This is a genomic window from Halostagnicola sp. A-GB9-2, from assembly GCF_030068615.1.
Lineage (GTDB): Archaea > Halobacteriota > Halobacteria > Halobacteriales > Natrialbaceae > Halostagnicola.
On sequence record NZ_JASJOC010000006.1, the window covers coordinates 113905 to 227239 of the forward strand.

115 protein-coding genes, 3 tRNA genes and 1 pseudogene (1 of these 119 cut by a window edge) are annotated in these 113335 nt (G+C 59.9%); 56 read left to right on the top strand and 63 right to left on the bottom strand.

Annotation, left to right across the window (positions count from 1 at the left end; genetic code table 11):
- Positions 1–2497: the 3' portion of a DEAD/DEAH box helicase gene (locus tag QNM96_RS15270; protein ID WP_283837428.1), read on the top strand. 275 nt of this gene lie to the left of the window's left edge; the window shows 2497 of its 2772 coding nt (coding positions 276–2772); the start codon falls outside the window, past its left edge; its stop codon occupies positions 2495–2497.
- Positions 2498–2658: 161 nt separating this feature from the next.
- On the opposite strand, the gene QNM96_RS15275 is transcribed toward QNM96_RS15270, so the two are convergent.
- Positions 2659–3342, bottom strand: coding sequence for a DUF502 domain-containing protein (locus QNM96_RS15275; RefSeq protein WP_283837430.1), 684 nt, complete (start codon positions 3340–3342; stop codon positions 2659–2661).
- Between the two features lie 202 nt (positions 3343–3544).
- Here QNM96_RS15275 and purD point away from each other — a divergent pair, with 202 nt between their 5' ends.
- Positions 3545–4894, top strand: coding sequence for a phosphoribosylamine--glycine ligase (gene purD / locus QNM96_RS15280; RefSeq protein WP_283837431.1), 1350 nt, complete (start codon positions 3545–3547; stop codon positions 4892–4894).
- Positions 4895–5058: 164 nt separating this feature from the next.
- On the opposite strand, the gene QNM96_RS15285 is transcribed toward purD, so the two are convergent.
- A complete protein-coding gene (locus QNM96_RS15285) occupies positions 5059–6528 on the bottom strand; it encodes an aldehyde dehydrogenase family protein (RefSeq protein ID WP_283837432.1) in 1470 nt (489 codons plus the stop codon).
- 215 nt (positions 6529–6743) lie between these two features.
- Here QNM96_RS15285 and dpsA point away from each other — a divergent pair, with 215 nt between their 5' ends.
- On the top strand, positions 6744–7289 hold the full coding sequence (gene dpsA, locus QNM96_RS15290; protein ID WP_283837433.1) for a DNA starvation/stationary phase protection protein DpsA: 546 nt from the start codon (positions 6744–6746) through the stop codon (positions 7287–7289).
- 269 nt (positions 7290–7558) lie between these two features.
- On the opposite strand, the gene QNM96_RS15295 is transcribed toward dpsA, so the two are convergent.
- The 3 genes from QNM96_RS15295 to QNM96_RS15305 all read right to left on the bottom strand — a co-directional run bounded on the left by QNM96_RS15295 (position 7559) and on the right by QNM96_RS15305 (position 9006).
- Positions 7559–7897, bottom strand: coding sequence for a hypothetical protein (locus QNM96_RS15295; RefSeq protein WP_283837434.1), 339 nt, complete (start codon positions 7895–7897; stop codon positions 7559–7561).
- Positions 7898–8197: 300 nt separating this feature from the next.
- Entirely contained in the window at positions 8198–8590 is a 393-nt protein-coding gene (locus QNM96_RS15300; RefSeq protein ID WP_283837435.1) for a hypothetical protein, read from the bottom strand.
- A gap of 248 nt (positions 8591–8838) precedes the next feature.
- Positions 8839–9006 carry a hypothetical protein gene (locus tag QNM96_RS15305; RefSeq protein WP_283837436.1) on the bottom strand — a complete coding sequence of 56 codons (168 nt, stop codon included), beginning with the start codon at positions 9004–9006 and terminating at the stop codon, positions 8839–8841.
- Positions 9007–9126: 120 nt separating this feature from the next.
- On the opposite strand from QNM96_RS15305, the gene QNM96_RS15310 reads away from it, so the two are divergent.
- Positions 9127–9723 carry a macro domain-containing protein gene (locus QNM96_RS15310; protein ID WP_283837437.1) on the top strand — a complete coding sequence of 199 codons (597 nt, stop codon included), beginning with the start codon at positions 9127–9129 and terminating at the stop codon, positions 9721–9723.
- 51 nt (positions 9724–9774) lie between these two features.
- On the opposite strand, the gene purM is transcribed toward QNM96_RS15310, so the two are convergent.
- The 3 genes from purM to QNM96_RS15325 all read right to left on the bottom strand — a co-directional run bounded on the left by purM (position 9775) and on the right by QNM96_RS15325 (position 13333).
- The gene (gene purM, locus QNM96_RS15315; protein ID WP_283837438.1) at positions 9775–10788 is read right to left on the bottom strand and encodes a phosphoribosylformylglycinamidine cyclo-ligase; all 1014 of its coding nucleotides are present in this window, start codon (positions 10786–10788) and stop codon (positions 9775–9777) included.
- Between the two features lie 123 nt (positions 10789–10911).
- Positions 10912–11535 (bottom strand): metalloprotease, encoded by a 624-nt coding sequence (locus QNM96_RS15320; protein ID WP_283837440.1) that lies wholly within the window; start codon positions 11533–11535, stop codon positions 10912–10914.
- Positions 11536–11557: 22 nt separating this feature from the next.
- The gene (locus QNM96_RS15325) at positions 11558–13333 is read right to left on the bottom strand and encodes a TraB/GumN family protein (RefSeq protein WP_283837441.1); all 1776 of its coding nucleotides are present in this window, start codon (positions 13331–13333) and stop codon (positions 11558–11560) included.
- A 109-nt stretch (positions 13334–13442) separates the two neighbouring features.
- Here QNM96_RS15325 and QNM96_RS15330 point away from each other — a divergent pair, with 109 nt between their 5' ends.
- Positions 13443–13886: an acyl-CoA thioesterase gene (locus QNM96_RS15330; protein WP_283837442.1), complete on the top strand. Its 444-nt coding sequence runs from the start codon at positions 13443–13445 to the stop codon at positions 13884–13886.
- 264 nt (positions 13887–14150) lie between these two features.
- On the opposite strand, the gene QNM96_RS15335 is transcribed toward QNM96_RS15330, so the two are convergent.
- Positions 14151–14933, bottom strand: coding sequence for an HAD-IIA family hydrolase (locus QNM96_RS15335; RefSeq protein ID WP_283837443.1), 783 nt, complete (start codon positions 14931–14933; stop codon positions 14151–14153).
- 136 nt (positions 14934–15069) lie between these two features.
- On the opposite strand from QNM96_RS15335, the gene QNM96_RS15340 reads away from it, so the two are divergent.
- Entirely contained in the window at positions 15070–15543 is a 474-nt protein-coding gene (locus tag QNM96_RS15340; RefSeq protein ID WP_283837444.1) for a hypothetical protein, read from the top strand.
- 49 nt (positions 15544–15592) lie between these two features.
- Here the strand turns inward: QNM96_RS15340 and QNM96_RS15345 are convergent, their stop codons facing one another.
- Entirely contained in the window at positions 15593–15742 is a 150-nt protein-coding gene (locus QNM96_RS15345; RefSeq protein WP_283837446.1) for a rubrerythrin-like domain-containing protein, read from the bottom strand.
- Positions 15743–15958: 216 nt separating this feature from the next.
- Here QNM96_RS15345 and QNM96_RS15350 point away from each other — a divergent pair, with 216 nt between their 5' ends.
- Entirely contained in the window at positions 15959–16093 is a 135-nt protein-coding gene (locus QNM96_RS15350) for a rubrerythrin-like domain-containing protein (protein ID WP_283837447.1), read from the top strand.
- Positions 16094–16167: 74 nt separating this feature from the next.
- On the opposite strand, the gene QNM96_RS15355 is transcribed toward QNM96_RS15350, so the two are convergent.
- The gene (locus tag QNM96_RS15355) at positions 16168–16980 is read right to left on the bottom strand and encodes an MOSC N-terminal beta barrel domain-containing protein (protein WP_283837449.1); all 813 of its coding nucleotides are present in this window, start codon (positions 16978–16980) and stop codon (positions 16168–16170) included.
- A 394-nt stretch (positions 16981–17374) separates the two neighbouring features.
- Between QNM96_RS15355 and QNM96_RS15360 the strand changes: the two genes are divergently transcribed.
- The 15 genes and pseudogenes from QNM96_RS15360 to QNM96_RS15430 all read left to right on the top strand — a co-directional run bounded on the left by QNM96_RS15360 (position 17375) and on the right by QNM96_RS15430 (position 29469).
- Complete coding sequence (locus tag QNM96_RS15360) at positions 17375–18886, top strand: phosphoenolpyruvate carboxykinase (ATP) (protein WP_283837451.1); 1512 nt, start codon at positions 17375–17377, stop codon at positions 18884–18886.
- Between the two features lie 113 nt (positions 18887–18999).
- On the top strand, positions 19000–19185 hold the full coding sequence (locus QNM96_RS15365) for an HEWD family protein (protein WP_283837452.1): 186 nt from the start codon (positions 19000–19002) through the stop codon (positions 19183–19185).
- 87 nt (positions 19186–19272) lie between these two features.
- On the top strand, positions 19273–19575 hold the full coding sequence (gene cutA, locus QNM96_RS15370) for a divalent-cation tolerance protein CutA (protein ID WP_283837454.1): 303 nt from the start codon (positions 19273–19275) through the stop codon (positions 19573–19575).
- A gap of 144 nt (positions 19576–19719) precedes the next feature.
- A complete protein-coding gene (locus QNM96_RS15375) occupies positions 19720–20196 on the top strand; it encodes a 50S ribosomal protein L11 (protein ID WP_283837455.1) in 477 nt (158 codons plus the stop codon).
- A gap of 169 nt (positions 20197–20365) precedes the next feature.
- Entirely contained in the window at positions 20366–20686 is a 321-nt protein-coding gene (tnpA, locus tag QNM96_RS15380; protein WP_345782536.1) for an IS200/IS605 family transposase, read from the top strand.
- Positions 20599–21357: pseudogene (locus QNM96_RS15385) on the top strand (transposase); the annotation flags it as partial. The gene tnpA and the pseudogene QNM96_RS15385, both read left to right, overlap by 88 nt.
- A gap of 105 nt (positions 21358–21462) precedes the next feature.
- Positions 21463–21753, top strand: coding sequence for an amphi-Trp domain-containing protein (locus tag QNM96_RS15390; RefSeq protein ID WP_283837456.1), 291 nt, complete (start codon positions 21463–21465; stop codon positions 21751–21753).
- 185 nt (positions 21754–21938) lie between these two features.
- A complete protein-coding gene (locus QNM96_RS15395) occupies positions 21939–22571 on the top strand; it encodes a 50S ribosomal protein L1 (protein WP_283837457.1) in 633 nt (210 codons plus the stop codon).
- A gap of 1 nt (position 22572) precedes the next feature.
- A complete protein-coding gene (locus QNM96_RS15400; protein ID WP_283837459.1) occupies positions 22573–23616 on the top strand; it encodes a 50S ribosomal protein L10 in 1044 nt (347 codons plus the stop codon).
- A gap of 14 nt (positions 23617–23630) precedes the next feature.
- Positions 23631–23984, top strand: coding sequence for a 50S ribosomal protein P1 (gene rpl12p / locus QNM96_RS15405; protein ID WP_283837460.1), 354 nt, complete (start codon positions 23631–23633; stop codon positions 23982–23984).
- Positions 23985–24131: 147 nt separating this feature from the next.
- The gene (locus tag QNM96_RS15410) at positions 24132–25373 is read left to right on the top strand and encodes a tripartite tricarboxylate transporter permease (protein ID WP_283837461.1); all 1242 of its coding nucleotides are present in this window, start codon (positions 24132–24134) and stop codon (positions 25371–25373) included.
- 90 nt (positions 25374–25463) lie between these two features.
- Positions 25464–26270, top strand: coding sequence for an N-acyl homoserine lactonase family protein (locus QNM96_RS15415; protein ID WP_283837462.1), 807 nt, complete (start codon positions 25464–25466; stop codon positions 26268–26270).
- On the top strand, positions 26267–27580 hold the full coding sequence (locus tag QNM96_RS15420; protein ID WP_283837464.1) for a hydroxyacid-oxoacid transhydrogenase: 1314 nt from the start codon (positions 26267–26269) through the stop codon (positions 27578–27580). Before QNM96_RS15415 ends, QNM96_RS15420 begins: the two co-directional genes overlap by 4 nt.
- A gap of 65 nt (positions 27581–27645) precedes the next feature.
- A complete protein-coding gene (locus tag QNM96_RS15425) occupies positions 27646–28656 on the top strand; it encodes a PLP-dependent cysteine synthase family protein (RefSeq protein WP_283837466.1) in 1011 nt (336 codons plus the stop codon).
- Positions 28657–28758: 102 nt separating this feature from the next.
- The gene (locus QNM96_RS15430; protein WP_283837468.1) at positions 28759–29469 is read left to right on the top strand and encodes a hypothetical protein; all 711 of its coding nucleotides are present in this window, start codon (positions 28759–28761) and stop codon (positions 29467–29469) included.
- Positions 29470–29490: 21 nt separating this feature from the next.
- Here the strand turns inward: QNM96_RS15430 and QNM96_RS15435 are convergent, their stop codons facing one another.
- From QNM96_RS15435 to cyaB, 7 genes are all read right to left on the bottom strand, one after another.
- Positions 29491–30381 (bottom strand): alpha/beta fold hydrolase, encoded by an 891-nt coding sequence (locus tag QNM96_RS15435; protein WP_283837470.1) that lies wholly within the window; start codon positions 30379–30381, stop codon positions 29491–29493.
- The gene (locus QNM96_RS15440) at positions 30378–31010 is read right to left on the bottom strand and encodes a DUF5804 family protein (RefSeq protein WP_283837471.1); all 633 of its coding nucleotides are present in this window, start codon (positions 31008–31010) and stop codon (positions 30378–30380) included. Before QNM96_RS15440 ends, QNM96_RS15435 begins: the two co-directional genes overlap by 4 nt.
- Positions 31011–31138: 128 nt before the next feature.
- Positions 31139–32242, bottom strand: coding sequence for a DUF354 domain-containing protein (locus QNM96_RS15445; protein ID WP_283837472.1), 1104 nt, complete (start codon positions 32240–32242; stop codon positions 31139–31141).
- Positions 32243–32530: 288 nt separating this feature from the next.
- Complete coding sequence (locus QNM96_RS15450) at positions 32531–33709, bottom strand: tRNA sulfurtransferase (protein WP_283837473.1); 1179 nt, start codon at positions 33707–33709, stop codon at positions 32531–32533.
- Positions 33710–33772: 63 nt separating this feature from the next.
- Positions 33773–35047, bottom strand: a complete 1275-nt coding sequence (locus QNM96_RS15455; RefSeq protein ID WP_283837474.1) for an MFS transporter — start codon at positions 35045–35047, stop codon at positions 33773–33775.
- 196 nt (positions 35048–35243) lie between these two features.
- Positions 35244–36449 carry a methionine adenosyltransferase gene (locus QNM96_RS15460; RefSeq protein ID WP_283837475.1) on the bottom strand — a complete coding sequence of 402 codons (1206 nt, stop codon included), beginning with the start codon at positions 36447–36449 and terminating at the stop codon, positions 35244–35246.
- A gap of 94 nt (positions 36450–36543) precedes the next feature.
- Positions 36544–37095, bottom strand: coding sequence for a class IV adenylate cyclase (cyaB, locus tag QNM96_RS15465; RefSeq protein ID WP_283837476.1), 552 nt, complete (start codon positions 37093–37095; stop codon positions 36544–36546).
- Positions 37096–37234: 139 nt separating this feature from the next.
- Between cyaB and QNM96_RS15470 the strand changes: the two genes are divergently transcribed.
- A complete protein-coding gene (locus QNM96_RS15470) occupies positions 37235–38206 on the top strand; it encodes a peptidylprolyl isomerase (protein ID WP_283837478.1) in 972 nt (323 codons plus the stop codon).
- A 225-nt stretch (positions 38207–38431) separates the two neighbouring features.
- Here the strand turns inward: QNM96_RS15470 and QNM96_RS15475 are convergent, their stop codons facing one another.
- Complete coding sequence (locus QNM96_RS15475) at positions 38432–39712, bottom strand: P-loop NTPase (protein WP_283837480.1); 1281 nt, start codon at positions 39710–39712, stop codon at positions 38432–38434.
- A 98-nt stretch (positions 39713–39810) separates the two neighbouring features.
- On the opposite strand from QNM96_RS15475, the gene pyrB reads away from it, so the two are divergent.
- The 4 genes from pyrB to QNM96_RS15495 all read left to right on the top strand — a co-directional run bounded on the left by pyrB (position 39811) and on the right by QNM96_RS15495 (position 42442).
- Positions 39811–40728 (top strand): aspartate carbamoyltransferase, encoded by a 918-nt coding sequence (pyrB, locus tag QNM96_RS15480; RefSeq protein WP_283837482.1) that lies wholly within the window; start codon positions 39811–39813, stop codon positions 40726–40728.
- On the top strand, positions 40721–41227 hold the full coding sequence (pyrI, locus tag QNM96_RS15485; protein WP_283837483.1) for an aspartate carbamoyltransferase regulatory subunit: 507 nt from the start codon (positions 40721–40723) through the stop codon (positions 41225–41227). Before pyrB ends, pyrI begins: the two co-directional genes overlap by 8 nt.
- Before the next feature lie 115 nt (positions 41228–41342).
- Positions 41343–41474: a hypothetical protein gene (locus QNM96_RS15490; RefSeq protein WP_283837484.1), complete on the top strand. Its 132-nt coding sequence runs from the start codon at positions 41343–41345 to the stop codon at positions 41472–41474.
- 134 nt (positions 41475–41608) lie between these two features.
- Positions 41609–42442: a hypothetical protein gene (locus tag QNM96_RS15495; RefSeq protein WP_283837485.1), complete on the top strand. Its 834-nt coding sequence runs from the start codon at positions 41609–41611 to the stop codon at positions 42440–42442.
- Positions 42443–42528: 86 nt separating this feature from the next.
- On the opposite strand, the gene QNM96_RS15500 is transcribed toward QNM96_RS15495, so the two are convergent.
- The 3 genes from QNM96_RS15500 to QNM96_RS15510 form a co-directional block, all read right to left on the bottom strand.
- Positions 42529–43086: an NUDIX domain-containing protein gene (locus QNM96_RS15500; protein ID WP_283837486.1), complete on the bottom strand. Its 558-nt coding sequence runs from the start codon at positions 43084–43086 to the stop codon at positions 42529–42531.
- Positions 43087–43651: 565 nt separating this feature from the next.
- Positions 43652–44257 carry a hypothetical protein gene (locus QNM96_RS15505; RefSeq protein ID WP_283837487.1) on the bottom strand — a complete coding sequence of 202 codons (606 nt, stop codon included), beginning with the start codon at positions 44255–44257 and terminating at the stop codon, positions 43652–43654.
- 152 nt (positions 44258–44409) lie between these two features.
- Positions 44410–45078, bottom strand: coding sequence for a helix-turn-helix domain-containing protein (locus QNM96_RS15510; RefSeq protein WP_283837488.1), 669 nt, complete (start codon positions 45076–45078; stop codon positions 44410–44412).
- 285 nt (positions 45079–45363) lie between these two features.
- Here QNM96_RS15510 and QNM96_RS15515 point away from each other — a divergent pair, with 285 nt between their 5' ends.
- From QNM96_RS15515 to QNM96_RS15530, 4 genes are all read left to right on the top strand, one after another.
- Complete coding sequence (locus QNM96_RS15515) at positions 45364–46242, top strand: S49 family peptidase (RefSeq protein ID WP_283837490.1); 879 nt, start codon at positions 45364–45366, stop codon at positions 46240–46242.
- The gene (locus tag QNM96_RS15520) at positions 46239–47285 is read left to right on the top strand and encodes a hypothetical protein (protein ID WP_283837491.1); all 1047 of its coding nucleotides are present in this window, start codon (positions 46239–46241) and stop codon (positions 47283–47285) included. Before QNM96_RS15515 ends, QNM96_RS15520 begins: the two co-directional genes overlap by 4 nt.
- Positions 47286–47472: 187 nt before the next feature.
- The gene (locus QNM96_RS15525; RefSeq protein ID WP_283837493.1) at positions 47473–48150 is read left to right on the top strand and encodes an HAD family hydrolase; all 678 of its coding nucleotides are present in this window, start codon (positions 47473–47475) and stop codon (positions 48148–48150) included.
- A gap of 345 nt (positions 48151–48495) precedes the next feature.
- On the top strand, positions 48496–48708 hold the full coding sequence (locus QNM96_RS15530; protein WP_283837494.1) for a hypothetical protein: 213 nt from the start codon (positions 48496–48498) through the stop codon (positions 48706–48708).
- A 286-nt stretch (positions 48709–48994) separates the two neighbouring features.
- On the opposite strand, the gene QNM96_RS15535 is transcribed toward QNM96_RS15530, so the two are convergent.
- Positions 48995–49068, bottom strand: a tRNA-Lys gene (locus QNM96_RS15535).
- Positions 49069–49227: 159 nt separating this feature from the next.
- Between QNM96_RS15535 and QNM96_RS15540 the strand changes: the two genes are divergently transcribed.
- Complete coding sequence (locus QNM96_RS15540) at positions 49228–50676, top strand: DHH family phosphoesterase (protein ID WP_283837496.1); 1449 nt, start codon at positions 49228–49230, stop codon at positions 50674–50676.
- Here QNM96_RS15540 and QNM96_RS15545 read toward each other — a convergent pair whose 3' ends face one another.
- From QNM96_RS15545 to QNM96_RS15600, 12 genes are all read right to left on the bottom strand, one after another.
- A complete protein-coding gene (locus QNM96_RS15545; RefSeq protein WP_283837497.1) occupies positions 50677–50970 on the bottom strand; it encodes a PRC-barrel domain-containing protein in 294 nt (97 codons plus the stop codon).
- A 335-nt stretch (positions 50971–51305) separates the two neighbouring features.
- Positions 51306–52436, bottom strand: coding sequence for a phosphotransacetylase family protein (locus tag QNM96_RS15550; protein ID WP_283837499.1), 1131 nt, complete (start codon positions 52434–52436; stop codon positions 51306–51308).
- Positions 52433–54529 (bottom strand): acetate--CoA ligase, encoded by a 2097-nt coding sequence (locus QNM96_RS15555; protein WP_283837501.1) that lies wholly within the window; start codon positions 54527–54529, stop codon positions 52433–52435. The genes QNM96_RS15550 and QNM96_RS15555 overlap by 4 nt, the downstream gene beginning before the upstream one ends.
- A gap of 68 nt (positions 54530–54597) precedes the next feature.
- The gene (locus QNM96_RS15560; protein WP_283837502.1) at positions 54598–55611 is read right to left on the bottom strand and encodes a metal ABC transporter permease; all 1014 of its coding nucleotides are present in this window, start codon (positions 55609–55611) and stop codon (positions 54598–54600) included.
- A complete protein-coding gene (locus QNM96_RS15565; protein ID WP_283837503.1) occupies positions 55611–56351 on the bottom strand; it encodes a metal ABC transporter ATP-binding protein in 741 nt (246 codons plus the stop codon). The genes QNM96_RS15560 and QNM96_RS15565 overlap by 1 nt, the downstream gene beginning before the upstream one ends.
- 57 nt (positions 56352–56408) lie before the next feature.
- Positions 56409–57791 (bottom strand): zinc ABC transporter substrate-binding protein, encoded by a 1383-nt coding sequence (locus QNM96_RS15570; protein WP_283837505.1) that lies wholly within the window; start codon positions 57789–57791, stop codon positions 56409–56411.
- Positions 57792–58003: 212 nt separating this feature from the next.
- Complete coding sequence (locus QNM96_RS15575) at positions 58004–58633, bottom strand: hypothetical protein (RefSeq protein WP_283837506.1); 630 nt, start codon at positions 58631–58633, stop codon at positions 58004–58006.
- Positions 58634–58843: 210 nt separating this feature from the next.
- Complete coding sequence (locus tag QNM96_RS15580) at positions 58844–59254, bottom strand: hypothetical protein (protein WP_283837507.1); 411 nt, start codon at positions 59252–59254, stop codon at positions 58844–58846.
- A gap of 89 nt (positions 59255–59343) precedes the next feature.
- Positions 59344–60639, bottom strand: a complete 1296-nt coding sequence (locus QNM96_RS15585) for an MgtC/SapB family protein (RefSeq protein WP_283837508.1) — start codon at positions 60637–60639, stop codon at positions 59344–59346.
- A 204-nt stretch (positions 60640–60843) separates the two neighbouring features.
- On the bottom strand, positions 60844–61119 hold the full coding sequence (locus QNM96_RS15590) for a PadR family transcriptional regulator (protein ID WP_283837509.1): 276 nt from the start codon (positions 61117–61119) through the stop codon (positions 60844–60846).
- A 525-nt stretch (positions 61120–61644) separates the two neighbouring features.
- A complete protein-coding gene (locus QNM96_RS15595; RefSeq protein ID WP_283837510.1) occupies positions 61645–61791 on the bottom strand; it encodes a hypothetical protein in 147 nt (48 codons plus the stop codon).
- A gap of 231 nt (positions 61792–62022) precedes the next feature.
- Positions 62023–62700: a hypothetical protein gene (locus tag QNM96_RS15600; protein ID WP_283837512.1), complete on the bottom strand. Its 678-nt coding sequence runs from the start codon at positions 62698–62700 to the stop codon at positions 62023–62025.
- Between the two features lie 197 nt (positions 62701–62897).
- Between QNM96_RS15600 and QNM96_RS15605 the strand changes: the two genes are divergently transcribed.
- Both QNM96_RS15605 and QNM96_RS15610 read left to right on the top strand, forming a co-directional pair.
- The gene (locus tag QNM96_RS15605) at positions 62898–63908 is read left to right on the top strand and encodes a lysylphosphatidylglycerol synthase transmembrane domain-containing protein (protein WP_283837514.1); all 1011 of its coding nucleotides are present in this window, start codon (positions 62898–62900) and stop codon (positions 63906–63908) included.
- A gap of 43 nt (positions 63909–63951) precedes the next feature.
- Entirely contained in the window at positions 63952–64668 is a 717-nt protein-coding gene (locus tag QNM96_RS15610; protein ID WP_283837516.1) for a TFIIB-type zinc ribbon-containing protein, read from the top strand.
- 159 nt (positions 64669–64827) lie between these two features.
- On the opposite strand, the gene QNM96_RS15615 is transcribed toward QNM96_RS15610, so the two are convergent.
- Positions 64828–65721, bottom strand: a complete 894-nt coding sequence (locus tag QNM96_RS15615; RefSeq protein ID WP_283837517.1) for a bifunctional methylenetetrahydrofolate dehydrogenase/methenyltetrahydrofolate cyclohydrolase — start codon at positions 65719–65721, stop codon at positions 64828–64830.
- Between the two features lie 208 nt (positions 65722–65929).
- Positions 65930–67177 carry a serine hydroxymethyltransferase gene (gene glyA / locus QNM96_RS15620; RefSeq protein WP_283837519.1) on the bottom strand — a complete coding sequence of 416 codons (1248 nt, stop codon included), beginning with the start codon at positions 67175–67177 and terminating at the stop codon, positions 65930–65932.
- A 152-nt stretch (positions 67178–67329) separates the two neighbouring features.
- On the opposite strand from glyA, the gene QNM96_RS15625 reads away from it, so the two are divergent.
- The 7 genes from QNM96_RS15625 (at position 67330) to QNM96_RS15655 (ending at position 74321) form a co-directional block, all read left to right on the top strand.
- Positions 67330–69414: a hypothetical protein gene (locus QNM96_RS15625; RefSeq protein WP_283837521.1), complete on the top strand. Its 2085-nt coding sequence runs from the start codon at positions 67330–67332 to the stop codon at positions 69412–69414.
- Positions 69415–69871: 457 nt separating this feature from the next.
- The gene (locus QNM96_RS15630) at positions 69872–70690 is read left to right on the top strand and encodes a DUF5821 family protein (protein WP_283837522.1); all 819 of its coding nucleotides are present in this window, start codon (positions 69872–69874) and stop codon (positions 70688–70690) included.
- A gap of 111 nt (positions 70691–70801) precedes the next feature.
- On the top strand, positions 70802–71506 hold the full coding sequence (locus QNM96_RS15635) for an RNase P subunit p30 family protein (protein WP_283837523.1): 705 nt from the start codon (positions 70802–70804) through the stop codon (positions 71504–71506).
- Entirely contained in the window at positions 71490–72116 is a 627-nt protein-coding gene (locus tag QNM96_RS15640; RefSeq protein WP_283837524.1) for a class I SAM-dependent methyltransferase, read from the top strand. The genes QNM96_RS15635 and QNM96_RS15640 overlap by 17 nt, the downstream gene beginning before the upstream one ends.
- A gap of 10 nt (positions 72117–72126) precedes the next feature.
- A complete protein-coding gene (locus QNM96_RS15645) occupies positions 72127–72606 on the top strand; it encodes an Rpp14/Pop5 family protein (RefSeq protein ID WP_283837525.1) in 480 nt (159 codons plus the stop codon).
- Between the two features lie 4 nt (positions 72607–72610).
- Positions 72611–73369: an archaeal proteasome endopeptidase complex subunit alpha gene (gene psmA / locus QNM96_RS15650; RefSeq protein WP_283837527.1), complete on the top strand. Its 759-nt coding sequence runs from the start codon at positions 72611–72613 to the stop codon at positions 73367–73369.
- Between the two features lie 226 nt (positions 73370–73595).
- Positions 73596–74321 (top strand): ribosome assembly factor SBDS, encoded by a 726-nt coding sequence (locus QNM96_RS15655; RefSeq protein ID WP_283837528.1) that lies wholly within the window; start codon positions 73596–73598, stop codon positions 74319–74321.
- Between the two features lie 37 nt (positions 74322–74358).
- On the opposite strand, the gene QNM96_RS15660 is transcribed toward QNM96_RS15655, so the two are convergent.
- A complete protein-coding gene (locus QNM96_RS15660) occupies positions 74359–74670 on the bottom strand; it encodes an FUN14 domain-containing protein (RefSeq protein ID WP_283837529.1) in 312 nt (103 codons plus the stop codon).
- A gap of 450 nt (positions 74671–75120) precedes the next feature.
- Between QNM96_RS15660 and hflX the strand changes: the two genes are divergently transcribed.
- The 3 genes from hflX to QNM96_RS15675 all read left to right on the top strand — a co-directional run bounded on the left by hflX (position 75121) and on the right by QNM96_RS15675 (position 78008).
- On the top strand, positions 75121–76413 hold the full coding sequence (gene hflX, locus QNM96_RS15665) for a GTPase HflX (RefSeq protein WP_283837531.1): 1293 nt from the start codon (positions 75121–75123) through the stop codon (positions 76411–76413).
- A gap of 84 nt (positions 76414–76497) precedes the next feature.
- Positions 76498–77652 (top strand): thiolase family protein, encoded by a 1155-nt coding sequence (locus QNM96_RS15670; RefSeq protein ID WP_283837532.1) that lies wholly within the window; start codon positions 76498–76500, stop codon positions 77650–77652.
- Positions 77649–78008 (top strand): nucleic acid-binding protein, encoded by a 360-nt coding sequence (locus tag QNM96_RS15675; protein WP_283837533.1) that lies wholly within the window; start codon positions 77649–77651, stop codon positions 78006–78008. The genes QNM96_RS15670 and QNM96_RS15675 overlap by 4 nt, the downstream gene beginning before the upstream one ends.
- Before the next feature lie 107 nt (positions 78009–78115).
- Here QNM96_RS15675 and QNM96_RS15680 read toward each other — a convergent pair whose 3' ends face one another.
- Entirely contained in the window at positions 78116–78874 is a 759-nt protein-coding gene (locus QNM96_RS15680) for a hypothetical protein (protein WP_283837534.1), read from the bottom strand.
- Positions 78875–79045: 171 nt separating this feature from the next.
- Here QNM96_RS15680 and QNM96_RS15685 point away from each other — a divergent pair, with 171 nt between their 5' ends.
- Positions 79046–79789: a ribonuclease H-like domain-containing protein gene (locus tag QNM96_RS15685; protein WP_283837536.1), complete on the top strand. Its 744-nt coding sequence runs from the start codon at positions 79046–79048 to the stop codon at positions 79787–79789.
- 54 nt (positions 79790–79843) lie between these two features.
- On the top strand, positions 79844–80242 hold the full coding sequence (locus QNM96_RS15690; protein WP_283837537.1) for a thioesterase family protein: 399 nt from the start codon (positions 79844–79846) through the stop codon (positions 80240–80242).
- A 16-nt stretch (positions 80243–80258) separates the two neighbouring features.
- Here the strand turns inward: QNM96_RS15690 and QNM96_RS15695 are convergent, their stop codons facing one another.
- The 8 genes from QNM96_RS15695 to mct form a co-directional block, all read right to left on the bottom strand.
- Positions 80259–80534, bottom strand: a complete 276-nt coding sequence (locus QNM96_RS15695; RefSeq protein ID WP_283837538.1) for a HalOD1 output domain-containing protein — start codon at positions 80532–80534, stop codon at positions 80259–80261.
- Positions 80535–81398: 864 nt separating this feature from the next.
- Positions 81399–81472 (bottom strand) — tRNA-Thr (locus QNM96_RS15700).
- A gap of 12 nt (positions 81473–81484) precedes the next feature.
- Positions 81485–81994: a GNAT family N-acetyltransferase gene (locus tag QNM96_RS15705; protein WP_283837539.1), complete on the bottom strand. Its 510-nt coding sequence runs from the start codon at positions 81992–81994 to the stop codon at positions 81485–81487.
- A complete protein-coding gene (locus QNM96_RS15710; protein ID WP_283837540.1) occupies positions 81969–83186 on the bottom strand; it encodes a phosphoglycerate kinase in 1218 nt (405 codons plus the stop codon). Before QNM96_RS15710 ends, QNM96_RS15705 begins: the two co-directional genes overlap by 26 nt.
- A gap of 114 nt (positions 83187–83300) precedes the next feature.
- Entirely contained in the window at positions 83301–83921 is a 621-nt protein-coding gene (locus tag QNM96_RS15715; RefSeq protein WP_283837541.1) for a CBS domain-containing protein, read from the bottom strand.
- A gap of 147 nt (positions 83922–84068) precedes the next feature.
- A complete protein-coding gene (locus QNM96_RS15720; protein WP_283837542.1) occupies positions 84069–84830 on the bottom strand; it encodes a GTP cyclohydrolase III in 762 nt (253 codons plus the stop codon).
- 75 nt (positions 84831–84905) lie between these two features.
- Positions 84906–85226, bottom strand: coding sequence for a DUF5785 family protein (locus QNM96_RS15725; protein ID WP_283837543.1), 321 nt, complete (start codon positions 85224–85226; stop codon positions 84906–84908).
- Between the two features lie 78 nt (positions 85227–85304).
- Complete coding sequence (gene mct / locus QNM96_RS15730) at positions 85305–86489, bottom strand: succinyl-CoA:mesaconate CoA-transferase (RefSeq protein WP_283837544.1); 1185 nt, start codon at positions 86487–86489, stop codon at positions 85305–85307.
- A gap of 151 nt (positions 86490–86640) precedes the next feature.
- On the opposite strand from mct, the gene glmS reads away from it, so the two are divergent.
- From glmS to citE, 5 genes are all read left to right on the top strand, one after another.
- The gene (gene glmS, locus QNM96_RS15735) at positions 86641–87081 is read left to right on the top strand and encodes a methylaspartate mutase subunit S (RefSeq protein WP_283837546.1); all 441 of its coding nucleotides are present in this window, start codon (positions 86641–86643) and stop codon (positions 87079–87081) included.
- Between the two features lie 15 nt (positions 87082–87096).
- Positions 87097–88530 carry a methylaspartate mutase subunit E gene (locus QNM96_RS15740; protein ID WP_283837547.1) on the top strand — a complete coding sequence of 478 codons (1434 nt, stop codon included), beginning with the start codon at positions 87097–87099 and terminating at the stop codon, positions 88528–88530.
- Between the two features lies 1 nt (position 88531).
- Positions 88532–89839, top strand: coding sequence for a methylaspartate ammonia-lyase (locus QNM96_RS15745; protein ID WP_283837548.1), 1308 nt, complete (start codon positions 88532–88534; stop codon positions 89837–89839).
- Entirely contained in the window at positions 89832–90905 is a 1074-nt protein-coding gene (gene mch / locus QNM96_RS15750; protein ID WP_283837549.1) for a 2-methylfumaryl-CoA hydratase, read from the top strand. Before QNM96_RS15745 ends, mch begins: the two co-directional genes overlap by 8 nt.
- A gap of 76 nt (positions 90906–90981) precedes the next feature.
- Complete coding sequence (gene citE / locus QNM96_RS15755) at positions 90982–92025, top strand: L-malyl-CoA/beta-methylmalyl-CoA lyase (RefSeq protein ID WP_283837550.1); 1044 nt, start codon at positions 90982–90984, stop codon at positions 92023–92025.
- A gap of 56 nt (positions 92026–92081) precedes the next feature.
- Here citE and QNM96_RS15760 read toward each other — a convergent pair whose 3' ends face one another.
- The 4 genes from QNM96_RS15760 to QNM96_RS15775 form a co-directional block, all read right to left on the bottom strand.
- Positions 92082–92507, bottom strand: coding sequence for an MGMT family protein (locus QNM96_RS15760; RefSeq protein ID WP_283837551.1), 426 nt, complete (start codon positions 92505–92507; stop codon positions 92082–92084).
- A gap of 370 nt (positions 92508–92877) precedes the next feature.
- A complete protein-coding gene (locus QNM96_RS15765; RefSeq protein ID WP_283837552.1) occupies positions 92878–93351 on the bottom strand; it encodes a DUF4397 domain-containing protein in 474 nt (157 codons plus the stop codon).
- A 570-nt stretch (positions 93352–93921) separates the two neighbouring features.
- Positions 93922–94003 (bottom strand) — tRNA-Ser (locus QNM96_RS15770).
- Positions 94004–94044: 41 nt separating this feature from the next.
- Positions 94045–94791, bottom strand: coding sequence for a hypothetical protein (locus QNM96_RS15775; RefSeq protein ID WP_283837554.1), 747 nt, complete (start codon positions 94789–94791; stop codon positions 94045–94047).
- A 127-nt stretch (positions 94792–94918) separates the two neighbouring features.
- Here QNM96_RS15775 and QNM96_RS15780 point away from each other — a divergent pair, with 127 nt between their 5' ends.
- A complete protein-coding gene (locus QNM96_RS15780; RefSeq protein WP_283837555.1) occupies positions 94919–95146 on the top strand; it encodes a hypothetical protein in 228 nt (75 codons plus the stop codon).
- A gap of 30 nt (positions 95147–95176) precedes the next feature.
- On the opposite strand, the gene QNM96_RS15785 is transcribed toward QNM96_RS15780, so the two are convergent.
- From QNM96_RS15785 to QNM96_RS15800, 4 genes are all read right to left on the bottom strand, one after another.
- A complete protein-coding gene (locus QNM96_RS15785; protein WP_283837556.1) occupies positions 95177–95833 on the bottom strand; it encodes a uracil-DNA glycosylase in 657 nt (218 codons plus the stop codon).
- Positions 95834–95922: 89 nt separating this feature from the next.
- Complete coding sequence (locus QNM96_RS15790; protein ID WP_283837557.1) at positions 95923–96192, bottom strand: hypothetical protein; 270 nt, start codon at positions 96190–96192, stop codon at positions 95923–95925.
- A complete protein-coding gene (locus tag QNM96_RS15795) occupies positions 96189–97262 on the bottom strand; it encodes an Mrp/NBP35 family ATP-binding protein (protein ID WP_283837558.1) in 1074 nt (357 codons plus the stop codon). The genes QNM96_RS15790 and QNM96_RS15795 overlap by 4 nt, the downstream gene beginning before the upstream one ends.
- Before the next feature lie 58 nt (positions 97263–97320).
- Positions 97321–97644 carry a hypothetical protein gene (locus QNM96_RS15800; RefSeq protein WP_283837559.1) on the bottom strand — a complete coding sequence of 108 codons (324 nt, stop codon included), beginning with the start codon at positions 97642–97644 and terminating at the stop codon, positions 97321–97323.
- Between the two features lie 136 nt (positions 97645–97780).
- Between QNM96_RS15800 and QNM96_RS15805 the strand changes: the two genes are divergently transcribed.
- On the top strand, positions 97781–98632 hold the full coding sequence (locus QNM96_RS15805; protein ID WP_283837560.1) for a translation initiation factor eIF-2B: 852 nt from the start codon (positions 97781–97783) through the stop codon (positions 98630–98632).
- A gap of 113 nt (positions 98633–98745) precedes the next feature.
- Here QNM96_RS15805 and QNM96_RS15810 read toward each other — a convergent pair whose 3' ends face one another.
- On the bottom strand, positions 98746–99417 hold the full coding sequence (locus QNM96_RS15810; RefSeq protein WP_283837561.1) for a hypothetical protein: 672 nt from the start codon (positions 99415–99417) through the stop codon (positions 98746–98748).
- A 398-nt stretch (positions 99418–99815) separates the two neighbouring features.
- Between QNM96_RS15810 and QNM96_RS15815 the strand changes: the two genes are divergently transcribed.
- The 3 genes from QNM96_RS15815 (at position 99816) to QNM96_RS15825 (ending at position 103360) form a co-directional block, all read left to right on the top strand.
- Complete coding sequence (locus QNM96_RS15815) at positions 99816–100331, top strand: hypothetical protein (RefSeq protein WP_283837562.1); 516 nt, start codon at positions 99816–99818, stop codon at positions 100329–100331.
- Positions 100332–100677: 346 nt separating this feature from the next.
- On the top strand, positions 100678–101961 hold the full coding sequence (locus tag QNM96_RS15820; RefSeq protein ID WP_283837563.1) for a TIGR00341 family protein: 1284 nt from the start codon (positions 100678–100680) through the stop codon (positions 101959–101961).
- Between the two features lie 292 nt (positions 101962–102253).
- Positions 102254–103360, top strand: coding sequence for a Gfo/Idh/MocA family oxidoreductase (locus tag QNM96_RS15825; RefSeq protein ID WP_283837564.1), 1107 nt, complete (start codon positions 102254–102256; stop codon positions 103358–103360).
- 107 nt (positions 103361–103467) lie between these two features.
- Here QNM96_RS15825 and QNM96_RS15830 read toward each other — a convergent pair whose 3' ends face one another.
- From QNM96_RS15830 to QNM96_RS15860, 7 genes are all read right to left on the bottom strand, one after another.
- Complete coding sequence (locus tag QNM96_RS15830) at positions 103468–103854, bottom strand: secondary thiamine-phosphate synthase enzyme YjbQ (protein WP_283837565.1); 387 nt, start codon at positions 103852–103854, stop codon at positions 103468–103470.
- 37 nt (positions 103855–103891) lie between these two features.
- Entirely contained in the window at positions 103892–104902 is a 1011-nt protein-coding gene (locus tag QNM96_RS15835) for a HEAT repeat domain-containing protein (RefSeq protein WP_283837566.1), read from the bottom strand.
- A 76-nt stretch (positions 104903–104978) separates the two neighbouring features.
- Positions 104979–107057 carry a SpoVR family protein gene (locus QNM96_RS15840; protein WP_283837567.1) on the bottom strand — a complete coding sequence of 693 codons (2079 nt, stop codon included), beginning with the start codon at positions 107055–107057 and terminating at the stop codon, positions 104979–104981.
- A gap of 24 nt (positions 107058–107081) precedes the next feature.
- Positions 107082–108407 carry a YeaH/YhbH family protein gene (locus QNM96_RS15845; protein WP_283837568.1) on the bottom strand — a complete coding sequence of 442 codons (1326 nt, stop codon included), beginning with the start codon at positions 108405–108407 and terminating at the stop codon, positions 107082–107084.
- Positions 108398–108550 (bottom strand): hypothetical protein, encoded by a 153-nt coding sequence (locus QNM96_RS15850; RefSeq protein ID WP_283837569.1) that lies wholly within the window; start codon positions 108548–108550, stop codon positions 108398–108400. The genes QNM96_RS15845 and QNM96_RS15850 overlap by 10 nt, the downstream gene beginning before the upstream one ends.
- A complete protein-coding gene (locus QNM96_RS15855; protein ID WP_283837570.1) occupies positions 108541–110823 on the bottom strand; it encodes a kinase anchor protein in 2283 nt (760 codons plus the stop codon). The genes QNM96_RS15850 and QNM96_RS15855 overlap by 10 nt, the downstream gene beginning before the upstream one ends.
- 18 nt (positions 110824–110841) lie before the next feature.
- Positions 110842–112914, bottom strand: a complete 2073-nt coding sequence (locus QNM96_RS15860) for a serine protein kinase PrkA (protein WP_283837571.1) — start codon at positions 112912–112914, stop codon at positions 110842–110844.
- Between the last annotated feature and the right edge of the window lie 421 nt (positions 112915–113335).

The following is a 113335-nucleotide window of genomic DNA, read 5'->3' on the forward strand; positions in this document are numbered from 1 at the left end:
CAAAACGCGGATCTACGCCCTCCAGATCGCCCGGAACTACCTCGAGGCCAGACGTCGGTCAGCGGAGAACGAACGCGGCGACTCGACGGCCTACGTTCTGTATCCGACGAAAGCCCTCTCGAGGGACCAGGAGCGCGAACTCAACGACTTTTACGACCGACTGGGACTCGACATCACGGTTCGAGTCTACGACGGAGATACCGAACGCGGAACCGAACGCCGGCAGATCCGCGAGGAGGCGGACGTGATTATCTCGAATTTCGCGGGCGTGAACACGTACCTCCACGACCACGACCGCTGGGCACGCTTTTTCTCCGCTTGCGACCTCGTCGTAATCGACGAGTCCCACACCTACACCGGCGTCCACGGCATGCACGTCGCTTGGATTCTCCGACGGCTCAGACGCGTCCTCGAGTACTACGGATCTGAGCCCCAGTTCGTCATGACGAGCGCGACGATCGGAAACCCCGGGGAGCACTCCGAGGGACTGATAGACGAGCCGGTGACGGTGGTCGACGAGGACGGCTCCCCCAAGGGACCCCGCGATATCGTCCTCTGGAACCCGCCGCCGAGGGCGCGTGAGGACGGGAACGCCGGTTCCGAAGACGGCGGCGAACGCGCGGACGCCGTTCCGGATGAGGGCGAGGCTTCCGATGCCGTCGAAGGGGTCATAGAGCGCGTCCCAGCGACCGTCGAGTCGCCGAAGCTCCTCTCGCACCTCGCGTACCAGAACGCTCAGACGCTTCTGTTTACGCCCTCGAGAAAGCTCGCCGAACTCTCGGTCAAGCGAGCGAGCCAGCACCGACAGGACCGGCGTCGACACTACACGGACCCCGACAGGGGAAGCGCCATCGAACCGTACCACGCGGGTCACTCGAGACAGAAACGCCACGGAACCGAACACCAGCTGAAAAACGGGTTGCTCGACGGCGTTGCGTCGACGAACGCCCTCGAACTCGGGATCAACGTGGGGGAGATGGACGCGACAGTCCAGATGGGGTATCCTGGCCAGCGCCAGTCGTTCTGGCAACAGATCGGCCGTGCCGGCCGCGGGACGGATCGCGCGCTGTCGGTGCTCGTCGCCGAACACCGAACCCTCGATCAGTACGTCGTTTCGAATCCCGAATTCCTGCTCGAATCGGATGTCGAAGATGCCGTCGCGGACGTCGGCAACGACGCGGTCTTCGCCCAGCATTTGCTCTGTGCGGCCGACGAGCTCGCGATAGACGAACGGGACGCGGGTTCGTTCGCCGACCGCGAGCGACTTGAGCGCGCCCTCGAGATGTGGCGACGAGCGGGGAAGCTGACGGGGGTTCTCGAAACGGGCGTCTCCTACCGCGGACCGCCGCGTCCACAGTCGACGATTTCGCTGTACGCGACACGCGGCGAGGAGTACGAGGTTCGACTCGCCGAAGGTGTCGACGAGAAACACGATCCGGAAATGGAGCCCCTCGCCCGCGAACGAGTGTACAGGGATTTCCACGAGGGAGCCGTCAGACTGCACGAAGGCCGGCAGTATGAGGTCTGTGAGGTGGTCCATGACGGTCCCCGCCCGCACGTTACGGTGCGGCCGACAGACGTGGACTACTACACGGTGACCCAGAGCGACGTGACGGTCCTCGATGCGACCTCCGAAGAGAGCCGCGGCATCGGCGACTTTACACTCCACTACGGTCGCGGCCGCGTCCTGGTGTATCACGGCACTTACGACGAAGTCGGGGTCCACGGCGGGAAACGACGAGCGCAGGGTGTGCCGACCGACAACCCGCCGCTGTCGATGGACACCCAACTGTGCTGGCTCGAGGTCCCTCGGGAGGTCGAACGGGAACTCGTCGAGAAGTACCGCAACTTTTCGGTTCCCGATCTCGACTCGGAGCTCGCCGAAACTCCACACCTCGGCTACGCCGCCGGACTCCACGCCGCCGAGCACGCGACGATCGGCGTCGCGCCACTCGAGCTCATGCTCGATAAACGCGATCTGGGCGGGCTGGCGACCCTGACGATCGATTCGCATTTGGATCGCGGAGCTGGAGAGGAGTCGGCGGAGAGCGCCGACGGCACCACCCAGTCAGCGGCGCCGGGCGACAACGAGCCGAAAAACCTCGCCGCCGCCAGGGCGACGGTTCGGGCGACCGCGGCCGAACTCGAGCGGACGCCCTCGAGCGGCTGGTTTATTTACGACGGCATCGAGGGTGGACTGGGTTTCTCGAAGGCAATCTACGAGAACTACGAAACCGTCGCACGGCGCGCACGAGAACACATCGCCGACTGCGAGTGCGGACGAGTCGACGGCTGTCCCGCTTGCGTGATGGACGAACAGTGTGGAAACGACAACCAGCCGCTGCACCGCGGGGCCGCTATCGACGTTCTGGACGCGTTACTCGAAGCCGAAGACAGCGAGGGGCTCGAGGTGTCGGGTTCGGAGGCTACTGCAGAGCCGGACGAGGAGACGAGTGCACAAAGCGAGGGCAGGCGGCCGCCGCTGTTCTACTCGTAGCGCGGTCGGGTGTCGAATTTTGTTCGTTCCCGACGGACGTGGCCGGTCCGGGTACAATGCCGATCATCGAACATATAGAACCGCAAGAGCGAGGTTACAGAGCCGCAAGCGGTTACAGAGTCCAATCGAGTCGAACGCCCGCGTGAACGCGGGAAAGCAAGTCAATCGTCCTTTCGGTCGATCGACATCTCGTCGATAACCGTAATTTCGGTCCCCTTCTCGAGATCCGCCTTGGCTCGATCGGCGTCGCCGAATCCGGCGCTGACGACTCGAGTCAGCGCCTCTTCGACGCTTTCGTCGATCGTCGTGATGCGCTCGGAATCGACCTCGAGAACGAAGCCGGTGGTAATGTTCGGCGAGGTGGGTAAGAAGAGCAGCACTCGATCGTCTTCGGAGATCTGTCCCGTCTTGAACGCGGTCATCCGAAACCCCTTCCAGGTCTCGAGCTTGACCGGCGTCTGTAGCGATTCGTTCTCGCCGATGGTCGTTTCGGTCGCCGTTTTCGAGGCGTTGTAGACCAGTCGGAGTCCGGGAACGCGGTTCGCGCCGTAGTCAATCAGGTCTTCGAACAGCGACCCGAGTTTCGTCCGCAAAAATGGGCCGAAGGCGATCATCAGGGCGGCGAGAAATGTGAGAAACGTGATTACCCGAAGCAATCTGGCGATCTGTGCTCTGGCAGGCTCGCCGATACCGGGCAGAAACGGCTCGAGGAGGTCCGCGTTGATCACCATGCCCGGCGTGAGGTTCGCGATGAACGAATAGAGCAGATAACAGATGAACAACGTCGCGATAATCGGGCCGAGAACGATGAGCCCGCTGGCGAAGTCTCGCTTCCACGTGCTCATGGACTCCAGATCACGGGTGCGTGTACGCAACGATGTTGTTAGTATATTGTGATTGTTGTTTGTAGATTGTGATTGGCACCCGGATTGCGAAGCCGGGTCAAAGGGATACGCCGGATCGTGCTCTCCAAATTATCCACGCACGTGTATATTCTGGGCTCGAGAAAGAGCAACGCTTACAGGTTCGTGCGTCCGGCTATCGAGCATGCGCGAACACGTGCTGTTGATCGGCGGCGGCGGTCGCGAACACGCGATCGCTCGCGAGCTCGCGGGAAGCGACGTGAAACTGTCGGCCTGCGCGGGAAACAAGAACCCGGGTATCGCTCGGCTCGTATCCGAGTTCGAAACGCTCGAGACGACCGATCCCGATACGGTCGCCGACTACGCCGAGGCGGTCGACGCCACCATCGCCGTCGTCGGCCCCGAAGCGCCGCTCGACGCCGGCGTTTCGGACGCGCTCGAGGACGTCGGTGTCTACGCCTTCGGGCCGAAGCAGGCAGACGCAAAAATCGAGACGGACAAAGCCTTCCAGCGCCGGTTTATGGCGGAAAACGACGTTCCCGGCTGTCCCGACTTCGAAACGTTCGACGACATGGACGCCGCGTGCGCGTTCATCGACGAGTACGACGGCGACCTCGCGATCAAACCCGCCGGACTCACCGGTGGAAAGGGTGTGAAAGTCATCGGCGACCAGGTGACTCCCGAGGAGGGCAAGGAGTACATCCAGGAGTCGGAGTACGAACGGATCGTCCTCGAGGAACGGCTCATCGGCGAGGAGTTTACGGTTCAGGCGTTCGTCGCTAACGGCGGCCTCGAGACCGCTCCGGCGGTGCAAGATCACAAACGCGCCTACGAGGGCGACGAGGGGCCGAACACCGGCGGAATGGGATCCTACAGCGACGCCACGGTTGACCTGCCGTTCATGACCGAACAGGACTACGACGACGCCGTCGAGATCATCGAGGCGACGGTCGACGCCCTCGAGGACTACCGCGGCATCCTCTACGGCCAGTTTATGCTGACCGCCGAGGGTCCGAAGGTTATCGAGTTCAACGCCCGCTTCGGCGATCCGGAGGCGATGAACACGCTTCCGGTCCTCGAGACCGACTTCCTCGACGTTCTCGTCGCCGCTCGAGACGGGGAGCAGCCGCCGAACCTCGAGTTCGCCGAGCAGGCGACTGTCTGCAAATACGCGGTTCCCGAGGGCTACCCCACGAACCCGACGGCCGGAGCGAAAGTGCAGGTCGACGAAGAGAGCGTGGCGCGCGCGGTGGGCGCCACGAAGAACTCGAGCGGTGATGAGCCGCGAGAAAGTGCGGGTGACGCACTGCTGTACTACGCGAGTGTTGACGAACGCGAGGACGGCATCTACACGACGACTTCCCGATCGTTTGCGCTTGTGGGCGTCGCGGACTCGATCACCGAAGCGGAGGAAATCGCCGAAGACGCCCTCGCTGTTGCCGGCGAGGAGGGGCTCCACATGCGCCACGATATCGGCAAACCCGAACTCGTCCAACAACGGATCGATCACGTCGAGGAGCTTCGAGGAGAGTAGGAACCGCGAACCAGATGCGTTGAGGGCCGTCACCGTCGTCGTCGCTATCGGTCTCTTCTCAGGAACTCAACGGAGGACCCACGTTGGGTGAATACTGTTCGAATACCCGACACGCATCTCGAGAGTGACAACGACAGCGGAGTCGCCACAACTGATCGGCCGGCTTAGAGGACGATGCTCTTCTTGCGCATCATCTCGTGAATCGAGGCGTCGAGACCTTCGCGCCCGATTCCCGAGTCCTTGTTGCCGCCGAACGGAACGTCTCCAAGGCCGTGGCTCGGAGCACCGTTGATCCGAACCCCGCCGGCGTCGACGCGCTCTGCGACGTCCATCGCGCGGTTGTAGTCGCTCGTGAACACGGCGGCGTCAAGTGCGAGGTCGGAGCCGTTGGCGATCTCGAGCGCCTCTTCACGGTCGTCGAAGGTCGTCACGACGGCGACCGGACCGAACTGCTCTTCCTCGATGAGGCGAGCGTCGTGGGGGACGTTCGCCAGAAGCGTCGGTTTGAAGAACTGGCTGCCGAGTTCGTCCGGGACGCCGTCTGGGGCGTGTCGACTGCCGCCTCGAACGAGGTCCGCACCTTTTTCGACGGCGTCCTCGACGAGCTCTTCGACCCACTCGGCCTGGTCTTCCGAGATGAGCGGACCGAAGGCAGTGTCCTCGTCAAAGAGGTCTCCTGCCTGCCACGTGCTCATATTGTAGTCGATCTGTTCGACTAGCTCGTCGTGGGCGTCTTCCTGGACGAGAATCCGGGAAATCGCCGAACACCGCTGACCGGCGTACTTGAGTGATCCCGACGTGCAGGCACCGGCGACCTCCTCGAGTTCGGCGTCGTCGAAGACGATAGCGGGGGCGTTTCCGCCGAGTTCCATATGGAGGTTGACCATTCCGCTTTCGCCCGCGACGTGTTTGCCGGCTCCCGAGGAACCGGTCATCGCGATCGCGTTGATGCGGTCGTCGCCCGAGAGAACGTCGCCGATGTCGCTGGCTTCGCCGGGGACGAAGTTGAACGCGCCGTCTGGAATTCCGTCGACGTCCGCGATGACGTTCGCGAGGATCGCCGCCGAAATCGGCGTCTTGCTCGCGGGTTTGAGTAGAACGCTGTTTCCTGCCGCGAGCGCCGGGGCGACCTGAAGTGCGGTCGTCGCCAGCGGATAGTTGTAGGGCGTGATACAGAGAACGGAGCCGATCGGCTCGTGTTTGACGATCGCCTGCCAGCCCTCGTGGCCTTCGGTCGATCCTTCGCGGAACTCTCCCTTGCTCACGATATTGCGGGCTTCCTCTGCCGCGCGGTCGAATCGCTCCGCGGCCGAACCGACTTCGCCGCGCGCCGAGGAAATCGGCTTCCCGGCTTCCCGAACGATAATTTCGGCGAGTTCTTCCTCGCGATTGCGAAGCCCTTCGGCGATGGCTTCACACCACTTTGCACGCTCGACGACGGTCGTCTGGCGCATTTCGGGCTTGATCTCGTGTGCCGCTGCCAGTGCGGCACGCGCTTGCGTCGGGCCTGCCGCGGCGACTTTCGCGAACGTTCCGCCGTCTGCGAGGTCGGAGACGGAGAGGGTTTCTCCGGTCTCGAGCCACTCGCCATCGACGTAGATTCGCTCCGTCCGCTGTGCTGTCCTCGTTGCCATAGCGCCTAGTATGGCCTCCACCTTGAAAATATTTACTCAAGGGTGAAAAAACCGTGATCTGTCCGTTACAGTCAGTTCCGACGGGAGCTGTTCCGAACCGAAAGGAGAATTGAACAACTCGTAGTCGGCAATCAATAACATATGTTTCGGGTAACCAAAAAAATATTCTTTCATGGGTAAGCTTTAAGGTGTAGGATCATGTAGTACGAACCGAGATGAGTACCCAAAAGACCGTCCGACAGCAGGCAGATCACGTCGAGGAGAACGAGCTTCGCCTTGACCGTGAAAAGGCCGAACAGGTCGTCGACGCGCTGAACACGGAGCTTGCGAACGCGTACGTCCTGTATCATCAACTCAAGAAACACCACTGGGTCGTCGAGGGTGCGGAGTTCCTCGAGCTTCACGTCTTCCTCGAGGAAGCCTACGAACACGCCGAAGAAGGAGCGGACCTCATCGCAGAGCGCGCCCAGGCTCTCGGCGGCGTTCCGGTATCCGGACCGACGAACCTCGAGCAGCGCGCGACCGTCGAGTTCGAAGGCGAGGACGTCTACGACGTCCGGACGATGTTCCAGAACGACCTCGAGATCTACGGCGATATCATCGAATCGATGCGCGATAGTATCGAACTCGCCGAAAACCTCGGCGATTACGCGTCGGCGGAGATCCTCCGCGAAATCCTCGTCGAGGTCGAGGACGACGCCCACCACTTCGAACACTACCTCGAGGACGACACGCTGGTCCTCGAAGAAGCGACCCACTAAGGGGTCGGGATCGGCTGTATAGACCGACGGTCACATCACAATTTTCGCCAGCGAACTTTTCCGCGTCGGGTTCGCCGCAGGCGAACCACTCGCGCAAAAACTTCGATGAAAAAGGCCGCTCGCTCCCGCTGGTCGCTCGCGGGTGCAAGAGTCGTGTCGCGACCGCAGCGGTAACGCTACCGCCTATTTACAGCTGTTTCTCCTCAGGACTCTCTGAACTGTATTCAGCAATGCCCGTGCATCCACAACAATGGTCCAGACCTCGAGTCCTACTCGAGCAAATCGCCCCGAACCCGACACCCACAGGGGTAGGCGTTGTGGCGATCCGGAACGAGTTGAACGACGGCGGATATCGGGAGTCCACAGTTCGGACACTCGGGACGGGCCGAGAGTCCCTCGTCGGTCGCTCGAACGCCCAGATTTGTCACGATGAGCGATACGCCGCAAACCTCGAGGCGAACTTCGACCGAACGTCCGCCGGAGTCGATCAGTCGGGCGAGCGCCTCGGGGTCAAACTCGCTTGCGAGCTGGTAGGAATCTCGAGGAATCCCCTGTTTTTCGAGGGTTCGGACGATGTCCACGACCAGGTCGTCCGTCGGCGGGTTCATCGCTCAAATTCACCTCCAGGCGCGTGAGCGAGGGCGGCGATTGTTCGACTTCGATTCGTCTGTCGGACGGGATGTTTAAGCCCGCGGAGAAGCAATCCGAACATGGTTGACAAACCCACTCGGGTTTGGAAGCCACGTCTCGGGTGTTGCACCACCCGGGGCATTTCAATACGAACGCCCCCTTGCCGCGGAGTGTGTGGCTTCCATTTGACATCACATCTTGTATTGTCATATAACTACTGTTTTCGGCGAGGAATAATGTCGTCTCGAAGAGGTTGTCTATGTGCGAACTGAACGCAGTCATCCCTCAAACGGCTCTGGGACAAATGAGAGTTCTTCGTCTTCGATGACGACGTAGAGGATTCCAGTTCCTTCCGTGACCTCCCATTTGTAGTTAGCGTCGTGGTCGGCTGTAGTGGCCTCCACGGGATATGTCTCGTTCAGGCTCACTACTCTCGTTTCTCGGGTGTGTGAATTGTCGGATTCCTCGGGAGAGAGTTCGTACTCTTCGGATAGAACGACAGCACTACGTTCATCTGTAATTTCGACTCCAATAACTTGCTTAGTGTTAGTTTGATTTTGTATCCAGAGAGTCCCTTTGTCGGGGGTTTCCGGCAACTGCTGGCCCACACATCCTGAAAGCGAGAAAGCACTCCCCACAATTGCTGATACAAGAAGATGACGACGTTCCATGTTCTTAGTATAAATTACTTGACTAAATACTTCGTGGAAGAGCTACTAATCAGCTTCGTGTGATACCCGCACGGTGTGTATTTGATCTGTGCTTGCCGACCACACCAGACCCTCGAGAATCGAACAGACGCATTCACAGAACGCGGAGGCAAAAGAGACTCGAGACACCCCAAAGGACCTCGAGAAACCATCAAATCATCGCACTCGCTGTTGATGCGACCGGACACACAACGAACGATGTCCGAGACTCAGGGATCGAGATCGACGGCCGCATCGCAGGCAATCCAGCCGTCGGTGTTGTTTCGCTCGGTCACGACCAACTTTCCGGGTCGCGGTTCGTGCGCCGAGATGATCGTCGTCGACTCGTCTCGTGGTTCCTCGAGATCAGTATCCTGTTCCGGGACGGGGGCGTCCATTACGTGGAGTTAGGTGGGCCTAAATCTAAAAAGGTTTTGGTCGGCCTAAGACCAGTTCTCTGAAACGAAGATGGATTCGCGTGGTTCACTTTCAAACGACTGGCTTCCGTTTGCGCACGTATGGAGTACGATATCGTTCAGGGAGACATCGCCACACAGTCCGCGGACGCGCTGGTCAACGCCGCGGGGACGAGCCTCGAGATGGGATCCGGCGTGGCGGGCGCGTTGCGTCAGGCGGGCGGCGAGGGGCTCAACCAGGAAGCGACAGAAAACGGTCCGGTCGATCTCGGCGAAGTCGCCGTGACCGACGCGTACGATCTCGACGCCGACTACGTGATCCACGCGGCCGCGATGCCCCACTACGGCGTTCACGAGACTTCAGCGGAGTCTCGTGAGCCAACCAGAACCTCTGGTTCTGGTGACGACGGACAGGCGACCGAACAGAGCATCGGAGACGCCACGCGAAACGCCCTCGAGACGGCCGACGACCTCGCGTGTCAGTCGCTCGTGATCCCGGCTCTGGGATGTGGCGTCGCGGGATTCGATCTCGAGGACGGCGCGAGGATCATCGCGGAAGAACTGGCCGAGTACGATCCAGAGACCCTCGAGGACGTCCGGTTTGTCGCCTACAGTGACGAGGAGTACGACGCGATTCGGACCGTGGTCGATGACGTTCCGGAGACAGGTTCGCACGCGGAAAGCGAAACAGATCGATAGGCGAGCGACGGACAGATGTGAGAGCGAAACGACAGGAAGGGGCGACGCGACTCAGGAGAGCGACAGCCCGCGAATTTCGACGCTGTCGCCGTCTTCGACGCGTCCGATGATCTGTCCATCGGTCTCCGCAACCAGCGAATCCGCTTGCTCGGACGGGACGGCGACGACGAATCCGGTCCCCATGTTGAACGTCCGGTGCATCTCTTCAGCAGTGACGTTTCCTTCCGCCTGGACGAATTCGAAAATCGGCTGTGCAGGAAGCGGTTCGTCGATGACGTAGCGATTCTCGCCCATTCGGAGCAGGTTGGTCCAGCCCCCGCCCGTTATGTGAGCCGCCGCTCGCACGCCGTTTTCGACCATCGGCTCGAGTAAGTCCGTGTAGATCCGCGTCGGTCGCAGGAGTTCCTCGCCGATGGTGACCTCGGGATCGAGCGGGAACGTGTCGGTGTACTCGTGCTCGCGGGTTACGGCCTCGCGTGCGAGGGTGAGCCCGTTCGAGTGGATCCCGTTCGAGGGAAACCCGACGAGCACGTCGCCGACGGCCGCCTCGCCTTCGAAGATCGCGTCTTTGTCCGCGAGGCCGACGCAGGTGCCCGCTAGATCGAATCCGGAGACGACCTCGGGCATCACGGCGGTTTCGCCACCTAGAAGGGTGAGATCGGCCTGCTCGAGGCCGACCGCGAGTCCCTCGCCGATTTCGTTCGTAATTTCGTCGTCCGGTTCGTCGATCGCGAGGTAGTCGACGAACGCCGTTGGCCCGACGCCCGCCGCGACGAGGTCGTTGACGTTCATCGCGATACAGTCGATTCCGATCGTCGAGAAGTCTTCGATGGCCTCGGCGACGAGCAACTTCGTTCCGACGCCGTCGGTCGCCAGCGCGAGATAGCGATCGCCGATGTCGAGCAACCCGGCGTACTCCGTGGTCAGGTCGCTCCCGAAGGCCTCGAGCAACGCCGCCGTGGCGTCTTCGCTGGCCTCTATATCGACGCCCGTTTCGGCGTAGGTGAGCCCCTCGGATTTCTCGTCCTCCGGGTTGGAGTCGGTTTCGTCCGTCTGGTCGGTCATATCTGAACGACCTCCCGGATTGTCTAAAAGCCCACCGGTCCGCGCTGTCGGAGTCGAGTTGGGCCAAAAAGCTAGCCAGCCAAACCGCGTGAACCCACGGGGGAGTACCCGAAACGGAGTCGCTTACCAAAATCCGAGGCCGAATACCATGATAAAACCGGCCAGCAGGGCCGCGCTCGAGAGGAACACGGCGGCGAAAACGGGCTTGCTCCAGTTCCAGACGGACTTGCCGTCGAGGGGTCCGAACGGGATCATGTTGAACGCGGCCAGAAAGAGGTTAATCAGGACGCCCATGTGACCGACGATGGAGAGTCCCGGGACGAACAACAACGGGAAGAACAGGAGCGCCAGACCGTGGTTGGTCAGCGGTCCGACGACCGCGATCATCGCGTTCTCGCGTTCGGTGATCCGTCCGGCGTGATAGACCGCTCCCGGTGCGGCGAAGAGAAAGCCGATCAGCGCGCTCATGATCGCCAGAAAGAGCATCTGGTAGTCCGCCCGAAACTCGGCGACCTGACCGTACCGAATCGCGACGACCTTGTGTGCGAGTTCGTGACAGATGAACCCGACACCGACGGTTACGAAACTCAACGCGATCATCATGACGAACGTTCCGGTCGTGTCGGTACCCTGAGGAATCGGGCTCAAGATCAGCGCGAATGCGACGCTCAAGACGATCCACGCGATCGCGAGGTCGATCAACTCCTTGTCGCTGAAGCTCAACTCCGGCTTCGTTTGATAGCTCACCGTTCGTTCCCTCCGACGAAGATCATGAGAAGATCCCCCACAGTAGCTCGAGCGTGTTTCGGGCACCGCGGAGCAGTTCGTCGAACAGCGCGTCGACGCCGCCGATTTCGGGGCCAGCTAGCCACGGCAGAACGACCAGCGGGAACAGCAGAGTTGCAATCAGGCTCCCGATATTCGTCAACGCGACGATCATGATGAGCCGGAACAGCGGCACATCGAACATCTCTTCGACGGCTTCGCCGAGCGGCCGCTCCGTGTCGCCGACGATCTCGTTGAGCACCTGGATGTCGCGAACGTTGACCGGTCGGTGTTTGAGTTCGACGTAGCCGGCGAACCAGCCCGGTGCGAGTAGTGGATTGATGCTGGTAAGCCAGGCGACCGAACCGCCGACGCCGGCGCTGGTCCAGCGCGCCCCGGCGAGTCGAGCGAGCGTAAAGGCGAAAATGCCGTTGAAGAGGAACCAGGCGGCAAAGAGCTGGAGCAGGAAGGTATCCTGAACACCGGCCATGATCAACAGGAAGAAAAAGCCGATGAAGACCGTCATTACGAGATAACCAAAGAGCTTGACGACCGAAAACCGGCGTCCGGAATCCGTTCCCGTAATCGACTCGAGGGGCGGCAGTGAGTCCGGGTTCTCGAGGTACTGGTCGATACCCGCTTTGTGTCCTGCACCGACGACGGCGAGGACGTCGTAACCCTGATTCGAGAGCGCGTGGAGATTGTGCGCGATGTAGGCGTCGCGTTCGTCGATCAACGCTTCGGCACCGCCGGGGCTAAAGCGCCGGAACTCTTCCATCATCGCGGCGACGACATCACCGTCGGTCATCTCCTCGATATCTATTTCGTCTACATCTTCGACGTCGGCCGTCAGCATGCCGAGTACGATACCGACGACGCCGCCGATGAGAACACCGATTCCGAGTCCGGCGAGGATACCGATTGTTCCCCGAATGGCGTACGTGCCGACGTTTTCGAACGTAGATGCGGAGATTGGGCCGACGAACGTCTCGGTCGCGACGAGTGCAACGGCGGTGACGAGTCCCAGGCAGATACCGGCGATGACGCGAATCGAGAATCCGTTAATAATCCCGCCCGTATTGGTACCCGCATTATCCAGAGACGGAAGAAAGAGCAGGCCCACTAATCCGCCGACGAGCGTCCCGCCGCCGACGGCACCGACGTATTGTAAGGTCGACTGTTCGGCGACACCGAGCATAAGGAGGTCTCCGAGACCGAACAACGGGGCGATAAACGCCGCGAATATGAATCCGAGGAACGCACCGGCGACGGCACCGAAGGTGAGGCCGAGCGTTCGAGGGTCTGTCACCCCGAGTGCCAGTCCGCCGACCATTTTGAGCTTCTCCGCAAACGAGAGGCGGGCCCAGAACCGCTGGATCGTTATCTGAATGTCTCGGTCAACCAGTGCGACCCCGCTTCCGTTCTCCTCGGCCGCGTCGATCGCGGCGCGCATATCCGCTCCCGGTTCGATATCGAACTGATCACCGAGGCGGGACTGAACATACGAAAGCATCCAGTACGCGAGAAACTGAAAGACGGTATTACCTGAAAGGAGATCCTCTGCCTCGATGTCGTCGGGCGTCCCGCCCTGCATCTGGCGGTAGCGCCCTTCGTCGAGTTCGACGGCGACCATATCGGGAGACTCCTGTTCGATCGTCTCCTCGACCTCGTCGACGCTTGCCTGTGAAACGTGAGCCGTCCCGAGGACCTGGACGGATCCACGCTCACGTCCGGGCGGATCAGAAGGTTCGGGAACGTCGACATCACCTGCATCGCTCATTACCGGACCAACTCGGGCCCGACTTTTACCAGTATCGAAGCGTGTGAATCAGCAACGTCCGTCGTGCCGTGTCGAGAGATTGATTGCAACCCCCGGGAAACACCGACCGATGACTGATCTCCTCGAGACCGTGGTGGAAAACCGCGAGATGGTCCAGCCCCACCACGCGAACATGCTCGACGTCACTCACGGTGGGAACGTGATGAAGTGGATGGACGAGGTTGGGGCAATGGCCGCGATGCGGTTCGCCGGCGAAACCTGCGTGACCGCGCGCGTCGATCGAATGGACTTCGAACGACCGATCCCGGTGGGGGATACGGCGTTTATCACCGCGTACGTCTACGACGTCGGGTCCTCGAGCGTGAAGGTACGGATCGTTACCGAACGCGAGGATCTCCGGACGCACGAACGAGAGAAAACGACCGAATCATACTTTGTGTACGTGGCTATCGACGAAGATGAAGCGCCGACGACCGTCCCCGAACTGACCGTCGACACGACAGAGGGCGAACGCCTCCGGGAGGAGGCGCTCGCGGGCGAAAACGGCAACTAGTCGACTCCGTTACCGGTCTCGACCAGTCGGATCCATCGCTGACTCCAGCTATCCAGTCGGCTACCGGTTTCGATCGCGGCCGCCGGTAAATAGACTCTCGCCGCCGGCGCACCTATTGTCGCCACCAGTACGCCGATAGTCGGCAGTGACACACCGATCGGCAGGCTAGCGACATACCGATCGACAGGTCACCGACACGCGGTCTGGTTGACAGCTGTCCGAGGACCGTTCCGTGTTCGTTTCGGAGAAAAGAGACGAGTTGCGCTACTCCAATAGCTCCCCAACCTCGCCGAGCGACTCGAGAACGTAATCCGGTTCGACCGCTGCGTCCTCGAGGTCACCGCGTTCGGTAACGCCGGTGAGGACGGCGGCTGTCGTCATTCCGGCCCGGTTTCCGAGTTCGATATCGGTGTTGAGCCGGTCGCCGACCACGAGCGTTCGTTCCGGCGGCGTCTCGAGCCGGGAAATTGCGGTCTCGGCCGCCATTTTCGACGGTTTTCCCAAAATCGAATCAGGTTCGCGGCCGGCGACGGCCTCCATCGCGGCGAGAATCGTCCCCGAACCGGGGATTTCCCCCTCATCCGTCGGGATGGTCACGTCAGGATCGGTGCCGTAAAACTGGGTGTCGCCCTCGAGTGCGCGTAACGACTCCCAGATCGTTCCATAGGAGAACTCCCGATCGAACGAGCCGAGGACGACGTCGCTCTCGTCGGGATCGTCGGTTACAGTGAGATCGTGATTCTCGAGAATGGCTCGTAATCGGTCGTCGCCGACCAGGAAGATGGATTCGCCGGCGTGATTCGCCTGCAGATATTCGGCCGAAACGAGTGCGGACGTCAGAACCGATTCCGATGCGATATCGAGCCCGTGTGGCTCGAGTTTCGCTCCGTAGTGGGCCGCTCCTCGGGTCGGATTGTTCGAAAAAAGCAATCTGTCGATCCCCGCGTTTTCGAGGGCGCGGAGGCCGTCGATCGCACCGGGAATCAACTCCTCGCCGCGAACGATCGTTCCGTCGACGTCGAGGATCGCAGCCTCGAAGGCAGTCATTATCCCGGTAAAGGGGCGTCCACCGGTTGAATTTTCGGGTTCCGGTTGCGCGCGTGCCCTTGTCTCGAGCGACCAAGCAGTACTCGGCGGGTTCGAGGTGGGAATTCTTATCCGGAGACGACGCGAAGGATCGGTTATGGGACTTGAGGTCGAGCCGCCGGATCCGCCCGAGTTGTCGTTCGTCGATCCGAACGAGTACGACGACGCGACGATCAGCGGTGGAGATGAGAATACAGATATCGACTACCGTCGCGAGGAACTACAGGGGTTCCTCAAGGAGGGAGCGTGGGAGGAAGCCTTCGACGAGTGGCTCGAAGACACGGATCTCGATGAACGGGAGTTCGGGATCGCTCGTGATCTCGACCTCTTCGTCGAGTTCGATTTCTTCTGGGACGATTTTGCCGATCGAGTCGGCTATCACGCGCCGGGTATCGCCGAGGACTGGCAGGCGCGCGAGTATCACCCCGAGCTCGATTCGTGGGGAACCGTCTCGTCTATCAACGCGGAGCTCACGGAGTTCGGACAGATCGTTTCCGTCTTGCTAAAAGAGGAATACATCGACTGGGAAGCCCAGTACGAACCGCCCGAGGATCTTCCCGATTTCGACTGATCGGTCCTGTTCGCGAGCCCTCGATTCGTGGACGATCGACCGACGGTTCTCACTCTCGAGTGACGCCGATGTTCAACACCGCACCGTGGCACTTCGGACAGAACCCGATCGAAGTCGACGTCGTTTCTCGATGTCCGCAGGCTCGACACTCGTACGTTCGCTTGTTCTCGTTCGGCGTGTACGGATCTGTATAGACCATACTGTACGGGCGAGTAAGTTTACCCAAAAGCGTTGTGTGGGTGTACTTCGGTGGGCGATTGAACAATAACTTCCGATAATATGGCGTAATATAGTGGACGATTGTGCAGTACTTCCATCCGGCCCGCGGTAAGACTGGTTGGAATTCGGATCGATCGCGACTCAAGCAATCCTGTGTGTGAAAAGAGTTAACATGGGTCAATTGTTACAACGACATATGTCCCGGCCCGTCCAACTCGAGTACGAGTGTTTCAGGTGCGGGCGACGAGAGACGGTTGACGACGCACTTCTCAGTGAGTGTCCCCGGTGTGGTGGTGACATGCGGAACGTGGATCGGATCCAAACGTATTGATCGGCGACGAAAAGATGGCTCGAGTATCCCGTCAGCGATGAGACGGTATAACGCCAACGCGTCTCCAACAGCCCTCAAGATGTCGTAGGAGCTGAATCCGGTTTCGGTTCGCCGGCCGTAATCGACTCGCCGGTTACGAGGCGATTCCCCCAGACGGTTTCGGGGACCCGCGTGTTAACCATTAGCCGGAAGTAGTGATCGAACCACGCCGGATTCGCCCACTCCGGAAGCGTCGCTTCGCGCCGTTCGACGAATCGATTCTGAAAGCTGTCCGTTTGCGCTCCCGTATCCGGATCTCGTGTCGGAACGACGCATCGTTGGCACGGGTTGACGCCGTTGATCGTACTCGAGCCGATCTCGAACGGAACGACCGTTCCCGGCTGATCGTAGAGTCGATCCTCCCAGAACGGTTCGACGCCGCTGATCTCGAGGTTCGGCCGGAGCCGCCGACGCATCTCTGTAGTATCGATTCCCTCGAACCACGATGCGACGGCTTCGAGGGTTCCGGTACTGATGACGGTCGGTCCCGATGCGTCGGTATCGTCGGGAAATCCGCCTTCGTCGGCGCGGACGACCTCGACGTCGTAGCCGAAATAACACGTCAGCCACGAGCCGAAATTGTCGCGATCAACCTCGAGGTGAAACGAGAAACTGTCGCCGGTGGCGTGTTCCCAGATCGTGATCGTCTCGCGTTCGAGGTCGTACTCCGCACGTAATCCGTGAATTTGTCGCTCCCGCTTGCCGTTGACGTAGTTCCCGTCCTCGTCGACGATCGCGTAACGGCGGTCCCATTCCAGACCTCCGTGTTCCCGAATCGTTGCCGCTTCTACCGGCGTACAATCCAGTGATTTGACGGGATAGACGAGTATTTGCTCGAGGTGAGCCATTGGCTGTACTAATATGATCCACCCTGAAATCAGTATCTGTAACGATTATTTTATTGCTTCCAACCTCGGTTTGGGTGAGCCGATCAGCAGCCTGGGCTCTTTCGTCTGACCCGTGAGAAAATCGACGGCTCTGACCCTCCTCCGAACGAAGAGTATTCCTCACCGCTTCGGCGTGAACGACTCGATTACGTGTGCTAAAAGATCTTATTTCTGTCTCGAGTAAATACTCATAACTACCAGTACTATGACTATATATTCCCAAAACAGGATTCCACTAGTTGAGCCCCTAAATCGGTAATAACTCCCATATGACAGCTACAATTAGGGTAGGTTGTGACACACTCAATTCAGAAACCTCCGGGTTTATGCATCAGGATGTTGGCTGGTTACGTATATGTCCGAAACCGGGACGGAGTCCCGTCCGCTGGTCAGACAGCTTCCCGATCCATCCACGGCGTCGAACGTCCGATACAACCCGTCACTTGAGGCACTGCGAGAACTCGCGAGCCCCAACGAGACGACGACCGAATACGGGTCGCCGTCGTACGTCAGCGAGTTCCGTTCCCGAAGCTCCGACCGGACGAAAAACGCGATCGATAGCGAGTTTTCAGACGACGATTACGACCTGCTCGCCGACGCCGTCGAAATCGCGGACGAGCGGGACATGCTCTGTATCGACCGCCTCCTCGGTCGTCATCCCGACGCAACGTTTTGTTGTCGACTATTCGTGCCGGTCGAGCACGCTCGAATCGCGCTCGCGTGGGCCAAGCTGTTCGAGCCGGCCGACGGCCGCGATCCCGATTTCTCGACCATTCAGCTTCCCGATTACGACGAGCGGACGATCCGCGTCTTGCCCGACGACGGGTTCACCGCCGTCCTCGGCACCGATTATCTCGGCGAGGCCAAGAAATCGTTCCTCCGACTGTTCATGCGACGGGCCAAAGAGCGCGACGGACTCGGCCTCCACGCCGGGAGCAAGCGCGTCCGCGTTCGCGACGAAGACGACGACCTCCGAATCGTCGGACAGGTCTTCATGGGTCTCTCCGCGACGGGTAAGTCGACCCTAACCTCCCACGGCTGTTGGCTCGAGGATCCCGAGGGGGCGGTGATGCTACAGGATGACGTCTGTGCACTCTTGCCCGACGGGTCCGTCGCCGGAAGCGAAGGCGAAGGACTGTTCATCAAAACGATCGGCCTCGATCCCGACGAACAGCCCGGTCTCTACGAGGCCGCAACCGACGAATCAGCCGTCCTCGAGAACGTCGCCGTCGACGACGACGGAACGGTCGACTTCGACGAACCCCGCTATACGTCCAACTCCCGGGCGGTCGTCCAGCGCGAGGAACTCGAGAGTGCGGACGAGGAAATCGACCTAGATCGGATGGATCAAGTCTTTTTCATCACGCGAAATCCGCTGATGCCGCCGGTTGCGAAACTCGACACCGATCAGGCCGCCGTCGCGTTCATGCTCGGCGAGTCGATCGAAACGAGCGCCGGCGATCCGTCTCGAGCGGGCGAGTCGATCCGCGTCGTCGGAACGAACCCGTTCATCATCGGTCCGGAGGGCGAGGAGGGGAACATCTTTCAGGACCTTATCGAGACGCTCGACGTCGACTGCTACGTGATCAACACGGGCTATCTCGGCAACGAATCGAAGGATATCGGCGTCACCGAGTCCGTGACCGTCCTCACCGAAGTCGCTCGCGGCACAATCGACTGGGCCGACGACGAACGGACGGGACTGACGATTCCCGAATCCGTTCCGGGCCTCGACATCGAGGAGTACTACGTTCCGGATCACGTCGACGAGTACGACGAGGCGCTCTCGAATCTTCGGGCCGACCGTCGTGCGTACCTCGAGGAGTTCGACGAACTTCGCGAGGAAATCGTCGACGCTGTCTACTGACCCGGTTGTCACCTGTTCAAGTCGGTACTGTATTTATCACGATCGTTCGACGATTGAAGCAGTGTTTGCCGAACACAGTCACGATTATATGCGTTGAGTTCTCATAGCCGCTAATGAGCGTCGAACTTCGAACCCCGACCGCCCGCGTCTGCGAGCGGTGTGGTCGCGGCGAACAGTGGGACGAGAACCTCGAGGCCTGGCAACTTGCAACCGAAGACGGCAAAAAACAGATCGGAAATCCTCATTGTCTCCACGAATGGGACATCAACGGTGCGTTCAATCCGTTTGGCGGAAACTGATCCGATTGCCTGGCGTCGACCGGTGACGTAGCCACAGCCGAACTCGAAGCGTGAACACTTTTCTCCGACTCGAGCGTAGTCGGTCCCGTGCCGACAGTCTATCTCACTTCGCCGCCGAAGTCAGCCAAAGCGATTTCGGAAACGTTGCTCGAGGAGCGTCTCGTCGCCTGCGTGAACCAGTTGTCCTCGGAATCGGTCTACCGCTGGGAGGGTGAGGTGCACCGGGACGAAGAGGTGATCTTGCTCGCGAAGACGACCGAGGATGCGTACGACGACCTTCTCGCCCGCGTTCAGGAAATCCATCCCCACGAGGTGCCCTGCATCGAGCGATTCGATGAGGACCACGTTCTCGAATCGTTCGCGACGTGGCGAGCGGAGAACGTCGACTAGCCGCCGACCGGGGCCGCCAGCGCGGAGCGGATCCGTTCCGTTCGATATCTGCCAGTCCGTTCCGTTCGAGCCCTGTCAGACAGTCACAGGATCGGACTACCCGAAAAAGCAACCCTTAAAACTCGAGCGAGGATTGATTGGGGTATGGCTGGAACCATCGAAGTGCTCGTTCCGGGTGGCCAGGCGAACCCTGGCCCACCGCTCGGTCCCGAGCTCGGACCGACGCCCGTCGACGTACAGGCGGTCGTCAACGACATCAACGAACAGACTGAAGCGTTCGACGGCACCGAAGTACCCGTGACCGTCGAGTACGAGGAGGACGGCTCCTACTCGATCGACGTCGGTGTGCCACCGACGGCCGCGCTCGTCAAAGACGAGGCCGGCTTCGAGACCGGAAGCGGCGAACCGCAGGTAGATTTCGTCGCGGATATCTCCGTCGATCAGGTCAAGACGATCGCAGAGCAGAAACATCCGGATCTGCTCGCCTACGATACGAAAAACGCCGCCAAAGAAGTCGTCGGCACCTGCGCCTCGATGGGCGTCACCATCGAAGGCGACGATGCCCGCGAGTTCAAGGCGAAAGTCGACGACGGCGAGTACGACGACGTCCTCGTCGAATAACTCCCGAGCTCGCGACCGAGCTCCGCGGATTTTCGTTGTTTCCGATTCGTTAGCCGTCGGATTGTCGTTTGTCGGGTTCTTCGTCAGTCACTTCCTCGAGGGGATACGTTACGTAAAACAGGCGCAAAGCCTCGCCCTTTAGAGGCATGGCAAGACGCTCTACTGCCACATAGTATTTATCCCGAAATCTCTCAGAGCCGAAGGTTCTGCGGACATCGCGGAGCAAGGCTCCGCTCAGTATCGGGAGCCGCGTCTTACGGGTGCAACGAGAGAACGCCTCAAAACCATCTTCGCGGAGATATGCGACGACAAAGACCTCGAACTCGTCGAGGTTGAAACCATGCCCGACCACGTTCACCTGTTCGTGGGAAGCCCGCCGCGCAACGAACTATCGTTGCTCGTCAACTGGCTGAAAGCTTCCAACCTGTCATCACCCCTGATTTTCGGCAGGGTTCACCACTGGCGGACGAAACCGCCGCTCTGGACGTAGGCGCAAACAACATCGTAGCGTGTTCGGTTTCGACCGGTCAACAGTACCTCTACGAAGGACGCTCCCTCTTTGAGCGGTTCCGCGAAACCACCGAAGAAATCGCCCGCCTACAGTCGAAGTTGCCCGAAGGACGCTACAGTAGCAACCGTCTCCGGCGGCTCTACCGGAAACGGACGCACCGACGCGACCACGCGATAAACGCCGTTGCCCGCGACCTCGTAGAACGGTTGTACGAGGAGGGCGTGGCGACGGTGTATGTGGGCGATTTGACCGGCGTGCTGGAAACGCACTAGTCGGTCAGAGTGAACGCGAAGACGCACAACTTTTGGGCGTTTCGAGCGTCTATTAACCGTTTCGCGTGCGTCTGAGAGGAATACAGCATCTCGCTCGAAGCCCGGGCGGAAGCGTGGACCTCCCAAGAGTGCCCCGACTGTGGGGAGCGAGAGGCGACTGTGCGCTACGAGGATACGTTGACGTGCTCGTGCGGTTTCGAGGGGCACGCGGACCTCACGGCTTCAGAGACGTTCTTAAAACGCGAAGTGAGCGGTGGAGTCGGGCCGATGGCACGGCTTGCACGGTTCAAGTGGGACGACCATTCCTGGTCAGCGTCATCACGCGCTTGTCCCAACGAACAGCGTGCGAACCCGCAAGTCGCCTCCGTGTATCGGTAGCCGAACCCAACGGAGGAATCTCGTCCCTTTAGGGGCGGGAGGATGTCAAAGTTGCTGGCAAATTCAAGGACGGCGATTATTCATCTTCGTTCAGAAAAGGAATCCATGAGCGACGAAGAGGAGATCGAAGTCGAGTACGAAGGGACGCTTTCGCGCGAAGACATCGCAACGCACCTCGAGACGTTCGCAGAGAACCTGCGCGAGTCCGGCGACTTCGATATCGAAATCGGCGACAACACCGTTTCGATCGCCCCGCCCGATTCGCTCGAGTTCGAGGTCGAACTCGAGGACGAACCGGAAGACGGCGGCGTCGAGCGAAGCATCGAATTCGAACTCGAGTGGATGCGAACCGACGAGGAGGATCCGCTCCCCGATTCGAAGGAGTTCGAAGACTAATCTGTAGACCAATCGGAAAGCGTAGTCCCATCCGGTTGCCATGCAGTCCCCTCTCATCTCGTCGTGGTCCCGCGAGAGCGTGGTTCGACGGGTTTAAGTTCGTCATGGGACTTCTCTCAAAGGAGACAGGCTTCGCCTGTTTCACTGACCCGTAGGAGCATCCCTGCGTACTACGGAGGTGAACGATGGCAAACTCGGATATTGAAACAGCAGTCGCTCGAGCGCTCGAGGACTCACCGGATCGGAACTTTACCGAAACGGTCGACCTCGCAGTTAACTTGCGCGACCTAGACCTAGACGAACCGTCGAATCGTGTCGACGAGTCCGTCGTCTTGCCGTCCGGAACCGGCCAAGAAACTCAGATTATCGTCATCGCCGAGGGAGAAACTGCAGTCCGCGCAGAAGAAGTCGCGGACGACGTTCTCTCGGGCGACGACGTGGCCGATCTGGACGACGACGAGGCCAAAGACCTCGCAGACGAGACGGACTTCTTCATCGCCGAAGAGGCGATGATGCAAGATATCGCACGGCACCTCGGGACCATTCTCGGTCCGCGAGGGAAGATGCCGGACCCGCTCTCGCACGACCAGGATGTCGTCGAGACCGTCAACAGACTCAAGAACACGGTTCAAATTCGCTCCCGGGACCGGCGCACGTTCCACACGCGCGTCGGTGCCGAAGATATGGAGGCAGAGGATATCGCCGACAACGTCGACGTTATCCTTCGCCGACTGCACGCCGACCTCGAAAAGGGTCCACAGAACATCGATTCAGTCTTCCTGAAGACGACGATGGGCCCGTCCGTGGAGGTGGCCTGAGATGAGCGCAGAAGCCGAGCGCAAAACTGAGAACCTTCCACAGTGGAAAGAAGAGGAAGTCGCCGAACTCTCGGAGATCATCGAGAACTACGAGAGCGTCGGCGTCGTCGGCATCGCCGGCATTCCAAGCAAACAGCTCCAGGACATGCGCCGCGGTCTCCACGGCACCGCCGTGGTCCGCGTCAGCCGAAACACGCTTCAGACCCACGCACTCGAGAAAGCCGGATTCGACGAACTCGTTCCTCATATTGAGGGACAGGTCGGTCTGGTTGCGACGGATAGCAATCCGTTCGCACTCTACAAGGAACTCGAGGCGTCGAAGACCCCCGCCCCGATCAACGAGGGCGAGGTTGCCCCGAACGACATCGTCATCCCGGAGGGTGACACCGGCGTCGATCCGGGGCCGTTCGTCGGCGAACTGCAGAGCGTGGGTGCCAACGCACGCATCGAGGACGGTTCGATTCAGGTGATGGAGGACTCGACCGTCCTCGAAGCCGGAGAAGAGGTCTCAACTGACCTCTCGAACGTTCTCAACGAACTCGGTATCGAGCCGAAGGAGGTCGGACTCGACCTTCGTTCGGTTGTCGCCGAGGGCGTCCAGTTCGATCCCGAAGATCTCGACATCGACATCGAAGCCTACGAGAGCGACGTGGCCACCGCGGCCGCTCGTGCACGGAACCTCGCGGTCAACGCGACGTTCCCGACCGAGTCGACCGCACCGACGCTCATCGCGAAAGCGACGGGCGAGGCCAAGAGCCTCGGCCTGCAGGCGTCGATCGAATCCCCGGATCTCGCCGACGACCTCGTGAGCAAAGCGGACGCACAGCTTCGTGCGCTCGCCGCCCAGATCGAGGACGAAGAGGCGCTTCCGGAGGAACTCCAGGGTGTCGAGGCACCGGCTGTCACACAGGCAGAGCCCGACGAAGACGAATCGGCTGACGATCAAGACGAGGAGTCCGACGCTGACACCGAAGACGAAGCGGACGACGAAGACGACGATGACGATTCCGGTGGCGGCGAAGGGCTCGGCGAAATGTTCGGTTAATAGAGGTTACAACAATGGAATACGTATACGCTGCACTCATCCTGAACGAAACGGACGAAGAGATCAACGAAGACAACCTGACGGACGTGCTCGACGCAGCCGGCGTCGACGTCGAAGAGTCTCGAGTCAAGGCGCTTGTCGCCGCACTCGAGGACGTCGACATCGACGAGGCCGTCGACGAGGCCGCCGCAGTTCCTGCCGCGGGCGGCGCAGCAGGCGGCGCAGCCGCAGCAGGCGGCGCTGACGACGGCGGAGACGAGGAGGCCGCTGACGAAGGCGGCGACGCCGATGCAGGTGCCGACGATGAGGACGAAGACGACGAGGACGAAGGCGACGGCGGCGAAGGGCTCGGCGAACTCTTCGGATAACTCGTCTCTAAACGATTCAATCCCGTTATTTTCTTTCAACGATAACGCGATAGCTCCGGCTCCGTCTTACGCGATTTTCACTCGTCGGAGACTCGATTCTCACTGGCCGTCCGAGAATTGATAACCGATTCCGCGGCCAGACCGGGTATGGCCGTCTCCGCACTCGAGTTGCTCACGGATCCAGCGCTTTCGGCCCGGTTAGTCGCCTGGGTTCTCGCGGGGGTTGTACTCGGAAGTTGTAGCGGCTTGATTCCGGGATTGCACGCGAACAATTTTGCACTGTTGCTTGCGGGGGTCGCTCCGTCGATTCCAGGGCCGCCGCTTTTCGTCGGCTGTGCAATGCTCGCGGCAGGTGTCGTCCACACGTTCGTCAACGCGGTTCCGGCGATGGCACTCGGGGTGCCCGACGCGGAGATGGCGATCACCGCACTCCCTGCCCATCGAATGGTGATGGATGGCCGGGGTTACGAGGCGATTCGACTCTCCGCGCTTGGGAGTATCCTCGCCGTGATCGCGGCCGTCCCCCTCGCGCTTCCGATCACCTGGGGCGTCACCGCCGCCTATCCGACGATCCGTTCGAATCTTCCGCTCGTGCTGGCGATGGTCGTCGTTGCGCTGGTCGCCTCGGAGTACACGTGGAAACGCCGTTTCGGCGCGATGCTTTCCTTTACACTCGCCGCCGCACTTGGCGGGCTCACGCTCGATCTCGAGCCGGACTCGCCCCTCGAAGCCGGCGGGATGCTCGCGCCGCTGTTCGCGGGGTTGTTCGGCGCACCCGTCCTGATCGACGCGATCCGCGGCGGCGGGGTTCCGTACCAACACGACGAGGAGATTCGACTGTCGCGTCGACTGGTCGGCCTAACGGCGCTCGCGGGCGCGTTCGCTGGAGCCGTCGTCGGCTACATTCCCGGTATCTCCGCGGCCATCGCGGCGGTCGCCGTCCTCGTTCTCGTTCCGGGCGAATCGGGTGACAGGGGGTACATCGTCGCGACGAGCGGCGTCGACACGGCAAACTCGATTTTCGCCCTCTTTGCGCTCGTCGCGATCGGACAACCCCGAACTGGCGTCATGGTCGCCTTCGAAAACGCGAACGCGCCGCTCGAGCTTCCGATCTTACTCTTGAGTATCGTACTCGCCGGCGTCGCCGGATTCCTTCTCGTGATCGTTATCGGAGACTTCTACCTCGAGTTCGTCGGCCGGCTGTCCTACTGGAAGATTTCGACTGCCGTCCTCGGCCTCCTGCTCGTGCTCTCGTATCTCTTCACCGGGTTCGTCGGCGTCGGCGTGTTCGTCGCTGCGGCCGGGATTGGCATGGTTCCGGTACGGCTTCGCACTCGACGGGTGCACCTGATGGGCGTTTTGATCGGGCCGCTGATGATCGGGTTTTGAGGCCATAGTATACCGCCACCTCTTGCAACTGACTTGAACAACACGAACGATTATGTATTATTCCGGTGTAGCGAGTCGAGGTGTCTCATCATGGTTGATGCTACCATCGACGTCCTGTATCGAGGCGCGCTCGAGTGCGATCAAAACTACATGATCGAGGGCCAGACGCTCGGAACGAAAGCCGAGCCGAATCCGGATCTCGACTACGAGGAGATCCCCGTCTGGAACCTCGTCATCGACCACCCCGAAGGGACGATCCTCTGGGATACCGGCTCGCATCACGACGCGCTCGAGGGCCATTGGCCCGAAGAACTCGCACAGGCGTTCTATCCGTACGACGCGGCCGAATACCCGCTTGACGAGGTCCTCGAGGAGAACGGTTACGGACTCGGTGACATCGACTACGTGTTCCAGACCCACCTGCACCTGGACCACGCCGGCGGGTTGGAGTTTTTCGACGGCACCGACGTACCGATCTTCGTCCACGAGCGCGAACTCAAGTTCGCCTACTACAGCGCGAAGACCGACAAGGGAAGCGGCGCGTACATCCTCGAGGATTTCGATCACGACCTCAACTGGCGGATCCTCCACCAGGATCGGGAACGCCACTTCGAGGACGTCGAATTCGTTCGCTTCCCCGGACACACGCCCGGTCTGACCGGGACGATGATCCACCTCGACGACGACGGAACGGTCGTCTTCACGGGCGATCAAGTCTACCAGTCGCCCAATTACGAGGACGAAGAACCCCTTGGTGCGTCGCTCCTCTGGGGCAAAACCGAGTGGTTCGACAGCCTCAGGCGAATCAAATCGTTCGAACGGCGATACGACGCGGAGGTCGTCTACGGTCACGATACCGACCAGTTCGAGGAGATTCAGGACGGGTGGGGCAAATGAGCTACGAGCGGTCGGTTTCTGCTGAAAGTCACGCAATCGAGCCCGAAACCGTCTGGCACCTACAGATGCCCCAGATCCGATTCGGGCGCGACGCGGTCGAGGAACTGGGCTTTCAGCTCCGAGACCTCGGCGTCGAGGAAGAAGCACGCGGGCTGGTCGTTACGGACGAGAATCTCCGCCAGATCGGTCACGTCGGTCGCGTAACGGACCACCTCGAGGACGCCGGCTACGACGCCACCGTCTGGGACGGCGTCGAACGCGAACCCTCGATCGAGGTCGTTGACGACTGCATCTCGTTCGTCCGCGAGAACGAAGGCGGGGACGGCTACGATTTCTACATCGGGTTCGGCGGCGGGAGTTGTATCGACGTCGCCAAAACGACGCGTGCGGTGATCGCCAACGGCGGCGAGGTGCTCGATTACATTGCCGAGCCGACGGGCGATGGCGAGAACCTGACTGAGTCGGGGCCGCCGCTCGTCCTCATGCCGACGACGGCGGGAACCGGTGCCGAAATCTCGCCGGTCGCGATTCTCTCCGTGGAAGAAAAAGACATCAAGGAAGGAATCTCGAGCAACCACATTCGCGCGGACGCGGCCGTACTTGACCCCACGTTCACGACGACGTTGCCGCCGGACACGACGGCGAAAACCGCGATGGACGCGCTCGGTCACGCAATCGAGGGCTATACGACACACCCCTTCGACGGATTGCTCCGCGCCACGGATCCGCAGGAACGACCCGTCTACGCGGGCCGAACGGAGCTCACCGAGATGTTTTCGGAGAAGGCGATCGACCTGCTCTCGAGCAACGTTCGAACCGCCGTCCACAACGGCGACGACATCGAGGCTCGAGCGGGCATGTTGAAGGGTGCGTTGTTCGGCGCAATCGCGGGGCTCACCGCCGGAGCGAGCCTCTGTCACGCGATGGCCTACCCCGTCGGAAACCGATATCACACCTATCACGGCGAAACGATCGCCGTCCTCACGCCGGCTTCGACGCTTGGCTACAACGCCGCCAGCGATCCCGAACGGTTCGCGGAGGTGGGCAGACTATTGGGCGTCGACACGGGCGGGATGGGGGACAGAGAAGCGGCTGATCTCGCTCGAGATGCGTACGTTCGGCTCCAGCAAGACCTCAACGTCATCCCGAGCGGCCTCAACGAACTTGCGGGGATTACGGAGGAAGACGTCGACTGGCTCGCGAGCCAGACCGTCGAGACCCAACAACGACTGCTCCGGTGCAATCCGCGACCGGTGACCGAGGCCGATGCCGAGGCCATCTTCCGGGACGCGCTGTACAACTGGGACTAAAATACACCGGCACGTCCTGCCGAGGTCCAGCACCGGTTTACGTCTCGACTCCATAGGCGATTTTAATGAAGGGGAGCATCCTGGATACCATCGGATCGCCGCTCGTCCAGGTGGACTCGCCGGAGGGTGTGACGATCGCGGCCAAGATCGAATCGTTCAACCCCGGCGGGTCGGCCAAGGATCGACCGGCGCGAGAGATGGTGCGAGCGGCCGAGCGCGAGGGACTGATCGAGCCGGGCGATCGGCTCGTCGAGCCGACCAGCGGCAACACCGGTATCGGGCTCGCCCTCGTCTGTGCCGCTCGAGACTACGATCTCACGATCGTGATGCCGACCTCGAAATCTGAGGAGCGACGGCGAATCATGTCCGCCTACGGAGCTGACCTCGAGTTGGTCGACGGCGAGATGGAGGACGCTCGCGAACGTGCGGACGAACTCGAAGCCGAGGGCGCGATTCAACTCGGTCAGTTCGAGAACCCGGCCAACCCGGAAGCGCACTACCGAACGACGGGTGAGGAAATCGTCGAACAGGTCGGCGAACGCGAAATCGACGCCCTCGTCGCCGGCGTCGGCACCGGCGGAACCCTCTCGGGGATCGGTCGACGACTCCGCGAGGAGTTTCCAGAGATGGACGTTGTCGCCGTCGAACCCGAGCGCAACGCCGTTCTCTCGACGGGCGAATCCGGAAACGACGAGTTCCAGGGAATGGGGCCGGGATTCATCAGCGATAATCTCGACCGGGAACTGATCGATTCGGTAGAAACGGTTCGACTCGAGGACGCAGAAGACGAGTGTCGGCGGCTCGCTCGCGAGGAGGGCATCCTTGTCGGCCAGTCCAGCGGCGCGACGAGTCTGGCCTCTCGACGCGTCGCAGAGCGCATCGCCGAACCCGAACTGAACTGCCCCGAGGTGCCGGATGCGTTCGACGCGGAACCACAGCCGTCGCCGGAAACCCGATCCGACGGTAGTGGAACACTGAGCGGGGCGGGCTCCGGTGAGTTCGACGACTGTCCGCTGGTCGTGACGGTCTTCTGGGACAGCGGCGAACGGTATCTCTCGACCGGGCTGTTCGACTAACTGCCGTCGTGGCGGTGGCACTCGGAATGGGAACCGTTCGATAAAATACCTTTTTCAGCTAGCCTGAGATACATAACCGCGAACAGTGTAGCGTCACCTATCATGTCACGCCCTTCAAGACGTCACGTCATCGCCGGTTCGATTGGATTGGTCGCACTCACCGCAGGCTGTTTGGATAACGGTGGACTGGCCTCTTCACCCGACTCGACGGCAGAGAACGAAATCGGCTCGAACGATGGGGACAACGGCACCGAAGACGACCAAGACGACGATCCGTTCGAGTTCGAACCCGTCGGCTTCCGACACCCCGATCGACCCGAAACCCCCGAGGCAGACCTGCTGAGAACTGAAGCCGACGCCGAGGACTGGGCCGAAGAACGCGGTCTCGAGGCCGACGAGGACGTTTCGGCGTTCATCGCAGAGACGGATTTCGACGGCTCGAGGGTACTTTCGCTCGAGGGAGGCGCGACGGATCTCTGTTACGAAATGGTGCTCGAAACCGTCGAACTCGATGACGAAACGGTGACGATTCGCGGCTACGTCACCGACGAGGAGACGGATGGTGATATGTGCGCCCAACAGATCACTGCCGTCGGCGCGCTCGTCCGAGCGACGGTCGACGACGAACAGCCGTCTTCGTTTTCGGTGACGATCACCGACGCCGACGGGAGAGAGTACGGAACCGGGATTGCCACCGACAGCGCCAGCGATGAGGGATCAGAAACCGGCGATGAAGGGTACTTCGGTTCCGCTACGGGCTCTGATCAAGCGGGCGGAAACACAACCAGCTCCGAACGAGACGACTCGAGTTAACTACCCGGGTAGAAGAAACAATCAGTCATCGGTACCGTTCTCGAGAAATTCTCGCAGAATTTCGTTGAACTCCTCTGGGCGTTCGCGGGGAGCCCAGTGACCACAGTTGTCGACGAGCTCGAGTCTCGAATTCGGAATCAGTTCGTGGGCGCGTTTCGACCACCGAACGGGAAAGAGCGGATCGTCGACGCCGTGGACCAGCAACGTCGGAACCGAAAGTGACTCGAGTTCGTCGGTGAAATCCGTTCGAGCCTCGCCCTCTGCGGTGAGTTCTGCGCGCTGAAAGGCTTCGAAGGCCTCGCCAGCACCCCGTTGGCGCGCTCGAGATCGAAACTCGTCGACGAAGTTGGGGTCGAGATCTGACGGGTTCGCGACGACGTTTCCGAGCGCCAGTCGCGTCGTTTCGCTCGAGACGCTCATCGCCGTCCAGCCGAGCGAGTTCGCGCCGGGAACGTGTGCCGCCCCTTTGAAGAACGAACCGCCGGGGATCCGCCGTCCGAGCCCGTAGCTGTCGACGAGACCCAGTGCGTCGACGTTCTTCGGATGCCGGAGTGCGTAGCCGAGCGCGCCGGCACCGCCCATCGAGATGCCGACGAGGGAGACCGACTCGTCATCGAGGTCGGTTTCGGCGAGAAACCCCCCGAGGACGGAAACGTAGCGGTCGATCGTCTGCTCGCCGATCGGGGTGCTGTCGCCGTATCCCGGCCAGTTAGGGGCGTATACTCGGTAGTCGTCGGCGAGCGCGTCGATCGCGTGTCGCCAGGAGAGCGTCGCGTCGTCGACGCCGCCGCCGTGGAGCAAGACGACCGGATCGCCGCCGGACGTTCCGGCGCGACGGTAGCTCAGCCGAACGTCAGCGTCGCCGGGCTTGCCGATACCGGAAACAGTCGTGACGCCGGTGCCGCCCGTCATCGGGTAAATTCCGATTCGGTGAGTCGAACGACGAGTGTTTCTTCGACATCCCTGAGGTCGTACTCGGGGAGGTCGCCGTCAATTCGGCGAACGTACAGCGGCTCGACCAGTTCCTTCGGCCCGAACGCTGTCGTGACGGTTCGTTCTGTATTCGACCCCTCGGGATCGTCCGCAGAGTCGGCTTCGGGGCCCGTCGGTCGAGTCCGTCTCGATCCACCGTCGGATTCTCCGCCGCCATCCGTCTCCGAATGTGGCGGCGTGTCGGTTCCGTCGCTCTCGTCTTCCCGAGAAGCAGGTGTCTCGAGGCCGTACACCTTGCAGAACTCTCCCGTAGTATCGGGGTCGATATCGCCGTTTCGAAGCTGTTCGGCAAGCTGACGCGACAGCCACTCCTCATCGTCAATGCTCGGCTCCTGAACGAGGCATTCGTCGACGAATCGAGTGAGGTACCACTGCAGATCGTTGAGCAACGAAACCGCGGCTCCGACGCTTACGGTTCGAACCGCAAGTGCGTTCTCGAACGGACGTTCGAGATCGTACGTCGCCAGCGCGTCCCTGGAGGTCTCTCGAGAGAGCAGTTCGTACTGGAGGTTCACACCGTCTTCTCCGATGAGACAGACGCGGGTCACTGTTGGGATGTGTGCGGGACTCGGTAATGTGGGTTTCGCCTCTGGCCCGGTTTTCGATCGGTACTGAAGCCGAAATATCTGTTCCGAACGGTCTCGTCGACGAAGGGCTCCCATCGAAGCGATTTTCCTTACTGGTTTGGGACCTGCGCCGTCTGCGGCCGTTTGGAGCTACTCGAGACGACTCGTTCGACGTTTCCGCGTGCCTCGGCGACGTCGACGATCAGTTCCGTGAGGTTGACGAGACCCCCGACGTAGGCATCACGGCGTTCGCGTCGACGGCTGCGAACGCTCTCGTCTCGAAGGGACTCGAGCGCTCGCGACTTGACGTGCTCGTATCGATCGCAGTCCTCGATCAGTCCCACATCCTCGAGCGCGGCGAATTCTCCGAACTCTCGGTCCTCGGTCCCGCCGTAGCGGATGGCCGGTGTTCCGAGGAGACCCGCTTCGGTGACGATCGTTCCGGTGTCCGCGACGAGGAGATGGGCTTCTCGGATCGCATCGTGGATCAACGCGGGATGGAGATCGTACTCGCGCGCCGGTAACTGTCGGAGGTCCATCGTCCCGGCCTCGTCGGAGACGAAGACAGTCGCCTCTTCAGAGAGCGAGGTGAGAAGGTCCTCGCGTTGTGCCGGCGAAAACCCCGCCGCACCGACGTCGTGGAGTGCATCAAAGGCGTTGAACCGTACGATCGCGTACCGTTCGTCGTCCTCGACACCGAGTCGATCACGGATATCCGGAATCGGTTCGTAGACCGCTGGATGGAGGTACGCACACTCTTTGAACCCGTCGAACGTGTAGTGGTCCGACCCGAGATCTCGCCGCGTGACGTGTGGGGTGATGATCGCGTCGGCGAACGGCTGCGAGACGGTGTGGTTGAAATCACCCGGCTCGTCGTCGAGAAGCAACACCGTGTTCGCCGTCGTAATCGTTCCCGAAAACGCGGCGTAGGGCCCCCGTCCGAATATCACGTCCGGTTGAAACCGTCGCGCTTCGAGCGCGATTTCTGTGAGTTGCCCGCCCAGTTCGCGGGCGAACTCGAGCCGAGAGTATGCTGTTGTTTCGTGGCTACCGTACACTCTGTATGTGATACCAAAAAAATCCAGAAGGTCAGTTGTGCATCCATACTCACGGGCCAGAACGAGGACGTCGTGGCCTCGTTCGGTGAGTCGGGAGATGGCGTTGCTGTACGTGTGGGCGTGTGCCGGCGTATTCGCGAAGATCAGAACCCGCATCGAGACGACCTTGCCACTATCAGCCCTTTGTAATTAGAATGGTACAAATGGCAGTACCAAGTTGTGTCAGATGTACATACAATAGTGAATAGCTATAGGAGGGTAACCGATCCGAAACGGTCGAGTAACTGTATCATATCTATCTATATCCGGCGCTTACGAATTTTCACTCTTCGTCCGGAGACCAACGAACAACCCGCTTCGCGGACGACTACTACAGTATGTCTATCCCAACGTCGAGAACCTCTCTGATAAGTGATGTCTCGGAATTTCAGGACGAGGAGGATATCAAGGTTCGATCAGCTCTGCATCCGTGGCCGCCGTCGTTGCACGTTCGAGTAGGTCGTCCGGTTCGGCCGCCAACAGCGGCTCGAGTTGCGCGTTCGTCTCGGCCCGGTCGGGGGCGACCCGGTTACAACCCGCGTCGATCGTCGAATCGGTGTACGTGCCGATTTCGCGGGCTTTCGCGACGATATCCTGTTTGTCCCAGGTGAGGAGGGGTCGGTGGATCGGCAAATCCGTTACGCGGCTCGTCACACCCAGGTTCTGTGCGGTCTGACTCGATTTCTGCCCGATCGCCTCGCCGGTCACGATACCGCTCGCACCCGTTCGAGTGGCGGTTTCCTCAGCCACTCGATAGAAGAACCGTCGAAGCGAGAGCATTCGCCCCTCCTCCATTCGCTCGACAAGCTTCGAAACGACGTCACCACCGGGAACGCGATAAACGCGCATATCGAAATCCGGCGCGTACCGCGAGAGCGATCGAACGGTTTCCATCGCTCGAGCCTCGTGATCGATCCCGCCATAATCGCCGAGATCGACGTAAATTGGGATGATCGGCGATCCGCGTTTCATGATCTCGTAGGCGGCAACCGGCGAGTCGATTCCGCCGCTGACCAGCGTGACCATCGGTTCCTGCGAGCCGAGCGGGAGACCGCCGGGCCCGGAAACTGAATCGAGGTAGACGAACGCCTCTTCGTCGCGAATCTCGACACCGAACGTGAGATCCGGATCGTCGAGATCGACTTCCGGCTCAAACTCGTCTTCGACCGCCTCCCAGATGACGGTGCCGCCCTCTCGAGCGAGGTCCTCGCTCGTGTATGGAAGCCGTTTGTCCGCCCGTCTGGCGTCGACAGCGAAGGAGCCGCCGTCGTAGTGCTCTCGTGCGGTTTCTTCGAGTACGTCGTAGATTTCGTCCCGCTCGGGTGGAAGGGTAACGGCGGCGCTCGCAGAGACCACTCCGAAGGTCGTCGCCGCGGCCTCGACGGCCTCCGCGGTGTCGGCCTCGTCAGTGGTGATCAGCGGTCGATGCCACCGTCGATCGACCTCACCGGAAACCGACCGGTCCTCGAGTGCGGCCTCGAGATTCTCGACGAGAATCCGGAGCATGTACCGCTTGACCGTCGTGCTTTTAGTGTTTAGGTCCCCGTGGCGAACGAGGACGGTATCAGCGCCCGGCGGGTGCATAGGATTCGATAGACGGCCCTGGCTATAAGGGGGTTACGAGGGGCGGACGACGGAGCGGTCGCGTTAAATGATCGACTCGTCGACCGTCGGGCTGAGACTTCCCGTGTGACTGTAAATTCCTGCAACGAGGATGACAGCCGCACAGAGCGGGATGAAGACGCTAAGCGTGTAAATGAAGCTAAAGCCGACGGCTTCCGCGACCGGTACTGCGATCAGCGGACCGAGCCCGCCACCGACATCGCCGAGGACGTTGTTCGTGGCCATCGCACGCCCCATTCTGTCTTCGGGTGTGAGGTCTGCCAACAGCGCCGTAAGCGGGCCGCCGACGCCGCCCTGTCCGGCACCGATCAGCGCGCAGGCGATGACGACGTACCAGAACGACGGGGAAAGGATCAGGACGACGAACCCGAGGCAGTTCGTAATCAAGAAGAAGACGAGAATGGGAACGCGCGCTCCCACGCTGTCGCTAATCACGCCTCCTGAAATGGTGAACACCGCCCCGGCGAGAACGGAGACCGCCATCAACATGCCGGACGTCCCCTGCTCTTCGTAGTCGATAGTGTAGCCGAGTATATCCACGGACAGGGTTAGCGCCTCGGCGTCGAGGTAGATCACGAGCGTCGAGAACAGGACGCCGATGTACGCGAAGTAGAGCCCAAAGTTGACCAAGCCGACGGTGACCGCCGGCAGGGTCAACTCGACATCCCACGGTTTGACCGAGGTGTTGTGATCCTCGACGTGCGTTTCGGGGACGATAAAGTAGGCGATAACGCTCGCGAGACCCGCGAAGGCGGCTGCGAGGATGAACGCGCTCGCGTTGCTGTATATCTCGCTGACGAGGCCGCCCAGAACCATCCCTGCGGGGAACCCGAACGTAATCCCCGCGCGAACGATCCCCATACTGGTTCCTCGCGAGTCGGCTTCGCTGATATCGGCCGTAATCGTGTACGCTGTCGCGAAGACGAGTGCGCTTCCGACCCCCCACATAACCCGCGAAAGGACGAACCAGAACTCGGGAACGTCAGGGATAAACGCGATGTCCTGGGCGAGAATCGCAACAACGTAGCCGAACGTCGCGACGCCTTCGATCGCCAGGCCCGCGATAAACGGTTTTCGGGTCCCGATACGATCGACGAGAATTCCCGCCGGCGCGTTCGCAAAGAGTCGCGTCCACCGATTAGCCGACAGGATAACACCGACCATCACCGCCGAAATACCGAGCACTTCGCCGAGGTTCGGGAGAATCGGGAAAATAACGCCGCCGCCGAACCCGACAAAGAAGGTGCTCGCGACGACCGCAAAAACGACCGCTCGAGCGTTCGCTTCGGATGTAGACACTACGCTGACACCATGGTGTTTCGATTCGTAATAGTAGTTTGCGAGGGGAGCTAATTATTATTCCGAAGGCCGACGAGACGTTCCAGTACACGTCAGGTCCGACGAAGCCAAAGAGAGACTTCTCTGTTCCCCTATCGAGCGAAAACAGAACTGTTCGGAAACGCTCTCGAACGCGTTCTGAAAGTACCGGTCGAGTCTAGAACGTCGACAGTTCGCCGTCGATGATGCGACGGGTAATCTCGGTGACGTTGCCGAGTCCATCGTCGACGATCGCCTGGATCTCTTCTTCGACATCGGCGAGAACGACGCCGTCTTCGGTGACGACGTGAACGTCTGCGACGTGCGGTTGATCGATCGGTCGGCCGATCTGGCTCAGCAATCGAACGCGAAGGTCCCGAATGCCGTCGACTTCATCGACGACCCGTTCCGCGATGTCGGTCGAGAGCAAGTTGTAGATCTTTCCGATGTGGTTGACCGGGTTCTTTCCGCTGGTCGCTTCCATCGACATCGATCGATTCGGCGAGATGAGGCCGTTCGCTCGGTTGCCACGCCCAACGGATCCATCGTCGCCTTGCTCGGCGGACGTTCCCGTAACGGTCAGATATATCGCGCCCTGGTCGTAATCGTCCGCGGTGTTGACGTATACGTTGACGTCTCGATCGGTGTACTCCGTGGCGATGGTCTCGACGAACTCCCGCACCGATTCGACCGCGTCGATGTACGCGTCCATGTTCGGGAGGTACTCGTCGATCATGGCCGCCGCGACGGTGACGTCGATCTGGTCACCCTCGCGCTTGCCCATGATCTTCACGTCGGGACCGAGATACGGATTCTCTTCGGCGAATTCTCCGTTGAGCCGACTCTCGGCGTTGTAGACGATCTGCTCGGTCTCCGAAAGCGGGGCGTGGCCGACGCCGAAACTTGTGTCGTTCGCCATCGGAACGGTCACTTCGTCTTCTCCGAAGACCTCCTGGAGGTCGCCGCTTCCTTCGCCCAACTTCACGTCGACGACGATATCCTCGCCGTAGGTGAGCTGTGGAATCTCCGCCTCGAGGTACTCCCGCGCCGCTTTGAGCGCGATCGTTTCGGTCGGGATGATCTCTCCCTCGTAGCGTTTAGTCGCTCGTCCGACGATGAGCACATAGATCGGGTCGACGACTTCGCCGCCGCCGAACGCGGGCGCGGCTTCTCCGGCGACGAGTTGCGTTTCGTCCGTGTTGAAGTGCAAGACCTGCCCGACGCGGTCGAGATACTCGCGTGCGAGCGCTCCCGCGACGCTTTCGGCGATACCGTCACAGATCGAATCGGGGTGACCGATCCCCTTTCGCTCGACGATTTCGACTTCCTGATCCTCAACAGCCCGACGCTCGATCGGTTCGACTCTGATGTTCCGCTCGCTCATTGTCTGATCTTGATCGAGCGTGGTTCTATAACTTGCGGAAACAGTTGGCCCCAATAATATGCACAGTGGTAATCTCTCGGGCGATCGAGCCGGGTTACTCCTCGAGGAGCATGCCGAGATAGGAGGTTTGGACGGTTTCGTCCGGATCGAGTCTAAGCTGCTCGAGCACCTCGAACGCGCCCTCGCGTGCCGGTTCGAGGTCGGCGTCGGTAGCAATCGTTTCCACTTCGACGTACTCACCCACGTCGTCGACCGCATCACAGGTGATCGTATACGAGTCGAACGCCTCGAGCTCGAAGCGCTCGCGTTCCTTTCGAACCGTCGCGGCCGGTTCGAATCCAAGGTTCTTCAAGACCGCGTCGAAGGCCTCCCCGTCTTCGAGACCGGTTTCAATTTCCTCGCGCGTCTTCGATTCGTCGTCCACGAGCGGCCCTTTGTACGTGACGTTGGCCTCCGCGTTTTGCTCGTCGATGGATCGTTCCCGTCGAATCCGTAGCGCTTCGTCCGTTTCGGCGAACGACCGATGCGGAGCATCGTAGTAGGTGTCCGTCTGAACGACGGTTCCCAGCTCTGTCGCCCCGAGTTCGATCACCCGATCGCGGACGCGCTCGAGATCGGCAGGGACTTTCACTTCGACCTCGTACATACCCGTTTCCACGCACAGGGAGGGTAAGTATCGGTCGTTTCTACCCGGTTTGTGGAACGGAGCTTTCAGGTTATGCACTCGAACCACGTGCTGGCGCGAAAACGTCGTCCTTAAATGTAGACAGGGGGACGTACAACGTATGACCGAGGATCAAGAGGCCGAGCTCGATGAGCAGGCCGATGACGTCGACGAAGAAACTGAAGAAGAGACCGTCGAGGGGCTCCAGAACGGAGACTTCGTCGAAATCGCCTACACAGCACGCACCGTCGAGGAAGGACAGCTAGTCGACACGACCGACGCTGAGGTTGCCGAGGAAGAGGGTGTCGACGAGGAGGACCGCGAGTTCGAGCCGCGAACGATCGTCCTCGGTGAAGGCCACATTTTCGACGGTGTCGAAGAAGAGATCATTGGCGGGGAAGCCGGTGACGAAGGCACTGTCACGATCTCCGCCGAGGAGGCATTCGGCGAGTACGACCCTGACGACGTCCAGACCGTCAGCGCCGACAAAATCGAGGAGGACGACCGCTATCCCGGCGCACACGTCCACATCGACGGCGAGCACGGCTACATTAGTACCATCATCGGCGGCCGCGCCCGCGTCGACTTCAACCACCCGCTGGCCGGCGAGGATGTCGAGTACGAGTACGAAATCCTCGAGGAGGTCGACGACCGCGAACAGCAGGCTCAGGGCCTCATCGAGATGTACCTCGACCAGAAGCTCGAACTCTGGATCGAGACGGACGAAGTCGAAGAGGAAGTCCCCGTCGAGCCCGACGAGGACGAGGACGACGAAGACCCAGAGCCTGAGTTCGAGACCGAGACGGTCGAGAAGGAAACGCTCTACGTCGAGGCGACGCCACAGCTGACGATGAACCAGCAGTGGATGTTCTCGAAACAGCAGATCGCACAGGACGTCATGAGCAAGATCGGCGTCGACCGCGTCATCGTTCAGGAAACCATCGACGGCATGGGCGGCATGGGCATGCCCGGTATGATGGGCGGTGGCATGGGCGGTATGGGCGGCGGCGACATCGAGGACGCACTCGAGGACGCCGACGTCGATGCGGACGAGATCGTCGACGAACTCGAAGGCGCAGTCGACGAAGAGTAGCTCGCACCGCTCGAGTGTCTTTTGCCGTTTTATTAACTGCTGAGAACACTTTCTTTCGGACGCGATCAGGGACAGGCGTGACCGGAACCTGATGCTCGCCGCCGCGAGAACATCCGCCTTTATCCGTCGAAACCGGGCTGTTCTCATAGGGTCGGTGTACGTCATTTCCGGCCAGTCGCCACCCTGCTCTGGCGACAAACCGGTACACAGGGATAATCGACCCTATCAGGCGATATCCCGACTCGTATCGATCCCGACGCCATCAGTGAACTCGAGTTTGATCGCTTCGGTCGGTTGGCCGCCACACCGCAGTTTCGGTATCGACAGGTGATTCTCGAGTTCGGCCCCGGAGCAGTCGGTTCGGAGATCGAAAACGGCGTCGGCGCAGTGTTCCGTTCGCGTACGATTATCGGGTTCGTTCTGCCCCTTCAGACAGTGTAAGAACGCGAGGCTATTGGTCTCGCACATGTGCTCGTCGAGTCGGTTGAGAAATTCGACGTAGGGGGCGGTCTCGGAGTACTCGAGCAGATCCATCGAATCGATGACGACGTTCGATTCGTCCGGAAACGCTTCGATCAGCTGAGTGACTTCCTCGAGGCTGTCGCCGTCACTGACCGATCGGACGGTCGGTCTGCCGACGTCTGCCCGTGTCGACTCGATCGTCCGCAACACGCCGTCGACAGAGCGCTCCGTCGTCAGAAACAGCGTCCGGCGCGCCGAAGTGAGTTCGTACAACAGTAGCTCGGATTGACTCGCCGCATCGGCTCTGTAGGCGACGACAGAGCCCGTTGGTAACCCGCCGCCGAGCGCTCGATCGAGCGCATCGATGCCGGTCTCGAGTCGCCGATCCGGAGGACTATCGACGGGCATCGTACTGGATAGATATCCCTGCGATGCTAACGCCGAAGCGAGTCCATCGAACGCAGTACACGCTGAAGCCGTCTCGAGTGGCTGTTCGACGTCGGGAATCGTGGCGAGGATTGGGGCATCGATCCGATCGTCATACCGCGTCGGCACCGTGTCACATTTCGTAAGCACCGTTCCGACGACGGTCGCATCGAGACGACGAGCGATATCGATCGTTTTGGCCGCGGCGGTGAGGCTCTCGTCGGTCGTGGTCGTAACGACGACGACTGCATCGGCGACCGAAAGCGGGTCGGCGAGATCCGATCGCGTGCCCGAGGGACAGTCCAGTACGATGTCGGCCGTCTCGGTGCTGAGCGTCCGGAGTTGAGTTTGCATCGCCTCTCCCGCTTTCGGGGCGGGAAGGACGGCTACGCCCGAGTGATCAGGAACCTGTTGTGCGAAATCTGTGGCGGTACCGTCCGCACCGACCCGATCGACGGTCGGCTCGCGATCGACATGAGCGGCAACGTGGAGGTTTGGGAGGTGACGATCGGCATCCACGGCGATGGTCGGGTTTCCGGCACGGCCAATCGCCTGTGCGAGTCCAAGCGCTGTCGTCGTCTTTCCGCAGCCGCCTTTCGCCCCTGCAATTGCGATCATAGCCGGGTTGGTCCCGTTTTCCTACTTGAACTTACGGGGTGAATCGGCGACCGGAGAACGGAGGGATTCAAGGTGAACGCAACTGCGTACACGAACGGATGCGATACGATCACCTCATCACGAGCAAACAACTTTCGCGCGCTGCTATCGAGACCGTCCTCGATCACGCAGCCGAGATCGACGACGATCAGTCGGCCTTCGCCGACAAACACGCGGGTCGGCTTCTCGGCTTGCTCTTTTTCGAACCGAGTACGCGGACGAAGCTGAGCTTCGAGACCGCGATGAAACGTCTCGGCGGGGACGTTATCGACCTCGGTTCGGTCGAATCCTCGAGCGTGACGAAAGGTGAAAGCCTCGCAGATACGATCCGAGTAATCGAGGGGTACGCCGATGCGCTCGTCTTGCGCCACCCAAAACAGGGATCGGCGACGATGGCGAGCGAGTTCGTCGACGTGCCGCTGGTAAACGCCGGCGATGGCGCAGGTCACCATCCGACACAGACGATGCTCGACCTGTACACGATTCGGGAGAACGCGGGGTTGGACGATCTGACGATCGGCATCATGGGCGACCTGAAGTACGGTCGAACGGTTCATTCACTCGCGTACGCGCTCTCGAAGTTCGACGCCCGACAACACTTTATCAGTCCGGACAGTCTCGCGCTCCCACGAGAGGTCGTCTACGACCTCCACCAGGAGGGGGCGTCGATTCGTGAACACGACGGACTCGAGGAGATCCTGCCGTCGCTGGACGTCCTGTACGTGACTCGAATTCAGCGCGAACGCTTCCCGGACGAGGACGAGTATCAGAAGGTCGCGGGCGAGTACCAGATCGGCCCCGACTCGCTGGCGGCTGCGGCCGACGATCTGACCGTCATGCATCCGTTGCCGCGAGTAGACGAGATCGCGCCCGAAATCGATGAGACCGACCACGCGGCGTACTTCGAGCAGGCACACAACGGTGTCCCCGTTCGAATGGCTCTGCTCGATCTACTTCTGGGTGAGACAGATGAGTAACGACAACCACGATGAGGAGGCCGGCCGCAACGAAACCCACGATCACGACCACGAACTCCGAGTCAGCAAGATCCACAACGGAACCGTTATTGATCACGTCCGGAGCGGGCAGGCATTGAACGTCCTTGCAGTCCTGGGTATCGACGGAAGCGAGGGCGAAGAGATTTCGATCGGGATGAACGTTCCCTCCGATCGATTCGCCAGAAAGGATATCATCAAAGTCGAGGATCGCGAACTGAGTCAGGACGAAGTCGACGTCCTCACGCTCATTGCACCGGACGCGACGATCAACATCGTCCGGGAGTACGAAGTCGTCGAGAAATCTCGCGTCGACCGCCCCGACTCGGTCGAGGGCGTTCTCTCATGTTCGAACTCCGGTTGTATCACGACCGGCGACGAGCCGGTTACCTCGAAGTTCGACGTGCTCGACGATGCCGTCCGGTGTTCGTACTGCGAGACGATCTTCCGCGAAAACATCCCGGCGTTGATCGATACCTGAACTTCGCGTTGAGTGATATCGACACTCGAGGGCGACAAAACCGATTCGCTGATCGATCAAAGCCCGTGAACTAACAGAAATCATAAGTACGTTGTGGCCGTAGCTGGTACTGAGTATGTCGCGCACACTCAAAATCCTGGTCGCCCTGTTCGCAATCGCCGTCCTCTGGAAGGTCGTCTCTGGTGGTGGCTCTTCGGAGGTCGAATACGATTTCGAACCGGCTGAGCAGGCCGAGCAGACGGAATAATTTCCTGAAACCAACCGAACGGACCGAACGAACACTGGAACGGGAATCGCTCGAGCCAAAGTTCGCCGGACGATTTCCCAACCAGCAAACGAGAAACCCAAACCGCTTACCCGTGCGGCGTCGTACGAACGACTATGTATGGCGTCGTCACGCGGAACGAAGACGAACTTGAGTGGCCGGAGTTCGACCGCGCCTTCTACGAAGTCAAAGACGTGACCGGTAGGTCTGCAGAACCCGTCCCGAACGCGGTGAATATGGTCTCCTGTTTCGGTGATAATGCGGCTGCCGACGCGGAGCCGTCACTCGTTCCGGTTGATAAGGAGGGCAACGCCGCTACTCGAGACCAACCGTACTTCGATTGGGCCTACATCTGCCCGACCCGAGAGGAGTATCGCGAGGGCCTCTTCGACATCATCGACGACTGCGTCGCGGCTAACGAAGACGTTCGACTCGACGATATCGGTTTTCCGCGGGAAGAGTACTGTCACTGTGATACCTGTCAGGAGGGCTTCGAAGCCAGCGAGTACGACGACTGCCTCGAATGGCGTGCAAGCGTCATCACGGAGTTCGTCGCCGAGGCTGTCGAGCGAATCCCCGGTCGAGTCTATATGACGCTGTATCCGGACCCGTATCCCGGCCACCTCTACGAACGCGCGGGAATCGATCTCGAGGCACTCGAGGCTCACATCGACGAGTTCGTCGTTCCGTTGTACGACATGGCCTACTCGACGACCTATTGGCTCGAGACGATCGCGAAGGGATTCGAGAGCGCGCTCGAGACTCCGTTCAGCATCGAATTGTACGCGATAAACATCGAAATCGACGATCTGATCCACGCCGCGGAGGTTGCAGATGCCTACAGCGAGTCGGTTCTCTTCGGCTACGAGGCGAGCAATGGTCGAGCAACGTTACGACGAATGCAGGCAGATCAGCGGGAGGGAGTGTCACACGGAAACCCGGGTGCCTAACGTACCGTCTCTGCTGTGAGTGAATCGTGACCGATTCGACGGCACGGTCGTTCACTTTCCCGAGTCTCGCCGTTCGTTCTGCCGGTCTACTCGAATCGCTGGGCTCGCCAGGTACGCAACTCCGCTCTATCGCGGGTATCTTCGGGCAACGTGTCGAACCATTTCGCGGCCGAAATCTCGTCGTCAGGATCCGAAATATCCGGTGTGGTGGTCTCCGCACGCGCCGCAAACACCGGTAAAACACCCCACGTTCGGTAGCCGTTCGTCTCGAGTTCGATACGCGTAATCATCGCGAGACCGTCGTAACACGCATCGACGCCCGCTTCTTCCGCCAGTTCCCGACGTGCGGTTTCGAGAAACGATTCGCCGGGATCGATGCCACCACCGGGAAGCACCCAGAGATCGACGGCGTCGTGGCGGACTAACAGTAACTCTCCGGACGGGCGATAGACGATCGTGTGAACGCCGTACGGCGCGCCAGTTTGCCGGATCCGGTCGACGAGCGTGCGGAACCGCTGGCGAGAGACCGATTCAGTTCGCTCTTGCTCGAGAAACGATTCGTACCGTCGCTCGAGTCCAAGGCCCGCCTCTTCGGCACAGCGGGTCGCCTCTTCGGCTCGGAGCGTTAGCTCGTCGACTACCATTGAACTCTCGGTAACCGATCACGGACCGACGAGCCAATACATGTGGAGGGAGTGACCATAGAGAAACATATCCACCCTCGAGGAATAACGCTTCGGTCAGCGAAATTCTCGAACCGGTTCGGTTCCGAACGGTTCGTAGGCCGTTGGTCACAGGACCATTGTCAGCGGATACGAAACCGGTTATACGGTCGTCTACGAACGAAGGGTGGGAGTTCCGTCGTTCACCCGTCCGTGAACCGCCTCGGGGTCAAGTGGTTCGAGACGCCGTCGGCGTCTCGTCATCAAGCGAACGCTTCGCGTTCGCGGACATCGCAAATTCTGGCGGGACGAAGTCCCGCTGACCTCGCGGGATCAGAGATCCCACTTCGCCTCGATTCGCTCAGTCACGGAAATCGAAAATTTCCGTACGACCCCGAGACACTCGGCCTGTTCTCTCTGTAGAACACTCATGATTGCCGAAATTTGTCCATGCGTCCATCACAAAAGCGATAGTTACGAAACGCGATCGCTTCCGGTCTAAAAGCGCCCTCAAGCGTGTTAATAGGTGCTGAAATACCTAGACGGACTATATCGTGTCGTCATCGTCGTCGTCGTCCATGAGTCCGCCATCGTCGTCGTTGTCGTCGTCCATAAGTCCGCCATCGTCGTCGTTGTCGTCGTCCATAAGTCCGCCATCGTCGTCGTTATCGTCCATCAACCCGTCATCGTCATCATCGTCCATGAGTCCGCCATCGTCGTCGCTGTCGTCCATCAGCCCGTCATCATCGGATCCCATCCCGTCATCGTCACCCATCAATCCGTCGTCGTCGTCCATGATGCCGTCATCGTCCTCTCGCATCGACTCGCCACCTACTCCCGTCTCATCGCCAATATCCGACCCCGTCGCGGATCCGGCACCTGCGCCGGCACCCGCACCTGTACCGGTGTCTCCGAGATCACCCTCGAGTCTGATCTCGTCGCCGGAAACGCTGGCGACCGCCGCCTCCTGAAGTGGGAACGTGTCGTCGCCCGTCCCCTGCCAGCCGAGTTTCGCTTTTATCGTGTCCGTAATCCCTGGATCTGGTTTGACGTGTGCGGTACCGTGCTCGATATCTGCAACGATTCCGACCTCGTCACCGTTTTCGTTGACGACGCTCTTTCCGATGTCGTCATCGTTAAATTGTGCACACATTGCATCAAGAACTACCACGAACTGCATTATGTCGGTGCTGCTTGCGAGTGACACCCGTCGGGAGGACGGAGAAGTATACTGATGTTACTGCCACTTGCTATATGTGTTCTTCTCATCCTCTCTGAAACGGGCGAGCCCCCCCCGCGACCAGTTCAGTTTGTCGGAACGGATTTCGATGGCGTCCGACTGTCGGCGTTCTCGAGTTCAGCTGTCACGAGGGCCTGATACGCCCGTCGAAGCCGTTCCGAAAGAGCCTGATGGGAGACGCCCAGTTCGTCGGACAGCTCTTGCATCGATATTTCGCGGGGAATCTCGAAATAGCCGTGATCGATCGCGGCGAGGAGCGTTTCGTACTGCTGGTTTGTCATCCCGTATCGGGAATGCATCTCCGTCGTTGGATCGTACAAGCGAACGATCTCCGGCGTGATATCCACCGAGCGGAACCGATCGTAGAGCGTGCGTAGCGCTTCGCGTTCGACGACCCGCACCCTGAGCTGCCAGGAACCATTCGTCGCCGATGCAGAAAGGACGGTACCGTCTGTCGACTGGACGATTTCGAAAATATCGACGATATCTTGATCGAAGTCGATGTCGAACAACCATCGCCCGTCTCCGCTGCCGACTCGCTGATAGCTTCGGACAGTTGACGCGTCGTCTAGTGCGGATTCGAGCACCGGTAAATCTGTTCCTGAGAGCCACAACGTTCTGTTTCTCGAGGAAATAACTTGTTCCATTTCACAGGAAAGCGTCGGAACTGTGTCCGAGACATCGCCGAGACTGGTTTCGTCGATAGGGAGTTTGATATCTACGATCGAGGTCATGGACTCAGTTACAGGTAGGGAGCAATAACGGCAGTTCCAAACATATTAGCCCTGTTTAGTCTGACAGTCTCGTCTCCCGACCGGGCGCTGTGTTACTCCCGGTCGAATTAGCCATGAAATAACGGGAACGCGGATCCGAGGTCGTTTTTCTCACAGAAGTGGCAGACTCGTTCGCATTTTCTGAGACTGAAACTCCTCTTATCGTGTTATGTATTATATGTGAGAATGTCCGATCACATGACGTTATGGCCATTCAATAGGCTTTCGCGAGGACAGCAAGTTGCGGTGGTAGCGTTGCTTGCAATCGCAGCTGGTGCGCTTGCAGCGCCGCAGGTGTACGCCCTCGGCAGTGGTGGAGACGGGACAGTCAAAGTTGTCGAAATAAACGGCATTATCGACTCGAGCGAATCTCAGGAGTTCGAAGACGAACTTCGAGACGCGCGTCACAACGACTCCGTCGAAGCGGTCGTTCTCGAGATCGACAGTGGCGGCGGCCAACCGGCCTCGAGCGAACGAATGTACACGGCGGTCGAACGAACCGCCGAAGAGATGCCGGTAACGGCGGCGGTTGACTCGGTAGGTGCATCTGGTGCGTACTACGCGATGGCACCCGCCGACGAAATCTACGTTGCGCCATCCTCGTCCGTCGGCAGTGTTGGCGTGACCGGCCCGGCACCGATGCCGACCGGCCCGAGCGAGGGACAGAGTGCGCCAGACAAGGGATCCTCCCATCCGGACGATGATCGAGCTGATACGGAGATGATCAAACAGACGTTCGTCGACAGTGTCATGGAACAACGCGGCGACGAAATCGAACTCGATCGCGAAGAGGTCGCACATGCACGGACCTACTTCGGTGTCGAAGCAGTCGACAACGGGTACGCCGACGAGATAGGTACGCTCGACGATGCAATCCACAGCGCCGCTGAGGCGGCCGGAGTGGACTCCTACGATATCGAGATGAATCGTAGCGATGCCGGTCCCTTCGACGGACTGGTTATCGAAACGACGGACGACGGTGAACCAGTGATACAGGCTACCGGCGAGACGGAGATCAATCCGTATCAACCGCAACTGATTGCTCCGGAGGTCTGGCACGAGCAGGTCGGCGGTGAACCGGCCGATTCAGTAGTTGCCGCCGATCACGGAGGTGAACAGCCATGAGCGCAACTGGCCGGACGCTGATCGCCACATTCGTTCTCGGATTCGTTCTCACCGTCGGGCTCGTGGCCGCAGGCACTCTCGTCGTCGACGATGGAACGCCGGAACCGGCCGAGCTTGAGCAAAGCCACTTCGAACCCGAGCACGCACTGCCCGACGAAACGGCAGACGGCGGCGATATCACGATGGATAGTCAGGAGTCGTCGAATACCATCCTGATCCACACCGGTGGAGCGGCCGCGGGGCAGGTTGCGGTCGATCCGCTGCCGATCGAGGATAGCGGGGAGTCCCCCGAACTCTCGACGGGTACCATGGGCGGTGCCGATCGGGGTGTTACGCCGCTCGTCTCGACGCTCATCGAAAACGGCCACGAAGTTGAGTTCTACGCGGGTGCCATAGAAGACGGACCGCTCGCACAATCGCTCGACGAGGCCGACGCGTTCGTCGCGCCCGGCTCCGTTTCGTTCACCGCACAAGACCGACAGAGCATCGACGCGTTTACTGATGCCGGTGGCCGCTTCGTGATGACCGCCGACCCCGGTAGCTCCGGTAGCGTCGCCGAACTCGGCGGCTCGGACGGACTGTACACGGATGCGGGCTACCTCTACAACATCACGGAGAACGACAACAACTACCTCAGCATCTACGCCGAATCAACCGGTAGTTCGGAACTGACCGACGGCGTGGAGGAGGTTGTTCTCCGAAGCGCCTCCTCGGTAGGTACCACTGACAGTGATGCGGTACTCGAGACCGATGCGACGCTGTCGACTACCCGTGAAGACGGCGAGTACGATGTCGCTGCCGTTGACGGGAACACCGCACTTATCGGGGACTCGAGCTTTCTCGAGCCCGAAAACGCACAGCGTGCGGACAACAACGTCCTCATCGGAAATCTTGCTGACTTCCTCGTGACAGGATCGGCCGGCGACGCCGATCTACCGGGAACCGAACCGCCGGTGGAGCAACCGCCGGCTGACGAACCGTTCGAGGAACCGATAGACGAATCCGAAAACATTCCGGAGATGAACGCCGACGAATCGGAATAGCGAATCGAACGAACACTCGTTTTGACGGGTTTTGATCGGATCACTCGCGCGGGATGCTCGGCCTCGAGTCGACGTTCATGATCGGCACGGGACTCAAGCGAATCCGCGCGGACGACACGCACGAGCCAAGAGATGCGTTAGTTGCAATAACCGAAAAATCCAATTAAGTTCTCGAGAACTGTCAGACATGACGACGTACGATTCGGTCCTCTTCGACAGCGACGGCATCCTCGTCGATCCGCCTGCCAGCGAGACTCAGGCCGACGCGACCCGTGATGCGTTCCGCTCGGTCGGCGCAACCGCTGTCGAACCCCATCACGTCGACGCGATTGTCGAGGGCGTCACGCTCGAGGAACTCCACGAAATCTGTACCACGTACGACCTCGAGCCCGAGCGGTTCTGGAAAGCGCGCGAACGCCTCGACGAGGAATCCCAGTTCGAGAAATTTCGGGACGGGGCTAGGGCCCTATACGACGACGTTTCCGCGATTGCGGCGCTTCCACACACCTGTGGCGTCGTCAGCAACAACCACCATAGCACGATCGAGTACGTCCTGGACGCGTTCGACCTCCACTCGCTGTTCGACACCTACTACGGCCGCGAGAAAACGCTCGAGAGCCTCGAACTGAAAAAGCCGAACACTCACTATCTCGAGAAGGCGCTGGCCGACCTCGAGGCCGATTCGGCGCTCTACGTCGGCGATAGCGAAAGCGACGTGATCGCCGCACACCGGGCCGGGCTGGATTCGGTGTTCGTCCGCCGCGAGCACTGCCGTTCTGTCGATCTCTCGGTGACGCCGACCTACGACGTTTCAGATCTGCTCGAGTTGTCCGAGATCGTAGATAGTTCGGATGAGAGGCCATAGGCAATGTCTGGCGGACGAAAACCGAGAATCACGATTGACGACATTTTCCACCTCTTTGTAGCGGCCGAAGATGGGTGCGATCCCTTTGACGCCCCCGAGATCGCTGAACTATTGAACTGTCACCGTAATACTGCTCGTACCAAACTCGAGGATCTCGCATTGACATCCTACGAGGGGGTTGTCTCAACACGACTATCGAATAAGAGTCAAGAATCTCAATGCATCTGACCCTCCTGCTTGCACGCAGCGTATTGCATTCGATCCAGACGACAGAACGAATCTACGATCATCTTGATGAAATGTGACAAGCAGACATTTTAGGTCATTGACGTGGATATTCCGATTATGAATAATACTGGGTTCAACGTCGGAGTCTGGAGAGTAGCTGGCGTGTTCGCTCTCGTCATCGCCCTGTTCGCCGCCTTCGAAATCGCGGTTGCAGAAGTTAAAACCGGGAATATCAATGCTATTGGTGGGTTTATTGCGGTCTATGTATTCATCGTTATTGTACTCGGACTGACCGGCTGGGTGTGGACGCAATTTGACAGTGGGTACTAGATCTGCCTTCGTTATCGAAACCCCGGAAACTCCCCATTGATTCACACGTATTTTGATTCCGTCCCGCTAACTCGTGTGAAATTGCCCTCGAGTGGCGGATTCGCGGACATACCTCTCCACAATTCCAAATCGCCACGCCGTGTTCGAAATTCTAATCATTACGGGAAGATGCGGACCGGGCGCGATTATGAACTACGCCCAGAAATGCTCGCTCCGCTGCGCCTTTCTGGTCTAGTTCAAATCGCTCTGGCCGCTTTGCTCCTCACGAAAGTGTTCGTCGCAAAAGCGGGCCGGGCGCGATTTGAACACGCGACCGTCTGATTAAGAGTCAGACGCTCTGCCTAACTGAGCTACCGGCCCTGTACCCGAAATTTTCGGATACGCATTCAAATACGTTTCCCTTGGCACCCGTCGTGGGAGGGGTGCGCACACAACAACTACTGCCAATCCCAATCACCGTTCACGGAACGTACCAATCTTCGGGAGCGTTAAGTGCTGTGAGACCTACATCACGTTCATATGAGTATGGGGGTTACGATCTCGTCGATTTCTGACTACGCTATTCTCGGCTGTGGGAGCGTCGGCTACGCCGTCGCGGAGGAACTCGTCGAGCAAGGCAAAGACGTTCTTATCATCGACCGAGACGAAAGCCGGGTCGAATCACTTCGAGATCAGGACCTCGATGCACGAACCGCAGACATTCGCGAACCGGAGGCCGCCGATCTGGTCGCCGAACGCGATGTCGTTTTGATCCTCGCCTCGAACGTCGAGGCGAACAAACGCGCCGTCGAACACATCCGAAATACGGACAGCAATCAGTTCGTCGTCGCCCGCGCGAGCGATCCCGTCTCCGGCGACGAACTTTCCGAACTCGGGGCCGATATCGTCATCAACCCCTCGGCCGTTATCGCAGATTCCGCGCTCCGCGCACTCGAGTCGGGGGAACTCGAGTACAATGCCGGAAAGCTCGCACAGCTCTTAGAGGAGACGACGGAGCGACTGGCGATCGTGACCCAGGAGAGTCCGGATCCGGACTCGATCGCGAGCGCGGCGGCGTTACAGGCGATTGCCACACACCTCGACGTGAAGTCAGATATCGTCTATCTCGGTGATATGGGCCACCAGGAAAACAGGGCCTTCGTGAACTTACTCGGAATCGATCTCGTCCAGTGGGACGAACTCGAGGACCTCTCCGATCACGATACGGTCGCCCTCGTCGATCACTCGACCTCGAGCGAGGTCGATCTCGACGTGGATATCGTTATCGATCACCACGAACCTGAGGCGGAGTACGAACCCGATTTCGTCGACATTCGCCCGAACATGTCCTCGACGTCGACGATCATGACGAAGTACATCCAGGAGTTCGACGTCAATGTCTCCGAAGAAGTCGCGACCGCGCTCCTGTATGGGATTCGAGCTGAAACGCTGGATTTCAAACGCGATACGACCCCTGCAGATCTCACCGCCGCCGCCTACCTCTACCCGTTTGCGGATCACGATACCCTAGAACAGGTCGAATCGCCGTCGATGTCTCCGGAGACGCTCGACGTTCTCGCGGAGGCGATCGCGAACCGGGACGTACAGGGGAGTCATCTCGTCTCCAACGCGGGAATCGTTCGTGATCGCGAAGCGTTGACCCAGGCCGCTAGCCATCTGCTCAATCTCGAGGGCGTGACGACGACCGCGGTCTTTGGTATCGCCGACGAGACTATTTTCCTCTCGGCGCGGTCGAAGGATATCCGAATCAATATCGGAAAGATCCTCGCCGACGCCTACGGCGAAATCGGCGAAACGGCGGGTCACTCCACGCAGGCGAGCGCGGAGATCCCGCTCGGCATCTTTACCGGAATCGAAATCTCGGCGGAGACGAGAGATACGTTCCTTGAACTGACCGAAGAAGCGGTCAAACGGACGTTGTTCGATGCGATGGGCGTCGAAGGTGGAGAAGGATCGAACGGGAGCTAACTAGGCGATTACTTCTTCTTCTTCCTCGTCGGGGTTGCGAACGCGTTCGACGACATCGTTGATGAGGATGACATCCCCAGCGGCGCGGACCCAACGATACGGGACGATAACGCCGCTTGCACCGCGAGCTTCGGCCTCGAATAGCTCCGTGTTGAGGCCCCCGAGCGCGAGCCCGGTAACGGTCTGGCCGTCGACGTTCAGGCGCAGGTCTTCGACTTCGCCGACGAAAACGCCGTTGTTCGAATAGACTTCGCGACCGACGAGGGAGGTAATTTCCTGCTGGGTATCGTCCATAATTCCATTCTTGCATGGCACACTCTTAATTGTTAGTCAGACGCGCGAGCCTCCGACATTATGTCGGATTAAAACCCAATACTGCCGTCATTTCCGAAAAAAATGACGCTGAAAAGTGTATTCTCTCTTGAATGTGGACGCCACTACTTATAAATAACCATAAGATCTAAATAATCGAGATCACCGTGTGGTCGGTAACGCACCAAATGAGCATATGGGTGTGGAACGTGTAGACATAGTTGCCGGGGTGCCTCTGACATTCGGCGACCCGGAACGGGTCGGTTTGCCCGGACCGACCTACCGGTTTTACGAAGACCCAGTGATCGAAACTCGAGTCACTCCTCTGGACGGGTTTCAAGAACGTGTTCGATATCCGCGTACTCGGTGAGTAAAGATTCCATCTCTTCGACGGTCCGTTCGCTTCGCGTTCGTCCACTGCGAACGATGTCCTCGGCGCGTTCGACGGTGGTGAGCGTGTCCGTTTGGACTGCCAGTATCGGAATCCCGCGTTCGGTTGCCTGCCCGATGATGGCTCCCGACGGACGGTGCCCACCGGTAAGGATGAGACAACGAACTCCCGGTGCCTCGAGGGCGGCAGTGTGAATTTCCGACCGATCGCCACCCGTGATGACGGCAGCGTTTTTTGTCCGGCGGAAGTGCCGAAGCGCGCTTTCGGCTCCCATCGCTCCGACGGTAAACCGTTCCACGTACGATTCGGATCCATCCTCCGCGAGCATCGTCGCCCCGAGTGCCTCGGTGAGTTCGTTCACCGTGACACCGGCTAGCGTCTGCTCCCGCGGGAGAATTCCGCGCGTCGAAATACCGTTTCCGTCGAGAAACGGAACGACGTCCGTGTCGAGTTCGTCGTACGCCGCGTCGGAAACGTTGTTAAAGAGGACGCCGTCCAGCCGATCTCCGAACGTCCGAGCCGCCGTGATGACGCGGTCGACATCGCCGGGTGATTCGTAGGACGCGACGAGTAGTACCCGAGCGTCGAGCAACTCGGCGATGTCCGCATCGGTGAGGTCGATGATGCCGCCGATGTCGAGATTGCCGCCGCCTTCGACGAATAGCCGATCGCAGTCCGCCGCGAGCGTTTCGTACGCTTCTAGGACCCGTTCTCGAAGCTCATCGGGATCCTCCCGCCCTCGAATCACTTGCTCGACGAACGTCGGTGAGTAAACGATGGGCTCCATATCGTGGATCTCCGCCTCAAACTCGAGGAGTTCTCGGGCGAGGAACGGGTCTTCGTCGAGCGTCTTCCCGACGTTACTCTCGAGACGGGTCCCTTTCGGTTTCATGTAGCCGACGGCTTCGCCGCCGTCGCTATCGTTGTGAGCGAGTCGGGCGAGCGCCAGCGCAATCGCGGTCTTTCCGGTGCTTGCCTCGAGGGAACTGATGAGGAGCGCCTCCGTCTCGGTCCGGGTATCCGTGTCGCTATCTGGGGTGGTATCTGTGTCTGTCATAGTTTCTCCGTATCGACTGTGAGAACGAGATCGATCGCCTGTACGCCGTCCGGCCCTGCGACGAGCGGGTTGATGTCGAGTTCGAGGATGGCCGGGAAATCGCTCACGAGCTGTGACAACCGCTGGATCGACTCCACGACGGCGTCGATATCCGCCGGTTCGCGCCCCCGTGCACCGGCCAACAGCGGGGCGGCCGTAAGGCCGTCAACCATCTCGCGGGCCTCGCTCTCGCCGATCGGTGCGACCCGTACCGACGTGTCCTCAAGAATCTCCACGAAAATCCCGCCGAGACCGAACAACAACAGTGGGCCGAACTGCGGGTCACGGTTCATGCCGACGATCGTTTCGGTCGACTCGTCTATCTCGAGCATCTCCTGGACTTGAACGCCGAGCACTCTCGCATCCGGCTGGTAATTTCGCGCCCGAGTGACGAGGTCCTCGTATGCGTCGTAGACGTTCTCGTCGGGAACGCCGACCTTCACGCCACCGATGTCCGACTTGTGTGAAATCTCCGGACTCGCGATTTTCATGACGACATCGCCGTCGATCGATTCCGCAACGTCTCGTGCCTTCTTCGGGTCATCGACGACGGAACCTGCTGGCGTCGGAATGCCGTACGCCTCGAGAAGGTCCATCGACTCGATTCCGAGGCGATTCCCGGGACGCGATGTTGTCCGCTCGAGAATCTCCCGCACTCGCTCGCGGTCGACGTCGAAGGTCGTCGGTTCGTCCCTGGACCGGTTCCGAATAGCGCGGTACCGAGCGAGCGCATCGAGCCCGGAAACTGCGCGCGCCGGATCGAAGTAGTTCGGGATTCCGAACTCGCGGAGCACTTCCTCGGCGGCTCGCGCTCGGTCGCCGCCCATCATCGAGGCGACGACGGGCTTTCCGTGTCGCTCCCGCGTCTCGATCACCACCTCCGCGAGCTTGTCGTACGTGAGAACGGCCGTCGGCGCGCTGACGACGACGGCGCTCCCGACGTTCGGATCGGCCAGTGCAGTATCGAGCGCTTGGCCGAACCGTTCGACGTCCGCATCGCCGATGATGTCGATCGGATTGTAGATGTTCGCCTCCTCAGGCATCGACTCGGTGAGTGTCTTGAGCGTCTCGTCTGCAAACGATGCCATCTCGAGGGACGAATCACCGACGGCATCCGTCGTGAGAACGCCGGGGCCGCCGGCGTTCGTGACGACGGCGACGTCACCGGACTCCGGGAGCGGTAACCCGGAAAGCGCACGGGCGTAATCGAACAGTTCCTGCACGGACTCCGCTCGGAGTACACCGGCTTGCTGGAGCCCCGTTTCGTACGCGCGTTCGCTCCCAGCGATCGCACCCGTGTGAGATGAGGCCGCGTGTGCCCCCGCGTCCGTCCGGCCGGATTTGACCAGCACGATTGGCGTCTCGTCGCTCACCGCCCGCGCGGCGCGGACGAACTCCTCGCCCGCGTCGATATCCTCGAGATAGCCGATGATGACGTCCGTGTCGGGGTCGTCTCCCCACTCGCGGACGAAGTCAGTCTCCTCGAGAACGGACTTGTTGCCCAGCGAGACGACGTCTCGGAACCCGATCTTTTGCTCGTTGGCCCAGTCGAGCACCGCGGTGATGAACGCGCCCGACTGGCTCATGAAAGATATCGACCCCTCGCGAGCGTTTTCGGGGCCGAACGTCGCGTTCATTCCGACTGGCGTCGACATGACTCCCAGACTGTTCGGGCCGACGACGTTGAGGTCGTACGTTTCCGCGATTTCTCGGAGTTCGCGTTCGCGTTCGGCCCCTTCAACACCGGTTTCGGAGAAGCCAGCCGTGATGACGACGACGTTTTCGGTTCCCGCCTCGCCGATCTCTCGGAGCGTCTCGAGGACGACCAGCGGCGGAACGATGACGATCGCGAGGTCGACCGCCGGGGCACTCTCGAGGTCGGCGTAACACTCGAGGCCGAGCACGGTATCGCGGTTCGGGTTTACCGGAACGACCTCGCCGGCGAATCCACTCGAAAGGTTCTCGAGGATCGCTCGACCGACCGCGCCTTCGCGATCCGTTGCGCCGACGACGGCGACGGTATCGGGTTCGAACAGCTCGGATAGCCTTCCCATCGGTCGAGGATTTCACGAGCAGCGTGTTAAACGTGTTCGGCGTTCCCAGTCCGAAGGAGGATCTCGAATTAGTGCGTCGACAGCGCCGATATCGACTGGCTCGATCCAAAAATCGCAAAGAGATAGATGATGATCGCGGCGACGACGATCGAGCCGCCCGGGGGAAGTCCCTGATGGATAGCGATACCATAGCCGCCAAGCACCGAGAGTTGTCCGAACAGGATCGAGAGGATAAGCGTCTCCCTGAAGCTGTGAGAAATCTGGGAGGCGGCCGCGACAGGGATGACCAACATCGCGGCGACGAGGATCACGCCGAGAATCTGCATGGCTCCGACGACGACGACGGCGGTCATCACGATCAACAGCGTGTTGTACCAGGTGACGTTGAGCCGCGCAACACGTGCGGCCTGCTCGTCGAAGGTGATAAACAGCAACTGTTTGTACGTCACCGCGACAATGGCGACGACCACGAGACTTAACACCGCCATCAGCTGTGACCCGCCGGTCGTCACGTACGCGGCGCTTCCGAAGAGATACTCTTCGATGTTCACGCCGGAGAGACCACGGCCGTAACTGATGATGAGCGTTCCGACGGCGAAACTCCCCGTCAGCATGATCGCGATGGGAACGTCTCCGTAGGTGTTCGTTCGCTCCGTCAACCACTGAACGCCAAGAGCCCCGAGGACGCCAACCACGAGCGCGGCCGTCAACAGCGAGCCGTCCCAATCAGTCGTCGTGGTGAACAGCAATCCGACGGCGACGCCGGCAAAAGCCGTATGCGCGAGTGTTTCACCGATGAGCGCCATCTCCCGGTGGACTAGATACGTTCCAACCAGCGGTGCGACGATGCCGATCAAGACGGCCGTCGCGACCGATCGCCACATGAACCCGTAGCTGAAGACGTTCGTTCCCAGGTAGACATCCATCCACTGTCCGAAGATGATAAACTGGTCGTAGAGCCCTTCAGCATAGCCGTAGCCGCGAAGCCACTCGAGACCGACAAACGCGATCATGATGACCGCCAACAGGGCGGTCAATCCGATGCCGACGAGTTCGAGCGGGCGTCTTAGAGATCCGTTCATCAGTGGTGGTGGTGGACGACCTGTCCGGATGTTCCGTACGCCTCGGTCAGGGCGTCGCTTTCGACGAACGATTCGGTATCGCCGTGGTGGTACAGTTCCTGATTGATACAGGCAATGTGGTCTGCGCGGTCAGTAACGACGCCGATATCGTGTTCGATCAGTACGACCGTGATTCCCGACTCGTTCAGCGAATCGAGCAGTCGATAGAACTCGTCACGAGATTCGGCGTCGACGCCCACCGTCGGCTCGTCCAACGCGAGCAGGTCCGCTTCGGAGGCGAGCGCTCGAGCGATAAACGCCCGCTGGCGCTGGCCGCCCGAGAGCTGGTTGACTCGCCGGTCGGCGAGTTCCGTTATTCCGACCGTCTCGATAGCATCGTCGACGATTTCGTAATCGAAATCGCTCAACCTCGAGTGGCCCGCGTGCGGAAACCGGCCCATCGTTACGGCTTCGCGGACGGTCACCGGCATCGTTCCGCCGCGGCTGGTCGCTTGCTGGGAAACGTAGCCGATGCGTTCGCCGTGTTCGAACTCCGAAACCGGCTCGCCGAACAGTTTGATGGAACCCTCGTCGGGGGAGTGAAGCCCGAGCATGAGGTGCAAGAGCGTCGTCTTCCCCGACCCGTTCGGGCCGATCAATCCGAGAAAGTCACCCTTCTCGATCGTCAGCGACACGTCTCTGACCGCGACTTTGTCTCCGTACGCGAACGTGACGTTCTCGATAGCAACTGCCGGGTTCACGGTATACTCACTTCCTCCTCGGACGCGAGGCGGCTTATTTCTTCCATTTTCGTCGAATCACTCGGCACCGAGTGCCCGTTTCAACGACGGGATGTTGATCTCTTCCATCTGTTCGACCCACCCGTATCCCGCATCGTCCCACGCTTCGGTGTTCCCCTCGAGTGGCGTCAGGGGTTCGTACTCCGTTGCATCCGTTTCGTCGAGGAGGACCTCGACCATGTCGGGAACGTCTTCGTCGGGATTTTGCGTCTCGAAGGGGTCATAGAGGATCGTCTCGATATCGTGTTTCTCGACGACTTCGATCATCTCGGAGATATCTTCGGTACTCTCGACTTCATCCGGCGAGACGCCGGCCGGCGTGTGGAGTTCGAAATCATACCGGCGCTCGATGTACTGATAGGAATCGTGGCCAGCGAAAACCGCAACGTCACGGTCCGCGTTTTCAGTTAGCTCGTGTAGTTGGTCGTCAATTGCCTCGAGTTTTTCGAGATAGTCCGCTGCGTTTTCCTCGTAAAACTCGGCGTTGTCCGGATCGGCCTCCGCGAGACCTTCTGCGATCGTTTCGACGATGTCCTGGGCGATTACGGGATCGATCCAGACGTGAGGATCCGCGTTCTCGGGAGCGTCGGTCTCCTCGAGTTCCTCCACGACCGAGACGATTGAGGTATCGGCACTCGTTTCCCAGACGACTTCGCTGTCGGCGACGAGTTCGAAGACGATCCGCGTCTGGGACACCTCAGTACCGGAGAGGACGACGTGATCTCCTCGAGATTCGATTTCGAGTGCGTCGCTTTCCTCGTCCACGTAGCTGACTTCGAGCTGAAACTGTTCGTCGGATCCGAGCGGGAGCACGTTCCCGTCTGCGTCTTCGAAGACGCCAGCGACCGCAATTTCGCCGTCGACGGGAACGTCCGGAACGCCGCCGTGCCAGTGGCCGTCGTGCCAGTAGGCGACTTCCGCTCCGGTTCGCTGATCGTAGAGGTCGAACCCGGTAATTTCGATTTGGTCGGGGTCGAAATCGCGGTCCGCCGGCTCGCGGTCGAAGTCGCCGTCGGTGTCCATCTCGAGAAGTTGGTTCTCGAGCCCAGCCATCCCGTCGATCAACGTGACGTGGTCGTAATCGCGTTCGAACTCCGCCGCAAACTCCTGTGCCCACGCGAACTCGTCCGTATCGAGATAGATAAAAACGTTCGAGTCCGCGATGTCTCGCTGCAGATCGCTGGGTGGCTCCCACCCGTGTCCCATCTGACCGGTGTCGATGGCGTTTTCGAACGCTATTTCCTCCCCGGCAATCTGCTCGGCCCAGTCCCAAAGTGGAAAGAACGCAGCGTAGCCGCCTTCGGATCCACCGCTATCGGGCTCGCTAAGACACCCCGCGATCGTGCCGAACGCGACGGCCCCCACCCCTGTTCGGAAGACGGATCGGCGTGTACGGTTCATACGAGTACGTACGAGTGAATGGGTAAAAGAGTTATTATGGGATCGGATATCGTTAATAACTCGTGACACTCGAGAGAGTCGTCTTAGTAATCGTTCCGAACGAAAGCGGTCATCGGCGTGCGAATTCGGTGCATCACAAACGCACTGGCTCTCACGGACGATAGTCGAGAATCGCATTCTGTCGGTGATAGCGTCGAAATCAGAGAATCCGATCAGTGGTCGTCGTCGTGGTCGTCATCGTCGTGGTCGTCATCGTCGTGATCGTGGTCGTCATCGTGGTCGTCATCGTGGTCGTCATCGTCGTGATCGTGGTCGTGGTCGTGGTCGTGGTCGTTGTCGTATTCACCTATGACGACTTCGAGATCAGGCGTTTCGTACACGACGTGGTCGTCGGATCGAATCTGGAAGACGACCGTCGTGAACCCGTCGCCGACGCCGTGGAGGTGGACGTGATCCCCGTGGAAATCCTCGTCCGGATCGCTTTCGACGATTCCCTCCTCAGCGCTGTCTGGCACCTCGACGGCGAGTTCGTACTCGTCACCGAGTTCGATCTCGTCGCCGTCCTCGTCCTCGGCGTGTACGCCGAGGGAGAGATTGTCGTCGTCTGGAACCTCGAGCGGATCGTCGTGCCAGTGTTCGCCGTGGATGTATACGGTTACGGAATCGTCGTCTCGATCGATGACCTCGAATTCTTCGATCTCGAGGTCCTCGGGTTCCTCACCGTTTCCGTTCTCGTCGCCTCCGTCGCCACCGTCGTCATCACCGTTCTCTTCCCCATCGTCGTCCCCGCCGAGACAACCGGCGAGAGCGAGCGTTGTCAGCGAACCCGATGCAGCGAGCACCCGTCGTCGGGACGCCGATCGTGGATTAACAGTCACTATTAGACACCAACACCCTATTGTGGGAAGTTACTAATAAATACACCGGTGTTGTTAATCGATGTGTGTTGATGCCTAGCGCTACGAGTATTCAGAATCCGGAAATCACACCTCGACATCCTCCACGGCATAGGCCGTGATATTGCGTCTGTTCAGCGCACAATCACCTCTTCATCACTCCAACGAAACCGATAGCTGAATACCGTCGAGGCGTTCGTAGACCGGAGTCGCTTTCCGAACGATATCGAATACGTCGAACCGGATGAGCACTCGGCCGGGTTCGATCGTCGCCCGACAGATCGGCCCTCGACTCGTGAGAACGACGTAGGGGGGAGCCGGAACCGGTGTCGACTCGAGGTCGTATCCGGCTGATTCGACGGCGTCGGACAGAACGACCGGGAGCGTTTCGAGGATTCCCGCGGACTCGAGGGCAGATTGCAACGGTTCGATTACGCGTCGGCGCTCGGTCGTCTGGGTACCGTCCCAGGTGTTGGCGACCAGGTCAGCACAGTAGTCGATCCCGTCGATGACCGTTTCGTGATCGCGCTGAATGCAGCGCCGAGTCGCTCGAACCGGATATGACACGCCGTATACTGTGTCGTGGATACCCAAAGCTGTCCCGACTTTGGAGTGACGTTCCGGTCGTGATATCCCAACTCGGAGCAAGCGTACTCCTAAATGACCAGAACAACGGAGGCAAGCGCACCGCCGAGCAGGAGGACGGCGCTGTAGGTTGCGACTTGATTTTTGAACTGCTGGTTCGACGAGGTCGCAGCGAGGAGGGCTTTGACGACGATACTCGAGACCGTTGCGAGCAATATCGCGATCGTCGCTTCCGTCGGACCGAGCTGTCCGCCACGATACAGGACGACGGCCGAGGTCGTCGCACCGGCACTCGAAACGAGTCCACTCGCGACGGCTGTAACGTAGAACCCGAGCGTTCCGAACCACACCTCCGCGAGCGATCCGAACACCAACACAGCGAGAAAGACCGCCCCGAATGCGAGTGCGTTTTTCATCGAAAACGGGCTCTCGAGTTCCATCACAGTCGACTCTCTCCAATTCGCGGTGACACCAGCCACGATGAACGCAACGACGATCACCGCGCCGAGGGGAACGATTGCCTCGTAGAGGATATCGACGCCGCCTCCCACGGTAAACGCGAGCGCGATAGCCAGATTCCGAACGGCCATCGCCGCGTCCGCGAGGATGATCGCCGCTACCGCGTAGGAGGCAGCCTCCGGCCGTTGGCGGACGTGATCGAGCATCGTCCCCACAACCGCGGTCGAGGCCGCCAGTCCGCCGAAAAAGCCCGTGACGGCGATTCCACGGCCGCCGTAACTCGAGACGATGCCGTAGTTGACGATCCCGATCCCCGCCACAGCGACGACCATCAACCAGATCACCTGTGGCTCGACCGGTATATCGGTGGTCCCGAGCTCGAGAACGTATTCGGGAGGTAACAGCGGGTAGATGACGAACGCCAGGATCGCGAACTCGGTCGTCGAGCGCATTTCTTCCCGAGAGAGCCCCCAGGCGAACTCGTGGAGTTCGCGTTTGAGGACGAGCAGTAGTGAGGAGAGTACTGCAACGGTTACGCCCTCGATGATGAATCCGGCCGCGACTAGCGATCCGACCCCGTAGGCGACGAGCATCGAGACGGAGGTCGTCAGCGAAAGACCCGATTCCTCATCGTCGTCTATGAGGCCCCTGACGGCGAGTAAGACTCCTTGAACGATGACCAGCAGTCCACCCAGGACGAGTAACCCTTCTCCAATATCGGTCTCGAGAACGAGAATCGTAAAAACGGCCGCGAGGAGACTTATCAGGGAGAACGTTCTGATTCCGGCCGATCGTTTGGACCATTCTCGCTCGAGGCCGAGAAACAATCCGAGCGCACCAGCCAGCGCGATCCGAACGACCGTCTCGTCGAGCGTCCCCTCGACGACCTGTAACGTGATTCCGTTCATCTCCCAGTGTTATTCGCATACACATATAAACGGACTGCCGAAATACAACTTTTGTATCGGAAGAATTCGGATTCGAGCGGATTCGCTGATCTGTTCTCACGGGAATTCAGTAGGAGCGGAAATTGGAGATGCGAACCACCCCTGGCCAGTTGAGACGACTATCGAGTCGATATGTTTCGAAGAGCGAGGGGGCCGATTTCGTCGTTAGAGCTCGACGTACTGCGCTTCCCACTCGCGACGGGCCTCGAGTTCGCGTTGCCCGCGTCGGGTGAGCGTATAGAAATTGGTCCGCCGGTCCCGTTGCCCCTTCTCTACGAGACCTTTGTCGACGAGCGTGTCCAGATTCGGGTAGAGTCGCCCGTGGTGAATCTCTTTTTCGTAGTACTGTTCGAGTTCCTCCTTGATGGCCAGTCCGTGAGGTTCTTCCTCGCCAGCGATGACATAGAGCAAGTCACGCTGAAATCCTGTCAGGTCGTACATTGGGTAAGTACCGGTTGTACTTACTGTCGGAATTTAATAAATATGTCGGGTTGCTCCGATCAATACGGCCATTTTCCGAATAGCGTACGCACAACGGAGATTCACACCACCTATAGCACTAGTGAGAGATTAGCCACGGATCCACACATAACACGCAGTTCATGTTTAGCTTTCAGATGGTTTTTGAGAGTACAATTATGGGGTATCCGCTCCGCTACCTTCTACAGCGAGGAAACCCCACCAGCGCCCACGCCGGGGAGGATGTCATACAACGTTGTACCACCGTACCCTATCGAGTTGACTCGAGAAGTGCAATGATACCACTATTATAGATTAGCCATCCGTAAACAGGAAAGCAAACCGCGTGGCGGAAAAATGCCACGCGGTTGCTTGCCGCCCTGAATTGGTCCCCGCTGACGCTTCGGCCCTCCAAGCGAAGCGTCAACTGAAGAAATTGGCCCGGAGTACTTAAAGGTATCGACAATGCCTGAAAGGCGGATATATTTGAGACGATTCTATTTTTCGTTAAATGTGTTCTTCCTCGAGGGTCCATCCGAGCGCCCGTTTGTAATACGTGAACATTTTCTCGACGCCATCGTGGTTCATGTCTTCGCTTTCGAGATGTTCTTTGAGGAACTCATACTGCTCTCGGATTTCCTGCTCGTCTCGCATATGAAGGAGTAACCACTCGAGACGCAAAAAGGTCGCCACTGCCCGTTTTCGTGGACGTTCCCGAGACTCGGAACAGACTGTCAGATACCAGTGGCTGCGACAGATACCCGCTTCGTCACAACGCTACCGCTGTCGGATTGCAGTGGCGCGAAAAAATGCACGACCGATTTGGGTATCCGATCGAACGGTGACCAAACGGTGACCGAAGGGGATCTCGATTGATCCTCCCGATCAGGCGTTGTTATCGTTTGATTCGTTATCGTCGCCTTCGTCGTCCATATCGTCGTCATCCGCTCCGTTCATGTCGTCGTCCTCTTCGTCCATACCGTTTCCTTCCTCACCGAGGGTGAGCGTAACTTCTTCGTCGTCGCCGTCGATTTCGACGTCTTCTTCCGCCTCATCCCCTTCGTGCTCGGCGGTAACGGTGTATTCGCCGTCCTCGAGGCCCTCGAATTCCACCTCGCCGTCCTCGTCGGTTTCGTCTTCCATCTCTTCGTCGTCCATCTCATCGTCGTCCTCGTCCGCTGGGTCGTCTTCGTCTTCTTCGTCCTCACCGTTCTCGTCGTCCATCTCTTCGTCGTCCTCCTCGTCTTCGCCGTCCATCTCTTCATCGTCTTCCTCGTCCGCTGGATCGGCTTCGTCACCCTCGTCGACGGTGACGGTCGCTCCTTCCACGGGCTCTTCGTCACCGTCTTCGACGGTTACGGTGAGCGTATACTCGCCGTCTTCGTCGTCATCTGCTGGGTCGTCGTCATCGTCGTCACCGACCGGATCACCGTTGTCGTCTTCGGGGTCGTCCGCGGGATCATCGTTATCCTGATCGTCGTCGGCACAACCGGCTAAAACCAGTGCACTTGCTGAACCAGCGGCAACTACGAACTTCCGTCGATTGAGTCGTGGGCGAGACATACAATCAGATAGTACGTTCCAGACTGTTGGAATGCGGCCTGCAACTGCCGTACGTTGATCACCTAGGGCACTTCCAATAACGAAATCAGACAGTCGGCGTAACTGAGAGGACGGGTGTCGCAACTGATGGAATTGATACGCGGCTCGATCCCGTTGCATTCATAACCTAGTTGTAACTACAATACAATGATCGAGGCGTGAAACGACGGATCGCGCTCGGATTTGGGTTTGCGGCGCTCCTCATGGCCGTTCTCATTACCGCAGTTGGGGGCCAAGACGTATTCGATGAGCTCTCGAGGGCGGATTACTCAGTGTTGGGTCTCGGTGTCTTATCAGGCATTTTCGCGTTGGCCTTTCGTGGATTCGTCTGGAACAGGTTCCTCACGTTGGTCGATAACGGACTGTCTCGAAAACGTATCACTGGCGTCTTTCTCACCGCGATGTTCCTCAAGTACGTGACGCCCTACGGCCAGCTTGCCACCGAGCCATTCGTCGCGTACCTCGTTGTCCAGGAGTCGGAGATGGCGTACGAGGACGGTCTCGCGGGAATCATCTCCGCGGATCTGCTGAACTACCTTCCCTATTACTCGTTCGGGTTTCTGGCCCTCGGAATCGTCGCAACTGGTGATGCGCTCGGTAACGATCTGTTCGCGCAGTTCGTCGCCTTCAGCGCCCTCTTCGTCGCGGTCATCTCGATTATCGCCGTCGGTGCTCGTCGTCCAGATATTGTCTACGGAATCGTCCTCTTTATTACCAGCGTCCTCCGACGCGTTCTCGGAAAACTTACGCCTCGGTTCGACGAACAACTCAGTCGGTCCGCCGTCCGCACCAGACTCGACGGCTTTTACGCGACTATCACGATGATTACGGCGGACAGACGAACGCTCCTCATCACGGCGGTGTACGCACACATCGGGATGATATTCCTGATGCTCCCGGTCTACATCGGTGCAGCCGCGCTCGGTCACCAACTCTCACTGCCGGTCGTTGCCCTCGTTGTCGCCCTCGGAAAGCTCGGTGCCATCGTCCCCGCTCCCGGCGGAACTGGCGGAGTCGAAGCAATGGTAACAGCGAGTCTGACGACGCTGGGGCAACTCGAGCCGGCGGCCGCGCTGACTATCGCGATCATCTACAGAGTCTGTACGTACTGGCTCACGGTCGGTATTGGAGGGATCTCTGCGGCATCCGTCCTGTTTCGAGGGGAGTGATTAGGTCGGTGGGTCTTTTGGGCTCCTCGCCGTACACGCGAGTATGAAAATTCGGGGCGAGCGCGAGTGTACCGAGTGTGGCACCCGATGGTCGTACTACGAGACCGGGAGCGTTAGCTGTCCGAACTGCGGGACGCTCCGAAGCGTCGGTCTCGACGATCGAACCGAACACACGGATATGGAGGTCGCGTTCGATCTGACGCCGGTCCGGAACACTATCGACGACAGCTCGACGGGCGAACTCGCCGATCGAAGTCGCGAGCGCGCCCGCGAATACATTCGTCAACGGGGATTCGTCAACGGCGGCGATCTTCGAGAACTCGACGACACCTATCTCGCCGCGACCGAGTTACTTCACATCGCAGATATCGTTGCGCGCGAACGACGACTCGAGGAGGACGAAGAGCTCTACTTCCTCTCCCTGCTCGAGATCGCAGATCGCGGTCAACGGCCACCGCCGGCCGAGGTTCCCCCGTCGCTCCGCTCGGCTCGCGGGATCGCCGCCGCGAACGCCGTTCGAGAGTACCGCCGCGATATCCGAACCTGGAGCGAGAACGAATCGTTCACGACCGACCAACAAAGCGCGCTCGAGACGCTCGGGGATCACGTCACGCGAATCCGAATGCTCGAGGGCGATATCGAACCGAAAACTGCCGAGACCCTGATCCGGGCGACACGCGAACTCGCGGATGGACTCCGCGGCGACGGGGACGCCCTGGCGAGTGCGACACACAGAATTCGAACGCTCGAGTACGAGTAGATCGGATCACAGAAGGGGTGTCACAAACTGCCGGAAGACCCCATCCGGCTCATAGGGTCGTTCGTAATTCTCTCCCGGCATAGATACTCAGTCATCGGTTTCGCTCGGCGAAACTCGTTCTCCGCTGAGGCTGGCTGAAAATAGGTACGAACGACCCTCTCAGGGAAGGTCGACGTCGATTCCTTGCTGCGTACTCGCCGCGTTGACCGTGTTGTGAAGCAACATCGCTCGAGTCATCGGCCCGACGCCACCGGGAACGGGCGTGATGGCGCTCGCTTTCGATTTCGCGCTCTCGAAGTCGACGTCGCCGACGAGTTCGTACCCCTTCTCGTTGTCCGCGTCGACCCGAGAGATGCCGACGTCGATCACGACCGCTCCGTCGGCGAGCATCGAGGCGTCGACGAGTTCCGTGACGCCGGAGGCGGCGATCACGATGTCGGCACGCCTTGTTTTTGCCTCGAGATCCTCGGTTCGGGAGTGACAGACCGTAACCGTCGCGTTGCCGCCGTCGGCTTTTTGCATAAGCAGGTTCGCCATCGGTTTCCCGACGATGTTCGATCGACCGATGATGGTCACGTCCGCCCCTTCCGTCTCGACGTCGTAGGCCTCGAGCAACTTCTGAATCCCGTGCGGGGTACACGGCTTGAATCGAGGCTGGCCTGCGACGAGCCGGCCGACGTTTTCGGGGTGGAACGCGTCGGCGTCCTTGGCCGGGTCGATTCGTCGAAGCACCTCTCGATAATCGATGTGATCGGGAACCGGTTCCTGGACGATGTATCCGTGAACGGACGAATCGTCGTTGAGATCCTCGATTGCGTCGTACAGCTCGGTTGCCGGGGCGTCCCCGTCGATTTCGACGTGGGTTCCTTCGATCCCGACCTCCTCGCAATCGCGCTGTTTCATGTTGACGTACGTCTGGCTCGCGGGATCGTCGCCCATCAGGACGGTCGCGAGTCCCGGCCGCGTTCCGGCGTCCGCGAGCGTTTCGATCGCGTCGGTCAGTCCATCGCGAATCTCGCTCGCAACGGCGTTTCCGTCGATGATCTCGGTCATCACTCGAGTTGCCGTGAGCGAGCGTAATCAACCCTCGGGTTTGTGCCTATTTTCGGATGACTGGTAGCAGTGATATTCATGTTCTTGCCTACTAGTGCGACCGGTAACCGTAGACTCCCATCACTATCGGCGTTTGTAGAGGCCGGGAAGAATACTCTGTGGCGCGTTGGACCGAGGTGGCCGTCGCGGTTCGATCGACCGAGTTGGGCTATTCGTACAGCGGGTTCGCGTCACAGAGCGCGTCGACTTCCGCTCGAACCTCGCTCTTGACGTCGTCGTCTTCGGGTGCGTCGATGACTCGGGCGATGCAGTCGGCGACCGTTTGCATGTCGCTCTCGTCGAAGCCGCGCGTCGTCAGGGCTGGCGTCCCTGCGCGGATACCGCTCGGGTCGAATGCCGAGCGCGTTTCGCCGGGGACGGTGTTGCCGTTGAGGACGATTCCCGCGTCCTCGAGCGCGTCTTCGGCGTCGCCGCCGGTAGTATCGGGGTGGCTCTCGCGCAGGTCAACGAGCACGAGGTGGTTGTCGGTTCCTTCCGAGACGAGCGAGAAGCCGTGCTCGGAGAGCGCCTCACCCAGCGCTTTGGCGTTGGCGACCGTCTGCTCGGCGTACTCCTCGAACTCCGGCTGGAGCGCTTCCTCGAAGCCGACCGCTTTGCCTGCGATGTTGTGCATGAGCGGGCCGCCCTGTCCGCCGGGGAAGACCGCCGCGTCGATATCGTCCGCGTACCCCTCGCCGGTCATGACGATTCCGCCGCGACCGGAACGGATCGTCTTGTGCGTCGAACCGGTAACGAAATCGGCGATGCCGACGGGAGAGGAGTGAACACCTGCCGCAACGAGGCCGGTGATGTGAGCGATGTCTGCGAGGTGGAGCGCGCCGACGTCATCTGCGGCGTCTTGAATACGTCCCCACTCGATTTCGCGCGGGTACGCGGAGTAGCCAGAGACGATGATGTCCGGTTCGAATTCCGCCGCCTGCTCCGCGAGTCCTTCGTAATCGACGTAGCCCGTTTCGGCGTCGACCTCGTACTGTTCGACCTCGTAGAGCTGGCCGACGAAGTTTGCGGGGTGGCCGTGGCTGAGGTGGCCGCCGTGGGTCAGATCGAGCGAGAGGATCTTATCGCCTGCCTCGAGCATCGCGAAGTAGACGGCCTGATTGGCCTGCGTTCCCGAGTGGGGCTGGACGTTGACGTGTTCGGCACCGAACAGTTCGGTCGCACGGTCGATCGCGAGTTGCTCGACCTCGTCGGCGTACGTACAGCCGCCGTAGTAGCGCTCGCCGGGGTAGCCTTCGGCGTACTTGTTCGTCAGCGCGCTTCCTTGTGCGTCAAGGACCGCCCGGCTGGCGTGGTTTTCGCTCGCGATCATCTGAAGCGTCGATCGCTGCCGATCAACCTCGCTCTCGAGGGCGTCGGCGACGGCGGGATCGACGTCCCGGACGTGGTCGTGTTCCATAATGAATTCCCTTACTGGACGCTCCATAAGTGTACCTTTCCCCGGCAAGTGAGGTCGCTTCTCCCTGTTCCGTACCACGCCACCAATTCACAAATGACGAGAACCTGTTAGCTCGATACAACTAACTTCACCGGGTCGCATTTTCCGAATAGATGTTACGGTGGGATATTACTGGAGGAAACCTCAGGATTACCGACGCAGATAACGCCGAAATCGTCGTCAGGGGATCGAACCTCGAGATTTCCGGTTCAGGTCCGGACATCAAACGACCCGTCGACGAAACGATTGTTGTAACGACCGACGAACTTCGATTTCCACACGCGGTCGTCTACGCGTCTGATATCGGTACCAATCGACAGTACGAACTCGACCCGCGGGGCGAACCCCTATCGCTCCCCCGCGGCGAATACGTCGTCGATATCGACGCGAGAATCAAAACGTACCTGCGCTTTTCCGGCACGGCGACGATTCGCAGAACCGACGATATCGAAACTGTCGTCGTCTCGTTTCCCGAACGGGCGCGCACCGTTCTCGGATTCCGAAGTCGCCACGAAATCCCCACGGACACGATAACGATTCCCGAAACGACCGAGGGACTCGCACGCGCAATAAGCCATCTCCACGCCTCACAAAAGACCGCGAGCCCCGACCGGACGTATCCGTCGCTCAGGGGCCACCCACCTCGTATCGAAACGGGCTCCCGGCTAGAAATTCCGGAAAGCGTTCGCCGGGACGTTACCGAGTCGGGTGTCGAACTCGTGGTCCCGCCGACGTACGAAGCGCTGTATGTCGCCACACCTCTCGCCTACTATCTCCAGGGAAAGGTTACTCTCGACGATCGTGAGACGCCGAGTCTCCACATAGAGAAGCACGAGACGGAGCATTGTCTTCCGTCGATGCCGGCCCTCGAAGACGAAATAGAGCGATTGCTTCGGAAGGTTTTCTTTCTCGATTGTCTCGTCCGAAACGTCGGTCCGTTCGGAACGTCCCTTTCCGAACTGAACCTCCTTGAGGCACTCGAAATCGATAGCGAACGGTTGTACGGTCAGCCGATTCAGGACCGCCTCGAGAGATATCTCGACGTCCCGTACGAAACGGTCGAACACCGGCTCCCCGAGTGGCATCTCTCGACCTACGTCGACCCGACCCCGGCTAACGCCGAGACGCTTCCGTTCTTACTGGATCGAATGAGCCTGATTTCCACTCCGAAGTTCTCCGAACTCGCCGAGCAGGAACTGGTCGAACGGTCGCTCGACGACTTCTATCGAAATCGAGTCGGGGTTGCACGATCCGGAAACGGGCAAATCCCCTCTATCGAGATCATCAAACCGGAACTTCGTACCGGACGCGTCCACGGTTGGATCGCCGACGGCGTTCCGATCGACGTGTTCAAGTCGGTGCCCGAAGCGTACAACAATCGGCTTCGATACCTCGAGCGGCGAAGCGAGTCGTCGTCGATCGTCGTCGTGTTAAACGATCCCGAGATGGCTAGCGAACGCGAGTCGGTCGCAGAAATCTACCGAGAGCGGTCCGAATCTCTCTCGACGGAACTTACCGTCAAAGAGTCGCTTACGACCGCAGCGCTCGCTCGCGTCTTCGAGGACGAACACGATTTCGTTCACTATATCGGTCACTGCGAAACCGACGGACTGTGTTGTCCCGACGGAACCCTCTCGACGAGTAGTCTCGACGAATGTAACACGCAAACGTTTTTTCTCAACGCCTGCGGTTCGTTTTACGAGGGATTGGATCTCGTCGAGAAGGGGAGTGTTGCCGGAGCAGTGACCGTTCAGAAGGTATTGAACGATCACGCCGTCAAAGTCGGCTCGACGTTTGCGAAGTTACTCGTTCACGGGTTTAGCATCGAACGTGCGATGGACCTCGCGCGGAGACGGATCATGATGGGAAAAGACTACGCGGTCGTCGGCGATGGCACGCACTCTCTTTCGCAGGGGGAACAACAGTACCCCACTACCGTGACCGTCGATCCGGTCGATGACGGACAGTACCGTCTCTCGATTGAATGCTATTCGACGCGAGAGAATGGCTCGTATTATTTTCCACACGCCGAAGGCAACGAGCACGCCTATTTGTGCGGTTCGTCCTCGGAACTATTGTTGACCGAGGAGGAACTTCCGTCGTTTCTCGAAGGTGCTAACGCGTCCGTAATATTCGACGGGGACGTATACTGGTCTCAGCAACTGTCCGCGAAAATGGCGGATGGACCGGACGGGTGACTACGGACCGCCGTAAGTGCTTACCCGTTTTGCAGACGCACACCCGAGTCGGATCGTTCGAGAATCTCGGCCGAATCGGGTTCGTATTTCATAACCGACACGCCAAAGGTGCTGATGCATAGCGCCCATACACTTGCGACTGTTGCCTGATTGCATATAGTAATTACCATTACTATCTCCACTCCGCAATCGGTGAGCGAGATTCTCGAGTATGCCGGACGAGCGATTATCTATAGTTTGCAAGGCAGAGTACCCTGGGTCACCCGACCCGGGTACTTTACTATTCAGCAGGTGTAGCGTCTACGGCGAGCGAGAATTATCTCTCATTCAACCAAACTTCGACTACAACGAATTACTAACCGATAAAAATTACCAGTGTTTGGTTGAGAGTGTAACTTATCCTGTGCGAGCGGCCAACAAAATTAAGTATATAGCCATCATTTACTTCGGTACACAGATGGCTTCGAATTTACTCAATCATCAGATTGACGATATCCTCAGAGCGGTTCTAGAGGACGCGAGTGGCGACGTTTATATGGTGAACCCATCTCGGGACGCGATCGAAGAATTCGTCTCGGTCGCGACCGATTTCGACGGCTCGTTGCCGACGGTACAGATGCTCGCCAACGAGCAAACGCTGAAGGACGTTATGGGTGACTTCATCGTCGCTTCGAACGCCGCCGATCTCATCAGCGACGGCGCGCTCGCTCTCCGGACGCTGGGGGAGACACCGGAAAACTCGCTCTGTCTTACCGAGGATCGCGTCATCGCCGTCGTTCACGCGGGAGACCGAGTTGGGGGCCTCGTTACCGACGAAGCCGACTTCGTCAACGACACGTTCGCCGCCTACGAAACCCGATGGGAGAACGCGGAACCGTTCAAACTTCGAACACCACCAATCAGCGACGTTCGAGAGACCCTTTCCGAGGAGATCAGTCCCGAGGCCGAAGCGGACTTCACCGCGATCCTCAACTCCCTCGAGACGGCACGCGGAGACGGGGACGGCCTCGATGAGGTGACCATCTCGCTGGTCGTCGCAGCGAAAAACGAAGCGCTCCTGTACGACATCAGCAAGTGGGGCGAGGATGTCGGCATCGCTTCCAAGGCGACCTTCTCCCGAACCAAGACCAAACTCGAGGATATGGGCCTCATCGATACGGAAAAAGTTCCGATCGACGTTGGTCGCCCGCGACTTCGTCTAAAAATCGGCGACGACCGACTCCGTGAAGCGGACAACGGGCAGATTGCGACCGTTACGCAGTCGATTCTCAACTGATCGCTGTCGGCCTCGATTCGACCCGCTTTGCCTATTGCTCTTTCCGTCGATCCCCATCCGATCAAACCTGAGTACGTAAACCCCAAGTTATCGCCGCGTAGAAACTCCGGTATGTACGAAGGCGTCCACGCCCGACCCGACGGTGAAAGCACCGTCGCTCGACTTGCCAAAACGGCGGCCGAATACGGTTTCGATGGCGTGGTCGTCCGAAATCACGACGACTCGAGAAGCGAGTTCGACGCCGACGAAATCACGGCGGAGTACGGCGTCGACGTCGTCGAGGGGATCGAGGTCCGCGCTGACGCGCCCGAACAGGCGAGCGGATCGGTCGGAAACTATCGATCGTCGACCACGATACTCGCGGTTCACGGCGGAACCAACGCGATGAATCGCTTCGCCGTCGAAAACGAGAAGGTCGACGTTCTCGCTCACCCGATGGCGGGGAGCGGCGATATCAACCACGTCCTGGTCAAAGCCGCCCTCAAGAACGGCGTCCGTCTCGAGTTCAACCTTGGCGACGTGCTTCGAGAGAGCGGCGGCCGTCGTGTCCGAACCATTCAGTCACTCCGAAAACTACGCGAGATTGTCGACTACTACGGCGCACCCTACGTCGTGAGCGCCGACCCCCGGTCGCACCTCGAGTTTCGCGGCCCACGAGAGCTCCGTGCGCTCGGCGACCAACTTGGCATCTCGCCGGAGTGGATCGAAACCGGTCTCGAGGAATGGAAAGAACTCGCCGAGCGCAACCGGGAGATTCAGTCCGATTCGTTCATTGAGCCTGGGGTCAAACGAGGAAGGTATGAAGAAGAGTCTTGAGGAACACGCGGCTCGGTTCGACGAGAAAGCCAGCGAGTACGACGACTCGAAATCCCCCGAGTATCGAGCGTGTGCCGATATAGTTATCGAACACGCCGATCCCGACCCTGACGAAACGGTTCTCGATCTCGCGACCGGGACCGGTGCGATCGCACTCGCGCTCGCGGCCGATGCCGAGCACGTCGTCGGTCGAGATATCAGCCAGGGAATGCTCGAGCAAGCGCGGCGGAAAGCCGACGAACGGGGCCTCGAAAACGTTGCGTTCGACGAGGGATCCTTCCGCGAACCGGAGTACGACGACCCGGTCGATATCGTCACGTCGAACTTCGCGATGCACCACCTCGCGGACGCCGAAAAGCGGGAAGCCATCGAAACGATCGCCGCACTCGAGGCGCAAACGTTCGTTCTCGGCGACGTGATGTTCTTCGACGAACCGGATCCGAGTGAGCCGTTTTACTCGCCCGAAGTCGACGATCCGGCGACCGTCGGCACGCTCGCGGACGCGTTCACCGACGCCGGATTCTCGCTGACGGCGGTCGAACGCGTCCACGATCAGGTTGGCGTGCTCGTCGCTGAACGTTCGACGAGCGAGAAGCCGAAAACCGAATAACGACAGTACGATGAAACACCTTCCGAAGCACCTCCGCCCGAGATGGCGTTACCTCGCGGCGGAACTCGAGTCCTGGCCCGACGCAGCGATCGATCGACGGGCGTTTCAGCGCGAGCTCTGGTACGCGGGCCAGAATTTACTCGGCGATCCGGGGAGCGCAGACGCCGATTTGTCCGTCGTCAGGTTCGACTTCGGGGACGGAACTGGCAAAACGGTCATCAAAGTACGTCACGGAGAAACGGAATCTGCCAGAGCAGCGCTCGCGTGTATCGACCGTATTGATGGGTCTCCCGTCGGTATTCGCGTCGCAGGGATCAGTGGTACGATCCGTGCCGCTGAAGAAAAGTTTTTAGGTAAACGCGGGCAAGTCCCGTCAGAGAGAAACGTCGTGTTTGAGAACGCTGAGCGAGTCGCGGTCGGACGAAACGGATCCGCGGATATCCGACTCGATGACGCGTTCGTCGGCGCGACAGACCTCGATTTAGTGTGATACTATGCAGGGACAAGCCCAACAGCAGGCGTACGACCGAGGCATCACGATCTTCTCGCCCGACGGCCGACTCTACCAGGTCGAGTACGCCCGCGAGGCGGTCAAACGTGGTACGGCGAGTATCGGCATTCGAACGGAAAACGGCGTCGTTCTCGCGGTTGACAAGCGGATCCCGTCCCCGCTCCTCGAGGACTCAAGCGTCGAAAAGATCCACAAGGCGGACGATCACATCGGAATCGCAAGCGCCGGTCACGTTGCCGACGCGCGACAGCTGATCGATTTCGCCCGTCGTCAGGCACAGGTCAATCACCTGCGCTACGGCGAGCCGGTCGGCGTCGAAACGCTGACCAAGAACGTCACCGACCACATCCAGCAGTATACGCAGGTCGGCGGCGCGCGCCCGTTCGGCGTCGCGCTCATCGTCGGCGGTATCGAAAACGGCGAACCACGCCTTTTCGAGACGGACCCATCCGGCACGCCCTACGAGTGGAAGGCACTCGCGGTCGGCGCGGACCGGGGCGAACTCCAGAGCTACTTAGAGGAGAACTACGACGCCGAAGCGGATCTCGACGGCGGCATTTCCTTGGCCCTCGACGCGCTCGCATCGGTCAACGACGGCGGCCTCCTGCCCTCGGAAGTCGGGCTTGCGACCATCGACGCTGAATCCGAGTCCTTCGAGCAGTTCGGTCTCGACCAGATCGAATCGCACCTCGAGGAGAACGACCTCCTCGGCGAGGAAGGCGCGGACGAAGACGACGAGTAACGCGACCCGTTTTTGCGTTTCGCACGTTCCGATTCGAGTCCCACAGCCGTTTGTGCAGTTAGGAGTCCGACGACAGTGTGCGAACGGGTAACGGCCGACGAACCAACGGCGGATCGCCCCGCACACGCATTCGAAGTGACTATCTCCGAAACCACCGGACACGGAGAACCCGAGGGCGTTGGCCGGCGGCAAAAGCTCTTTTACCCGGCCGGGGGTATGCTCCGGTATGATATCACTCGACGAGGCGGTGACGGCGCGACTCGAGTCACACGGGGCGCGATTCGAAGTGTTAGTCGATCCCGACGCGGCACTCGAGATCAAGCGCGGGGAGTTCGACGAGGATCTCGAGGACTACATCGCCGCCGAAGACGTGTTCGAGGACGCCTCGAGTGGCGATCGACCGGCCGAGGATGACCTTGAGAAGGTATTCGATACGACGGATCCACTCGAGATCATTCCCGAAGTCATCAAAGAGGGAGAGATTCAGATCACGGCCGATCAGCGCCGCGAGATGCAAGAGCAAAAACGGAAACAGCTCATCACGACGATCGCGCGCAACGCCATCAATCCGCAGATGGACGACGCACCGCACCCACCGGAGCGGATCGAAAACGCACTCGAGGAGGCTGGGTTTACGGTCGATCCGATGGAGCCGGTGAGCGAACAGGTCGACGACGCGTTAGACGACCTGCGACCAGTGATCCCGATCCGGTTCGAAGAGGTCTCGATCGCGGTCCAGATCCCGCCGGAGCACGCTGGCAGTGCACAGGCGAAGATCCGCCAGTACGGCGACCTCGAGAGCGAAGAGTGGCAGCCGGACGGGTCGTGGATCGGCGTCATCACCTTCCCCGCAGGCCTCCAGAACGACTTCTACGACGTCGTCAACGAGAACACGAGCGGCAAGGCAGAGACGCAGGTCGTCAAGGACAAAGACGATCTCAAAACGAGATAACGGATCCGTTGTTCGACCGAGACCGGTGTCGGGAATCTTACCCGCGATAGTAGCCCAGCAAAAACCCGCTGGTAAACCCGACACCGACCGAGAGCGTCGAGACGACCGAAGTGAGCCAGTGTACTCCCTGATTTGCCTGTTCCTGAGTCTCGAGCAAGCCGGCGCTGAGCCGATCCCAGTCGACGATCACGATGCCGTTCGACTCGAGGTATCGAAAGACGACGAGTTGGACGCCGATAATGACTGCAACGATTTTTGCGACGTTTTTCACCGCAAAGCCGATCAGCCCACCGAGAATTGCACTCGCCGCAAACTCGAATCCCACCGATGTCGGGTCGATTTCCACCATAGCCGACCGAAGGGAACCGGTGACAAAATCAGTTGTGGTACGTGACATTCTCTGTTCAACGAATGCGAGTGCGTTCAGACCATATCTGTCGAGTATTTAGGGTAATCATCAATGAATGGGTCCGTCGGTAGACGACTATTACGAGCAGGAGGGCTTCGAACCGTGAGAGACGTCTGTCGGGACCGAACAGTCGGGGGCCGACAGCGAAGCGGGTAAGCGCCACGGTCTCCACCCAGGTTCGGAAAACGCCACGGGATTCAAGGTGGTCGGACCCCTACGTGAGAGTATGAGTTACACAGCACCAATCGGGGTGACTGCCCGGCATCTCTAGCGTGTCAGAGCACCGGACGGGCGTCGCGATAATCGATCGCCCGCCAAAATCGATGTTTCGGTCGGTAGTACGACGCATCCGTCGATCGACAACTGCTCAGACAATGCACAGCTAATCGTATGAAGGCACTCATCGCAAAACGAATCGACTCCGGAACGCCCGACACAAGCGAGATTCGCGAGCTCGCACGGGCGGCAGGATACGATATCGTCGGCGAGATAACGCAGTCCCGAACGGCCGACGCCGCGTTGCAACTCGGCGAGGGGAAGGCGAACGAACTCGCAGAAAAGGCCGCGATGTCCGAGGCGACGACCGTCATTTTCGATAACCGTCTCGGACCGTATCAGATGTACAACCTCGGGCAGCTCCTTCCCGAGGGGGTCGAGATCATGGACCGGTTCACGCTGATCCTCGAAATCTTTGGCCAGCGAGCCCAGACCCGGAAAGCGCAGCTGCAAGTAGAACTCGCTGAGCTTCGCTACGAACTCCCTCGAGCGGAAGCGAAGACGAGTCTGGCAAAACGGGACGAACACCCCGGTTTCATGGGTCTCGGCGAGTACGACGAAAGCCGAGAACATGATATCAAGTCCCAGATCAGCCGGATCAGGGACGACCTCGAGCAGATCGAGCAGAACGAACAGCACCGTCGCGAGCGCCGTCGCGCTTCCGGCTTCGATCTCGTCGCGCTCGCGGGCTATACGAACGCGGGGAAATCGACGCTTCTCCGCCGTCTCGCCGACGATCTGGACGTCGACGAAAACGAAGAACTTCACCCGGATCTCGATTCGACGGCCGAATCGCAGGATCGGCTCTTTACCACGCTCGGAACGACGACGCGACGGGCCGACATCGAGCCTCGAGACGTGCTCGTGACCGATACGGTCGGTTTCATCAGCGACCTTCCACACTGGCTCGTCGAGTCGTTCAAATCCACACTCGACTCCGTCTACCGCGCGGACCTCGTCTTGCTCGTCGTCGACGTCAGCGAACCGATCGACGAGATTCACGAGAAGCTCGTCACCTGCCACGACACGCTCTATGAACGCAACGAAGCCCCGATCGTTACCGTCCTGAACAAGATCGACGCCGTAAGCGATGAGGAGCTCGAGGAGAAAGCCGCCGCCATCTCAGCGCTGGCTCCGAACCCCGTCACCGTCAGCGCGCGCGAAGGGGCGAACATCGGCGAGTTACTCGATCGGATCGATCAGGAACTCCCGGATTGGGAACAAGAGCGGCTCGTCCTTCCGATGACCGACGACACGATGAGTCTCGTCTCGTGGATCCACGACAACGCCCACGTCGAGGACGTTACCTACGGCGACGAGGACGTCCTCCTCTCGTTCGAAGCGCGTCCTACTGTTATCTCGCAGGCGCGTTCGCGCGCGAGCGACCTCGAGACGGCGTCTGCCTGATCTGACGTTTCGACCGCCGCCGTTTTCTAGAGGCGATCGACTCGGACCCAATCATATAAACCGATATCCCGTGATTGTCAGGGTATGGAACGAGTTGCAATCATCGGATCTTCGATGACCCAGTTCGGCCAGCGGGACGCCTGGATCCGCGAGTTGCTCGCAGAAGCCGGCGGCGAGTGCCTTGAGGATGCGGCCGTCGATCCGACGGACGTCGACCACCTGTACGTCTCGAACATGGCAAGCGGGGAGTTCGAAGGACAGACGGGAGTCGTAAACGCGTTAGCCCACGATCTGGGGGCGATTCCGGCTTACACCGAGCGAGTCGATCAGACGAGTTCGAGCGGCGGTGCCGGCATGTACGCCGCGTGGCGATCGGTCGCAAGCGGCGCGAGCGACATGACGTTGCTCGTCGGCGGCGAGAAGATGACCCACCGAACGACCGCAGAAGCGACGGACGTCATCGCGTCACTGACCCATCCCTGCGAGTACAAACACGGCATCACGCTGCCGTCGTTCGCCGGGCTGACCGCCAGACACTACCTCGAGCGCTTCGATGCGCCGCGAGAGAGTCTCGGCAAAGTGGCGGCCAAGAATCACAAAAACGGCGTCGATAATCCCCACGCGCAGTTCCAAAAGGAAGTCGACCTCGAGACGATCCTCGAGTCGCCCGTCGTCGCCGACCCGCTTCGGCTCTACGACTTCTGTCCGATCACCGACGGCAGCGCGGCGCTCATGTTCTGTCCGGAGTCGGTCGCGGCGGAGTACACCGACGACTACGTTGTGGTGTCGGGAATCGACGGCGCGACGGACACCCACGTCGTGCACGAACGCCCCGATCCGACGATTATGGGCGGCGTCGTCGAGAGCGGCGAGGGTGCCTTCGATATGGCCGGCTACGAGCCCGAGGACATCGACGTTGCTGAGCTCCACGACATGTTTACGATCCTCGAATTCCTCCAGATGGAGGGGCTCGGGTTCGCAGAGCAGGGCGAGGCCTGGAAACTCGTCGAGGAGGGCTATACGGACCGCGACGGCGAGTTGCCGATCAATACCTCCGGCGGGCTGAAGTCGAAGGGACACCCCCTCGGTGCCAGCGGCGTCGCACAGGGCGTCGAAATTTACGAACAACTGCTCGGCGAAGCAGGGCCGCGACAGGTCGAGGCCGACGTCGGCCTCTGCTGTAACGTCGGCGGGTTCGGAAACTGTGTCATCACGACGATTATGGAGGCAGGAGCATGACCATGGAAGCCTATCGCTACGAAGACGGATCGATCAGCTACCCCGGCCACCCGATCGGCCCCGACGGGAGCGAACCGGTCGATACGGTCGATTTGAGCGAGTACACCGCCGAGGTGATTACGTGGACGACGAGTACCGCGACGCCCCCCGGCGTCCGCGAGCCCAACACGCTCGCGATCGTCGAGTTCGATGTCGACGGCGAGCCGGTCCGCGCGATCGGTCAGGCGACGAGCGACGACATCGAAACGGGTGACGAAGTCGAGCCGGTCTACGTTGACGAACTTCGGACACCGGGCAAGGGGATCAGAGAGCCCGACAGTCAGGAGTGGGACGGCTACCGGTTCGAACCGGTTTGAACTGTCGAGCGATTCTCCTCGTCGATAATCGTCCTCAAAATCGTTTTCTGCGCGTCAATCAGCAAAGTCTGCGCGTCAATCAGCAAAATCGATCGCCGTCCGAACCATTAGTCGTCCGCGTCGTCGCCGTCGCCATTGTTGGGCGATTCGTCGCTGTCGTCACTCCCGGGAGGCTGGTCCCCGTCTTCCTCTCCGAGTCCGTCGGACTCGTCAGCGATTCGATCCCCTCGGTGGTCCGTCGACGGGTCGTCATCGTTGAACTGATCTTTGAGCGTCTCGAGTTCGGCGTCGACGTCGACGTTCGAATCGTCGTCGTCGTTCAGGACGGAACCGGTCTCGTTGGGCTCGCTCGAATCCGAGTCGTTCCCGTCGATCTCGATCGGTTGTGCGTCGGTCGAGCCGGTCTCCTCGACGGCGTCACGGAGGCGTCGGTCCACGTCGTCACGGAGTTCTCGAGCTTCACTCAGCAGGTCGGTTACGCGTTCGTCGGCCGGCACCGATCCCTCGGAAACGCCGCGCTGTAGCTCCTCGAGGACAGTATCGAGCTGTGAGACGGTCGTCCTTCGGAGTTTCTTCGCACGTTTTTCGGTCGACTTCGCGGCCGTTTTGGTTCGGTCTCGTGTTTCCTGTTCCGTCTGGACGAGCTTGATACCGCGTTGAAACGCCTCGAGCGCCCGAACGTTAGCCTTCAGCACCGCAAGCGCCGCCGGAATCGCAAACTCGTCTGCGACGCGAAGCATCTCGCCCGGCGTCGGCGGACGAAACGACGGCCGACGACGACGCGGCGCGAGTTCCTCGCGCAGTTCGTCGATCGTTGCGGAGAGTTCGCGGACTGCTTCCGCGAGGTCGTCGTCACGGTCGGTCATACCCCCCAATAGTATCTCCTGGGTGAAAAGAGAGCCGATTGAATCGATCCGAGGACAGGAAAGCGTCGAAGATCGATTTTCACGAAACTGAGACGAGCATGCGACTCACCGCCACGGCCTCGAGAAGCGCCGATCCAAGCGCTTTTGTCCCCGCAAAACACCTCCACAGGTGTGCAAATCGAGAACAGTTTCATTCCGGTCCGGGGGGTCGGCGAGGCGACCGAACGCCGGCTCTGGGCGAACGGCGTGACCCACTGGGACGAGTTCGAGGGTGAGGTCGTCGGAGAGACCATCGCCCGGCGGATCGAGACGTTTATCGACGAAGGCCAGTCCCATCTGTCGAGCGGAGATATGGCGTTTTTCGCCGATGCGTTTCCGGACTCGAGTCACTGGCGGCTGTACGAGAACGTCAAGAGCGAAGCGTGTTTTTTGGACATCGAAACGACGGGGTTGGATTCCGCACGCAACGACGTGACGACCGTCAGCGTCCATCGCGGTGGTGAAACGAAGACGTTCGTAAACGGCGACGACCTCACCGCTTCCCGCTTGCAAGCGGAGTTCGACGACGCGTCGTTGCTCGTCACCTTTAACGGAAAACGATTCGATGTTCCGTTCCTCGAGACGTGTTACGACGTGAACGTCTCGATGCCACACGTCGACCTCATGTACCCGTGTAAGAAAATCGGGCTCGACGGCGGACTCAAGCAAGTCGAGAAGGACCTCGGAATCGACCGGGACAAACCGGACCTCTCCGGGCGGGACGCCGTGCGTCTCTGGCACCAATACGAACGCGGCGACGACGAAGCGCTCGAGACGTTGATCGAGTACAACCGCGACGACACGGCGAATCTCGAGCCGTTAATGGAGACGGTCTCCACGCGGTTACATGAAACTGTTTTCGAAGCCAACTGTTGATATCGGCGACAAATCGGTGGCTATAGCTTGCCGTAGAACGTACAAGTAACTGAAATGAGCGAGTACGCCTACGAAGTGGCTATCGACATCCGTCTTCGAGACGTCGACTTTATGGGCCACGTTAACAATGCTATTTACGCGACGTACCTCGAAGAAGCTCGTGAAGCGTACTTCAGCGATGTCGTCGGCCACTCACTCGTCGACCTAGATACGGTTCTGGCATCGCTCGAGATCGAGTACGAAACGCCGATCGAAGCGGAACAAGATGTGTCGGTCGGACTGGAAGTTACCGGTCTCGGCGATTCGAGTATTCCGATGGTTTATGAGGTCCGGGCCGACGGCGAACGGGCCGCGACGGCTCGATCCGTGCAGGTCTTCGTCGATCGCGAGAGCGGAACGGCCCGGTCGATCCCTCCGAAGTTACGGAATCAGCTCGAGTCTGACGGCCGCTAGGGTGTTTCTGATGGGGTTATTCGCTCACGACAACTTTTCCGTTACTCGTCACGGTAACCTGATATCCACAGTACGCAAACTCGACTCGGCCGTTCGCTCGAGGCGCCCCGTCCTCTCGGGGAGCAAACAGGGCATCCAGCGCTTCTGGATTGAGAACTTCATAAAGCGGCTCGTACTCGGGCGGTTCGATCGCTGTCGTATCGACCCCTTCTTTCTCTGCGATGGCATTGATGACTTCGAAACTAAGCGATTGCTGAGAATTTCCGTCAGACCGGTCCACTGAGAGTAGCATTGAGCGCACACTTAACACGATCAGGTATAAATCCTGTGACCTATATCTGGTTAAATTGCAGAGATATGAACATCAGTGAACAAACTTGTTCAATATGGCCTATTTTGAGGCTATCGTCGAATCTAGGACAGAGATATTCCGTCCCCTTGACTAAAGATTATTTATATCTCTTGGGACGATGCAACCCGGTCCGGAACGATAGAAACTAGCGTATAGGATGCAAGTGCCGATATAATGGATACGACCCGCCTCAAGCCGATTTACCTGTTTGGTATTGTTCTCAACATTGGAGCACTCGTATATGCCCTTTCGACCGACGCATGGTTGTACGCCGGCGCGTTCGTCCTTATATTGGTCTATCTCTCCTTTCGGCTTCGAATGATTGCGGGAAACTAAGGTGAACTTACAGTGATGTCTCCGTCTTCATTGTCGTTTCACCCGAGAAAAATCGTTCACGGCGATCGGAAAGTGGGGAAAGAGTGTAGGGGGAGTAGTGTCGCCTCCAGATTGGGGGAAACCTGGATGGGCAAGTAGTTATTATTGGTAATGCCTATTAACTATTTCCCTATCTTTCACGGACTGAGTTCGGAATGATAGTTGACTCGGTAGTACGGGTCAGGGTAATTTCATGGGTTTCACGGATGCAGATCTGAATTGTCGCCCCAATGAAAGAACAGAGCCGATGGAATAGCACCTGAACGGCATCATCGCTGATATTGTGGGGACGAATCCACGTATCAAATCACTACTGGCTTTGAACCAACGATAGGAAGCCAGAGCAGGGATTTGAACCACGGTCAGAGCAAGCGCTTCCCTGATTCAAATCCTGTTTTGAGTTCTCGCTCGCGAAAGTGCTCGCTCGAAAGCCAGAGCAGGGATTTGAACCCCGGGAGTCTCGATTACAAGTCGAGTGCATGAACCACCCATGCTCCCCTGGCACTATGAATTCGTTATTCCTCCCCCTTTGAGTGTGTATCGTTTTTCGTTCGATCCTCGAGCGAGCGTTCCATCGAGACCCGGAAGGGTTCATAGCCCGCGCGCCGATAGAACCGACGCGCTCGCTCGTTCTCGGCCATCGTCTCGAGAATCAGGTCGTCAGCGCCGCGTTCGACGAGCGCTTCCTCGACTGTTTCGAGCAACGCAGTTCCGATCCCCTGTCCTCGATACGCCGGTCGAACGTACAGGTTGGAGAGAAATCCGCGAGTCGACTCGAGGGCCAGCGAGCCCGCTTCGATCGAAAACGACGCAAACCCCGCAACGGTCCCGTCGACTCGAGCGACGAGGAGTCGGCCATCGAAACTGTGTGCTGCTAACACTTCGTGCATCAGCTCCCGGTTCTGTTCGGCCAGAACGTACGATCCGTACTCCCGCTGATCGTGAGCGAGTCGAACCCAGTGCGTAACGATTGCATCGAGATCGGCGGTCGTCGCGGGCTCAATGACTGGCTGATTCTGTCTCATTCTCGAGTGCTGAGACGGCGGGGAGTGGTTCGGCGGTCAGCATCCGAAGCGCGGCCCCGCCGCCGGTGCTGACGTGTGAGAAGCCTTCGATGCCGAGCGATCGAAGGGCCGAGGCGGTGTCGCCACCGCCGACGATGCTGGTCGGAACGTCGGTCGCCGCCTCGTACAGTCCGCGCGTTCCGGTCTGGAACTGTTCGTCCTCGAACACGCCGGCAGGGCCGTTGAGAATAACGGTTCCCGCATCGTCGAGGAGCCGTTCGTAATAGGCAAGCGTCGAACTTCCGATGTCCTGAGCGGCCTCGTTATCCTGGGGCGGTAAGGCGTTGACCCCCAGTTCGTACCGCTCGCCGTCCCGAGAAATGGCGACGTCACGAGGGAGCGCGATCTGACTGCCGTAGGCGTCGAGGAGGTCCTGTGCGCGATCGATCTCGTCCCAGTAGCCCTGATCGTAGATAAAATCTGAACTCCGATCGCCGAGATCGACGCCGTCGGCGACCAAAAAGACGTTCCCGACGACGCCCGCCGTCAGCACGTGGTCGGCGAGTCCCTTCTCGAGGACGCTCCAGGCGACGTCGATCGAGTCGGAGACCTTCGCCCCGCCGAGCATATAGACCCGTGGTTCGGGCGTTTCCTCGATCGATCCCAGCACGTCGAGTTCGGCTTCCATTACGCGCCCCGCGTAACTCGGGAGGACCGTCGGGAAGCCGATCAGCGACGGTTGTGAGCGATGTGACGCGGCGAATGCATCATTGACGTACGCGTCGAGGACGGACGAGAGCCCCTCGACGAGGTGTGTCTGTGCGGCCTGGCTCGGTTCGAACTCCATGTATTCCTCGCTATAGAACCGCGTGTTCTCGAGGACGACGCATTCTCCGTTCTCGAGGGATTGGACTGTTTCTCGAGCGGCGTCGCTGAACGTCACGTCGGCGTACTCGACCGGTCGACCGAGCAGATCCGAAAGATGTCTTGCGTGTGCTTCGAGGCCGGTAAAATCGTCACTGCCAGGACGACCCTGATGAGCGAGGACCGCGACGCGGCCACCGCCGTCTAAGAGTTCCGAGAGGGTATCGACGTGGGCGCGAAGGCGTGCGTCATCAGCCAGCGATCCGTCGTCCGCGATCGGGCTATTGATGTCGACGCGAACGCCCACGGTCGTCCCTTCGACGTCGAGGTCGTCGAGGGTCTCGATCATTATCGACCCTCCATCGTCTCGCCCGAAAGGTCTTTCTATCGGTCTGATATCTGCGCTACTTGCTGACACGATGTATCTTTAAAATTCGTGATAGGCCGGTACTACCCGGGCTTTTCAGACAGTTCGACAGTCCGCACACACGAGCTGACCGTTAGCATCCCAGAGCGAATCCGCGAGCGAGCCACAGTCTTCACAGACGCCCTGCGTCGAGTACTCGTCGCCGCCGTTCGGGACGATCTCGGGGTCGGCGTTCCCGTCCGTTCGCGAATTCAGGGAATCATTGACGTTGACACCGTTCGAGAGCAAATCTTCGTCTCGCTGTGTCTCTGTTACCGAACGCGCCGCCGTCGCGTGAAACGACCCCGCCGCCGCGATGACGTCCCGTTGCGTGAGAACGCCGACAACGTCCGACCCGTCCGTGACGACGAGGTTTCGGATGTTTTCTCGAGCCATCAGATCGGCCGCATCGGTGAGCGCTCGATCACCGTGGACGGAGATGACGGGTGCGGACATTACGGCACCGATCGTTGTCTCGGCGGCGTCCGCTTCCTCGGCGACGAGCCCGAGGATGTCCCACTCTGTGACGATCCCGACTGGTTCCGATCCCCGGACGACGAGGACGCAGCCGGCGCGTTCCTCGCGCATGAGCCGGACCGCACCGAGAACGGTGTCTGACTCGCTGACGCCGACGTACTCCGTTGTCAGGACGTCCCTGACCGACAGTTCCGGTTCCATGTGTGAACAATACCCACAGACGTTCTAAAAGCTACCCCCGCCAGGTTTAATCCCGGTGCCGTCAAAGGATTCAGGTTGGAACTCGATCGCGGTCATCGTGCTGACGGTCTGTGCCCATCGAGCCGAAGATTCCGTTCCTCGAGTCGCCTACCACTCGAGTTCGACGCGCGTTCCGTCGGCTCGACACGTTTCGAGGGCGTGCTTTGCCGCCATTCCCGCGTTGTGGGCGTCCGCTCCGCGGCCAACGCCGACTTGTAGTTCGACATCGACCGCCTCTGCAACGTGTTCGATCGCCTCGCGATAGTCGGCCTCCTCGAGATTCGGACAGACGACGATGATGTTATCTCCGCCGACGAAAAAGGAGAGACTCTCGTGGGAGTGGCGCATGTGGCGCATGAGCGCCGCATAGCCCTGCTCGATCTCGATGAAGGTATCGTAGGCGTTGAGTTCGTCCGTGTACTCGCCCGTCGCGTCGACGACGTCGAAGTGAGCGATCTGAACGTCGTTCGAGGCACCGTGATCCGCTTCGACGACCCGCCCGTCAAGGATTTCTCGCCGGTGCTTGTCCTGGGCGCTCCCGGCGTCCTGAACGAGTTCCGTCGCGTCCGCCAACGCCTGAACAGGACTCGTTCCGGTTGCCACGCCGAGACTCAGCGTGACGGGATACCGGTTGCCGACCGATTCTTGAAGGACCGCGTGATCCTCGAGGCTGAGCCCGTTGGTCACGGCGATCATGTTGTCAAAGCGGGTGAAGAAGGTGTAGCCGCCGTGGTTGCCGACGAACTGAGAGATATCCGCATACAGCCGCGACTGCATCGTTTGCAGGTCGGCTTCGCGGCGAGGTTCGGGCGTCACCGTCCACGGACCGTAATTGTCGATCTGGATGAGCGTAACCTGCGTGTTAGTCACTGTGTCCGATCTTTCGAACGTGTTCGTATAAGTGATACGTAATCCAGATCCGTGATGCGTTCGGTGATCGACCGATCAAGCCCGCTTCTTCTCGGGGTCAGCCCCCTTCGGGTGGTACTCCCAGAAATTGCCTTCGCGCATCGCGTTACCGACTGCTTTGTGCATATCCACGATGGTCTCGAACGAATCGGCCTCGACGTACTCGAAGATGTCGCTGAGAGCGACGACGCGCTGGTAATTGATTCGGATCGGATCGTCGCCGTACTCCGCGACGAACTCGTCGGCCTCGAGCGGGAAGTCCTCGTCCTCGTCGACTTTTCTGGCGATGATCGCCATGTCGTAGTTTCGCATCCCCTTGCTCCCTTCCTCGCCGTCCGGGTCGTGTGGCCAATCCATACCGTGACGTGTGCGCGGGGGTCGCAAAAACGTTACTTCTTCTCGTGGTCACGGAACGAAACGTACCGACCTCGAGGATTAGTCGTCGTCCGCAGTCGCTTCGGTTTCGCCGCGACGTTGGGCCAAAATTTCGTCGCGGTGTTCGTTCAACAATGGGGCGCGCCCTCGCGGCTCCGGCGGCGTCTCGGTCATCTTGATGGGACTGCCCGCGATTTCGACGTCCTCGTCCGAACCGGGTTGCTCGACGGAGACGATCATGTCGCGGTCGTGGACGTGCGGATCGTCGAAGATGTCGTCGGTGTTCTGGACGGGTGCGACCGGAACCCGCCCCTCGAGCGTCTCACAGACCGATTCCGTTGACAGTTCGCTCGTCCAGGTCGCGATCTCCTCCCGGAGTTGCTCGCGGTTCTCGAGGCGGCTCGCGGGCGTTGGGTATTCCTCTGCGAGGTCTTCCCGATCCATCGCGGCGCAGACTTCCGTCCAGTGGTTCGTGCTGAACGCGGCGATCACCGCGTGCCCGTCAGCCGTTTCGAAGGCGTCGTAGGGAAACAGCGTCGGGTGGGAGTTCCCCTGGCGCGTCGGCGCGGTTCCGGTGTAGGAGTGCTGGTAGATCGCGCGCTCGGTCATGCTGATCATCGAGTCGTACATGCTGGTGTCGACGTACTGACCCTCACCGGTCTGCTCGCGGTGGTTGACCGCCGCGAGGATGCCGATGCAGTTCAGCGTGGCCGTAAAGAGGTCGCCGATTCCGGGCCCGACTTTCGTGGGCGGGGCCTCGGCCTGTCCGGTGATCTCCATGACGCCCCCGAGCGCCTGCGCGATCAAATCGAACGAGGGCTGGCCCTGTCGGTGCGTCTCGCCAGTCCGGGGATCTCCGAACCCGCGGATAGACGAGTAGATGAGGTCCGGATTGTGCTCGGAAAGCGTCTCGTAGCCGAGGTCGTACTTCTCCATCGTCCCCGCGCGGTAGTTCTCGACGACGATATCGGCTTCTTCTACGAGAGAGAGGAAGTCCTCCCGGTCTTCGTCGTCGCCGTAATCTAGTTCGATGCTTCGCTTGCCACGGTTGACGCTCTGAAAGTAGCCGCCGTAGGCTTCCTCCTCCGCGTCCTCGGCGAACGGCGGGTTCGACCGGATCAGGTCGCCGCCCGGGCGTTCTATCTTGACGACGTCGGCTCCCATATCAGCGAGCAACATCGTACAGTACGGGCCTGCGAGGACCTGCGTGAGATCCAACACGCGAAGATTTGACAGCGCTCCCATGAGGCGATGTTTCTGGTACCAATCAAAAAACCTTCGCTATTAATAATGAAGGTGAGATTGTGTCACAAAGGCACGATGAAAGGATGTTTAAAGAATATTATCATGGAAGATCATTAACTTTATACTGCACTGTCCCGAGCGTTCGAGTACGATGTCCCAAACGGTCGTCCTCGGCGTGATTGGCTCCGACGCCCACGTCGTCGGCATTACGATCCTCGAGCAGGCATTCAACGCAGCAGGATTCGATGTCATCAACCTCGGCGTACAGACCTCCCAGGAGGAGTTCGCCGAGGCCGCACTCGAGCACGACGCGGAGGCCGTACTCGTCTCCTCGCTCTACGGTCACGCCGAACAGGACTGCCAGGGCTTTCACGAGACGCTCGAGGCGACTGGCGTCGACGCCACCACCTACATCGGCGGCAACCTCGCCGTCGGGCAGGACGACTTCGAGGAGACGCGAGCGACCTTCGAGGAGCTCGGCTTCGATCGGGTCTTCGACTCCGAAACCGATACTGAGGAGGCGGTCGCCGCCCTGAGGCAGGATCTCCAACTACGGACGCCAGAAACGGAACGACCGACCATCAGTTCCTAAATGATTCATTTCTAAATGATACGAGACGAACGCATACCGTCCGAGGAGCTACAGCGTATCGACGAACAGATCCGATCCAACTGGTCGACGGGAGAGGCCGTCGACTTCGAGGATGCGATCGAGTACCACGAATCCTTGCCCGAGCGCAAGCGGTTCGCAGACGTCCTCGAATCGGCCGACAGCCCACTTCTCCAGCCGCGGGCGGGTGTCCCTCAGCTCGACGATCAGGTCGAACTGCTCGAGTACCTTCACAGCGAGGGGAAAGCGGATCTCCTCCCGACAACCATCGACTCGTACACGCGGGACAACGAGTACGGGAAGGCCCAAGAAGGTCTCGAGAAGGCCAGAGAAACGGGCGAGGACACGCTCAACGGCTTCCCCGCGGTTAACCACGGCGTCGAGGGCTGTCGGGAGCTGATCGACGCGATCGACGCGCCGATCGAGGTCCGACACGGCACGCCCGACGCCCGGCTACTCGCCGCGATCACGTTCGCGGGTGGGTTCCAGAGTTTCGAAGGCGGACCGATCTCCTACAACATCCCCTACACGAAACGCCACGGCCTCGAGGAGACGATCGAAAAGTGGCAGTTCGTCGACCGACTCGCGGGTGCCTACACCGAACGCGGCGTTCGGATCAACCGCGAGCCGTTTGGCCCGTTGACGGGAACCCTCGTTCCGCCCTCGATCGCGATCGCGATCATGCTGGTCGAAGGGAAGCTCGCGGCCACGCAGGGCGTGCGCTCGGTGACTCTCGGCTACGGGCAGGTCGGCAACATCGTCCAGGACGTCGCGGCGCTGAACGCCCTGAAGAAGCTGGGCAACGAGTACCTTCCCGACGAGGTCGTCGTCACCACCGTCTTTCACGAGTGGATGGGCGGGTTCCCGCCGGACGAGGCTCGAGCGAACGGCGTCATCAGCCTCGGCGGGATGACGGCATCGATCGCACAGCCGGACAAGGTTATTACCAAGTCCCCACAGGAGTTCCAGGGAGTCCCGACGAAGGAGGCAAACTCCGCGGGACTTCGCACGACGCGACAGGTCATCGATATGGCTATCGAACAACAGATCGATATCGACGGCATCGAGGAGGAACAGGATCTCATCGAGCGAGAGACGCGGTGTCTGATGGATACCATCTTCGACCACGGCGACGGCGACGTCGTCCAGGGAACAATCAAGGCGTTCGATTCGGGCGCGCTCGACGTGCCCTTCGCACCCAGCGACAGCGCGGCGGGTGCCGTGTTGCCCGCACGAGATGACGACGGCCGCGTGCGAATTTTCGAGTGGGCAGACCTCGAGATGGACGACGACATCAAGGAGATCCACAAGGCTCGGCTCACACAGCGGGCCGACACCGAGGGCCGCGATCAGTCGTTCCGCATGGTCGCCGACGACGTGGACGCGATCAGCGACGGCAAGCTCATCGGTCGGCCCCAGGGGGGTGTCTGAGATGGATATCGAAGCTATCCACGCCACGCCCGGCTACTCCGGGTTCTTTTTCGACGATCAGCAGGCGATCAAAGACGGTGCCGAACACGACGGGTTCACCTACGACGGCGATCCCGTCACCGACGGGTTCGACGAGATTCGACAGGCCGGCGAGTCGATCATCGTCGATCTCGAGCTCGCGGACGGCCTTGAGGTTCGGGGCGACTGTGCGGCGGTGCAGTACTCCGGTGCCGGCGGGCGTGATCCGCTCTTTCAGGCCGACGCGTACGCCGAGGTTATCGAAGGCCCCGTCAATGATATCCTCGAGGGACGGGATGCGAGAGCGTTCCTCGAGAACGCCGAACTGCTCGAGGAACTCGAGATCGGCGGCGACCAGCTACACACGGCGATCCGTTACGGCGTCTCGCAGGCGTTGCTGGCCGCGGCCGCACGGGCCGAAGGGGCTACGCGGGCGTCCACGACGACCCGAACCGACGTGCTGGCCGACGCGCTGGGTACGGAACCCGCAACTGAACCCGTCCCCGTGTTCGGCCAGTCAGGAGACGACCGGTACAACAATACAGAGAAGATGTTCATCAAGGGCGTCCCCGTTCTCCCCCACGCGCTGATAAACAGCGTCGAGAAGATCGGCGAGAACGGCGAAACGCTGTTGGAGTACGTCGAGTGGCTCGTCGAGCGGTCTCAGGAGCTGGGTCCCACGGAGTACGACCCACGTTTCCACATCGACGTCTACGGCATGATCGGCGAGGTCTTCGGCGCGCCCTACGACCGCCCCGAGGTGATCGAGTACTTCGCGGCGCTCGAGGACGCGGCGGACCCCTACCCGATCCAGATCGAGGGACCGATGGACGTCGGCGACCGCACGAGCCAGATCGAGGCCATGGTCGAACTCCGCGACGGACTCCAGGAAGCCGGCGTCGGCGTCGACATCGTCGCCGACGAGTGGTGTAACACGTTCGAGGACGTGCAGGCGTTCGTCGACGCCGGGGCCGCCGATGTCGTCCAGATCAAGACGCCAGATCTTGGCGGGATCCATCGGAGCGGCCAGGCCGTTCGCTACTGTGAGGGAACCGAGACTCGAGCGTACCTCGGCGGGACCTGCAACGAGACGGAAACCTCCGCCCGAGCCTGTGCACACGTTGCGCTCGCGACGAACGCCGCGCAGGTGCTCGCAAAGCCAGGCATGGGCTTCGACGAGGGGTACATGATCGTCGAAAACGAGATGCGACGGACGATCGCTCGACGGGAGCGAGCGGAGAGACGAACGAACTACGAGACGGGCCCAGAGGAGGTGACTGCGAATGACTGACTGGACTGACACCGAGACGTTCACGCGCGCGCTCGAACGCGCCGAGATCAGAGAGAAGGGAAACTGCTTCGAGGACTTCGCGGAGGGCGACCTCATCGAACACTACCCCGGCCTCACGCTGACGAGGTGGGGCAACGAGTCCTGGATGAGCCAGACGCTGAACCACGATCCGGCCTACTGGCGGACCGACGCGGCGGCCGCTCGAGGATTCGACGAGCCGCCGATCCACCCCGACTACCTCACCGCCGCGACGCTCGGGATCACCGTCGAGGACCTGAGCGAGAAGGGCGGGTACTTCCTCGGGCGGACCGACGTCCGGTTCCCGGGGACGCCGGTGTACGCGGGCACCGAACTCCGCGTCGAGAGCGAGGTCGTGAACACGGCCACCTCGAGTTCTCGGCCCCAGTACGGGATCGTCTCCTGGCGAACGCGCGGACTGGACGCCGAGACCGGTAACGTGCTGTGTTCGTACGAGCGGACGAACATGATTCCGCGTCGCCAGTCCGTCGAAACCGACGGCGGGGCGGAGACCGCACCGGAGGACGACGAACGCGAAGACGACAAGGATCTCCCCGCGGAGTTTCTCACCCCGGAGGGCGGCTACTTCGAGGATTTCGTCGCGGCACTCGAGGAGAGCGACGGTCGCGACGCCGCGGTCGCCTATCGCCACGAGCGCGGTCGCACCCAAGACGACGTGACCGTCGCCTCGTTGCCGCTGGCGACGCTCAACACGGCCAAGCAACACCACAACGCGGACGTGATGGGCGACTCGCCCTCGGGTGGCATCGTCACTTACGGCGACGTCACGCGCTCGACCGCGCTCGGCCACGCCCGGTCCGACGAACAAACGTGGCGCGAAGTCGGCTTCGACGACGAGACGTTCCACACGTTCGTCGCCAGCGGCGATACCGTCTACGCGTTCACGCGCGTGCTCGAGGCCACAGAGGACGCGTCGTCCGACGAAGCGGGAATCGTTCGGTTCGAACACATTGCGTTCAATCAGGACGACGAACCCGTCTACTCGGGAATTCGCACCGCAGAGATCGAGAAACGATCGAGCGACTAACGCTCCAGCGACAAGCGATCCAACGACTAACGAAACGCATCGCGTTCAACCACATTTCACAGACACAACCACGACAATGACCGACGATATCCGACTCTGTCGCACGTTCCAGACTGCACCGGCCGCCGTTCCGAAAGACGACTCGGCGAAGTACCTCGTTTCGGCCCTCGAGTCCGAGGGATTCCAGGCACCCGACTGGCTGGTCCCCGACATGGAGGACGGAACCGCCCCGGACATGAAAGCGGAGGGGCTCGAGAACACGATTGAATTGGTGCCCGAGTACGAGTTCCCGGGCGAGATCTGGCCCCGCGTCGAGTGGAGCTACGAGGACGAAGAGTACCGCAAAAAGGGGCGCGAGCAGATCAACCGGCTTGTCGCCGAAATCGGCGACGAAATCAACGGCGTCGTGGTTCCGAAGGTCGGCCGCATAGCGGACGTCCGACGAGCCGCGAAGGTCGTCGCGGAAGCCGAAGCCGAACACGGCTACGCCGACGGCTCGATCGGCCTCTCGATCATCGTCGAGACCGGCCGCGCGCGATCGGATCTGCGCGAAATCTCGAAGTTCGGTGCCGAATCACGGCTCACCGCGCTGGTCTTCGGCCCCGTCGACTACGCGGCCGAGCTCGGCGGCCGCGACCTCGGCGACGGCATGCCCCGCTGGGACGGGCTCCTCGAGGCGCTCTCGAACGAAGCCAGCGCCGGCGACCTGCTCTCGATCGGCGGTCCCTTCGACGACCTGTTCAAAGAGCGTGCAGGCTTGACCTACTACAACGCCGACGAGTATGCGGACCAGGTCGAACACGAAGCCTCGCTCGGCCTCGACGGCTCCTGGTCGCTCTATCCGAAACAGACCATTCAGGCCAACACGGTCCACATGCCGACGCCCGAGGAACTCGAGCGCGACGTGCACAATATCGAGCGGTTCAACGAAGCCAAACGCGAGGGCACCGGCGCGGTCACCATCGACGGCCAGATGGTCGACGAAGCGACGTTCAAGAACTTCCGCAACACCGTCCAGCAGGTGCGCGCGATCGATAGCACCCGGCCCGCCCAGACCGGTGACTACTACGAGGCGGAGCTACTCGAGCGGGCACGCGAACTCGAACTCTCGTATCGGTAGATCGCTATCTCGTGGCGATAGGAATCGGTATTCGCCGCCAACTGTACTGCTATTTTCTACGTGTCCGTTGGTAACCGGGTCTGTACCGTATTCTGCTGAGGAGCCTCGAGCTCGAGCAATCGCCGTTTCGTTTCCACGCCGTCTGCCGCCGAGTAGCCGTTGAGCGAGCCGTCGCTTCCGACGACTCGGTGGCAGGGCACGATCACCGGCACGGGATTCCGTCCGCACGCCTGCCCAACGGCGATAGGACTCGTCTCGAGGTCCACCGCAAGGTCGCCGTACGAGCGCGTTTCGCCGGAGGGTATCTCGCTCATCGCGTCCATCACGTCGCCCAGGAGTCCGTCTGGTGTGGTGATCTCGAGGTCGAACGCCTGTCGGTCGCCGCGTTCGTACTCGCGAACTTGGGTTCGGATTTCGACGGGCGATTCCTCGACGAGCGATTCGTCGATTTCGACTGTGGATTGGAGGATGGAGACGTTCATGGCTGAATACGTTCGCTGTCGATGTGTGGTTCTTGGGTGGGAGACGGATATAGTTCCGCCGGACACTGAGAGTGATCGATTCTCAATTCGCTCGATGAACGGTACATACAGGACGAGCAGTGTGCACCCATCGCGAGCGAACGGAGTAAGCGAGCGGGCTAAGAGGTCCCTCGCTGTCGTCGGGCGATATGTCGCCCGATTGTAAGCCATTCCAAAGGAATCACCCAATCCGAGAGAACGCGCCGCGCTCTTTCGAGGATTTTGCCGAGTGCGGTCACAAAGCGACCGTACGTAGAGCAAAAGGTTGGTTCGTGGAGCGTAAGTTTGGTTCCTGAATGGATGATGATCCACCGTGGGATGTCGAAGCAGTCTATGTGTCTTCGGTGGGCCCTCGATCGACCTCGATCAGAACCTCGAAGGCCCGGTCTTGGAGGTTCTCGGGTGGTTCCAGGAGACCGATGGCGTACGCGGAGTAGATAGTTCCCTGCTCGATGGTCACCTCTTGGTCGAAAACGACCGTCTCTGGATCGCCCGCGGCCGTGATCTCGACGGGATAGGTCCCAGCATCGACTGCGAGGTAACCTGATACTGTCCGGTAGGGAACATCTTCTAACACTGCGTCGCCCGCGAGGTAGACGTCGACGTTCGGCGCGTCCGGCGAGAAATGTGCGACGCGTATCCCCGTCTCGGGAAGACCGGCAGGTTCGTCCGCTGGGTCCTCTTCGTCCTCCGTTTCTCCGAAGCCGTCATTTTGTTCGCCGGCTGCGATGGCGGTTCCCGAGATCGCCGCTAGTCCACTGGCGGCACCGATACCTTTGATAGCCGATCGTCTTGTTGGCGTCATTGCATTAGTTTCCAAGATTTAATCCCCAATATATCCGCAGATTCGTATGGCAGATATGCACGTATTTAGTACATGATCTCGTGAGTTTAGCGGCGTAACAGATTGGGTAACATCTCATTACCTGGAACCGAGGAACGATCCAATAAACCTATTCAGTTAATTCCCACGGGTGACTAACGAGATACCATTTTCCGCCCAGTGATCGTCTGTGGAGAGGAAAAACTGGTACCGAAATAACGACTACGATTGACAAACGTAGGCGATTGAACCGCCTAATGTCCAACCCTCGACCGCAATCATCGCTATCAAATAGCTCGGTTATGATTTTGCTACACCCGCACCGTTTGCGTTTTTGATTTCGCATACCTTTGACGGGTACTCGCGTTCCGTTGGGCAATTTGATACCGCTTCACGATCGGTTCGGTCGTTCGGGACAACTAGCTGATCCAGAGTATCTCGTCGGTCGTATCACTCGCGTCCGGGCTGCGACTTCTCTCATTCAAATCCCAACATGACGATTTCTCACTCGAGGACTCCTCGCTACGCTCGTCGTCTTGTCTCGTGAGAAAACGGTGGGGTTGGGATTTGAACCCAAGAGGCTGACGCCACCTGCTTTCAAGGCAGGCGCAATAGGCCGCTCTGCCACCCCACCTCATCCCTCTTTTCCGCATCCGATTAAAAAGCGTTGTCGGTCTATCGGCGCTCGAGTCGTTCGTCCGCCCCGACCTCGAGTCCAAGTTCGCCCACGACGTCCGCGGTATCGAGCGCATTAACTCTGTTCGCAGCAGTTTGGGCCTCGAGCATCGCGACCGTCGCACAGAGCCCTTGCTCGGTATCGACGGTCGGAAACATCGGCGCGAAGCCGCTCTGGAGCCCGGCGTCGGAGGCTCGAGTCGCGAGCGTCGAAAGTTCCGGAACTGCGTAGGCGTCTTCGAAGTCGATCGATTCCGAGAACGCCGAGAGGTACGTCCGCCCGCTCGAAGAGGGGCCGAGGACGACATCGTGGCGTCGAATCGACATTGCCGCGCCGTCGATTTCGGTTCGCCCGACGAGCGGGACCGTCGGCTCGAGGACGCCGACACTCGCGGTCTCCTCGCGCTCGAGCAGGTGGGTGACCGTGTTACCGACTCGAGCCGACCGCGTGGAGCCGACCTGCCGTTCGAACCGCACGTCGCTCAGCGTCTCCTCTGTGAGCGCGTCCTCGGCAATGGCGCGAACCTCGGCTTCGGGATCGCCGCCGTCGAATCCCGCCGGAAGCGTTTCCTCGTCCCGATAGTTCACGAGCAATTCGCCGCCGCTGGCCGCGATGGCGCGGAGCACGTCCGCGGTCGTCGCTTCGTAGAGCCGTCTCGCCTCCCGTTCCGAGAGGGGCGTTTGTTCGGCGAGCGACGCTAGTACCAGCCCGTCTCGAGGAGGAGCCACCGGAACGACGACGATCATAGTCGCCCGTCGGCTCCGACGAGCCTTGAAGGCAGTGCTTCGAGGGCTCTCGAGATCCCTTGATCAGAACCGATCCGGTAGCCGAACGGTCGGATGAACTATAATCGACGATCCCGTTGCTTGTCATATGAACTATCGGACATCGACCGCGGTACTTGGGATGCTCGTGATCGCGTCGCTCGTCATCGTTGCCGTCGGCAGCTTCGTCGATAGCTTCGCGCTCGAGGCGACCGGAGCGACCGAACATCTGCTCGCCCCGGTACTCGGAACGCTCGCCGTCGCCGCACTCGTCGTTCTCGGGCTCGCGGCACTCGGCTCACGCTCGAGGCGGTGGCTGGCCAATCCATACTGGTAGGACCGAGATTCTCGAAAAACCCCGTTATCGTTAGCGACCCTGCCGCCCCTTTGTCTGTCGATAATCAGTCGCCAACAGTTCGGCGAACGCTTCGACCCACGCCTGGGTCTGCTCGTCAGTTTGTTCGCTCGGGGCGATCATCGGCACGAGTTCGAACCCGCGCCCGCGGATCCGCTCGCCGTGTGACTCCTTGAGGTCGAGTTCTTCGGCGGGCGTGCGCGTGTACTCGGCCGCAATTTCGGCCAGTGCCCGTTTGCCAACCGGGACAATGATCTCGGGGTTGATCATCCGAATTTCGGCCTCGAGGTACGGCTCGCAGTTCGTAATCTCCTGGTCGGCCGGCGGTCGCTCGGGATCCCGACACCGCGTGAGGTTCGTCAAGTAGACGTTGATCAGCGACGGCTCCGATGGCGGGGAGGTTGCGTCACAGAGCCCCAACCGCTCGAGGATTCGTCGGACGCCACCACTCACTGATTCAGTTTCCCCCTTATTAGCTTCGAGACCGACGAACGGCACGCCTGCCTCGTCCGATTCGGCGCTCGGTCGCTCGCCGACGAACAAAAAGTCCGCGCCGACATCGCCGTAGCCGTGGACGACCTGCGTCCGCGTCTCACAGAGTGCCGGACAGTTTTGACACTCCTCGTCCATACCGTAGGGGTTCGCTCGAGACTGTTGGTTCGCGTCCACAGCGTGTGTCTCGCGCCGCGGGGACAAAAGCGCCGCGTCTGTGCTCGATGGGACACTCGGCGTTCCGACCCGGGCCGCGGACCCGAGTGCTATCGGCCGAGTCCGCCGCGTTCGGTGACCTCGAGAATGAACTTCACGTTCCGGACGATCTCCTCGGGACTCGTCTCCTCGTCGGCGTCGTAGAGATCGCTGGTCCGATACAGGATGTTTGCGAGTTGTTTGCTCTCGCTGGTCTCGCCTCGAATTTCGTCGGCGATGGTCCGCAACTGTTCGACTCGTTCGGGATCGGGATCGAACGCGGTCTCCGTATCGAAGTCGTCCGCTCTTCCATCCGAGTCCCCGTCACCGTCGGCCGTCATTCCTCTTCGGGTGGTCGCGTCGCGGCGGAGCCGGTTATCGAGCGCCGGTGGACGATTCCGGTGTTGTTCGAGACGTTCTCAGTGATTTCGCGGAAGGCGTCGCCGGTCTCGTTGTCCTCGTCGAGGACGACCGGCGCGCCCTCGTCCCCGCCTTCGCGGACGGAGGGATCGAGCGGCACCGAACCCAGGAACGGCATGTCGTGGGCCGCCGCGAACTCCGAGCCGCCGTCCGAACCGAAGATGTCGTGTTCGCCGCCACAGTCCGGACACGCGAACGTCGCCATGTTCTCCGCGATGCCGAGGACGACGGTGTCGTGTTTGGCGAACATCTCGAGGCCCTTGCGAGCGTCGTCGAGCGCGACGCCCTGTGGCGTCGTGACGATGACGGCACCAGTTACGGGCATCGTCTGAAGCATCGTCAGCTGAGTGTCACCGGTTCCCGGCGGCAGGTCGATGACGAGGTAGTCGAGGTGGCCCCACTCGACGTCCTCGGTCAGTTGGGTGATGACCTTGTGGACCATTGGGCCGCGCCAGATGACCGGGTCGTCCTCGCCGGTGAGAAATGCCATGCTCATCAGTTTCACGCCGAACTTTTCGGGCGGGACGAGCGTCTCGTCTTCCGTCGCCATCGGCGGCTCGTCGGCGTCGACCATCCGGGGAACGTTCGGCCCGTAGACGTCGGCGTCGAAGAGGCCGACTCGAGCGCCCTGCTGGGAGAGGCCGGCGGCGAGATTGACGGCCATCGTCGACTTCCCGACGCCACCCTTGCCCGAGGCGACGGCGATCACGTTCTTGACGTTCGGGAGCACCTGATCCTCGCTCGCGAGGTCGTCTCGATCCGGAATACTCGCGGAGAGATCGACTTCGAGCCCTTCCTCCTCAAGCACGGACCGAACCGCTCCGGCGAGTTCCGTCTCCGAGGGAGAGTACGGTGCACCGAGAGCGAGATCGATAGTCACCTCGCCGTCGTCGACGGTGAGGTCGTTGATGAGCCCGAGCGAGACGATATCGTCCCCGAGATCGGGATCCTCGACCGATTGTAGGCGATCGCGAACGGCGGCTTCATCCATACCGGTAGTCTGCTCTGCCGTCGAAAAAGCGTTGTGTTACCGGCCGAGGAGAACCGTCTCAGGCATTGAAATCGAATCGTGGGCCGCCGTAGGACGGTGGATCCGGCTCGAGTTCGACGCCTCGTTCGTATCTGACGAAGTTAAGATAAAACGGCCGACCGCAGCCCTCGATGGTGTCTCCTTCGAGATCGGTTACCCGTCCGTCCTCGCCGCAGAGAAAGGCGATTCCGTCGGCGGACTCGAGTTCGTCCTCATCCGATGTGGTGTACTTCCAGCCGGGCCGGGGTTGTTTCGTCACTGACCTGTCGGCCATCTCCGGTCGTCGCTCGACGCTAACGACGGCATCACAGTGCGGACAGGTGTATCGAACAGTGACAGTCATCGAGCAGTCTATGGCTTTGATGAACGTAAGCCTGCGGTTGGTGAGCACATTGGCGAGCGTGCCTAGGTCCGAAGCGACCGCGCCCGTGCATCGAGTTCCCGGAACACCTTTTGCGCTAACGGCTGTGGTCACGGATATGATCGACGAGACGGCCGAGGAAATCAGGGAGATGCAGACGCACAGCTCCTCGGTGGTAGCCGTAAACGCGACGCGCGCGCTCAGAGACCTGCTCGATCGCGAATACGCGACCGTCGAGGAGTATCTGCGCGCCCTCGAACAGAACGGAAAGGTACTCAGACGGGCGAACCCGTCCCACGCGTCGTTGCAAAACGCGATTCGGACGGTGAACCGAGAAGTGACCGACGAGAACCCCGAGACCGTCGACCAAGCGAAGACGGCGACGGAGACGCACATCCAGGCGGTCATCTCTCGAATCGAATCGGCAAAGCGCCGAGCCGCGGAAAACGCCGTCGACGTGCTCCATAACGGAGACACACTGTTGACTCACGATTACTCCTCGACGGTTCTCGAGGCGCTCGAGATGGCCTCGGCCGACGGCAAGCAAATCGATGTATACGTGACGGAGGCCCGCCCGCGATATATCGGCCGAAAGACCGTCAGAAAACTTGCAACGCTCGAGAACGTCGAGCCGACGTTGATCACCGATAGTGCGAACGGCCTCTATCTCGAAGAGTGCGATCGCGTCGTCGTCGGAATGGACTGTATCGTCGACGAAACGCTTTACAACCGAGTCGGGACGTTCCCGATCGCTGCCGCCGCCGACCAGCTTGACGTTCCCGTAACTGTGCTGGGCTCGGCCGCGAAACTCATCACTGACGGGTTCGTTTTCGAAAACGAGTTTCGGTCAGGGAGTGAGGTGTTACTCGAACCCGCGGAGGGCTTTGCCGTCGAAAACCCGGCGTACGATGCGACGCCGGTCTCGCTACTCGAGAGCGTCATCACCGACGACGGTCGAAAGACGTTTTGAATCGGCGAGGCACTTCCTAACGCCGGTAACTTCTCCTTCCGTCGTCCCCGTTTGAAAGGAATCAGTGCGAGTTCCGTGAGGTGGCTAATTGACGATCTTCAGACACAGAGTGATTACCGTTTTTCAGAATCGTCCAGCGCCTGTGAGTTACTGGCGTCGGTCGAGAATTTCGACTCAGACCGACCAGCAGTTGTTGTCCAAAAAACCGTTCCCGTAACAACAAACGCTCCGATTATTGCGATCAGAAACGGTGCAATGTTCGTGGTACTAATTGCAGCATAACCGCCGACAACGGATGCGAAAAGAATATTCACGACGGTAGGGATGAGGAGTAATATCGTATTATGTTGCTCCGCTTGTGTGTCGTTCTTTTCTGATGACTCCGTGATGGATTGTGATCCGCTTCGAATCTCGAGGTACGGCCGAAACAGTTCGAGCTGGTCCGTCGGGCGGATGATTCCGCGGGTTTTGTTATAGTCAATGATGCCCTCTTCGTCGAGCGTTGGAAGATGAGATTGATACAACGGAATGTACACCCGTTGACGCTGGGTCGAATCGAGTTTCGCTACGGTCGTCTCGTGTTCTAACGCAGCAACGTGCTCAGCGACATCACGCATTTTGACGGGGCCGGTGGTGTCTAAGAGATATCTAATCGTCTCTCTCCGGCGGCTAGTCTGAAGAATGTGGAAGACGGTATCGCTCGAGAGCGCGTTCGACTGTTTGGTTTGCAAGTCATCGGATGGGTCGTCCGGAGCGTGGGATGGATCGCCAGTTGTAATTGACATGCCCTCTACGCAATTGAATAAATGGGCTTAATATAGTCTTTTTCCTCTAGTTTTCCGTGAAAACATGCTATTTTAATTTCCAAATAAAGTATGACTGTCGGGTAATATTGAAAAAATAAATATATGATATATTCGATCCTACCGCGATATTCAAGCGAGTAAACCGTTTATGCCATCATATACTGTTGGAGTACTCGAAAGGGGGTTCGCGGTGAGAATATTCTTCCCCACCCCCGCTAACATGTTATTTTGTGCGATCGATTAGGTCGTGACCTATTTAATAACGTATATTTTAGTCCGTTGGCTCGAGAATTATTGCTATTACTGTGCTTTCTCTGCGTAACTTGTTGTACTATTCATAACCATTTCTGTGATAGAATTGCGTGGGTATTACCCAAATGAAACGCCAAGACGACACAACTCGTAATAGCCGTCGTAGTGTTCTCCGAACCGCTGCAGTAATCACCACAGGAGCGGTCGGATTCACGGGAGTAGCGTCTGCAGGCGAACAGAAGGAATCCGACAAGAGAGACGATAGGAAACGCGACGGGAAACAAAAACGAGACCACAAGAGAGACGGGAAAAAACGAGACGATAAGAAAAAAGGCGGGAAGAAACGGGACGGCAAAAAGCACGGTGGCAAAAAACGGGACGGCAAGAAGAAAGGTCGCAAAAAGCACGGTCGGAGGAAGAAAGGCGGGAAGAAACGGGACGGCAAGAAGAAAGGTCGCAAAAAGCACGGTCGGAGGAAGAAAGGCGGGAAGAAACGGGACGGCAAGAAGAAAGGTCGTAAAAAGCACGGTCGGAAGAAACGTGACCGCAATCCCAACAACCAGCATCCCAACCCGGTCAACGACCCCGAGGGATTCGCGGAATCTGTTCGACAGACGGTCATGCAAGACTTCGAACAGTAGTCTCACCCTCATCACCCACAGAGGGTGTCTTCCTCTCGTCGGAACGAATAGCGATCATTTGGCACGCAATTCGGGTCTCCGCAATCCTCGAGTGCAGAGTCGACGACGCCCGGTCGAGTCGCATTGCTCTTTGTTTCGTTTCACTGTGGGAGATACTGTGCGGGGGCGGTCTCGAAGCTTTTCGAGGTCGATTTGACTCAACGACTGTGTTCCCGACCGTGGTTCCTGTCTACCGCCGTTCACCAATAGGTGATGGAACCTCAGCCCTCGAGGCAGAATCACGGTTCAGGTGATAGTCACGTCTGTCGGCACTGACAGTTATCCCGGTATTTCGCATACGTACAGCATGCGTCTCCTGCAAATTTTCGTTCCCCACGGCGATCGAGACCTCGTTATCGAGACGCTCGAGGTGGAGGGGATCGATTACGCGATCACCGAAGAGGTCGGACCGGGCGATTTCGAAGCACTTGTGTCGATACCGATCACGCCAGCAGGAGTTGAACCGATACTCGAGAGGCTACACGAAGCCGGCCTCACAGAGGAGTCCTATTCTGTTGTCGTTGCGGCTGAAACGATTGTTTCTGCGCGGGAAGAAGAGTTGACCGATCAGTTCGGTGGCACGCGAATCTCTCGCGAAGAACTCCGATCGCGAGCGGTGGACCTCGCCCCGGACTCCTCGACGTACTTCGCGTTACTCGTGTTGAGTACGATAATCGCGACTGCAGGACTGTTGCTCGATTCGTCGGCCACCATCATCGGTGCGATGGTCGTCGCACCGCTGATGGGACCGGCGCTCGCCGCCAGCGTCGGGGTTATCGTCGACGACGACGATCTCGCTTCTCGAGGCGTCCGGTTGCAAGTGTTTGGACTCCTCGCGTCGGTTCTGACCGCGGCGATACTGGGCTATCTACTCCGTGGAACGGTTCTGTTGCCCCCTGCGTTCGATATAACGACCGTTCCAGCGGTTAAAGAGCGTATCACGCCGGGCTTTCTCGCCCTTTTTCTCGCACTTGGTTCCGGGGCGGCCGGCGTGATCAGTCTCGCCCGAAACGTCGGCTCGGTGCTCGTCGGCGTGGCAATCGCGGTTGCGCTGATCCCACCCGCGGCCACCGCCGGACTCGGGATCGCCTGGGGACATCCGGAGGTCGTCCTCACCGCGGGAACGTTAGTGCTGATCAACATGTTCTCGATTAACCTGACCGCCTTGTTGCTACTGTGGATCTCGGGATACCGCCCGGACCGTGCCGGAAACATCGAACGGGTCTACGGCCGACTCCGATCGCGTGTCCTGGTCATCCTGCTCGTCATCGCTTTACTTTCGGTCGTTCTCGTCGGGGTCACCTACGGAACTCACCAGACTGCAGCCGTCGAACACGACGTGACCGTCGAACTCGAGGCGATGAGCGAGGATCCCGCTTACGAGACTCTCGAGTTCGAAGAGGTGTCCGTCGAGTACGAACTGTACGACTTCTACACCGGCGAGCGTCCGGCGGTAACCGTTCTCGTTGAGCGGCCGCCCGGAACCGAGGAGTCGCCAGACTTCGCAGAAACTGTCCGAGAACGTCTCGAGACGGCAACCAGCGAGGAACTCGAAGTCGTCGTCGAACTCGTCGACACGCAACGGGCGTAGTCCGATACGGGGGCCTTCCGCTCTCCCGTTCTTTATTGCCGAGAGAGTGGAAATACACTGTTACCCAAAATAGTAATATGGTATTACTCATATCGAGTAGCCAATATGTGGGAAAAACATTAAATATTTACTGAATATCTGGATGGTTGTATAGATTATTAGGACACAATACTTATTTCGTTCGCACGCCCCCTACCTCTATGGACAGTTGGCATCGCATACAAACGACGCCGAAACAACTCGTTAGTATTCGCTCGTCGAGTTGTTCCGGGGAGAAATCGGGGGTTTCTAAATGAGTTCGATCGGCATCGGTATCGTCGGTCTCGGTGGAATGGGCCAATTACACGCACGAAACTTTCTCGACCAGGGTGCAGATATCCGTGCCGGTGCTGATCTGGTCGAAGCAAAGCGGGCTCAATTCGCCGAGGAATTCGACGCGGGCACGTACGAGTCCCACGAGGGACTCATCGAAGACGGTGCGGTCGACGCCGTCATCGTGACAACCCCGAATCGATTCCACGAATCTATCGCCACCGCAGCGCTCGAGGCCGGGCTCGACGTCCTCGTCGAGAAGCCACTTGCCCACACGCTCGAGAGCGCGGAACGAATCGCAGACGTCGAAGCCGAATCCGACGGGATCTGTATGGTCGGTTTTCACAACCGTCACGCGGCTTCGACCGCAATGTTCAACGAATACAACAACCGCGGCCGATTCGGCGACTTGACTCACGTCGAAGCGAACTACGTTCGTCGTCGCGGTGTTCCCGGTCCGGGGTCGTGGTTTACGGATCCGGGCCTCGCGGGCGGCGGGGCGTTGCTCGACATCGGCGTCCACGCCATCGACCTCGCGCTCTACACGCTCGGATTTCCCGAGGTCACCGAAGTGTCCGGCGTGACGAGAACGACGTTCGGCACGCGCGAGGAATACGCTGACCCGGACGGGTTCGGCGACAACTGGGAAAGCTCGGCCGAGCCGTACGAGGTCGACGATTCGGTCAGCGCGTTCATCCGGTGTGGAGACGGAACGACGGTGTCCCTCGAGGCGGCCTGGGCGACGAACCGGGAGCCCTCGACCGACTTCGTCGTGCGCGGAACGGAAGCCGGTGCCTCGTTCGATATCGGCGACAACGATCTCACGATTCTCGAGGCCGGAACGACCGGCTGTGACCACTACGCGGACATCGACCTGACCGGTGATCCGTCGATAACTGGCCATCAGGAACAGGATCGGCGATTCCTCGAGGCCGTCGCGACCGGGATCGAGCCCCAGACGAACACGATCGACGAAGCGTTGACCGTCCAGCGCGTGATCGATGCCATCTACCGCTCGAGCGAGACCGGTCGTTCCCAGCAGATCGCCGAAGCTCCCGAGCCGGAAGTTCAGGCGCAACTCGAGTAATACCAGTTAACTCCACTGAACCGTTCTAACTCGACTCTACCTGTTTTCGAGTGACTCCCTCGCCGTTGTCGATCCGACTTCTCAGCGTCACTGTTCTCGCTTGTCTGTCAGTCGACAGTCGTCACGGTCACCGTTCGCGTTCTCGGGCCGTCGAATTCGGCTAACAACACCGACTGCCACCGACCGGTCGAGAGCGAGCCGCTTTCTATCGGAATCGTCACGGACGGTCCGACGATCGACGCCCTGAGATGAGCATCCGCGTTTCCGTCGAGTTGATCGTGAGCGTGTCCCTCGTCGGGAACGAGGTCCGCGAAAAATGCCTCCAGGTCCCGCCGAAGTCGAGTTTCGTTCTCCTGTAAGAGAACGCCCGCTGTCGTGTGCCGGACGAAAACCGTACACAACCCCTGTTCGACGTCGTCCGGAACCGCATTTGCGACGCGATCTGTCAGATCGACGGTTGTCAATCGCCGATCGGTTTCGAGGGAAAACTGCATACTGGTTCTGTGTGGCCGACGGACAAGAACGAACGGGTCACAGCTGAGCGGACGCCCACGCGGCTCGTTCGCGGACGGCCGCGTTCGGATCTTCGGCCGCGAGTACTTCGAGTGTGTCTCGAGCGTCCTCGACCTCGCCGTAGCCGATCGCCGTGCAGGCGTTCGCGCGAACGTGGGCGTGATCGTCGGAAAGCAACTCGAGTAACCGCTGTTGGGCCTGTCCGGCGTCGTTGGTTTCCGCCGCGACGCGTCCGATCGTCACGGCCGCGTTCGCTCGCGTGTTCGGATCCTCGCTCTCGAGTGCTCCAGCGATCGTCGGACACGATGCTTCGACTGTCGACGGCGATGTTCGTGCGATATCGCCGAGACAGGCGATCGCGTTGTTTCGAAGCGCACGGTCGTCGTGATCAACCAGCGAAACGACATCGTCGACGAACTCGAGTTCGACGGTTGTCTCCGCTCTGACCACCCGTCCGAGCGTCGATAGTGCCGAAACACCGCCTTTTTGGGGCGTTCTCGCCAGCGTCTCCCGTAGTATGGGGATCGCCGGTGTGAGTTCCGTCGGATACTCCCTGGAGAGTTCCGCCAGTATCTCGACCCCCCACCGATCGACAGTCTCTCGACCCTCGAGGACGGCGAGGAGTTCGTCGACGTGATCAATGACGGTGTCCGGCCGTTCCTCTGCGATCGCGTGGAGACTTCGGAAGAGGTCTCGAGCCGCTGATTCGGGTTCGTTTGTGATCAGAAACGAGAGAATTCCAGAGGTGGACGGCGCCACGTCATCGGGGGATTCGTACGCGAGTTCCGCCAGACAGTACGCGATGGCGTCGCTCGATTCGGCTGAGTGCTCCGAGAGGAGTTTCCGAAGTTTCGGAACGGTCGGAAGACACGCTTCGGGGTGCGTATCGACGGCCGATCGAACCGTCTCGAGGGCCTGTTCCCGGCTCGAGGGATCGTCGCTATCGAGCTGTGCGAGGACGGTCGGAAGCTCGAAATCCAGGGCCGAGTCACTATAGCGTTCGACCGACGCTTCCCCATCGCTATCCATGCTACTGTTCCGATACGGGATAAGCGGTAAAAGTCTTCCGATGGTTTTTCCGCTAAGTGTCAGGAGAAAAAGACGGTCACGCGAGCCAATCGTCCGGCTTCGTGTCGTAATCAACGTCCTCGGCGGCGAGGTGTTCGACCTCTTCCCACGGCACGTCTTCAGTCGTGATGGATTCGCCGTCGTAGCGGATGCACTTTCCTCGCTCCTCCGGTTCGGGCTCTCGGTTCCTGCGTTTTGCTACCTCGATATCGTGTTCGTCGACTTCCTTGACTACCGTCAGCAAGTTCACCGGGCGGCCCCACAGTTCGAAGACCCGTTTGAGGGTCTCTTTGGCCTGTTTGAGATCGAGCATGACGCCGTTGTACTGGTGACCCAGCAGTAACTCGTTGGCGTTGTTGTAGTTGCCGTCGTAGACCGCGATCGTCGGTTTTCCGAAGTTGGTGAACTGCAGGAGCAGTTTTTTCTTGACGTCTTCGGCTTCGTCGCTCGAGACGTGGAACTGTCCCGTCGCCTGGGAGTGTTCGTACGTGAAGTAGTCGTTTTCCGTGATGAACTCCTGGGTCAGGAACTGATCGAGGAAGGTCACGTCGTTGTGGCTCTCGCGGATGTCGAACATCCGGTCCCAGCCGGCGGTGAACTCGACGTCGGCGAGCGCCTCCTCGACGCTTTCGTACCGGGCGTCATCGAACAGGTAACGGCCGATCCGTTCGAGGTCGTTCTGGCTGACCCGCGTCAGGAACCCGCGATGCTGGCGCTTGACCAGCGAGTAGTGTCGCCGGGCGAGTCCGTCGTAGGTGAGAACTTTCCACGGATACCGTTCGACATCCACGGGCCGATCGGCCCGTTCTGAACTGGCGGCGTCAGCCGCCCCGTCGATCTCCCCGTCACGAGCGGCTTCGAGCGCGTCGTCGTCGACGTACTCCGGCGGAACGTCCTCGAGGCCCTCGAGCGTCTCGGGTGTGATTCGCGCGAGCGCCTCCGGCGGCTCGAGCGTCTCGAGTACAGCATCGAAGTCCACGACGTCGGTGAGGTTACGCCACGAAACGCCCTCGACTCTGAGCAAGCGCTCGAGTACCTCCCGTCTGTTCGTCTTGTTCTCGATGTACTCCCACAGTTCCATCCCGAGGCTGTAGGGGTTGAGCCCGGGCGAGGCGAGCACTCGTGCCATGTGGTCGGCGTAGTTTACGAACTCGTTGTCGCCGGCGAATCCCTCGTCGCTCATCATTCTGGACTCGTGGTAGGCGGCCCACCCCTCGTTCATCACCTTGGTCATCTTCTGGGCGGCGAAGTAGTACGACTCCGCGCGCATCATGTCGAGGATGTCCCGCTGCCAGGGCTCCATCTCGACGGCTCGGCCCGACTCCTCGTCGAACTGTTTACCGTACTCGCGGACGAACGCGAGTACGTCCTTCTGTGGATGTTCGGGGAACTCGACCGAGACATCCTCGTTTTCGACCGTCTCAAGCCACTCCTCGTCGAACACTTCGCCCTTGACCTCCTCGGAGAGGCCGAGTTCGTCGAGCTTTTCGGCGAGGTCCTCGTCGATTTCGTCGGGCACGTCGCCCTCGATATCGAGCCGACGCGTGAAGATCTGGTGCTGGTCGATGTTGTCCTCTAAGGTGAGACAGTGATCAATCCACTTCTCGACTTCCGCTCGCTCGATGTCCGGATCGGACATGTAGTCGTCGATGGCCTGAGCGTGGCGCTCTAACATGGCCGCGGCGTTGACCGCGCCCTCGTCGGCCTGCCCGCCCGTAAAGAGCCCGAACCACTCGTTGTTCGCGAAGAAATCCGAGTGGGCCTCGACGTGGGTGATAACTGCCTTCTGGTCGGAGATCGTATTCGACTCCTGTAAGAACGCGTGGGCCGGATTGTCGTTGTTGACGATCTCGAAGGCCTTTCCGCCGCCGTACTGGCCTTGCTTTTGCTGTTTGTCGTACTGCATTCCCCACCGCCAGTGAGGGTACCGCGACTGGAACCCGCCGTAGGCGATGAGTTCGTTCATCTCGTCGTAATCGATGATCCAGTACTTGACCGGATACGGCTCGAGGCCGAGTTTTTCGGCCAGGTTTCGAGCCTCCTCGACCGGCTCCACTAATTCCTCGGCAATCGCCTGCTTTCGGAACCTGTCGGCGTTGGAATTTGTTTTACTCATTTGTCTGTGTCTCGCTGTTCGAAATTATTCGTCCGCCTCGCTCTCCGTCGAGAGGATCTCGTAGATCGCGTCGGTCACGTCGTCCTCGCCGTTGACGTACGCCACCGCGACGTCCTCTGCGTCTCGGCCGAAGTGTTTCTCGAGTTCCTCGGCGTGAGTGGCGTTGATCGCGTTGCCGCTCGGTTGCGTTTCGACGTACGCGTGGAGGTTCGCGGGGATTTTCTCCATTTTCGGAATAACCCGTTCGCTCGTGTCGTTCGAGGAGTTCTCGGAGTCACCCGCGGCGAAGACGTACCGGTTCCAGTCGGTCCAGGGGTACTCCTCTAACAGTTCGGCGGCGAGTTCGTACGCGCTCGAGATCTTCGTGCCGCCGCCGCTGCGGATGCCGAAGAACTCGTCGCGGTCGACTTCCCACGCCTCGGCGTCGTGGGCGATGTAGACGAACTCCGCGTTATCGTACTTGCCCTGGAGGTACCAATCGAGCGGCGTGAAGGTCCGCTCGACCAGTTCGCGTTTCTTCTCGCGCATCGAGCCCGACACGTCGCGGATGTTGACCACGACGACGTTCTTCTCTTTTTCCTCGATGATCTCGGGATAGCGGTACCGCTCGTCCTCCCGGCGGAAGGGGACGTGTTTGATCCCTTCTCGGCGAATCTTCTGCTGGACGGTCTCGCGTTCTACGTTGGCCTCAACCTCCTCGATCGAGGACCACTTCCCGCGCTCGTCGGCCACGTCGGCGTGGGCCTCTTCGACCCAGGCCATCGAGACCGGGAGGCTCTCGCCGCGAGCCCACTCGAAGACCTCGCGCGGCGAAATCCCCTCGACCTTGCACAGTTCCCGGAGGAACTCCTCGTCGAAGTCCATCGTCAGCTTGCGCTTGAGGCCCTCCTTGAACATACGCTCGAAGTCGAGCGTGCTGTCGGGACCCGATCGTGTGAGGTCCGTGAACGGTCCTTCTTTCTCCTCGATGACCTGCTTTCCTTTGGGCTCGAGATCTAGCCCGAGTTCCTCGTCGAGTTCCTGTGCGAACTCCTCGGGATCCATCTCGTAGTACTCGTGCTCGCCGCCTTCCTCGCCGGGTTCGTCGCCCTCGTCGCCGTCCTCGCCCGGTTGGGGCTGTGGCTGACCCACCGGCTGGCCCACGTCGGGCGTGTCGCCGTCTCCCTGTCCGACGCCGCCTTGATCGCGCTGATCGTAGGCAAACTCGGGTAAGGAGACGATCTTTACCGGAATGTTGATCGAGCCCGGCCGGCTCTGGCCGAGATCTCCATACTGGATGAAATCGGCGAGATCCTCGCGGCGGTTCTCGCCCACTTCGCGGAACCGCTCGAGGTCGTCTCTCAGTCCCATCTGTGCACCTCCGTTCGCTCGAGTCGGACGGATCGTTCGCCCAGCTCGAGCACCGTTTTCGGGTCCGGGGCGGACGACGTGCTGTTCGATACCGCCCCCCAATCCAGCTCTCGTTTCCCGTGATCGTTCGTATTCAGTTCCATCGGTAGCTCACCTGTCCCATAATGTGTCTGCTGGTCAGTTCGGCGGAGGCCTCGCTGTACTCGAAGAGATCGACCATCGTCTCGATCGTTCGGTCTTTGACGGCCTCCGTCTCGGTGCCGCTCGGCGGGTCGTCCCACTGGCGCGGGTCGAAGTCCTCGAAGGTCCGCTCGACGTCGTCCCAGTCGTGGCTCTCGAGGACCGTGTTGATGACCGGGATCGCCGTGAGATCGACGTTCTCGACGGCGAAGTCCTCGTCGCGGTGTTCCCAGGCGTGGCGATTGAGCGCGGTAATTACCTTCTCGCGGCGGAACTGGACGACGCTCTCTCGAGGCTGGTTACCCTGGTAGGCCTCCTCGGAGAAGCGCCCGAGATGTTCGACCTCGAAGAGTTTCATCTTCAGCGCGTCGGGTTCGACCTCCTCGCCGCGGTCGTTGTACAGCGGTTGATCCGTTTCCCAGGCGTAGACGTGTTCGACGTATTCGGCGACGGTCTCTTCGTCGACCCGCTTGTCGTGCATGATCGCCTCGATGACGTCCGACTCCTGCTGGTCGTAGATGTAGTTTTTGACCGGGACGATGCGGTTCTCGAACTCGGACCGTTCGCCGGTCGAAAAGACCGGGGCGTCTCCGAGCCCGTCGGCCATCGCGTTCAACACGTCTCGAGGCATGATCACGTCCTCGACAGGAAGCTCCGCGTGGTGACGATCCCGGTCTGTCTGGAGGAGTTCCGCGAGTCGGTCGCGGGTGTAGGTCACCGGTACGCCGTGTTCGCCATCGTGACCGTCGCCGTTGAACTCGAAATCGTCTTTCGTTCGCCGACTGTCGCCTTCCTGCAGATAGCCTTGATCGAAGAGCATCGCCTTCTCGACGAGGTCCAGCCCGGCGGGTAGGTTCTCCTCGTCGAGACGCGTGACGACGGCGTATAGCGCCGCGGCCTCGACCGCGTGGGGTGCGAACTCTCGCACCGTCGTCTCCCCCTCGCTATCTCTGACTGTCACCGACACCGGCTGACGGATCCGCCCTTCGAGTTCGTCGTACGTGTCCGCCTCCCAGATGGACGTCTCGTTCGTCAACTCTCGACGAATCAGTTCGGTCTCGAGGCTCAGGTTCGTCAGGTAGCCAAACTGGTGTTTGTCGAGCCGTCGCTTCAACGCCTTCAGCGGATCCATCCCGTTTCGATCCGAGTGTTGATTGAGCTGGGCCTCGAGGTCCGGGTTCGAGATGATGAGCATCTGCGTGTCGACGTCCATCCCGATCCCCTTGTCCAGTTTCACGGATTGCTCGTCGGGAACGTTCAGCAGTTTCTGAAGCAAGTCGGCGTGCTGGGCGGCGTCTTCGACGATGGTGAGGACGCCGTTGCCCTGCGAGATGACGCCGTCGTAACTGAACGCCTGCGGATTCTTTCGACCGCGCGAATCGAGTTCCTGTAACATGCCGTGCATCCAGGAGCCAACTAGGCGCTCCTTGGGCGGCCCGTCGTCCTCCGAATGGAGCACGCCGACCCCCTGGCCGACGTCGACGACGTAGTTTTTCACCCGGAGGTGATTCTCGTCGGTGATCGCCGAGAACAGCGACTCCTCGCCCTGGCGGCGATACCGCTCCTCGAGGAACTCGTAGGCCTCCCGCGAGAACGGATCGAGCTCCGAGTCGATGTGAATCGGGACGTGATCCTCGAGCTGTCCGTTCAGTTCCGCGAGTAGGTCCTCACGGATTTTTTCCGGGAACACCGTGAGCGGATGGGCTTGGACGGGGCTCTCGTACCAGTGCTCGTCGTCGCCAGCAGTCGGGTCGCCGCCGTAGCTCAGCCCCCTCGAGTCGGACGCGGTCGTCACGTTCCACTCGACGGTGTAGCGCCGTCCCTCGGGGGTCTTCGAGTACTCTCGAAGCCCGTTGACGAGACACCGTTTGAGCTCGGATTTCCCGGTCGCGGTCGGCCCCTCGAACCAGATGATCTTCTCGTCTTTCGCCCGACCCGCGGCGATCGATCGCAGGTCGTCGACGAAACTGTTGAGGACTTCGGTGTTTCCGAGGATGGCGTGTTCGCCGTCGTTGTGCGGATCGTCGAAGAATCGGTAGCGCTGTTTCTCCTCGCCCTCTTCGACGACGGTCCGCGTACCGGCGGCTTCGATCGCCTCGAGGAGGTACTTCGAGGCGTGGGAGGCGATCGTCGGATTCTCGAAGATCCGATCGACGTACGCCCCGAGGCTCATCGGCTCCTCGTAGGTCTCCTCTAAGGTCCGGTCGGCCTCGCGAACGTAGTCGTTCCCTCTCATGGTGGATCCTCGCTCATGTTAGTCCTCGATTTCAGCTTTCGCCACCTCCGCGCCGGCGAACTCGAGGACCTCCTTGGCGCCGCCTTCGGAGTAGCCCTGTTCGATCAGGGCGTCGATCCACGAGGATCGTTCGTCGTCGTCGACGTCGCTTGCGCTGACAAGCGCGGAGAAGTTGATGTTGTGTTTCTTGTCCTCCCAGAGCTTGCGCTCGAGTGCGCGGCGCAGGCGCTCGTTGTCCTGCGGATTGAACGCCTCGCCCTCACGTGCGCGCCTTGAAACCCAGTTAGAGACTTCCTGTCGGAAGTCGTTCTTGCGGTCCTCGGGCACGTCGAGTTTCTCCTCGACCGACCGCAGGAACGTTTCGTCGGGTTCCTGCTCGCGGCCAGTCAGCGAGTCCTCGATCGTGTCGTCGTCGATGTAGGCCATCACGTGATCCATGTACTTCTCGCCCTGGCGCTGGATCTCGTCGATATCGTAGGCCAGCGCGTGACGGACGTCTTCGATAGCTCGCTCGCGGTACTCCTCGCGTACGGTCTCTAAGTAGCGGTAGTACTTCTCGAAGTTATCCTCGGGAATCGAGCCGTGGTGCTCTAGGTTCTCCTCGAAGAAGTTAAACACCGTTAGCGGGGAAAGGAACCCTCGAGAGCGGTGTTTGGAGTCCATGATCGCCTCGGCGATCTCGTCGCCGATGAACCGGGGAGAGATGCCCACCATCCCTTCGCCGATCTCGGCTTTCGCCGCGGCCTCCTCGCGGAGCTTCTTTACGTCGATGTCGTCGCCCTCGTCGATCTCGCCGTTGTAGGCTTTGGCCTTGGAGAGCAGATCGACCGTTTCGGTATCGGGCTCTTCGATCCGCGTGAGGACGCCGAACAGCCCCGCCATCTCGAGCGTGTGGGGCTCGACGTTGATATCCGGAACGTCGGCGTTGGAAAGCATCTTGTTGTAGATCTGGGACTCCTGTTCGTAGGAGAGGACGTACGGGAAGTCGATCCGCTTCGTGCGGTCGTTGAACGCCTCCATCTTCTCGTCGCCTTTCTTGTCCTTGTACTCGGGCATGTTCGTCCGCCCGACGATCACCTGGTCGATGTCGATCCGCGGATTGTTCTTGGGCTTGATCGTCATCTCCTGAGTCGCGTGCAGGAAGTCATAGAGGAACTCTCGCTGAAGCTTCAGGAGCTCTTCCCCGCTGAAGATCCCCCTGTTCGCGTTACAGAACGCACCCGAGTAATCGAACGCGCGCGGGTCGCTCTCGCCGTAGACGGCGATCTTGGAGTAGTTAACGTCGCCCGTCAGTTCCGTCTCGTCCTGGTTTTTCTTGTCCTTGGGCTCGAACGTCTCGAGGCTCTGGCGCTTGTTCTCGTCGGCGATCAGCCGGACGATCTCGATGTGGTTCTCGAGGACGGCCTGCAGGTCGTCCTCGTAGTACGCCAGCAGCTTGTCCATGTAGAACTCGCTTTCGGGATCCAGACTCTGCTCGTTCTGGATCGTGTAGGGTGCATCGAGACGCTCGTTTAAGTCCTCGAGTACCGAGAGTCGCTGCTCGAGTGGGAGCAAGACCAGCGGATCCTGATTCATCGGCGATCTGACTTGGTCGTCCGTCGGATCCTGATCTTTGATGACGTCACAGAGGTTGGTCCACCGGAACGTGTACATCCGCCCCTCCTCCTGGAGGGTGTAGTCCTCGAAGTACTTTCGAACCTGTTTGTCGAAGTGGGACTTCCCCGAACCGACGGGGCCGAGCAGGAGTTTGATTCGACGCTCCGGGCCGAGCCGGCGAGCGCCCGATTTGACCTTGTTGACGAACTCGTGGATCGATTGGTGGATCACCTTCCCGTAGAAGGTGTTCTCGCCGTCGCCGAGCGGATCTTCACTGGCGAGTTGGTACTCCACGACCCCTTCCGTCTCGTCGTAGACCGTGCCGTAGTAATCGAACATGTCCGCGACCCGCTGGTGAGCGTTGCGGGTGATCTTCGGGTCCCTGTAGGCCGCCTCGAGATACCAGTCGAACGACTTGGTCTCGCGGAGGTCTTCGGGCATCGACTGCTTGTAATCGGTACTGAGCTTCTCGAGTGTCTCAATGTCACCAGTCATGGTATCAGTTGTTGGGGTGTCTCTCTGTTCGCCGGTCCGTGTCCGCGCACAGAATGATTGTGAACGAACGGTGGTTCGCCGGGTGGCTCGCGTATTGCTGGGCGGGACACGGTGACGTTCTCGTCACAGCCGCCGATTCTCGCCGAAGAACATCGAATCGAGAGACGATTGCGTTGCTCCTCGAGGTAGCAGGCCTCTGAGAGCGGGTGTCCGCGGGCGGCGTCGGGTGTGGTGTCATGGTTGTCATCACCGCGCGAGCGTGCAACGATCGACACCTCGTCGCGTTACGACAGCACCTGGAGGTTCTCACGGTACGACTGCACCTGAGAGCAGGCACGATCCGGCACACGGATACCGGAAGTATTTAATATGTAGTAATACAGCAACTTAAGCTTGGCCCCAAAGGGTATTTATGAGGACC

What these genes read in the sequence shown, in the direction of transcription:
- QNM96_RS15275 (WP_283837430.1), bottom strand. Translation starts at nt 3,342, where the DNA reads ATGAGCACGTGGAAGCGAGACTTCGCCAGCGGGCTCATCGTTCTCGGC.
- purD (WP_283837431.1), top strand. Translation starts at nt 3,545, where the DNA reads ATGCGCGAACACGTGCTGTTGATCGGCGGCGGCGGTCGCGAACACGCG.
- QNM96_RS15285 (WP_283837432.1), bottom strand. Translation starts at nt 6,528, where the DNA reads ATGGCAACGAGGACAGCACAGCGGACGGAGCGAATCTACGTCGATGGC.
- dpsA (WP_283837433.1), top strand. Translation starts at nt 6,744, where the DNA reads ATGAGTACCCAAAAGACCGTCCGACAGCAGGCAGATCACGTCGAGGAG.
- QNM96_RS15295 (WP_283837434.1), bottom strand. Translation starts at nt 7,897, where the DNA reads ATGAACCCGCCGACGGACGACCTGGTCGTGGACATCGTCCGAACCCTC.
- QNM96_RS15300 (WP_283837435.1), bottom strand. Translation starts at nt 8,590, where the DNA reads ATGGAACGTCGTCATCTTCTTGTATCAGCAATTGTGGGGAGTGCTTTC.
- QNM96_RS15305 (WP_283837436.1), bottom strand. Translation starts at nt 9,006, where the DNA reads ATGGACGCCCCCGTCCCGGAACAGGATACTGATCTCGAGGAACCACGA.
- QNM96_RS15310 (WP_283837437.1), top strand. Translation starts at nt 9,127, where the DNA reads ATGGAGTACGATATCGTTCAGGGAGACATCGCCACACAGTCCGCGGAC.
- purM (WP_283837438.1), bottom strand. Translation starts at nt 10,788, where the DNA reads ATGACCGACCAGACGGACGAAACCGACTCCAACCCGGAGGACGAGAAA.
- QNM96_RS15325 (WP_283837441.1), bottom strand. Translation starts at nt 13,333, where the DNA reads ATGAGCGATGCAGGTGATGTCGACGTTCCCGAACCTTCTGATCCGCCC.
- QNM96_RS15330 (WP_283837442.1), top strand. Translation starts at nt 13,443, where the DNA reads ATGACTGATCTCCTCGAGACCGTGGTGGAAAACCGCGAGATGGTCCAG.
- QNM96_RS15335 (WP_283837443.1), bottom strand. Translation starts at nt 14,933, where the DNA reads ATGACTGCCTTCGAGGCTGCGATCCTCGACGTCGACGGAACGATCGTT.
- QNM96_RS15340 (WP_283837444.1), top strand. Translation starts at nt 15,070, where the DNA reads ATGGGACTTGAGGTCGAGCCGCCGGATCCGCCCGAGTTGTCGTTCGTC.
- QNM96_RS15345 (WP_283837446.1), bottom strand. Translation starts at nt 15,742, where the DNA reads ATGGTCTATACAGATCCGTACACGCCGAACGAGAACAAGCGAACGTAC.
- QNM96_RS15350 (WP_283837447.1), top strand. Translation starts at nt 15,959, where the DNA reads ATGTCCCGGCCCGTCCAACTCGAGTACGAGTGTTTCAGGTGCGGGCGA.
- QNM96_RS15355 (WP_283837449.1), bottom strand. Translation starts at nt 16,980, where the DNA reads ATGGCTCACCTCGAGCAAATACTCGTCTATCCCGTCAAATCACTGGAT.
- QNM96_RS15360 (WP_283837451.1), top strand. Translation starts at nt 17,375, where the DNA reads ATGTCCGAAACCGGGACGGAGTCCCGTCCGCTGGTCAGACAGCTTCCC.
- QNM96_RS15365 (WP_283837452.1), top strand. Translation starts at nt 19,000, where the DNA reads ATGAGCGTCGAACTTCGAACCCCGACCGCCCGCGTCTGCGAGCGGTGT.
- QNM96_RS15375 (WP_283837455.1), top strand. Translation starts at nt 19,720, where the DNA reads ATGGCTGGAACCATCGAAGTGCTCGTTCCGGGTGGCCAGGCGAACCCT.
- QNM96_RS15390 (WP_283837456.1), top strand. Translation starts at nt 21,463, where the DNA reads ATGAGCGACGAAGAGGAGATCGAAGTCGAGTACGAAGGGACGCTTTCG.
- QNM96_RS15395 (WP_283837457.1), top strand. Translation starts at nt 21,939, where the DNA reads ATGGCAAACTCGGATATTGAAACAGCAGTCGCTCGAGCGCTCGAGGAC.
- QNM96_RS15400 (WP_283837459.1), top strand. Translation starts at nt 22,573, where the DNA reads ATGAGCGCAGAAGCCGAGCGCAAAACTGAGAACCTTCCACAGTGGAAA.
- rpl12p (WP_283837460.1), top strand. Translation starts at nt 23,631, where the DNA reads ATGGAATACGTATACGCTGCACTCATCCTGAACGAAACGGACGAAGAG.
- QNM96_RS15410 (WP_283837461.1), top strand. Translation starts at nt 24,132, where the DNA reads ATGGCCGTCTCCGCACTCGAGTTGCTCACGGATCCAGCGCTTTCGGCC.
- QNM96_RS15415 (WP_283837462.1), top strand. Translation starts at nt 25,464, where the DNA reads ATGGTTGATGCTACCATCGACGTCCTGTATCGAGGCGCGCTCGAGTGC.
- QNM96_RS15420 (WP_283837464.1), top strand. Translation starts at nt 26,267, where the DNA reads ATGAGCTACGAGCGGTCGGTTTCTGCTGAAAGTCACGCAATCGAGCCC.
- QNM96_RS15425 (WP_283837466.1), top strand. Translation starts at nt 27,646, where the DNA reads ATGAAGGGGAGCATCCTGGATACCATCGGATCGCCGCTCGTCCAGGTG.
- QNM96_RS15430 (WP_283837468.1), top strand. Translation starts at nt 28,759, where the DNA reads ATGTCACGCCCTTCAAGACGTCACGTCATCGCCGGTTCGATTGGATTG.
- QNM96_RS15435 (WP_283837470.1), bottom strand. Translation starts at nt 30,381, where the DNA reads ATGACGGGCGGCACCGGCGTCACGACTGTTTCCGGTATCGGCAAGCCC.
- QNM96_RS15445 (WP_283837472.1), bottom strand. Translation starts at nt 32,242, where the DNA reads ATGCGGGTTCTGATCTTCGCGAATACGCCGGCACACGCCCACACGTAC.
- QNM96_RS15450 (WP_283837473.1), bottom strand. Translation starts at nt 33,709, where the DNA reads ATGCACCCGCCGGGCGCTGATACCGTCCTCGTTCGCCACGGGGACCTA.
- QNM96_RS15460 (WP_283837475.1), bottom strand. Translation starts at nt 36,449, where the DNA reads ATGAGCGAGCGGAACATCAGAGTCGAACCGATCGAGCGTCGGGCTGTT.
- cyaB (WP_283837476.1), bottom strand. Translation starts at nt 37,095, where the DNA reads ATGTACGAGGTCGAAGTGAAAGTCCCTGCCGATCTCGAGCGCGTCCGC.
- QNM96_RS15470 (WP_283837478.1), top strand. Translation starts at nt 37,235, where the DNA reads ATGACCGAGGATCAAGAGGCCGAGCTCGATGAGCAGGCCGATGACGTC.
- QNM96_RS15475 (WP_283837480.1), bottom strand. Translation starts at nt 39,712, where the DNA reads ATGATCGCAATTGCAGGGGCGAAAGGCGGCTGCGGAAAGACGACGACA.
- pyrB (WP_283837482.1), top strand. Translation starts at nt 39,811, where the DNA reads ATGCGATACGATCACCTCATCACGAGCAAACAACTTTCGCGCGCTGCT.
- pyrI (WP_283837483.1), top strand. Translation starts at nt 40,721, where the DNA reads ATGAGTAACGACAACCACGATGAGGAGGCCGGCCGCAACGAAACCCAC.
- QNM96_RS15490 (WP_283837484.1), top strand. Translation starts at nt 41,343, where the DNA reads ATGTCGCGCACACTCAAAATCCTGGTCGCCCTGTTCGCAATCGCCGTC.
- QNM96_RS15495 (WP_283837485.1), top strand. Translation starts at nt 41,609, where the DNA reads ATGTATGGCGTCGTCACGCGGAACGAAGACGAACTTGAGTGGCCGGAG.
- QNM96_RS15500 (WP_283837486.1), bottom strand. Translation starts at nt 43,086, where the DNA reads ATGGTAGTCGACGAGCTAACGCTCCGAGCCGAAGAGGCGACCCGCTGT.
- QNM96_RS15505 (WP_283837487.1), bottom strand. Translation starts at nt 44,257, where the DNA reads ATGTGTGCACAATTTAACGATGACGACATCGGAAAGAGCGTCGTCAAC.
- QNM96_RS15510 (WP_283837488.1), bottom strand. Translation starts at nt 45,078, where the DNA reads ATGACCTCGATCGTAGATATCAAACTCCCTATCGACGAAACCAGTCTC.
- QNM96_RS15520 (WP_283837491.1), top strand. Translation starts at nt 46,239, where the DNA reads ATGAGCGCAACTGGCCGGACGCTGATCGCCACATTCGTTCTCGGATTC.
- QNM96_RS15525 (WP_283837493.1), top strand. Translation starts at nt 47,473, where the DNA reads ATGACGACGTACGATTCGGTCCTCTTCGACAGCGACGGCATCCTCGTC.
- QNM96_RS15530 (WP_283837494.1), top strand. Translation starts at nt 48,496, where the DNA reads ATGAATAATACTGGGTTCAACGTCGGAGTCTGGAGAGTAGCTGGCGTG.
- QNM96_RS15540 (WP_283837496.1), top strand. Translation starts at nt 49,228, where the DNA reads ATGAGTATGGGGGTTACGATCTCGTCGATTTCTGACTACGCTATTCTC.
- QNM96_RS15545 (WP_283837497.1), bottom strand. Translation starts at nt 50,970, where the DNA reads ATGGACGATACCCAGCAGGAAATTACCTCCCTCGTCGGTCGCGAAGTC.
- QNM96_RS15550 (WP_283837499.1), bottom strand. Translation starts at nt 52,436, where the DNA reads ATGACAGACACAGATACCACCCCAGATAGCGACACGGATACCCGGACC.
- QNM96_RS15555 (WP_283837501.1), bottom strand. Translation starts at nt 54,529, where the DNA reads ATGGGAAGGCTATCCGAGCTGTTCGAACCCGATACCGTCGCCGTCGTC.
- QNM96_RS15560 (WP_283837502.1), bottom strand. Translation starts at nt 55,611, where the DNA reads ATGAACGGATCTCTAAGACGCCCGCTCGAACTCGTCGGCATCGGATTG.
- QNM96_RS15570 (WP_283837505.1), bottom strand. Translation starts at nt 57,791, where the DNA reads ATGAACCGTACACGCCGATCCGTCTTCCGAACAGGGGTGGGGGCCGTC.
- QNM96_RS15585 (WP_283837508.1), bottom strand. Translation starts at nt 60,639, where the DNA reads ATGAACGGAATCACGTTACAGGTCGTCGAGGGGACGCTCGACGAGACG.
- QNM96_RS15590 (WP_283837509.1), bottom strand. Translation starts at nt 61,119, where the DNA reads ATGTACGACCTGACAGGATTTCAGCGTGACTTGCTCTATGTCATCGCT.
- QNM96_RS15595 (WP_283837510.1), bottom strand. Translation starts at nt 61,791, where the DNA reads ATGCGAGACGAGCAGGAAATCCGAGAGCAGTATGAGTTCCTCAAAGAA.
- QNM96_RS15600 (WP_283837512.1), bottom strand. Translation starts at nt 62,700, where the DNA reads ATGTCTCGCCCACGACTCAATCGACGGAAGTTCGTAGTTGCCGCTGGT.
- QNM96_RS15610 (WP_283837516.1), top strand. Translation starts at nt 63,952, where the DNA reads ATGAAAATTCGGGGCGAGCGCGAGTGTACCGAGTGTGGCACCCGATGG.
- QNM96_RS15615 (WP_283837517.1), bottom strand. Translation starts at nt 65,721, where the DNA reads ATGACCGAGATCATCGACGGAAACGCCGTTGCGAGCGAGATTCGCGAT.
- glyA (WP_283837519.1), bottom strand. Translation starts at nt 67,177, where the DNA reads ATGGAACACGACCACGTCCGGGACGTCGATCCCGCCGTCGCCGACGCC.
- QNM96_RS15625 (WP_283837521.1), top strand. Translation starts at nt 67,330, where the DNA reads ATGTTACGGTGGGATATTACTGGAGGAAACCTCAGGATTACCGACGCA.
- QNM96_RS15630 (WP_283837522.1), top strand. Translation starts at nt 69,872, where the DNA reads ATGGCTTCGAATTTACTCAATCATCAGATTGACGATATCCTCAGAGCG.
- QNM96_RS15635 (WP_283837523.1), top strand. Translation starts at nt 70,802, where the DNA reads ATGTACGAAGGCGTCCACGCCCGACCCGACGGTGAAAGCACCGTCGCT.
- QNM96_RS15640 (WP_283837524.1), top strand. Translation starts at nt 71,490, where the DNA reads ATGAAGAAGAGTCTTGAGGAACACGCGGCTCGGTTCGACGAGAAAGCC.
- QNM96_RS15645 (WP_283837525.1), top strand. Translation starts at nt 72,127, where the DNA reads ATGAAACACCTTCCGAAGCACCTCCGCCCGAGATGGCGTTACCTCGCG.
- psmA (WP_283837527.1), top strand. Translation starts at nt 72,611, where the DNA reads ATGCAGGGACAAGCCCAACAGCAGGCGTACGACCGAGGCATCACGATC.
- QNM96_RS15655 (WP_283837528.1), top strand. Translation starts at nt 73,596, where the DNA reads ATGATATCACTCGACGAGGCGGTGACGGCGCGACTCGAGTCACACGGG.
- QNM96_RS15660 (WP_283837529.1), bottom strand. Translation starts at nt 74,670, where the DNA reads ATGGTGGAAATCGACCCGACATCGGTGGGATTCGAGTTTGCGGCGAGT.
- hflX (WP_283837531.1), top strand. Translation starts at nt 75,121, where the DNA reads ATGAAGGCACTCATCGCAAAACGAATCGACTCCGGAACGCCCGACACA.
- QNM96_RS15670 (WP_283837532.1), top strand. Translation starts at nt 76,498, where the DNA reads ATGGAACGAGTTGCAATCATCGGATCTTCGATGACCCAGTTCGGCCAG.
- QNM96_RS15675 (WP_283837533.1), top strand. Translation starts at nt 77,649, where the DNA reads ATGACCATGGAAGCCTATCGCTACGAAGACGGATCGATCAGCTACCCC.
- QNM96_RS15680 (WP_283837534.1), bottom strand. Translation starts at nt 78,874, where the DNA reads ATGACCGACCGTGACGACGACCTCGCGGAAGCAGTCCGCGAACTCTCC.
- QNM96_RS15690 (WP_283837537.1), top strand. Translation starts at nt 79,844, where the DNA reads ATGAGCGAGTACGCCTACGAAGTGGCTATCGACATCCGTCTTCGAGAC.
- QNM96_RS15695 (WP_283837538.1), bottom strand. Translation starts at nt 80,534, where the DNA reads ATGCTACTCTCAGTGGACCGGTCTGACGGAAATTCTCAGCAATCGCTT.
- QNM96_RS15705 (WP_283837539.1), bottom strand. Translation starts at nt 81,994, where the DNA reads ATGAGACAGAATCAGCCAGTCATTGAGCCCGCGACGACCGCCGATCTC.
- QNM96_RS15710 (WP_283837540.1), bottom strand. Translation starts at nt 83,186, where the DNA reads ATGATCGAGACCCTCGACGACCTCGACGTCGAAGGGACGACCGTGGGC.
- QNM96_RS15715 (WP_283837541.1), bottom strand. Translation starts at nt 83,921, where the DNA reads ATGGAACCGGAACTGTCGGTCAGGGACGTCCTGACAACGGAGTACGTC.
- QNM96_RS15725 (WP_283837543.1), bottom strand. Translation starts at nt 85,226, where the DNA reads ATGGATTGGCCACACGACCCGGACGGCGAGGAAGGGAGCAAGGGGATG.
- mct (WP_283837544.1), bottom strand. Translation starts at nt 86,489, where the DNA reads ATGGGAGCGCTGTCAAATCTTCGCGTGTTGGATCTCACGCAGGTCCTC.
- glmS (WP_283837546.1), top strand. Translation starts at nt 86,641, where the DNA reads ATGTCCCAAACGGTCGTCCTCGGCGTGATTGGCTCCGACGCCCACGTC.
- QNM96_RS15740 (WP_283837547.1), top strand. Translation starts at nt 87,097, where the DNA reads ATGATACGAGACGAACGCATACCGTCCGAGGAGCTACAGCGTATCGAC.
- QNM96_RS15745 (WP_283837548.1), top strand. Translation starts at nt 88,532, where the DNA reads ATGGATATCGAAGCTATCCACGCCACGCCCGGCTACTCCGGGTTCTTT.
- mch (WP_283837549.1), top strand. Translation starts at nt 89,832, where the DNA reads ATGACTGACTGGACTGACACCGAGACGTTCACGCGCGCGCTCGAACGC.
- citE (WP_283837550.1), top strand. Translation starts at nt 90,982, where the DNA reads ATGACCGACGATATCCGACTCTGTCGCACGTTCCAGACTGCACCGGCC.
- QNM96_RS15760 (WP_283837551.1), bottom strand. Translation starts at nt 92,507, where the DNA reads ATGAACGTCTCCATCCTCCAATCCACAGTCGAAATCGACGAATCGCTC.
- QNM96_RS15765 (WP_283837552.1), bottom strand. Translation starts at nt 93,351, where the DNA reads ATGACGCCAACAAGACGATCGGCTATCAAAGGTATCGGTGCCGCCAGT.
- QNM96_RS15775 (WP_283837554.1), bottom strand. Translation starts at nt 94,791, where the DNA reads ATGATCGTCGTCGTTCCGGTGGCTCCTCCTCGAGACGGGCTGGTACTA.
- QNM96_RS15780 (WP_283837555.1), top strand. Translation starts at nt 94,919, where the DNA reads ATGAACTATCGGACATCGACCGCGGTACTTGGGATGCTCGTGATCGCG.
- QNM96_RS15790 (WP_283837557.1), bottom strand. Translation starts at nt 96,192, where the DNA reads ATGACGGCCGACGGTGACGGGGACTCGGATGGAAGAGCGGACGACTTC.
- QNM96_RS15795 (WP_283837558.1), bottom strand. Translation starts at nt 97,262, where the DNA reads ATGGATGAAGCCGCCGTTCGCGATCGCCTACAATCGGTCGAGGATCCC.
- QNM96_RS15800 (WP_283837559.1), bottom strand. Translation starts at nt 97,644, where the DNA reads ATGACTGTCACTGTTCGATACACCTGTCCGCACTGTGATGCCGTCGTT.
- QNM96_RS15805 (WP_283837560.1), top strand. Translation starts at nt 97,781, where the DNA reads ATGATCGACGAGACGGCCGAGGAAATCAGGGAGATGCAGACGCACAGC.
- QNM96_RS15810 (WP_283837561.1), bottom strand. Translation starts at nt 99,417, where the DNA reads ATGTCAATTACAACTGGCGATCCATCCCACGCTCCGGACGACCCATCC.
- QNM96_RS15815 (WP_283837562.1), top strand. Translation starts at nt 99,816, where the DNA reads ATGAAACGCCAAGACGACACAACTCGTAATAGCCGTCGTAGTGTTCTC.
- QNM96_RS15820 (WP_283837563.1), top strand. Translation starts at nt 100,678, where the DNA reads ATGCGTCTCCTGCAAATTTTCGTTCCCCACGGCGATCGAGACCTCGTT.
- QNM96_RS15825 (WP_283837564.1), top strand. Translation starts at nt 102,254, where the DNA reads ATGAGTTCGATCGGCATCGGTATCGTCGGTCTCGGTGGAATGGGCCAA.
- QNM96_RS15830 (WP_283837565.1), bottom strand. Translation starts at nt 103,854, where the DNA reads ATGCAGTTTTCCCTCGAAACCGATCGGCGATTGACAACCGTCGATCTG.
- QNM96_RS15835 (WP_283837566.1), bottom strand. Translation starts at nt 104,902, where the DNA reads ATGGATAGCGATGGGGAAGCGTCGGTCGAACGCTATAGTGACTCGGCC.
- QNM96_RS15840 (WP_283837567.1), bottom strand. Translation starts at nt 107,057, where the DNA reads ATGAGTAAAACAAATTCCAACGCCGACAGGTTCCGAAAGCAGGCGATT.
- QNM96_RS15845 (WP_283837568.1), bottom strand. Translation starts at nt 108,407, where the DNA reads ATGGGACTGAGAGACGACCTCGAGCGGTTCCGCGAAGTGGGCGAGAAC.
- QNM96_RS15850 (WP_283837569.1), bottom strand. Translation starts at nt 108,550, where the DNA reads ATGGAACTGAATACGAACGATCACGGGAAACGAGAGCTGGATTGGGGG.
- QNM96_RS15855 (WP_283837570.1), bottom strand. Translation starts at nt 110,823, where the DNA reads ATGAGAGGGAACGACTACGTTCGCGAGGCCGACCGGACCTTAGAGGAG.
- QNM96_RS15860 (WP_283837571.1), bottom strand. Translation starts at nt 112,914, where the DNA reads ATGACTGGTGACATTGAGACACTCGAGAAGCTCAGTACCGATTACAAG.